General features: G+C 54.1%; 101 protein-coding genes and 1 riboswitch (1 of these 102 running past the window's edge). Of the genes, 87 read left to right on the top strand and 14 right to left on the bottom strand.

Annotation, left to right across the window (positions count from 1 at the left end):
• Both CJ260_RS05040 and CJ260_RS05035 read left to right on the top strand, forming a co-directional pair.
• On the top strand, positions 1-555 hold the 3' end of the coding sequence (locus CJ260_RS05040) for an MFS transporter (RefSeq protein ID WP_095629404.1). Its footprint begins 714 nt before the window's first position; the window shows 555 of its 1,269 coding nt (coding positions 715-1,269); its start codon lies off the left edge, out of view; its stop codon occupies positions 553-555.
• A gap of 131 nt (positions 556-686) precedes the next feature.
• Positions 687-2,657 carry a YjhG/YagF family D-xylonate dehydratase gene (locus CJ260_RS05035; protein ID WP_095629403.1) on the top strand — a complete coding sequence of 657 codons (1,971 nt, stop codon included), beginning with the start codon at positions 687-689 and terminating at the stop codon, positions 2,655-2,657.
• A 171-nt stretch (positions 2,658-2,828) separates the two neighbouring features.
• On the opposite strand, the gene CJ260_RS05030 is transcribed toward CJ260_RS05035, so the two are convergent.
• Complete coding sequence (locus CJ260_RS05030) at positions 2,829-3,650, bottom strand: Cof-type HAD-IIB family hydrolase (protein WP_095629402.1); 822 nt, start codon at positions 3,648-3,650, stop codon at positions 2,829-2,831.
• A gap of 68 nt (positions 3,651-3,718) precedes the next feature.
• Positions 3,719-4,594 carry a DMT family transporter gene (locus CJ260_RS05025; protein WP_198947396.1) on the bottom strand — a complete coding sequence of 292 codons (876 nt, stop codon included), beginning with the start codon at positions 4,592-4,594 and terminating at the stop codon, positions 3,719-3,721.
• Positions 4,595-4,703: 109 nt separating this feature from the next.
• On the opposite strand from CJ260_RS05025, the gene CJ260_RS05020 reads away from it, so the two are divergent.
• The gene (locus CJ260_RS05020; RefSeq protein ID WP_095629401.1) at positions 4,704-6,215 is read left to right on the top strand and encodes a phosphomannomutase/phosphoglucomutase; all 1,512 of its coding nucleotides are present in this window, start codon (positions 4,704-4,706) and stop codon (positions 6,213-6,215) included.
• A gap of 88 nt (positions 6,216-6,303) precedes the next feature.
• Here CJ260_RS05020 and pckA read toward each other — a convergent pair whose 3' ends face one another.
• Positions 6,304-7,902: a phosphoenolpyruvate carboxykinase (ATP) gene (gene pckA / locus CJ260_RS05015; RefSeq protein WP_095629400.1), complete on the bottom strand. Its 1,599-nt coding sequence runs from the start codon at positions 7,900-7,902 to the stop codon at positions 6,304-6,306.
• Positions 7,903-8,213: 311 nt separating this feature from the next.
• Between pckA and htpG the strand changes: the two genes are divergently transcribed.
• From htpG to CJ260_RS04970, 9 genes are all read left to right on the top strand, one after another.
• Positions 8,214-10,163 carry a molecular chaperone HtpG gene (htpG, locus tag CJ260_RS05010; protein WP_095629399.1) on the top strand — a complete coding sequence of 650 codons (1,950 nt, stop codon included), beginning with the start codon at positions 8,214-8,216 and terminating at the stop codon, positions 10,161-10,163.
• Positions 10,164-10,303: 140 nt separating this feature from the next.
• Positions 10,304-10,597: a nucleotidyltransferase family protein gene (locus CJ260_RS05005; RefSeq protein ID WP_087478110.1), complete on the top strand. Its 294-nt coding sequence runs from the start codon at positions 10,304-10,306 to the stop codon at positions 10,595-10,597.
• Positions 10,581-10,970, top strand: a complete 390-nt coding sequence (locus CJ260_RS05000) for an HI0074 family nucleotidyltransferase substrate-binding subunit (RefSeq protein WP_087478109.1) — start codon at positions 10,581-10,583, stop codon at positions 10,968-10,970. The genes CJ260_RS05005 and CJ260_RS05000 overlap by 17 nt, the downstream gene beginning before the upstream one ends.
• Positions 10,971-11,056: 86 nt before the next feature.
• The gene (gene uvrB, locus CJ260_RS04995) at positions 11,057-13,216 is read left to right on the top strand and encodes an excinuclease ABC subunit UvrB (RefSeq protein ID WP_095629398.1); all 2,160 of its coding nucleotides are present in this window, start codon (positions 11,057-11,059) and stop codon (positions 13,214-13,216) included.
• Positions 13,217-13,219: 3 nt separating this feature from the next.
• Positions 13,220-16,081: an excinuclease ABC subunit UvrA gene (gene uvrA, locus CJ260_RS04990; RefSeq protein ID WP_095629397.1), complete on the top strand. Its 2,862-nt coding sequence runs from the start codon at positions 13,220-13,222 to the stop codon at positions 16,079-16,081.
• Complete coding sequence (gene uvrC, locus CJ260_RS04985) at positions 16,068-17,918, top strand: excinuclease ABC subunit UvrC (protein WP_095629396.1); 1,851 nt, start codon at positions 16,068-16,070, stop codon at positions 17,916-17,918. Before uvrA ends, uvrC begins: the two co-directional genes overlap by 14 nt.
• A 79-nt stretch (positions 17,919-17,997) precedes the next feature.
• Entirely contained in the window at positions 17,998-18,645 is a 648-nt protein-coding gene (locus tag CJ260_RS04980; protein ID WP_087478105.1) for a DUF3298 and DUF4163 domain-containing protein, read from the top strand.
• Positions 18,646-18,735: 90 nt separating this feature from the next.
• The gene (locus CJ260_RS04975) at positions 18,736-18,897 is read left to right on the top strand and encodes a rubredoxin (RefSeq protein WP_087478104.1); all 162 of its coding nucleotides are present in this window, start codon (positions 18,736-18,738) and stop codon (positions 18,895-18,897) included.
• A gap of 95 nt (positions 18,898-18,992) precedes the next feature.
• Positions 18,993-20,024 (top strand): alpha-hydroxy-acid oxidizing protein, encoded by a 1,032-nt coding sequence (locus tag CJ260_RS04970; RefSeq protein ID WP_095629395.1) that lies wholly within the window; start codon positions 18,993-18,995, stop codon positions 20,022-20,024.
• A 134-nt stretch (positions 20,025-20,158) separates the two neighbouring features.
• Here the strand turns inward: CJ260_RS04970 and CJ260_RS04965 are convergent, their stop codons facing one another.
• The gene (locus CJ260_RS04965) at positions 20,159-21,631 is read right to left on the bottom strand and encodes a hypothetical protein (RefSeq protein WP_095629394.1); all 1,473 of its coding nucleotides are present in this window, start codon (positions 21,629-21,631) and stop codon (positions 20,159-20,161) included.
• A gap of 187 nt (positions 21,632-21,818) precedes the next feature.
• On the opposite strand from CJ260_RS04965, the gene CJ260_RS04960 reads away from it, so the two are divergent.
• The 5 genes from CJ260_RS04960 to CJ260_RS04940 all read left to right on the top strand — a co-directional run bounded on the left by CJ260_RS04960 (position 21,819) and on the right by CJ260_RS04940 (position 27,521).
• A complete protein-coding gene (locus CJ260_RS04960) occupies positions 21,819-22,820 on the top strand; it encodes a VirK/YbjX family protein (protein WP_095629393.1) in 1,002 nt (333 codons plus the stop codon).
• 174 nt (positions 22,821-22,994) lie between these two features.
• Complete coding sequence (locus CJ260_RS04955) at positions 22,995-23,450, top strand: CtsR family transcriptional regulator (RefSeq protein WP_087478100.1); 456 nt, start codon at positions 22,995-22,997, stop codon at positions 23,448-23,450.
• A 27-nt stretch (positions 23,451-23,477) separates the two neighbouring features.
• Positions 23,478-23,996, top strand: a complete 519-nt coding sequence (locus CJ260_RS04950) for a UvrB/UvrC motif-containing protein (protein ID WP_087478099.1) — start codon at positions 23,478-23,480, stop codon at positions 23,994-23,996.
• Between the two features lie 3 nt (positions 23,997-23,999).
• A complete protein-coding gene (locus CJ260_RS04945) occupies positions 24,000-25,085 on the top strand; it encodes an ATP--guanido phosphotransferase (RefSeq protein ID WP_095629392.1) in 1,086 nt (361 codons plus the stop codon).
• 15 nt (positions 25,086-25,100) lie between these two features.
• On the top strand, positions 25,101-27,521 hold the full coding sequence (locus tag CJ260_RS04940; protein WP_095629391.1) for an ATP-dependent Clp protease ATP-binding subunit: 2,421 nt from the start codon (positions 25,101-25,103) through the stop codon (positions 27,519-27,521).
• A gap of 56 nt (positions 27,522-27,577) precedes the next feature.
• On the opposite strand, the gene CJ260_RS04935 is transcribed toward CJ260_RS04940, so the two are convergent.
• Positions 27,578-27,994 carry a hypothetical protein gene (locus CJ260_RS04935; RefSeq protein WP_087478096.1) on the bottom strand — a complete coding sequence of 139 codons (417 nt, stop codon included), beginning with the start codon at positions 27,992-27,994 and terminating at the stop codon, positions 27,578-27,580.
• Between the two features lie 36 nt (positions 27,995-28,030).
• A complete protein-coding gene (locus CJ260_RS04930) occupies positions 28,031-28,942 on the bottom strand; it encodes a LysR family transcriptional regulator (protein ID WP_014016983.1) in 912 nt (303 codons plus the stop codon).
• A gap of 457 nt (positions 28,943-29,399) precedes the next feature.
• Between CJ260_RS04930 and nifJ the strand changes: the two genes are divergently transcribed.
• The 13 genes from nifJ to CJ260_RS04865 all read left to right on the top strand — a co-directional run bounded on the left by nifJ (position 29,400) and on the right by CJ260_RS04865 (position 47,990).
• Positions 29,400-32,915: a pyruvate:ferredoxin (flavodoxin) oxidoreductase gene (gene nifJ / locus CJ260_RS04925; protein ID WP_095629390.1), complete on the top strand. Its 3,516-nt coding sequence runs from the start codon at positions 29,400-29,402 to the stop codon at positions 32,913-32,915.
• A 184-nt stretch (positions 32,916-33,099) separates the two neighbouring features.
• A complete protein-coding gene (recJ, locus tag CJ260_RS04920; RefSeq protein ID WP_095629389.1) occupies positions 33,100-35,079 on the top strand; it encodes a single-stranded-DNA-specific exonuclease RecJ in 1,980 nt (659 codons plus the stop codon).
• A gap of 12 nt (positions 35,080-35,091) precedes the next feature.
• Positions 35,092-37,311 carry a bifunctional (p)ppGpp synthetase/guanosine-3',5'-bis(diphosphate) 3'-pyrophosphohydrolase gene (locus CJ260_RS04915; protein ID WP_095629388.1) on the top strand — a complete coding sequence of 740 codons (2,220 nt, stop codon included), beginning with the start codon at positions 35,092-35,094 and terminating at the stop codon, positions 37,309-37,311.
• Positions 37,308-37,757, top strand: a complete 450-nt coding sequence (dtd, locus tag CJ260_RS04910) for a D-aminoacyl-tRNA deacylase (RefSeq protein ID WP_095629387.1) — start codon at positions 37,308-37,310, stop codon at positions 37,755-37,757. Before CJ260_RS04915 ends, dtd begins: the two co-directional genes overlap by 4 nt.
• Before the next feature lie 12 nt (positions 37,758-37,769).
• Positions 37,770-38,405, top strand: a complete 636-nt coding sequence (locus CJ260_RS04905; RefSeq protein WP_095629386.1) for an MBL fold metallo-hydrolase — start codon at positions 37,770-37,772, stop codon at positions 38,403-38,405.
• A gap of 3 nt (positions 38,406-38,408) precedes the next feature.
• A complete protein-coding gene (locus CJ260_RS04900; protein WP_087478090.1) occupies positions 38,409-39,485 on the top strand; it encodes an AI-2E family transporter in 1,077 nt (358 codons plus the stop codon).
• The gene (locus tag CJ260_RS04895) at positions 39,475-39,978 is read left to right on the top strand and encodes a Fur family transcriptional regulator (protein ID WP_369831695.1); all 504 of its coding nucleotides are present in this window, start codon (positions 39,475-39,477) and stop codon (positions 39,976-39,978) included. Before CJ260_RS04900 ends, CJ260_RS04895 begins: the two co-directional genes overlap by 11 nt.
• Entirely contained in the window at positions 39,971-41,434 is a 1,464-nt protein-coding gene (hemZ, locus tag CJ260_RS04890) for a coproporphyrinogen dehydrogenase HemZ (RefSeq protein WP_095629385.1), read from the top strand. Before CJ260_RS04895 ends, hemZ begins: the two co-directional genes overlap by 8 nt.
• Complete coding sequence (gene hisS, locus CJ260_RS04885) at positions 41,434-42,699, top strand: histidine--tRNA ligase (protein ID WP_095629384.1); 1,266 nt, start codon at positions 41,434-41,436, stop codon at positions 42,697-42,699. Before hemZ ends, hisS begins: the two co-directional genes overlap by 1 nt.
• Positions 42,700-42,706: 7 nt before the next feature.
• Complete coding sequence (gene aspS / locus CJ260_RS04880) at positions 42,707-44,500, top strand: aspartate--tRNA ligase (RefSeq protein WP_087478087.1); 1,794 nt, start codon at positions 42,707-42,709, stop codon at positions 44,498-44,500.
• A 72-nt stretch (positions 44,501-44,572) separates the two neighbouring features.
• Positions 44,573-45,388 (top strand): hypothetical protein, encoded by an 816-nt coding sequence (locus CJ260_RS04875; protein WP_095629383.1) that lies wholly within the window; start codon positions 44,573-44,575, stop codon positions 45,386-45,388.
• Positions 45,389-45,559: 171 nt separating this feature from the next.
• Positions 45,560-45,639: riboswitch (ZMP/ZTP riboswitch) on the top strand.
• A gap of 49 nt (positions 45,640-45,688) precedes the next feature.
• Positions 45,689-47,368, top strand: coding sequence for a formate--tetrahydrofolate ligase (locus CJ260_RS04870; protein WP_095629382.1), 1,680 nt, complete (start codon positions 45,689-45,691; stop codon positions 47,366-47,368).
• The gene (locus tag CJ260_RS04865) at positions 47,343-47,990 is read left to right on the top strand and encodes a cyclodeaminase/cyclohydrolase family protein (protein ID WP_095629418.1); all 648 of its coding nucleotides are present in this window, start codon (positions 47,343-47,345) and stop codon (positions 47,988-47,990) included. The genes CJ260_RS04870 and CJ260_RS04865 overlap by 26 nt, the downstream gene beginning before the upstream one ends.
• A gap of 72 nt (positions 47,991-48,062) precedes the next feature.
• Here CJ260_RS04865 and CJ260_RS04860 read toward each other — a convergent pair whose 3' ends face one another.
• Together CJ260_RS04860 and CJ260_RS04855 are read right to left on the bottom strand one after the other, a co-directional pair.
• Positions 48,063-48,728, bottom strand: coding sequence for a metal-dependent hydrolase (locus tag CJ260_RS04860; protein WP_095629381.1), 666 nt, complete (start codon positions 48,726-48,728; stop codon positions 48,063-48,065).
• Positions 48,729-48,741: 13 nt separating this feature from the next.
• Positions 48,742-49,170 (bottom strand): hypothetical protein, encoded by a 429-nt coding sequence (locus CJ260_RS04855; protein ID WP_087478083.1) that lies wholly within the window; start codon positions 49,168-49,170, stop codon positions 48,742-48,744.
• Positions 49,171-49,335: 165 nt separating this feature from the next.
• Here CJ260_RS04855 and trmL point away from each other — a divergent pair, with 165 nt between their 5' ends.
• From trmL to CJ260_RS04825, 6 genes are all read left to right on the top strand, one after another.
• Positions 49,336-49,824: a tRNA (uridine(34)/cytosine(34)/5-carboxymethylaminomethyluridine(34)-2'-O)-methyltransferase TrmL gene (gene trmL, locus CJ260_RS04850; RefSeq protein ID WP_087478082.1), complete on the top strand. Its 489-nt coding sequence runs from the start codon at positions 49,336-49,338 to the stop codon at positions 49,822-49,824.
• Positions 49,825-49,844: 20 nt separating this feature from the next.
• Entirely contained in the window at positions 49,845-50,192 is a 348-nt protein-coding gene (locus CJ260_RS04845) for a YlbF family regulator (RefSeq protein WP_087478081.1), read from the top strand.
• Between the two features lie 28 nt (positions 50,193-50,220).
• On the top strand, positions 50,221-51,108 hold the full coding sequence (gene murB, locus CJ260_RS04840) for a UDP-N-acetylmuramate dehydrogenase (RefSeq protein WP_198947399.1): 888 nt from the start codon (positions 50,221-50,223) through the stop codon (positions 51,106-51,108).
• 129 nt (positions 51,109-51,237) lie between these two features.
• Positions 51,238-53,052, top strand: a complete 1,815-nt coding sequence (typA, locus tag CJ260_RS04835) for a translational GTPase TypA (protein ID WP_095629379.1) — start codon at positions 51,238-51,240, stop codon at positions 53,050-53,052.
• A 206-nt stretch (positions 53,053-53,258) separates the two neighbouring features.
• Positions 53,259-53,525, top strand: a complete 267-nt coding sequence (locus tag CJ260_RS04830; RefSeq protein ID WP_087478078.1) for a PepSY domain-containing protein — start codon at positions 53,259-53,261, stop codon at positions 53,523-53,525.
• Positions 53,526-53,550: 25 nt separating this feature from the next.
• On the top strand, positions 53,551-53,871 hold the full coding sequence (locus CJ260_RS04825) for a PepSY domain-containing protein (protein ID WP_157949666.1): 321 nt from the start codon (positions 53,551-53,553) through the stop codon (positions 53,869-53,871).
• 109 nt (positions 53,872-53,980) lie between these two features.
• On the opposite strand, the gene yfcE is transcribed toward CJ260_RS04825, so the two are convergent.
• Together yfcE and CJ260_RS13360 are read right to left on the bottom strand one after the other, a co-directional pair.
• Positions 53,981-54,526, bottom strand: coding sequence for a phosphodiesterase (gene yfcE, locus CJ260_RS04820; RefSeq protein ID WP_095629377.1), 546 nt, complete (start codon positions 54,524-54,526; stop codon positions 53,981-53,983).
• Positions 54,527-54,547: 21 nt separating this feature from the next.
• Positions 54,548-55,192: a sugar O-acetyltransferase gene (locus CJ260_RS13360; protein ID WP_095629376.1), complete on the bottom strand. Its 645-nt coding sequence runs from the start codon at positions 55,190-55,192 to the stop codon at positions 54,548-54,550.
• Between the two features lie 154 nt (positions 55,193-55,346).
• Here CJ260_RS13360 and CJ260_RS04810 point away from each other — a divergent pair, with 154 nt between their 5' ends.
• The 43 genes from CJ260_RS04810 (at position 55,347) to hpf (ending at position 103,186) form a co-directional block, all read left to right on the top strand.
• Entirely contained in the window at positions 55,347-55,991 is a 645-nt protein-coding gene (locus tag CJ260_RS04810; RefSeq protein WP_095629375.1) for an HAD hydrolase-like protein, read from the top strand.
• Between the two features lie 39 nt (positions 55,992-56,030).
• On the top strand, positions 56,031-58,952 hold the full coding sequence (locus tag CJ260_RS04805; RefSeq protein ID WP_095629374.1) for an insulinase family protein: 2,922 nt from the start codon (positions 56,031-56,033) through the stop codon (positions 58,950-58,952).
• An 11-nt stretch (positions 58,953-58,963) separates the two neighbouring features.
• The gene (gene gluQRS / locus CJ260_RS04800) at positions 58,964-59,911 is read left to right on the top strand and encodes a tRNA glutamyl-Q(34) synthetase GluQRS (RefSeq protein ID WP_095629373.1); all 948 of its coding nucleotides are present in this window, start codon (positions 58,964-58,966) and stop codon (positions 59,909-59,911) included.
• Between the two features lie 169 nt (positions 59,912-60,080).
• Entirely contained in the window at positions 60,081-60,521 is a 441-nt protein-coding gene (gene mraZ / locus CJ260_RS04795; RefSeq protein ID WP_087478071.1) for a division/cell wall cluster transcriptional repressor MraZ, read from the top strand.
• An 8-nt stretch (positions 60,522-60,529) separates the two neighbouring features.
• Positions 60,530-61,462 carry a 16S rRNA (cytosine(1402)-N(4))-methyltransferase RsmH gene (gene rsmH / locus CJ260_RS04790; protein ID WP_095629372.1) on the top strand — a complete coding sequence of 311 codons (933 nt, stop codon included), beginning with the start codon at positions 60,530-60,532 and terminating at the stop codon, positions 61,460-61,462.
• Between the two features lie 227 nt (positions 61,463-61,689).
• Positions 61,690-61,884, top strand: coding sequence for a cell division protein FtsL (locus CJ260_RS13110; protein WP_233127899.1), 195 nt, complete (start codon positions 61,690-61,692; stop codon positions 61,882-61,884).
• Between the two features lie 98 nt (positions 61,885-61,982).
• A complete protein-coding gene (locus CJ260_RS04780) occupies positions 61,983-63,479 on the top strand; it encodes a UDP-N-acetylmuramoyl-L-alanyl-D-glutamate--2,6-diaminopimelate ligase (RefSeq protein ID WP_095629370.1) in 1,497 nt (498 codons plus the stop codon).
• Positions 63,480-63,483: 4 nt separating this feature from the next.
• Positions 63,484-64,866 (top strand): UDP-N-acetylmuramoyl-tripeptide--D-alanyl-D-alanine ligase, encoded by a 1,383-nt coding sequence (gene murF / locus CJ260_RS04775; protein WP_095629369.1) that lies wholly within the window; start codon positions 63,484-63,486, stop codon positions 64,864-64,866.
• A complete protein-coding gene (mraY, locus tag CJ260_RS04770) occupies positions 64,860-65,825 on the top strand; it encodes a phospho-N-acetylmuramoyl-pentapeptide-transferase (protein WP_087478066.1) in 966 nt (321 codons plus the stop codon). The genes murF and mraY overlap by 7 nt, the downstream gene beginning before the upstream one ends.
• 39 nt (positions 65,826-65,864) lie before the next feature.
• Positions 65,865-67,229: a UDP-N-acetylmuramoyl-L-alanine--D-glutamate ligase gene (gene murD, locus CJ260_RS04765; protein ID WP_095629368.1), complete on the top strand. Its 1,365-nt coding sequence runs from the start codon at positions 65,865-65,867 to the stop codon at positions 67,227-67,229.
• A gap of 36 nt (positions 67,230-67,265) precedes the next feature.
• Positions 67,266-68,399, top strand: a complete 1,134-nt coding sequence (gene murG / locus CJ260_RS04760; protein WP_095629367.1) for an undecaprenyldiphospho-muramoylpentapeptide beta-N-acetylglucosaminyltransferase — start codon at positions 67,266-67,268, stop codon at positions 68,397-68,399.
• Positions 68,400-68,413: 14 nt separating this feature from the next.
• A complete protein-coding gene (gene murC, locus CJ260_RS04755) occupies positions 68,414-69,793 on the top strand; it encodes a UDP-N-acetylmuramate--L-alanine ligase (RefSeq protein WP_087478063.1) in 1,380 nt (459 codons plus the stop codon).
• A gap of 31 nt (positions 69,794-69,824) precedes the next feature.
• Positions 69,825-70,754 carry a D-alanine--D-alanine ligase gene (locus CJ260_RS04750; RefSeq protein WP_162860322.1) on the top strand — a complete coding sequence of 310 codons (930 nt, stop codon included), beginning with the start codon at positions 69,825-69,827 and terminating at the stop codon, positions 70,752-70,754.
• Between the two features lie 24 nt (positions 70,755-70,778).
• Positions 70,779-71,729 carry a cell division protein FtsQ/DivIB gene (locus tag CJ260_RS04745; RefSeq protein ID WP_087478062.1) on the top strand — a complete coding sequence of 317 codons (951 nt, stop codon included), beginning with the start codon at positions 70,779-70,781 and terminating at the stop codon, positions 71,727-71,729.
• Positions 71,730-71,911: 182 nt separating this feature from the next.
• On the top strand, positions 71,912-72,940 hold the full coding sequence (ftsZ, locus tag CJ260_RS04740; RefSeq protein ID WP_087478061.1) for a cell division protein FtsZ: 1,029 nt from the start codon (positions 71,912-71,914) through the stop codon (positions 72,938-72,940).
• A gap of 83 nt (positions 72,941-73,023) precedes the next feature.
• Entirely contained in the window at positions 73,024-73,518 is a 495-nt protein-coding gene (nrdR, locus tag CJ260_RS04735) for a transcriptional regulator NrdR (protein WP_087478060.1), read from the top strand.
• A gap of 2 nt (positions 73,519-73,520) precedes the next feature.
• Positions 73,521-75,002, top strand: coding sequence for a D-glycero-beta-D-manno-heptose-7-phosphate kinase (gene rfaE1 / locus CJ260_RS04730; RefSeq protein ID WP_095629366.1), 1,482 nt, complete (start codon positions 73,521-73,523; stop codon positions 75,000-75,002).
• A complete protein-coding gene (gene rfaD / locus CJ260_RS04725; protein WP_095629365.1) occupies positions 74,999-75,964 on the top strand; it encodes an ADP-glyceromanno-heptose 6-epimerase in 966 nt (321 codons plus the stop codon). The genes rfaE1 and rfaD overlap by 4 nt, the downstream gene beginning before the upstream one ends.
• Positions 75,961-76,482, top strand: coding sequence for an HAD-IIIA family hydrolase (locus CJ260_RS04720; protein WP_095629364.1), 522 nt, complete (start codon positions 75,961-75,963; stop codon positions 76,480-76,482). Before rfaD ends, CJ260_RS04720 begins: the two co-directional genes overlap by 4 nt.
• On the top strand, positions 76,469-77,503 hold the full coding sequence (locus tag CJ260_RS04715) for a glycosyltransferase family 9 protein (RefSeq protein WP_095629363.1): 1,035 nt from the start codon (positions 76,469-76,471) through the stop codon (positions 77,501-77,503). The genes CJ260_RS04720 and CJ260_RS04715 overlap by 14 nt, the downstream gene beginning before the upstream one ends.
• Positions 77,496-78,542 (top strand): glycosyltransferase family 9 protein, encoded by a 1,047-nt coding sequence (locus CJ260_RS04710; protein ID WP_095629362.1) that lies wholly within the window; start codon positions 77,496-77,498, stop codon positions 78,540-78,542. The genes CJ260_RS04715 and CJ260_RS04710 overlap by 8 nt, the downstream gene beginning before the upstream one ends.
• Positions 78,543-78,651: 109 nt before the next feature.
• On the top strand, positions 78,652-79,236 hold the full coding sequence (locus CJ260_RS04705; protein WP_095629361.1) for an outer membrane beta-barrel protein: 585 nt from the start codon (positions 78,652-78,654) through the stop codon (positions 79,234-79,236).
• Between the two features lie 462 nt (positions 79,237-79,698).
• Positions 79,699-80,136, top strand: coding sequence for a PaaI family thioesterase (locus tag CJ260_RS04700; RefSeq protein WP_095629360.1), 438 nt, complete (start codon positions 79,699-79,701; stop codon positions 80,134-80,136).
• On the top strand, positions 80,126-80,575 hold the full coding sequence (locus CJ260_RS04695) for a PaaI family thioesterase (protein WP_162860283.1): 450 nt from the start codon (positions 80,126-80,128) through the stop codon (positions 80,573-80,575). The genes CJ260_RS04700 and CJ260_RS04695 overlap by 11 nt, the downstream gene beginning before the upstream one ends.
• Positions 80,576-80,608: 33 nt before the next feature.
• Positions 80,609-81,748, top strand: coding sequence for an acyl-CoA dehydrogenase family protein (locus CJ260_RS04690; protein ID WP_087477172.1), 1,140 nt, complete (start codon positions 80,609-80,611; stop codon positions 81,746-81,748).
• A 286-nt stretch (positions 81,749-82,034) separates the two neighbouring features.
• On the top strand, positions 82,035-83,060 hold the full coding sequence (gene pheS, locus CJ260_RS04685) for a phenylalanine--tRNA ligase subunit alpha (protein ID WP_087477186.1): 1,026 nt from the start codon (positions 82,035-82,037) through the stop codon (positions 83,058-83,060).
• Positions 83,061-83,074: 14 nt separating this feature from the next.
• Entirely contained in the window at positions 83,075-85,501 is a 2,427-nt protein-coding gene (gene pheT / locus CJ260_RS04680; protein ID WP_095629359.1) for a phenylalanine--tRNA ligase subunit beta, read from the top strand.
• Positions 85,502-85,688: 187 nt separating this feature from the next.
• On the top strand, positions 85,689-87,047 hold the full coding sequence (gene tig, locus CJ260_RS04675; RefSeq protein WP_095629358.1) for a trigger factor: 1,359 nt from the start codon (positions 85,689-85,691) through the stop codon (positions 87,045-87,047).
• Positions 87,048-87,070: 23 nt separating this feature from the next.
• Positions 87,071-87,664 carry an ATP-dependent Clp endopeptidase proteolytic subunit ClpP gene (gene clpP / locus CJ260_RS04670; RefSeq protein WP_369831699.1) on the top strand — a complete coding sequence of 198 codons (594 nt, stop codon included), beginning with the start codon at positions 87,071-87,073 and terminating at the stop codon, positions 87,662-87,664.
• Positions 87,665-87,688: 24 nt separating this feature from the next.
• Positions 87,689-88,921 (top strand): ATP-dependent Clp protease ATP-binding subunit ClpX, encoded by a 1,233-nt coding sequence (clpX, locus tag CJ260_RS04665; protein WP_095629356.1) that lies wholly within the window; start codon positions 87,689-87,691, stop codon positions 88,919-88,921.
• 75 nt (positions 88,922-88,996) lie between these two features.
• Positions 88,997-91,312 carry an endopeptidase La gene (gene lon, locus CJ260_RS04660; protein WP_095629355.1) on the top strand — a complete coding sequence of 772 codons (2,316 nt, stop codon included), beginning with the start codon at positions 88,997-88,999 and terminating at the stop codon, positions 91,310-91,312.
• Positions 91,312-91,953, top strand: coding sequence for a ribosome biogenesis GTP-binding protein YihA/YsxC (gene yihA, locus CJ260_RS04655; RefSeq protein WP_095629354.1), 642 nt, complete (start codon positions 91,312-91,314; stop codon positions 91,951-91,953). Before lon ends, yihA begins: the two co-directional genes overlap by 1 nt.
• Before the next feature lie 282 nt (positions 91,954-92,235).
• Positions 92,236-93,210 carry a glycosyltransferase family 2 protein gene (locus CJ260_RS04650; protein WP_168061561.1) on the top strand — a complete coding sequence of 325 codons (975 nt, stop codon included), beginning with the start codon at positions 92,236-92,238 and terminating at the stop codon, positions 93,208-93,210.
• A 61-nt stretch (positions 93,211-93,271) separates the two neighbouring features.
• Complete coding sequence (locus tag CJ260_RS04645; RefSeq protein WP_095629353.1) at positions 93,272-94,060, top strand: NlpC/P60 family protein; 789 nt, start codon at positions 93,272-93,274, stop codon at positions 94,058-94,060.
• A 192-nt stretch (positions 94,061-94,252) separates the two neighbouring features.
• On the top strand, positions 94,253-96,853 hold the full coding sequence (gene alaS, locus CJ260_RS04640) for an alanine--tRNA ligase (protein ID WP_198947398.1): 2,601 nt from the start codon (positions 94,253-94,255) through the stop codon (positions 96,851-96,853).
• Between the two features lie 40 nt (positions 96,854-96,893).
• Entirely contained in the window at positions 96,894-97,154 is a 261-nt protein-coding gene (locus CJ260_RS04635) for an IreB family regulatory phosphoprotein (protein WP_087477163.1), read from the top strand.
• Between the two features lie 7 nt (positions 97,155-97,161).
• Positions 97,162-97,578: a Holliday junction resolvase RuvX gene (gene ruvX / locus CJ260_RS04630; RefSeq protein ID WP_087477162.1), complete on the top strand. Its 417-nt coding sequence runs from the start codon at positions 97,162-97,164 to the stop codon at positions 97,576-97,578.
• A 1-nt stretch (position 97,579) separates the two neighbouring features.
• A complete protein-coding gene (locus tag CJ260_RS04625; protein WP_095629351.1) occupies positions 97,580-97,852 on the top strand; it encodes a DUF1292 domain-containing protein in 273 nt (90 codons plus the stop codon).
• 91 nt (positions 97,853-97,943) lie between these two features.
• Entirely contained in the window at positions 97,944-98,822 is an 879-nt protein-coding gene (locus CJ260_RS04620) for a LysR family transcriptional regulator (protein WP_233127898.1), read from the top strand.
• A 105-nt stretch (positions 98,823-98,927) separates the two neighbouring features.
• Complete coding sequence (locus tag CJ260_RS04615) at positions 98,928-100,133, top strand: MFS transporter (protein WP_095629349.1); 1,206 nt, start codon at positions 98,928-98,930, stop codon at positions 100,131-100,133.
• Between the two features lie 423 nt (positions 100,134-100,556).
• Positions 100,557-100,931 (top strand): desulfoferrodoxin family protein, encoded by a 375-nt coding sequence (locus CJ260_RS04610; RefSeq protein ID WP_095629348.1) that lies wholly within the window; start codon positions 100,557-100,559, stop codon positions 100,929-100,931.
• Between the two features lie 134 nt (positions 100,932-101,065).
• Complete coding sequence (locus CJ260_RS04605) at positions 101,066-102,481, top strand: aldehyde dehydrogenase family protein (protein ID WP_095629347.1); 1,416 nt, start codon at positions 101,066-101,068, stop codon at positions 102,479-102,481.
• Between the two features lie 180 nt (positions 102,482-102,661).
• Complete coding sequence (hpf, locus tag CJ260_RS04600; RefSeq protein ID WP_087477156.1) at positions 102,662-103,186, top strand: ribosome hibernation-promoting factor, HPF/YfiA family; 525 nt, start codon at positions 102,662-102,664, stop codon at positions 103,184-103,186.
• A gap of 79 nt (positions 103,187-103,265) precedes the next feature.
• Here the strand turns inward: hpf and CJ260_RS04595 are convergent, their stop codons facing one another.
• Positions 103,266-104,135, bottom strand: coding sequence for a viroplasmin family protein (locus CJ260_RS04595; protein ID WP_095629346.1), 870 nt, complete (start codon positions 104,133-104,135; stop codon positions 103,266-103,268).
• Between the two features lie 338 nt (positions 104,136-104,473).
• On the opposite strand from CJ260_RS04595, the gene CJ260_RS04590 reads away from it, so the two are divergent.
• Genes CJ260_RS04590 through CJ260_RS04580 form a run of 3 tightly spaced genes read left to right on the top strand, consistent with a single transcriptional unit; the run spans position 104,474 to position 106,982 of the window.
• Entirely contained in the window at positions 104,474-106,003 is a 1,530-nt protein-coding gene (locus tag CJ260_RS04590; RefSeq protein WP_087477154.1) for an acyl-CoA carboxylase subunit beta, read from the top strand.
• A gap of 14 nt (positions 106,004-106,017) precedes the next feature.
• Entirely contained in the window at positions 106,018-106,524 is a 507-nt protein-coding gene (locus CJ260_RS13105) for a hypothetical protein (protein ID WP_233127897.1), read from the top strand.
• A 32-nt stretch (positions 106,525-106,556) separates the two neighbouring features.
• The gene (locus tag CJ260_RS04580; RefSeq protein ID WP_095629345.1) at positions 106,557-106,982 is read left to right on the top strand and encodes a biotin/lipoyl-containing protein; all 426 of its coding nucleotides are present in this window, start codon (positions 106,557-106,559) and stop codon (positions 106,980-106,982) included.
• Positions 106,983-107,154: 172 nt separating this feature from the next.
• On the opposite strand, the gene CJ260_RS04575 is transcribed toward CJ260_RS04580, so the two are convergent.
• The gene (locus CJ260_RS04575; protein ID WP_095629344.1) at positions 107,155-107,559 is read right to left on the bottom strand and encodes a thioesterase family protein; all 405 of its coding nucleotides are present in this window, start codon (positions 107,557-107,559) and stop codon (positions 107,155-107,157) included.
• Positions 107,560-107,714: 155 nt separating this feature from the next.
• On the opposite strand from CJ260_RS04575, the gene CJ260_RS04570 reads away from it, so the two are divergent.
• Entirely contained in the window at positions 107,715-108,392 is a 678-nt protein-coding gene (locus CJ260_RS04570) for a hypothetical protein (RefSeq protein ID WP_233127896.1), read from the top strand.
• Positions 108,393-108,408: 16 nt separating this feature from the next.
• Positions 108,409-109,446 carry a low specificity L-threonine aldolase gene (locus CJ260_RS04565; protein ID WP_095629343.1) on the top strand — a complete coding sequence of 346 codons (1,038 nt, stop codon included), beginning with the start codon at positions 108,409-108,411 and terminating at the stop codon, positions 109,444-109,446.
• A gap of 98 nt (positions 109,447-109,544) precedes the next feature.
• Here the strand turns inward: CJ260_RS04565 and CJ260_RS04560 are convergent, their stop codons facing one another.
• Both CJ260_RS04560 and CJ260_RS04555 read right to left on the bottom strand, forming a co-directional pair.
• Positions 109,545-111,056 carry a DASS family sodium-coupled anion symporter gene (locus CJ260_RS04560; protein ID WP_198947395.1) on the bottom strand — a complete coding sequence of 504 codons (1,512 nt, stop codon included), beginning with the start codon at positions 111,054-111,056 and terminating at the stop codon, positions 109,545-109,547.
• A gap of 164 nt (positions 111,057-111,220) precedes the next feature.
• Positions 111,221-112,879: an acetolactate synthase large subunit gene (locus CJ260_RS04555; RefSeq protein WP_095629342.1), complete on the bottom strand. Its 1,659-nt coding sequence runs from the start codon at positions 112,877-112,879 to the stop codon at positions 111,221-111,223.
• A 215-nt stretch (positions 112,880-113,094) separates the two neighbouring features.
• Here CJ260_RS04555 and CJ260_RS04550 point away from each other — a divergent pair, with 215 nt between their 5' ends.
• From CJ260_RS04550 to CJ260_RS04540, 3 genes are all read left to right on the top strand, one after another.
• Positions 113,095-113,544, top strand: coding sequence for a DUF523 domain-containing protein (locus tag CJ260_RS04550; protein WP_087477149.1), 450 nt, complete (start codon positions 113,095-113,097; stop codon positions 113,542-113,544).
• A gap of 630 nt (positions 113,545-114,174) precedes the next feature.
• Positions 114,175-114,585, top strand: coding sequence for a hypothetical protein (locus CJ260_RS04545; RefSeq protein WP_095629341.1), 411 nt, complete (start codon positions 114,175-114,177; stop codon positions 114,583-114,585).
• A 41-nt stretch (positions 114,586-114,626) separates the two neighbouring features.
• Positions 114,627-115,343: ESPR-type extended signal peptide-containing protein (locus tag CJ260_RS04540; protein ID WP_255378466.1), on the top strand; the 717-nt coding region annotated here is incomplete at its 3' end.

Raw genomic sequence — 115,343 nt, 5'->3', positions numbered from 1 at the left:
ATGTGGAAATTGATTTTGATTTACTTTGCATACCAGACGGGGATTTATGGTTTTGCTATGTGGCTGCCTACCATTATTCGCGATCTTACATCTTCCAGCATGACAATGATTGGTTTCCTTTCGACCATTCCGTATTTTGCTTGCATGGCTGGTTTGTACATCTTCGGACATCTTTCTGACAGAAGCGGTAACCGTAAGAAATACGTTGCTCTTCCTCTGTTAGGTTTTGCTCTCTGCTTCTTGGCATCGGTATTATTCCAAGCACAGCCTTGGGTATCCTTTGCTTTCCTTTGTGGTTGCGGGCTTTTCTTACAGTGCGCTTCCGGTATTTTCTGGACGATTCCTACGTTGCTTTTCCCGGCTAATGTTGCCGGTGGCTCCATGGGCATTATCAACGCATTGGGGAATTTGGGCGGCTTCGTCGGACCCTTTATCGTAGGTTATCTTACGACGCAGTTTATGTCCATTTTTGCTGGTGTTTATTTCTTGGCAGCCTGCTTATTTGCTGGCTTCCTGCTCACGCTGACATTGCCTAAGAAGACAGAAGGAAAATAATAAATATATAAAACGATACCATATGTCGTTTATGTGAAAAAGAGAGGATGTCTCGTTAATAAACGGCGGCATCCTCTCTTTTTATACTCTTTGATGTGGTATTTTTAATCGGTATTAGGAAGGAGAAATATATGTCTATTAAAAATTTGTATACAAATGAACCGCAAGGTATCTATGATGCCGTAACGCATGCAGACGGACCGAAGGGGACATTGCCCTTGACGCCGGATATGTTGAAAACATTACCTAGCGGAAACATTTTTGGCATGACTATGAATGCTGGTGAGGGTTGGAATACCGATACCTTAGCCAATGGCGATGTAATGATTATAAGCACAAAAGGCGGACTCCGTAATCCGGATGGCAGTCCGATTGCTGTTGGGCTTCATCAAGGTCATTATGAATTGGATATTCAGGTTGCAGAAGCGGCAGATGAAATTAAAAATATGGGATTAGTTCCTTACGCAGCCTTTGTTTCTGATCCTTGCGATGGCCGAACTCAAGGGACGATTGGCATGTTTGATTCTTTACCGTACCGCAATGATGCTGCTATTGTTATGAAAAGACTGATTCGTTCTCTTCCGACTCGTAAAGCTGTTATTGGCATTGCCTCCTGTGATAAGGGGTTACCGGCAACGATGATGGCTTTGGCCAGCATGCATGATATTGCTACAGTTTTAGTTCCGGGTGGTTCTACTCTGATGCCGAATAAAGGGGAAGACCTTGGTACAGTACAGACAATCAGCGTGCGCTTTGCTAATGGGGAATTATCTTATGAAGATGCTATTCGCCTTGGCTGCAGTTCTTGTGCAAGTTCTGGCGGCGGCTGTCAGTTCTTTGGTACAGCTGGAACCTCACAGGTAATTGGAGAATCTTTAGGCTTGGCGTTAACTCATTCTGCCTTGGCTCCGTCCGGATCTGTAATTTGGAAAGATATTGCCAGAAAATCGGCTATTGCAGCTGTTGAAATGGAAAAGAATGGTATTACGACTAAAGATGTCTTGACTGATCACGCTATTGAAAATGCTATGATTCTTCATGCAGCCTTTGGCGGTTCGACGAATTTATTGCTTCATTTGCCAGCTATTGCATATGCTGCTGGCTGCAGAAGACCAACTGTTGAAGATTGGGCACGTATTAATAAGGAAGTTCCTCGCTTGGTCAGTGTATTACCAATTGGACCGGTCAATTATCCGACAGCGGCAGCATTCTTGGCTGGCGGTGTTCCGGAAGTTATGCTGCATTTGCGCAAATTAGGCTTGCTGCATGAAGATGTAATGACAGTTACCGGCAGTACTCTTGGTGAAAATCTTGATTGGTGGGAAAATTCGGAACGGCGTCAAGCATGCCGCAAACGTTTGCAGGAAGTGGATAATCTTGATCCTAATGAAGTTATTTTCTCTCCTGAAAAAGCTAAAGAAAAGGGTATTGGTTCGACAGTTACGTTCCCTGTTGGCAATATTGCTCCGGAAGGCGCAGTTGTCAAATCTACAGCCATTGACCCGAGTGTAATTGACGATGACCATGTATTCAGACATACTGCTAAAGTTAAGGTATTTACTTCTGAAAAAGCTGCTATTACTGCTTTGAAAGAACCGGGCCGAATTGTTGCTGGCGATATCATGGTTGTCATGGGCGGCGGTCCGTTGGGAACAGGGATGGAAGAAACATATCAGCTGACGTCTGCTTTGAAGAATTTACCTTTTGGTAAACATGTGTCTTTGATTACAGATGCTCGGTTCTCCGGTGTTTCTACTGGCGCTTGCTTTGGACATGTTGGACCTGAAGCGTTGGCAGGGGGCCCCATTGGTAAATTGAGAGACGGCGATATTGTAGAAATTATTGTCGACACGGTTAAACTTGAAGGCAGTTTGAACTTTATCGGCACAGAAGATCAGCCTATGACCTATGAGGAAGGTGCTGCTGAATTAGCTAAACGTGAAACGAATCCGGATGTCCGTCCAGATGAAGATTTGCCGGATGATACGCGGTTATGGGCTGCGTTGCAGGATGTAAGCGGAGGCGCCTGGAAAGGCACTGTTTACGATGTAGATCAAATTATAAAAGTATTGAATGCAGGCAAAAAAGTATTAGGCTTATAAGTCCTAAATGAATTTGTTTGCAGAGAGTGTGTTATTTCAATAGTATAATTTGTTAACCCTCATAATCCATAAAATATATGATGAACTAACAAGGCATGCCTAACGGGTCTGAGACTCGCAGGGCATGCCTTGTTGGCGTGATGTAATATATCGTTTGCTTTATTGAACGGGTTATTTCAATACGAAGGTTTCAATGGCTTCGCCGACGGCTCCGTCGTTGTTCGTCGCGTCGGTGACGACGCTGCAGTATTGGCGGATTAGGGGATTTAAATTATGGACGCCTACGCTGAGGCCGGCGGCCTGGAGCATTTCAATGTCGTTGATATTGTCGCCGATAGCCATCGTTTCTTCAGGCTCTACGCCGAGCATGGCGGCTAATTTGAGGAGGGCGACGCCTTTCGTGACGCCCTTGTGCATGAATTCGATGTAGCGGTTGCTGGAAAAGCTGACCGTGATGTCGTCGAGAAGGGGCTTCATTTCGGCGTGAATTTCCTGCAGACGGCTGTAGTCGGTGTTCATGATGATGAGCTTGCAGACTTCTTCCTTGCCGCGCAGGAAGTCGAGGGTCTTTTCCGTCGTCGGTACATAGGCCATGCGGCCGCGGAGAAAATCCTCTTCGTCAGGCGTGACGTCGCTGATGTATACGGTATCACGTGTGTAAATGTGCATGCAGAGGCCGTAGGACGCGCTTTTGCGGTAAATCCTATCGGCTAAGTCGAAGGGGATCGGGTCCCAGAACAGGGAGCGGTGCCCTTTGTTTTCCGTAATGCTGGCTCCGTTGAAGCCAATGACGTATTGTCCGGCTTCGTCGAACAGGTTCAGCGTTTTCAAGACGCCTTCGACGGAGCGGAATCCCCGTCCCGTGCAGGGAACGAATTTGACGCCCTGGGCCTTTGCTTTGGCGATGGCTTCGATATTGCGGCGACAGATGGAAGCGTCGCTGCTGAGCAGGGTTTCGTCCATGTCGCATGCAATGATTTTATAGGTTGGCATGTAGGTACTCTCCTTTTTCTATGCAGTATACACATAGTCTAGCATGGAATGATTCCTTCGGCAAATGGTTAGGCCTTTAATTCACTGACCAATGTTGAGCCTAAGACGAGGACTGCGCCGATGATGCTGGTTATGCCGAGGGGCTCGCCGAGGACGACGGCTGACAGCAGGATGGCGAAAATCGGGTCCAGGTAGCTGAACAGGGCGATGGTCTGGGCTTTTAAGGACTGCATGGAGCCGAAGTAAAAGACATAGGCAAAGCCTGTATGGACGATGCCGACGACGAGGAACATGGCCAGGCTGAAGGGAGAGGCGTCTAGAGCAGTGACGTTTTCTGTTAAGAGGACATAGGGCATCAGCAGCAGGGCTCCCAGACCAAGCTGGACGATGGTTTTATCGTAGGCGGCCATAGGCTTGATTTTTTTATTGAAGATGACGATGCAGGCGTAGCAGCAGGCGGCGCACAGGCCGAAGAACACGCCGGTCATGTTGGCGCTGCCGCCTTCCTGGCCGATGCCCGATACGAGGACCATGCCGGCCAGCGCCGTCAGGACGCAGAGAAATTTGCGGGCCGTCAGCTTTTCTTTCAGGAAAATCGGCGAGACCAGGATGACGATGATCGGGGCCATGTAATAACATAGCGTCGCCGTTGCGATGGACGTGTAGCGGTAGGCTTCGAAGAGGAAGGTCCAGTTGCCGCACAGGGCCGCGCCGGACAGGCAGAGGAGAAGCAGGTTTTGCCGGATATCCGGCCAGGATATGGGGATGCCCTTGCCTTTGATGAACAGAAATAAAAAGGCCGTGCCGATGATGCCGCGGCCGACGGCGATGACGCTGGACGGCAGGGGGATGTAGCGGACGAAAATGCCGATGGTACCGAAGATGAGCATAGCTAAAATCATCATGGATTTTGCTTTGTTTTCGAGCGTATCCGGTTGGTTCATGAAAATCTCCTTTACAGCATAGAGTTATTTGTGAAGACGCGCCTTGTTTTTTGCGGCGCTTTCCATTACTATTATAATATAGAATTACTAATATTGGGAGTGAACGATTATGATTACAGAATCAGATATGATGAAGTTGCAGAACGGCAGCGACGTCCGCGGCGTCGCCGTAGAAGGCGTTCCCGGCGAGCCCGTGACGCTGTTTCCCGAAGCGGCGAACCGCATTGCCGCCGGCTTTGCCTCCTTTTTAGCGGAAAAGACGGGCAAACCTGTCGACAGCCTGCGCGTTGCCGTCGGCCATGATTCGCGTATTTCTGCCGGCACGATGAAGCAGGCCGTGCTGGAAGGCCTCTGCGCCTGCGGCGTAGCCGGGTTTGACTGCGGCTTGGCTTCGACGCCGGCTATGTTCATGTCGATTATCTTCGAATCGACTCATATGGACGGAGCCATCATGATTACGGCCAGCCATTTGCCGTACAACCGCAACGGCTTGAAATTCTTTACGAAAGACGGCGGTCTGGAAAAGGCTGATATTAAAGACGTCCTGACCCGGGCGGCGTCGCTGGAAGAAACACACGGCGATGTGTCCGGCGTGCAGACGCTGCCGATTATCGATATATATGCCGAGCACCTGTGCTCCAAAATCCGCAGCGGCGTAGGCGCAGGCCCGGACAGCAAGCCCTTGGAAGGCATGCGCATCGTCGTCGATGCCGGCAACGGCGCAGGCGGCTTCTTTGCCTCGAAGGTCCTCGACGTCCTCGGCGCCGATACGACGGGCAGCCAGTTCCTCGAACCGGACGGCATGTTCCCCAATCATATTCCGAATCCGGAAAATAAAGAGGCCATGGCGGCGATCAGCAAAGCTGTTCTCGACAACCATGCCGATTTGGGCCTCATTTTCGATACGGACGTAGACCGCATGAGCGCCGTCCTGCCCGATGGTGAAGCCATCAACCGCAACGCCCTCATCGCCATGATGGCGGCCATCTTGGCTCCCGACTATCCGGGCAGCACCATCGTCACGGACTCGGTCACGTCGGACGAGCTGACGGCCTTCCTGCAAGATGAGCTTCATCTCATCCATCACCGCTACATGCGGGGCTATAAAAACGTCATCAACGAATGCATCCGCCTCAACCAGAGCGGCGTCGTATCGCCCTTAGCGATTGAAACGTCGGGCCACGGCGCGCTGAGCGAAAACTACTACCTCGACGACGGCGCCTATTTGGCGGTCAAGCTGCTCATTGCGGCGGCCCAGGCCAATAAAGCGGGGAAAGCTGTCGGCGATTTGGTCGCAAACTTGAAGCATCCGGCTGAAAGCAAGGAATACCGCCTCAAAATTCAGGGCACAGACGACGTAAAGGCTTACGGCGAAAGGGTACTGCAAGCCTTTGAAGAACGGGCCGTCGCCGCAGGCGTCGTCGTCGCCAAGCCGTCGTACGAAGGCGTGCGCCTCGTATTCCCCGAAGGCTGGGCGCTTCTGCGCATGTCCCTCCACGACCCGAACATGCCGCTGAACGTCGAAAGCAAGGAAGAAGGCGGCTGCCAGGATATCATCGCCCAGGTTAAATCCTTCCTGGACGGGTTCGACTGCCTGGACATGACCGTATTCGACGCCTAAAGAAGCTGTTCACATGATATAAGAAAACCGTAAGGAAATGGCGAAACGCCTTTCCTTACGGTTTTTTACATGAAAGAAGTATCAGGCCTTAGGGCTTGGCCTTCGGTTTCGGGCCGGCGTCGCTGACTTCTTCCGGGACGTCTGGGTATTTTTCCGTGAAGTTTTCCTGGAACATGGCGGCTACTTTGTCGGCCATGATATCGTAGGATTTCTTATTGGCCCATGTATCGCGCGGGTTGAGGATCTGGTTGGGGACGCCCGGGCAGGACTGGGGCACGTCGACGTTGAAGCGGCTGTCGTGCTTGTAGGGGACCGAATCGAGGCGGCCGTTCAGGGCTGCCGTAATCATGGCGCGGGTGTACTTGAGGTCCATGCGGCTGCCGATGCCGTAGGGGCCGCCGGTCCAGCCGGTGTTGACCAGGAAGACCTTCGTATGATACGTTTCGATTCGTTCGCCCAGCATGCCAGCGTAGATTTCCGGAGCCAGGGGCATGAAGGGTTCGCCGAACAAGGTGGAGAAGGTCGGCACCGGCTCGGTAATGCCTTGTTCCGTGCCGGCTACTTTCGACGTAAAGCCGGTGATGAAGTGGTACATAGCCGCTTCCTTGCTGAGGCGGGAGATAGGCGGCAGGACGCCGAAGCTGTCGGCCGTCAGGAAGATGATGACCTTCGGGATGCCGCCGATGCCGGGAATGGCCGCGTTGGGAATGTATTCTATAGGATAGCCGACGCGGGTGTTTTCCGTGTATTTGCTGTCGAAATAGTTCGGCCGTCGCGTCGCCGGGTCGAGGACGACGTTTTCAACGAGGCTGCCCGAACGGATGGCGTTGTAAATGTCTGGTTCCTTTTCGGGGTTCAGGTTGATGCACTTGGCATAGCAGCCACCTTCAAAGTTGAAGATGCCCCGCGGCGACCAGCCGTGTTCGTCGTCGCCGATGAGCTTGCGGTTCGGGTCTGCCGACAAGGTCGTTTTCCCCGTGCCGGACAAACCGAAGAAGATGGCCGTTTCCTTCGTGACCGGATCCATGTTGGCCGAGCAGTGCATGGGCAGGACGCCTTCGTCAGGCAGAAAGTAGTTCATAACGGAGAAGACGCTCTTTTTGATTTCACCGGCGTACTGCGTGCCGGCGATGAGGACGACCCGCGTTTCGTAGTCGATGATGATAGCCGCTTCAGAACGGACGCCGTCCGTCTTCGGGTCGCAGCGGTAGCCCGGCGTGACGATGACCGTAAAGTCCGGGTCGCCGAACTGGCTCAATTCGTCGGCCGTCGGGCGGATGAGCAGGTTGCGGATAAACAGGTTTTCGCTGGCTAATTCATTGATGATGCGGAATTTTTTGCGGCATATTAAATCGGCGCCGGCAAAGCCATCGAAGAGGAAGATATCACGGTTCTGCAGATAAGCCGTCATCTTAGCCTTCAAGGCGTCAAACTTTTCCCGCGAAATCGGGCGGTTGACGTTGTTCCAGGCGATGTATTCATGAATAGCCGGCGTGTCGACGATGAATTTGTCCTTCGGCGAACGGCCCGTGTATTTCCCAGTCTGGACGACTAAGGCTCCCGTGTCGCTCAGCATGCCTTCGCCGCGAATCAGGGCCTGCTCGGTCAGCCAGGCCGGAGACATGTTGCGGTACACGTTGGCCGGGTAAAAAATTCCGATTCGTTCTAATCCATACGTATGTATCATGATATAATACCCCCCTGCTGTATAGTGAATACGCTGACGCGTATATATGATAAAAAATCATGCATATATTGTATATCACTTATTATAGACCTGATGACGGCAGGATTCAACGTATATGTATAATACATTATATAATAAATAACCTACCCTAAATGACAAAGGGAAATATTTTGGCGGATAGAAGGCTGGAATTGCCGCAGATTTGCAAGTTTGCTATTGACTATTTGACTTTTTATTGTATTATATAAAAGGGAGTTGGCACTCTGATGCTAAGAGTGCTAACACATTCTGAATAAAGGAGATTGTTGAACATGGCGAAAGAAACCTTTGAATTCCAAGCGGAAACGAAACAACTGCTGGACTTGATGGTTCATTCCATTTATACGAATCACGAAATATTTTTACGGGAACTGATTTCCAACGCATCCGACGCGATCGATAAGCTGCATTACGAATCGCTGACGAATAACGACCTTCTCGAAGGCGATACGGCCTTTGAAATCCATTTGACGCCGGATGAAGACAAGCATACCCTGACGATTTCCGATAACGGCATCGGCATGAATAAAGACGAGCTCATGCAGAACTTGGGCACCATTGCTAAATCGGGCACGAAGGCCTTTTTGGAAAAGCTGAAGGAAGCCCAGGAAGGCGGCAGCGTCGACAAAGACCTGATTGGCCAGTTCGGCGTCGGCTTTTATTCGGCCTTCATGGTCGCCGATACGGTGACGGTCGTCACGCGCAAAGCCGGCGAAACAGAAGCCTATAAATGGGAATCGGCAGGCGACGGCCAGTATACGCTGGAAACCTGCGAAAAGCCGAAGCACGGCACGACGATTATCCTGACCTTGGGCAAGGAATTTTACGGCGGCGAAACGGAAGAAAACTACACGGACAAATACCTCCTGGAAAGCCTGGTCAAGAAATATTCCGACTACATCCGCTATCCCATTACGATGGACTTCACGACGAAGGAAAAGCCGAAGGACGCCGACGGCAAGGTTATTGAAGACGCACCGGAAGAAGAACATACGGAAACGCGGACACTTAACTCCATGCAGCCCTTGTGGACCCGTAATAAGTCGGATATTAAGCCTGAAGAATACAGGGAATTTTTCCAGCATCAGTTCTATGAATGGGACGAACCGATGGAAATCTTCCATAGCCGCGTTGAAGGAAATGTAGAATACACATCCTTGCTGTTTATTCCGGGCAGTGCGCCTTTCAATCTGTACTATGCCGATTATGAACCGGGCGTGCAGCTCTATTCGCGCCATGTATTTATCATGGATAAATGCAAAGATTTGCTGCCCGATTACCTGCGCTTTGTCAAAGGCCTTGTCGATTCTCCTGATTTGTCTCTCAACATTTCCCGCGAACTGCTCCAGCAGAGCCGTGAATTAAAGCTCATCGGCCGTAATCTGGAAAAGAACATCCTGAAGACCCTGGTCCGTAAGCTTGATAAAGACCGGGAAGCCTATGAAAAATTCTGGGCTGAATATGGGAAATCCTTAAAAATTGGCATCTACAGCGGTATGATGACTGGTGAAAACAACGTCGATAAATTAAAAGACCTGCTCCTGTTCATGTCGTCTAAAGACGGTAAGCTCTGCTCGCTGAAAGAATATGTCAGCCGCATGAAGGATGGCCAAGAAAAGATTTATTACGCTACAGGGAAAGACAAAGCCGCTATCGATGCCTTGCCGCAGATGGAAATGCTCCGCGACAGGGATATTGAAGTCTTGTGCATGACCGATCCCGTTGATGAATTTGCCGTAGAAGCTATTCGTGAATACGAAGGCAAGAAATTCCACTCCATCAGCCGCGGCGATCTGGATTTGGAAGACGAAGCATTCAAAGAAGAAAAGAAGAAGAACGAAGACCTAGCTAAGAGCAACGAAGGTCTTCTGAAGGATATGAAAGAACTCCTCGACGGCAAGGTCGTAGACGTCCGCCTGTCCAACCGCCTGAAGAGCGGTGCCGTCTGCCTCGTCGCTGACGCGGCCGGTCCGTCCCTGGCGATGGAACAAGCCTTTGCCGCTGCCGACAACCCGATGCTCAAGGCGCGCCGCATTTTGGAAATCAACCCGCAGCATCAGCTCTTCGCCAAGCTTCAGGGCATTCACGAAGCCGGCAAGGATACGCCTGAATTCAAAGACTACTGCAAGATGCTCTACGATCAGGCCTTGCTTCTCGAAGGCATCATGCCCGATGACCCGGCAGCCTTCGCTAATAAGGTAGCCGAAATGATGGCAAAATAATAGCATAGCGTTACGACGAGAGTCCGTGTCAGGGCTCTCGTTTTTGTATGTGCAGGAAAGGATCGTCGTGAATATACGGCGTATAGTTTTTATACGGAGGATGATATAATAAGGATAGATATTGGAATGAGGTGAAGGGCATGGAGTTTGGAATTCGTCCGGGCGTACTGGATGAGATACGGCAGTTGGCAGAAACATATCATATAGAAAAAGTCATTTTATTTGGTTCCAGAGCGCGGGGCGATTACAAACGGACGAGTGACATAGATCTGGCCGTCAGCGGCGGCGATGTCGTCCAATTTGCCTTGGCCGTAGACGAAGAAACGTCGACGCTGCTCATGTACGACGTCGTCGATTTAGACGGGCCAGTGCAGGACGAATTGCGGCAATCTATCGAAAGAGAGGGCATTGTCATTTATGAAAAAGTACGATAATTTTTGTGCGGCCTTGAAAAATCTTAAGGAGCTATTTTCCTATGAAGAACCGTATAATACCGTTGTTTTGACGGGATTAGTCGGGCTGTATGAAATTTGCTTTGAACAAGCATGGAAGATGATGAAAGAACTGCTGGAAGACAGCGGCTATGCCGAAAGCGCGACAGGCTCGCCCAGGCAGATTTTAAAGACGGCCTATAAAGCGAATATGATACGCAATGAAACGATGTGGCTTCAGGCGTTGCAGGCCCGAAATAACGTGAGTCATTCGTATAACGAGCTTATTGCCTTATCCATCGTGAGACAGACGAAGGCGTCGTACTATGATATGTTCTGCCGGCTAAAAGACGAAGTGGAGACGAATTGGTTGTAGAATCATCTGTACATACGTTTGCAGCCGTGCTATACTAATGTAATCAATAATAATTATTTTTTACTATGCCATGGCAGGAGAGAGTTATGGATATACAGTCGTATTTGAATAAGGACTATGATACGTCACGGCCGTTTCGCGTGGTAGCACCGTATAAGCCCATGGGCGACCAGCCTGAGGCGATTGCCTCGTTGGCTGACGGCATCAAGTCCGGCCAATGGGCGCAGGTATTGCTTGGTGCAACGGGGACAGGCAAGACGTTTACGATGGCCAAGGTCATCGAAGCCGTGCAGAAGCCGACACTGGTCATTGCGCATAACAAGACGCTGGCGGCCCAGCTGTGCAGCGAATTCAAGGCCTTTTTCCCGGACAACGAAGTGGCCTATTTCGTCAGCTATTACGATTACTATCAGCCGGAGGCGTATATCGCGTCTACGGATACATATATCGAAAAGGACGCGTCGATTAACGATGAAATCGACAAGCTGCGCCATTCGGCGACGATGAGCCTGTTTGAACGGCGCGACGTCATCATCGTGGCCTCCGTGTCCTGTATCTACGGCTTAGGCGACCCGGAGGACTACAGCGATCTCGTCGTGTCGCTGCGGCTGGGGCAGGAAAAGACGCAGGAAGAAATTCTTCACAAGCTCGTCGATATCCAGTATTCCCGCAACGATATGAATCTCGAACGGGGTACTTTCCGCGTTCACGGCGATACGATAGAAGTATTTCCGGCGGCCTTCGACAACTCCGTCATCCGCATTGAAATGTTCGGCGACGAAATCGACAGGCTGACGGAGGTCGACGTGCTGACCGGCGAGGTCGTGGCCGAGCGCAAGCACGTGGCCATTTATCCGGCCAGCCATTATGTCACGACGAAGGAAAAAATGGATAAGGCCCTGAAGGCGATCGAGGCCGAGCTGGAAGAGCGATTGGCTGTCCTTAAGGAAGGGGGCCATTTGCTGGAAGCGCAGCGGCTGGAGCAGCGGACGCGGTACGATATGGAAATGATGATGGAAATGGGCTACTGCTCGGGCATCGAAAACTATTCCCGCCATCTGGCAGGACGGAAGGCCGGCGAAGCGCCGTACACGCTCCTCGATTATTTCCCCGATGATTTCCTCATCATGATTGACGAATCGCACGTCACCTTGCCGCAGCTGCGGGCTATGTACGCCGGCGACCGGTCGCGGAAGGAAAACCTCATCGAATACGGGTTCCGCCTGCCGTCGGCGCTGGACAACAGGCCGCTGAAATTTGAAGAATTTATCGAACGGATTAACCAGATTATCTACGTCAGCGCAACGCCGGGCCCTTATGAAATGGAAGTCCAGACCAATCTGGCCCAGCAGATTATCCGCCCGACAGGGCTCCTGGACCCGAAGGTCGAAGTGCGTCCCATTGCCGGACAGATGGACGATTTGTTGGGCGAAATACGGAAGCGGACTGAAAAGAACGAACGCGTGCTGGTGACGACGCTGACCAAGAAAATGGCCGAGGATTTGACCGATTATCTAAAGGAAATGGGCGTCCTCGTCCGCTATCTCCATTCGGATATTGCGACAATCGAGCGGGCCGAAATCATCCGCGACCTGCGGGCCGGCGTATTCGACGTCCTCGTCGGCATCAATCTGCTGCGCGAAGGGCTGGACATGCCGGAAGTGTCCCTCGTAGCGATTCTCGACGCTGACAAGGAAGGATTCCTTCGTTCCGATACGTCCCTCATCCAGACGATGGGGCGGGCGGCGCGAAACGTCGACGGCACGGTCATCATGTACGCCGACAAGATTACCGATTCCATGGCTCGGGCTATGGACGAAACGAAGCGGCGCCGCGAGGTGCAGGACGCTTACAATCGAAAGCATCATATTACGCCGAAATCCGTCAAGAAAGACGTGGTAAACCTCATCGAGCTGACGAAGGTCGCCGAAGACCAAGCCCAATATAAGGGCAAGGGCGAAAAGCTGACGAAAGAGGCTTTGCATAAGGTCATCAACACCGTGACCCAGCAGATGAAGACGGCGGCGAAAAATCTGGAATTTGAAAAGGCGGCGGAATTGCGCGACCGCCTGGGGCAGCTGCGGCAGCAGCTGGCTGATATGAGCCATGACGACACGCTGCCCAAGGAGCTGCAGGGCGAGGACATGCCCTCGTCCCGGTATGTGCGCAAGGTGCGCCGGCCCGACGCGCGGCGGAAAAAGCCGGACTTGCCGGGCAAAGCTAAGGCAAAAAGGAGTAAAACGTAACCTATGCAGGAACCATATATTAGTATCAAAGGTGCGAGACAGCACAATTTGAAAAATATAGATGTAAAAATTCCCCGTGATAAGCTCGTCGTCTTTACGGGCTTATCCGGCTCGGGGAAATCGTCTCTGGCCTTCGACACGATTTACGCCGAAGGCCAGCGGCGTTATGTCGAATCCTTGTCGGCTTATGCCCGCCAGTTTTTAGGGCAGATGGATAAGCCCGACGTCGACTATATCGAAGGCCTGTCGCCGGCTATTTCTATCGACCAGAAGACGACGAGCCGCAATCCCCGCTCGACTGTAGGCACAGTCACGGAAATCTACGACTACCTGCGCCTGCTCTACGCCCGCGTAGGCGACGCCTACTGCCCGAAGTGCGGAAAGCCTATCCGCCAGCAGACGATCGAGCAGATGGCCGACTCCGTCATGGCTCTCGGCGCGGGGGAAAAGGTCATGGTCATGGCTCCCGTCGTCGACGGCCGAAAGGGAACGCATCAGAAGGTGCTGGCCGGCCTGGTGCGGGACGGCTATGTCCGCGTCCGCGTCGACGGCGAGGTATATCTGCTGTCCGACGATATTCCCCTGGATAAGAATAAAAAGCACACCATCGACGTGGTTATCGACCGGCTGGTCATTAAGGACAGCATTTTGACCCGGCTGACCGATTCGCTGGAAACGGCGGCCAAGCTGGCCGGCGGCATCGTCCATATCCTGCGCATGAGTACGGACGAGGTGCTGACCTTCAGCCAGCATTTCGCCTGCCCCGACTGCCATGTGAGCCTGCCGGAAATCGAGCCCCATCTCTTTTCCTTCAACAGTCCCTTCGGCGCCTGCCCGGCCTGCTCCGGTATCGGCAGCACGATGGAGGTCGATCCCCATTTAGTGCTGCCGGATACAAAGAAATCCTTTGCCGACGGCGCTATCGCAGCTTTGAGCAGCAACCCCGATTCGTGGTTTATGCGCCAGCTCGGCGGCTTGCTCAAGCCCTATGGCTTTACGCTGGACAGCTGTTACGACGAGCTGCCCGGCGAGCTGCAGGAAAAGCTGATGTGGGGCTCTGACGACACGTGCGTCTTTGAGTACGAAAACCTGCGCGGCGAAGTAAAGCAGTACGCCACGGCCTTTGAAGGCGTCATTCCCATGGTGCGCCGCCGTTATAAAGAGGCATCGTCCGACATGATGCGCGACCAGTTCGAGCAGTTTATGTCGGTCAAGCCCTGCACGACGTGCGGCGGCACGCGCCTGCGCCATGAGGCGCTGGCTATTAAAATCGGCGGCCTGAATATTTCTGAGCTGACTGATTTGACTGTCGGCGACATGATTCGATTTTTTGATGGCTTGGAGCTGACGGAAAAGCAGCAGATGATCGGCCGGCAGATTTTTAAGGAAATTCGGGCCCGCCTGGAGTTTCTCCAGACTGTAGGCCTGGAATACCTGACCTTGTCCCGTACGGCCGGTACCTTGTCGGGCGGCGAAGCCCAGCGCATCCGCCTGGCGACGCAGATCGGCTCCGGCCTGGTCGGCGTTTTATACATCCTCGACGAGCCGTCTATCGGCCTCCATCAGCGGGATAACGACAAGCTGCTCCAGGCCCTGAAGCACCTCCGCGACTTGGGCAATACGCTCATCGTCGTCGAGCATGACGAGGATACGATGCGGGCCGCCGATTATATACTGGACATCGGTCCGGCGGCGGGAGAGCACGGCGGTGAAATCGTGGCCCAGGGGACGGCAGAGGATATTATGGCCTGCGAGCAGTCCCTGACGGGACAGTATTTAAAGGGGGCGAAATATATCCCTATTCCGGAGGAGCGGCGCCAGGGCAACGGGACGTATATCGAAGTCATCGGCGCGGCGGAGCACAACTTGAAGAACATCGACGTATCGATTCCCATCGGCACCCTGACCGTCGTGACGGGCGTATCGGGGTCGGGCAAGTCGACGCTGGTCAACGAAATCCTGTATAAGGGATTGGCCGAAGCCGTATACGGCACGCCCCATCGTCCCGGCAAGTTTAGGGAAATCAGAGGGACGGAATATATCGATAAGATCATCAACATCGACCAGTCGCCTATTGGCCGTACGCCCCGTTCCAATCCGGCGACGTATACAGGCGTCTTCGATTTCATCCGCCAGCTGTACAGCCAGACGCCGGAGGCAAAGGTGAGAGGCTACAAGGCCGGGCGGTTCAGCTTCAACATCAAGGGCGGCCGCTGTGAGGCCTGCCGCGGCGACGGCATCATCCGCATCGAAATGAACTTCCTTCCCGACGTATACGTGCCCTGCGAGGTATGCCACGGCGCGCGCTACAACAGGGAGACGCTGGAAGTTAAATACAAGGGGAAGACCATATCGGACGTCCTCAACATGACTGTCGACGACGCCTGTGATTTCTTTGAAAATATTCCCCGCATCCTCAATAAGCTGCGGACCCTGCAGGACGTGGGGCTGGGCTATATCCGCCTCGGCCAGCCGGCGACGACCTTATCGGGCGGCGAAGCGCAGCGCGTCAAGCTGGCGACGGAGCTGTCCAAGCGCAGTACAGGCCGGACGCTGTACATCCTCGACGAACCGACGACGGGCCTCCATGCCGCCGATATTCATAAGCTCATGGACGTACTGCAGATGCTCGTCGACGGCGGCGATACGGTTGTAGTCATCGAGCACAACCTCGACGTCGTCAAGGCGGCGGATTATCTCGTCGATTTAGGCCCTGAAGGCGGCGACGGCGGCGGCACAGTCGTAGCGACGGGGACGCCGGAGGATATCTGCCAGGTGCCGCAGTCCTATACGGGAAGATTCCTGAAGCCCGTATTGGAACGGACGAAGGACTTGATGAAGGGGAACTGCCATGGCCTTGAGTGAAGCCGTACTCGATAAGGTACGAAATTTGACGATCCAGCCCGGCGTATACTTGTGGAAAAACGACAGGGGACAGATCATTTACGTCGGCAAGGCCGTGAATCTGCGTAATCGCGTGCGCAGCTACGTCCGGCACGACGCCAAGCGCGCGCCGAAGGTGACGGCGATGATGAGCCACGCCGCCGATGTGGAAACTATCGTCGTAGCCAACGAGATGGAAGCGCTCATACTGGAAAACACGCTCATTAAAAAGCATCGCCCGCGCTACAATATCATGCTGCGCGACGATAAGACCTACCCGTATATCAAGGTGACGGTGCAGGAAGACTATCCGCGTGTCTTTATGACCCGCCGCGTCCATCGAGACGGCGCCCGCTATTTCGGCCCCTTTGCCGACGCCGGCGCCGTTCATCGCGTGCTGAAGCTCATCCAGCGGGCCTTTCGCATCCGTTCCTGCCGGACGATGCAGGCCGATCGGCCCTGCCTGCAGTACCATCTGCATCACTGCGACGCGCCGTGCGTCCACTACATTACGAAGGGTGAATACGGCAAGCTTGTAGAACAGGCCGTCGACATACTGGAAGGGCGTGATACGGGCGTCGTGCGAAGGCTGCAGGAGCAGATGGAAGCGGCGGCGGAAGAGATGGAGTTCGAAAAGGCCGCCATGTACCGCGACCAGATAACTGCCGTCAAGGTGATTCAGGAACAGCAGAACATTACGACTGTCGGCGGCGGCGACATGGACGTTCTCGGCTTTGCCGGCGACGCCGGGCAGACCTGCGTCCAGATTTACACTATCCGCCAGGGCCGCCTCATGGGACGGGAGACCTTCAGCCTGGAAAACAGTGCCGACGAAACGGCGGCCGCTTTGACGTCGGCCGTATTGGATCAGTATTACGTCGACGGCGTGTTCGTGCCCAAGGAAATTATCGTCTCGGCCGTAGAGGATAAAGAGGATTACGAACGGCGGCTGACGCTGCAGAAGGGACAAAACGTGGCCTTAGTCATCCCGCAGCGGGGCCTCAAGAAGAAACTGCTGACCATGGCCGAGGATAACGCCCGCGTTCTCCTCGAACAGCGCCGCCTCCAGTGGCAGCACGATACGGACAAGACCAGCGGAGCCGTCGAAGCCCTGGCCCGCGTCCTCGACCTGCCGCGCCTGCCGGAGCGCATGGAATGCTTCGACATATCCCACACGCAGGGGATTGAAACGGTCGCGTCGATGGTCGTCTTTGAGCACGGCCGGCCGGCGAAGCAGGAGTACCGGCGGTTTAAGCTGAAAACCGTGCAGGGGAAGCCTGATGATTTCAAATCCATGGCGGAAATCATGGGCCGCCGCTACGGCGAGCGGGACTGGCCCGCGCCGGACCTCATCGTCATCGACGGCGGCAAGGGGCAGCTTCACGCCGCCCTGCCTATTATACGCGAGGCGGGGTGCGAAGCGCCGGTTATCAGTCTGGCCAAGCGGATAGAAGAAGTATTCGTTGAAGGGCGGAGCGATTCGATTATCCTGAGCCATCACACGCCGGAGCTGCAGCTGCTCCAGGCTATCCGCGACGAGGCGCACCGTTTTGCCATTACGTATCACCGCAGCCTTCGGGGCAAGCGGAATCTCGTGTCTATCCTGGATCACATCGAAGGCATCGGGCCGAAACGGCGCAAGGCCTTGTGGGGAGCCTTTAAAAATCTGGACGCGATGAAGGCGGCTACGGTAGAAGAGCTGGCCGCCGTGCCGGGCATGACCCGGCAGGCTGCGGAAAACGTCTATTACTTTTTCCGCCTGGGAACGGATGAAAAGAGGAAAGTCGTGGAAAATAAGGCGGATTTACAGAATGTTTAAGGATTATCCCTGAAATACAATGGCATTTGCTTTTTGAACTATGGTATAATAAAGCATACACAGTACGCAGGAGGTAGGTATGATGAAAGAAAAATTAGCGGCCGCGCTGTGCGCCGCCTTGCTGGTCGGCTCGTTATCCTTCGCCGCGGCCCCGGCGACGGTGCAGGACGCGCAGAAGGCCGTATACACGAAATCAAACGGCAGCACGCTGACGATACAGTATCCGGCAGTTTCCGTCGCCGGCAACGCTGCAGCCAGCCAGAAAATCGCGCAATACTTTATAGAAGAACAAGCCAAGGCCAAGGCGTTTTTTGATAAAGAAAGCATGGAAGGCATGAAGATGACTGAAGAAAAGTCGTACGTCGTGACGCTCAACGACGGCAAGTATCTGTCCTTCATCGACCAGGGCTATATCTATTTTGACAAGGCCGCCCACCCGACGAGCTGGAAGCACGGCGTGACCTTCGATTTGGAAACGGGCGAACGGCTGGACTGGCAGGATTTGGTACGGCCAGAGGATGCGGAATTCTTTACGCTGGACCGCATCAACGCCAAGATTTTCCTGAGCAAGTATCAGCTGTCCACATATTTCGAAGGTCTGACGGAGCTGCCGAAGAATTATTACCTCGACGAAAACAAGGTCATCCACTTCATTTTCGGGCAGTATGAAATCGCGCCGTACTCGACGGGTATCGTCGACATCAGCATGGGTAAAAAGGCAAAATAAGGTTGCAAAATATCGTCCCGTATGGTATGATAGTTAAGGATTATCAATAATCGATATTTATTAATGTTTCTTTTTAGGGAGGTTTTTTCAATGGATAAATACGAATGCACCATCTGCGGTTACATTTATGACGAAGCTGAAGGCGACGCTGAAAACAACGTAGCAGCTGGCACGAAATTTGCCGATTTGCCGGAAGACTGGGCATGCCCGACCTGCGGCGCTGGTAAAGACGCTTTCGTAAAAATGGACTAATTCCAAAAGAATTAGCGTAAGTTGTTAGTAAAAGCTTACTATCATGTGGTATACTCATGATAGTAAGCTTTTTTTGTTAAAGGAGGAATATTGCAATGGATATGAAGGAAATTCGCGAACAGGCTAAAAAACGGATGAAAGGCTGCCGCGTCTGTCCGGAGTGCAACGGCAAAGCCTGTGTCGGCATGATTCCCGGCTTCGGCGGACTGCGGACGGGCCGTTCCTTTGCGCGCAATTTGGAATCGCTGCAGGAATACGGCTTGATCATGCGCAGCATGTCTGGTGTAGAAGAGCCGTCTACGGCAGTTGAAATCTTCGGCAAGACCTTAAGCCTGCCTATACTTATTGCGCCGGTAGGCGGCATTGTATTGAATGCCCAGGTCGACGGTGATCCGGAAGAAGAAGAAATCAAATACGATGAAGCTGTTTCACAGGCTGCTATGGAAGCCGGTACCTGGGCTTTTACCGGTGACAGCGGTGCGCCGTATATGTATTCTTCGGGCATCGCGTCCTGTAAAAAGCGTCCGGGCTGCGTCGTCCCGACGATTAAGCCGCGGGAAGACGACAAGATCATCGAAAAGGCCGTATTGGCGGAACAGTCAGGCGCTCCGGCCGTGGCCTGCGATATCGACGCGGCGACGCTGATCAATATGCGCATTTTCGGCCAGCCTGTCGGCCCGAAGAGCGCTGAAAGCATTGCGAAGGTAGCGGCGTCCATTCAAATTCCCTTTATCGTAAAGGGCGTCATGTCGGCGGAAGAAGCGTTGGCCTGCGCGGAAGCGGGAGCTAAGGGCATCGTCGTCAGCAACCACGGCGGCCGCGTACTGGACGGTATGGTCGGCACGGCCGACGTACTGCCGGAAATCGCCGAAGCCGTCAAGGGGCGGATTACGATCTTTGCCGACGGCGGCGTCCGTCACGGCGAAGACGTATTGAAGCTCATTGCTCTAGGCGCCGACGCCGTCCTCGTCGGCCGTCCGGCAGCCGTTGCGGCCATCGGCGGCGGCGCGGAAGGCGTCAAGCTGATGCTGGATACGTTTAAGCGCGAATTGTGCGACGCCATGATGATTACGGGCGTGCGGGATATCCGCTGCGTCAATCCCCGCATCCTCAAAAAATTAAAATAACCGCGTCGTCTTTCAGACGCAAAAAAAACAAGCCGGGCGCTGCGCTCCGGCTTGTTTTTTCCTCGGACTTGCTGGGAAGGACTGGGAAATACATTGTGAAGTATATAAGTAACTATATGACAGCATATAGCTGCTTAACGCGTTTTGTAGCCTTGGTAATCTTTCAGCTTCGTGTTGTCTTCCAGGGCTTGTTTTACCGTTTTGCCGGCGTCTAACTGGCTGATTACGTCTAAGGCTTTATCAGATAAGTAGGCGTTGTCTTTTTTGCCGAGAAGCCGGGTCTGATCGGTTGCCCACAGGACGCCGGCGTTTTCGTTGCGGCCCTGCAGGAGGAACAGCGTGTCGCCGTTTTTATTGGCTTCGGCCAAGGTAACGCCGTGTTTTTTCTGCCATGCGGCGACGGCGGCGCATAAGCCGGCATCGTCAGAACGTTCGCGGTTCAGGATTAAGACGGCCTTGGTGTTTTTATATTCCGTGCAGAAATTGAAGTCGCCCTGAGAATCCATGGCGGCGAAAACAGGGCCCTGGCCGTTGTACTTCGGCGCGATGACCTTGTCGATGGTCAGGGATTTGCCGACACCCTGGGTCTGGGCATGAAGCTCGTAGTCGTACGAGTTGATATACCGGCCCTGGGCGTCTTTTTTGTTGGTCATGCCGACGATGCCGTCGACGCCGGGAACCTGGAAGTAATCGACGGCGGCGCGTACGACGTCAACGGGCGAGGCCGTGTCAATCCAGGTGTCGATGCCGTTGTCGTTTAAGGTCTTGTACAGCTCCTTCATTTCCGGAGAGACGGTGATGCCGAGTTTGTACGATACGGATACATTGCCGGCTTCGCTCTTGTAATCGACGGGGCTGACATATTTGCCTTTGCTCCACGTCTGGCCTTTATCGGGATTACCATAGAAGCTGTGGCTTTCATAGGCCAAATTGTATACTTCGTCAGGCGTCATGCCCGTGTACCAGTACGTGACCCAGGGATAGGAAACGGAAGCGTCCATCGTATCGCCGATAGCGTCGTAGAGCCAGCGCATCTTGGCAGTGAACTCTTTATATTCCGGGCTGACCCGTACTTCGGCAGGCTGTTCCTTGCCCGTTTTGGTAATCAATCCCTTGGCGTACAATTGTTTATAAGCTGCTGCGGCGTCTTTAATGGCTGCTTCAATTGAGACGGGGCGGCCGTCGCCGTCGTCGGCGCCGTACGTCAAGGTCAGCTTATCGGCTGGAATGCCTGTGCGCAGGACGGCTTCCATCTGGTCCGGTTCAATGGCAAAGGCCAGGCGGTCGAGCTGCCAGACCATGAGCTGTTCTTCTACGTCCAGAATAGATGTCGTGTTGTCAAAATCAAAGACGGCGTACGGACGATTGGCTGCATCGTAAGATGCGGAACGATTGCCGTACATATCCATGAACTGATTTAAGGAAGCCTTCACGGTCGGTTCCCAGTTAGCGCTCTGGACATGCTGCTGCGCTGCGCTTTGGCTGACGGCGGCAGTCGGAATGGGTGCGGCCCATACGGGGGCGGCTTGTACGGCTGTAAAGATAGATAAAGCGCAGACTACACTGGCGGCGTACTTCTGCATTCGTTTTGTTGTCGTATACTTCATAAACGGAATACTCCCTTCTGGCTAATCAATGATACGTTTACTATATAAAGAATATATAAACTCGCCGTCAAAGGTATGTAAAAAACAAGTAAAAAGAGACGTTGACAGTATAAAATAAAAAAACGTATAATATAATTTATTGTTACAGTTATCATTGATGTGTTTTGGGCTAAAAGGGGGCTGTTTCATGCATAGCATATCCTATTTCTGGCGATTGTCCCGTACTATTTACGGTCCGCGCAATTTCCAGGAAAATAAGCGGGCCGTCGTTTTTTTTGTCCGCGCCGTGACGAACCGCTCTTTATTTGAAGAATTGTATTCTTTTTTCGATGCGTACGAGCCGATGAAAGGATTTTTTGATAGACAGGACCCGGATTTTCAAGAGGTCATGACCCGCGTGTTCCTGTTTAAGAATTCGACTATGCGCCAGCGCTTGGATGCGCTGCTTCACCATTTTACGATTTTGCGCACGATGTTTTCCGATGAGGTCATTCATGAATTGTATTGGGGCAAGGGCTATACGCTGTGGAAATCGCCTGACGCGTCGCTGCCTCTGGAGGTACGCCTGATTTTCGATACGGGCCAGCGGAAGGAAGGCTTTTTGTCGTTATACTTGTATCATGAAGGCGAAATGATTTATCATTTCAACTTCCGTTTCGATTACAATGCCGACGGCGCGCCGTCCATGTACATCGGTACGATTCAGGGCTCAAAGCACGGCCTGGAAACGACAAAGGCGCTGACGAAAAAGCTTTTCGGCTACCGGCCGAAGAATTTTATCCTGTACCTCATGCGCATCTTTGTCCAGACCTTGGGCATCCATGATATGTACGCTATTACCGATGAAGGATTTTATACGAACAGCCATCTGCTGCGGGGAAACCGCTCGAAGAAGACGAATTTCGACGACTTTTGGAACGACGAAGGGGCTGTGGCCGATGGGAAGGAGCAGTGGTATATTCGCCTGCCTATCGAAGAAAAGCGGCGCAAGTACGATGAAATCAAGTCACAGAAGCGCAATCTGTTTCGGAAGCGGTATCTGCTCATGGATACGATCGTACCGGCCTATATCGAGGCGATCCGAGGCCTGTTCCGCGAAGGGTTCGCGCCTGTCCCGTCTGCCGTGGACGAGGCGGCTATCGTCGACAAGCCGGCTGATTACGATCCTATCGAAGCGCCGAAAGAATAATAATATGTATATATACTGCAAGTCGTCTGCGCAGCGGCAGAGGGCTTGCAGTATTTTTTTGTCATAACAGGCCGTAGCTGCTTGCAAAAAGTCAAAAAGACGAATATAATAAAGTCAAAAAGATGAACTAATAGGCGTCTTTTTGTACGATAACCAATAGAGCAGGTGATTATGATGAGTATATTAGCTGACAAAATTGAACAATTTATTTTACATAAACTGCTGGAAGAAGAGGAAGAAAACATCGTGCTGCGCCGCAATGAATTGGCCGACGAGCTCAACTGCGCGCCGTCGCAGATCAGCTACGTCCTGAGCACCCGCTTTTCCAACGACAAGGGATTTTTGGTCGAATCGCGGCGCGGTTCGGGCGGTTTCGTCCGCATCGTCCGCCTGCGTCCGAAACAGCAGGACCGCACGCCTGTGCTGCTGGAAGAACGGCTGCCGGCGGTGAGCATTACCCTGGACGATTTGGACGGGTTTTTATTCCAGCTCATCAAGCAGCACCGCATGACGAACAGAGAAGCTATTCTCATGCATCAGACCTTTGACGCATTGTACAAGGAAATCGACGACGAGGCGAAGCGGCTGGCCGTCATCAGCCGGATTCTCCGCCATCTGAATACCCATTAGCCCATTTTCGGAAGGAGGGTGATACCGATGCTGTGCGATATTTGCAAAAAGAGAGAGGCCGTCGTTCATATTGCGTCCTTTGAAAATGGGCGGCGCACAGATCTGCATTTGTGCGCGGCGTGTGCAAAGACACATAGCAAGTTAGCTCTGTTTCAGGACTTAAATATTATCAATAATGATTTTTTCCGCAAGATGGCCTATCCCGATTATACGGGGCAGTCGGAAGAAGAGCCGCGCTGCGCCAGCTGCGGCATGACGTACGGCGAGTTTAACCGGTCGGGGCTCTTTGGCTGCCCCGATTGCTACGAAGCGTTTAAGGAAGAGCTGCCGCCGCTGTTGCGCCGCATTCACGGCCATACAAAACACGACGGCAAGGTGCCTAACCGCGGCACGGGCGTCTTCCGCACGATGACGCATATCAAGCGCCTCCGCCAGCATCTGCAGAAGCTGGTGCAGGAAGAGCGGTACGAAGAAGCGGCGAAGGTTCGCGATGAAATACGGGCGCTGCAGAGAATGCAGCCTGACGCCGGCGGAAGGGAGGGCTGACCGATGTCGTATGAATTTCTATGCAAGCCCCTCAGTCCCTGGCAGGAAAGGGCAGGCGATTATGGCGACGTCGTCATCGACAGCCGCATCCGCCTGTCCCGAAATTTAAAGAACTACGTCTTTCCCCAGCGGGCGTCTGATGCCGAATTGGCGGCTGTCTTTGCCGAAGGGCGGCGCATGACGCCGCTTTTAAGCGCTATGGGACGGGGGAGATATGCCTTTATCGATTTGGACGAGCTGACGCCTCTGCAGCGGGAGCTGATGGCAGCCAAGCATTTCGTTTCGGCCGCCCATATTACAAAGCCTGTTTCCCGGGCGGTTATCGTGCGGGACGACGGCGCGGCGGCCGTCATGGTCAACGAAACGGACCATTTCTGCATCCAGACGGCGGCGGCTGGTTTTGACCTGCAAAAGGCCTGGGACGACGCGTCTCAAATCGACGACTGCCTGGAACAGAAGCTGAATTTTGCCTATCGCGACGACTTCGGCTATTTGACGGCCAGCCCGTCGATTACCGGTACAGGGCTCATTGCCGGCGTCACGGTTCACATACCGGCGCTGGTATTGATGAAGAGGCTGAACCGCATCGTCCAGGGAATTACGAAATTCGGTTTCGCCGTGTGCGGCATGTACGGCGAACGGGATGAATATATCGGCAACATATTCCAAATCAGCAACCAGATTACCCTGGGCGTATCGGAAGAAGATATTTTAGGACAGCTGCGCAAGCTCGTTGCCCAGGTCGTGCAGGAAGAACGAAATTGCCGTCAGATTTTGTGGACCAATGACGGCGACACGATGAAGGATAAATTCTGCCGGGCCTACGGTACGCTGTCGCAGGCCTGGCTGATGAGCGAACAGGAAGGGCTGTCGCTGCTGAGCGATCTGCGTTTCGGCATCGACGCCGGCGTTATTGCAAAGCCGGCCCAGCTGTACGAGGGACTGCTGACGGCTATTACGCCGGCATACTTGCAGGCTGAAGCCGGGCGGGAACTCGGAGACACGGAGATGGAACGAGAACGGGCGGCCGTCATCCGCCGCATGGTATCGGCAGGCGACGGAGCGGCGTCTCTTCCGGAGTCCCTATAAAAGGAAGTGAGACACATGAACAATCGATTTACGAGCGACGCGAAGAAGGTACTGCGCTATGCTCAGGAATCGGCAAAATCGTTCCGTCATGATTATGTCGGGACAGAACATATACTGCTGGGCCTGGTGCTCCATACGGACAGCATGGCCGGACAGTTTTTGGCACAGCAGGGGCTGACGTCGGAGCACGTTACACGGGCGATTGAAAGCGCCGTCGGCATCGGCGAGAAAGCGACGTCGGCCCTACGGCTCACGCCGCGGACGAAACGGACCATGGAGCTGGCCGTGCGGACGGCGAACCAGCTGGGGCAGCAATATATCAGCACGGAGCACATGCTGGCCGGCGTGCTGCAGGAGCAGGGCTGCATGGCCCGGCGGATTTTGGAGCAGATGGACGTCAATCCAGACGAGCTGCTTCAGAAAATCGTCCAGCTCATGAATAACGGCGCTGCCGGCGGCGAAGCCGAAGGGCAGGCCATCGATTTATCCGAATTCGGCCGCGATTTGAACGAACTGGCCCGGGAGGATAAGATCGACCCGGTCATCGGCCGGAGCCGGGAAATCGAACGGGTCGTCCAGATTTTGTGCCGCCGTACGAAAAACAACCCCGTCCTCATCGGTGAGCCCGGCGTAGGCAAGACGGCTATTGCCGAAGGGCTGGCCCAGCGCATCGTAACGGGCGACGTGCCCGACGTACTGGCCCATAAGCGTATCTTTTCCCTCGACATGGGAAGCCTCGTCGCCGGGACGAAATACCGCGGCGAATTTGAAGACCGTATCAAGCAGGTCATCGAAGCCGTCCAGCAGGACGACGACATGATCCTATTCATCGACGAGCTTCACCAGCTCATCGGCGCGGGAGCCGTAGAGGGCTCGATGGATGCGGCCAATATCCTCAAGCCGGCCTTGTCGCGGGGCGAGCTGCAGTGCATCGGTGCGACGACGATCGACGAATATAAGAAAAATCTGGAAAAGGACGCGGCCCTGGCCCGCCGCTTTCAGACCGTCCTCGTCGGCGAGCCGTCGGAAGACGAGGCTGAACAGATCGTATTCGGCCTGCGGGATCGGTACGAAGCCTTTCACAAGGCGCGCATTACCGACGAAGCGGTCCGGGCTGCCGTCAAATTGTCGGCCCGGTACATTTCGGATCGCTATCTGCCTGACAAGGCCATCGACGTCGTCGACGAAGCGGCGGCCCGCGTGCGCATGAAGGTCTACGCGCCGTCGCAGGACGTGCAGGCCCTGGAACAGCGGCTGGCGGCGATTCGCCAGGAAAAGGACGCGGCCCTGGCTAGCGAAGAGTTTGAACGGTGCGCGTCGCTGCGCGACGAAGGCAAGAAAATCGCCGATGAAATCGCCGCGCTGAAGCAGGAAAAGAAGCGCCATGACGATGCGAAGCTCATCGTGACGGAAGAAGACGTGGCCGACGTCGTTTCGCAGTGGACCGGCGTCCCCGTACAGCAGCTGACGGAAACGGAAGCCCGTCGTCTGCTCCATCTGGAAGAAGAGCTGCATAAACGGGTTATCAGCCAGGACGAAGCGGTGACGGCGGTGGCCAAGGCTATCCGGCGGGCCCGCGCCGGCCTGAAAGACGTCAATCGTCCCATCGGCTCGTTCTTATTCCTGGGGCCGAGCGGCGTCGGGAAGACGGAGCTGGCCCGCACGCTGGCCCGTCAGCTTTTCGGCAGCCAGGACGCGATGATACGCATCGACATGAGCGAATTCATGGAACGGTACAGCGTATCCCGCCTCGTCGGCGCGCCGCCGGGATACGTCGGGTATGAAGAAGGCGGCGAGCTGACCGACGCCGTACGGGAAACGCCGTACAGCGTCGTCTTATTCGATGAAGTCGAAAAAGCCAGCGGCGATTTCTTCAACCTGCTCCTGCAGGTGCTCGACGAAGGGCGGCTGACCGATTCCAAGGGCCGCACAGTCGATTTCCGCAATACGGTCATCATCATGACCAGCAATCTCGGCGCGTCCCATTTGAAGCCGAGCGCGCCGGTCATGGGCTTTGCAGCCGGGACGGGAACCGACAAGGACAAGGCGGCGTCTTTCGCTATAGCTAAAAAGGAAATCCTCGACGACGTGAAGAAGTTTTTCCGTCCGGAATTTCTCAACCGCATCGACGAAATGCTCGTCTTCAAGCCACTGGAAACAGAGGACCTGCGGCGCATCGTGGCCCTCATGCTGGAGGACCTGGGCAGACGGCTTCAGGAAAAGGGCGTGCAGATGACCTGGACGACCGAAGCCGACGACGTGCTGGTACAGGAAGGGACCGACTTTGCCTACGGCGCAAGGCCGCTGAAGCGGGCTATCCAGAAGCTGGTAGAAGATCCCATTGCCGAGATGCTGCTGGGCGGCAGCTTAAAGGAGGGCAACGTCCTTCAGGTGGACAGCCTCGATAAAAAGGAGCTCGTCTTTACGACAACATAATACATTATATATAAGAAGCCCCTTGCCGGTTCTGTGTCGGCAAGGGGCTTTGCGTCTTACGGAGTTTCCGCTTTTGAATCTAATTTCCACGTATTCTGCAATACGCGGAAATGCAGGTCGTGCCATTTTTTTTCAATATCCTGCATGGTGATTTCCGTAGAATACAGCAAGTTATTGTGCTTTTTTACAGATTGTTCCAGCTGGGCGATTCGCGTCTGCTGAATACGGGCCTGTTCCGTCAGCGTATAAAGGTTGTACTGCAGGACGGCAATCCAGACGAATTGTACGATAACCAACAGCAGAAGGACTGCCGCCGCGCCGGCGAGAAACTTTTCCGTTCCTAACAAATCGTCCCAACGCCGGCGAAGCGACCTTTTCTGTAAGTCGAATTCCGTGGCTGCATCGGTATCGCCGCCTAAACGGCGGGAAGAAAGGGAGACGACACGGCGGATGAATTTTTCCCGTACGGACAAGGAGAACACGACCTTTCGCGCTGCAATGCGCCTGAGTTATAAATTGGAAATGACGCGGGCTTTGTTGCGGACGAAGTCGAGCCACAACTGGGCTGCGTGGGAGAGGTAATGTCCCCGTTTCCAGATAACATACAATACGTGCATGATTTCCGGCTCTACTAACGGACGGACGACGACCGATTCGGACACGCGCGGATTCGTTTCCTTCGTCGGGCAGAGGCGGCTCGGCAGGAGCGCTACGCCCAGGTTGGCCACGACGGTCTGAATCATGAGGTCGCGCTGGCTCGTTTCAAATACGATTTTCGGCTGGAAGCCGATTTTCTTGCAGTGCTGGATGATTTCGTCGTGCAGGTTGAAGTCGTCGCGATATAATACCAGCGATTCGTTGGCCAGCTTTTTCAGGGGAATAGTCTTTTCCTTGCTCAGGATGTTGTCCCGGTGAATGATGACGTTCATCGGGTCCTGGGTCAGAAAGAACGATTCGAAATCCTTTTCTTTCGGCTGGGTACAGACGATGCCCAGATCGATGAGGCCTTCCTGAACGCTGATTTCGACTTTTTTCGAGCCGTGCTCGTACAGATCAAGCTCGATCTGCGGGTATTCCTGCTTAAAGGCCCCTAAGAGATTGGCGAAAATCGGCGCGCCCGTAATAGGCGGCAGGCCGATGAGGACCGTCCCTTGCTCCAGCTTGAATTCATTTTCAAAGTCGGTCTTCAAATGTTCGAACATGAAGACGACGCGCTTGGCGTGGGAGAGGAATATCGTGCCGGCGTCGGTTAATTCCACGGCCTTGGCGTTGCGCATAAACAAGACGACGCCTAGTTCTTCTTCCAGGGCCTTGATCGTGCGGCTGATTGCAGATTGGGAAATATGCAGCGTCCGGGCCGCTTTGCTGAAGGATTTTTTATCGGCGACTTCTACAAAATATTTGAGATGATGAAAATCCATAATGCCACCTCCCTATAATAATACCTAAACAGTATACGTTTACAAAATAGCACAAACCAATGTTCAAAATCGCATCGCAATCCGGCATAATCCTATTGAATTTCAATTTGCTTAGGCATATAATTAACTCGTAAGGAAAAGTTACAAAGTCGTTCGGATGTGATGGTCAGAAAATACATAAAAAAGGCGTGAGTGTGCAAAACTGTAATACTATCATTATAGTATTACAAATTTGCAATAATATCAATACCTTTTTTGAATATTATCCGTACCTTCCTGTTTTTATTTTTGAAGCGGGACGCGTGTGCCTGCCTTGTGAATAGAATCACAGACTGGAAGCTGTGATGCATGCAACGCAAGGGACGCGCGAGTAAATTCGGAATGTCTTTTAACTTTGTCTGCAATATAGGAAAACCTATATTGAGGTATATATTTTTATAAGGAGCGTGTTTTATCTATGAGCAAATTCAAAACCATGGATGGCAACGAAGCAGCTGCATGGGTGTCCTATGCATTTACTGAAGTTGCCGCAATTTATCCGATCACGCCGTCTTCGCCTATGGCCGAACATGTCGATGATTGGGCTGCAGCAGGCATGAAGAACCTCTTTGGTCATCCGGTCAAAGTTTTCGAAATGCAGTCTGAAGCTGGTGCAGCTGGCGCATTCCACGGTTCTTTGCAGGCAGGCGCTTTGACGACTACATATACGGCATCCCAGGGCTTCTTGCTGATGATCCCGAATATGTACAAAGTTGCCGGCGAACTTCTCCCGGGCGTATTCCACGTTTCCGCTCGTGCGTTGGCTAACCATGCCCTGAGCATTTTCGGCGACCACCAGGACGTTATGTCCGCTCGTGCTTCCGGCTGCTGTCTCTTGGCTGAATCCAACGTACAGGAAGTTATGGACCTCGGCGGCGTAGCTCACTTATCCGCTTTGAAAGGTTCCTTGCCGTTCATCAACTTCTTCGACGGTTTCCGTACGTCTCACGAAATCCAAAAAGTTGAAGTTATGGACTTCGAAAACTTCCGTAACCTCATCGACTGGGACGCTGTAAAAGCTTTCCGCAAACGCGCTTTGAACCCGGATCATCCGGAAATCCGCGGCACTGCAGAAAACCCGGACGTTTACTTCCAGCACACAGAAGCCAGCAACAAATACTACGAAGCTATGCCTGATATCGTAGCTGGCTACATGGATGAAATCTCCAAGATTACGGGCCGCACCTACAAACCGTTCAACTACTACGGCGCTGAAGACGCTGAATATGTCGTAGTTTCCATGGGCTCCTTGTCCGACGTAGCTAAACAGGCTGTCGAATACTTGCAGAGCCAGGGCGAAAAAGTCGGCGCTATCAACGTTCACCTCTATCGTCCGTTCTCCAATAAATACCTCCTCAACGTATTGCCGAAGACGGTTAAGAAGATTGCCGTTATCGACCGTACGAAGGAACCGGGCTCCCTCGGCGAACCCCTGTACCTCGATATCGTCGGCTTCGTAAAAGAAGAAGGCCTCAATATCGACGTTATCGGCGGCCGCGCCGGCTTGGGTTCCAAAGACGTTCTGCCGGAAGACATCTTGTCCGTATTCACGGAACTCAAGAAAGAACATCCGCTCAACGGCTTCACCCTCAGCATCGAAGACGACGTTACGAACCTGTCCCTCCCGCGCGCACCGAAGATGCCGCTTGACACGACGGGCCTTACGGCTTGCAAATTCTGGGGCTTCGGCTCTGACGGCACGGTCGGCGCTAACAAGTCGGCTATCAAGATCATCGGCGACCACACGGATATGTATGCTCAGGCATACTTCGCTTATGACTCCAAGAAATCCGGCGGCGTAACGATTTCTCACCTGCGTTTCGGCACGAAGCCTATCGACATGCCGTACCTCATCGACGCAGCTGACTACATCGCTTGCCATCGTCAGTCCTATGTAAAACGCTTCGACCTGCTCCGCGGCATTAAAGACGGCGGCACGTTCATGCTGAACTGCACGTGGACCGACGAAGAACTGGACAAAGAACTGCCGGCTAAGATCAAACGCGACATCGCTAAGAACCACGTTAAATTCTATACGTTGAACGGCGACGCTATCGGCCAGAAACTCGGCCTCGGCACCCGCATCAACATGGTAATGCAGGCTGCGTTCTTCGCATTGGCAAAAGTTATTCCTCTGGAAGACGCTGTTAAATACCTGAAAGACTCCATCGTTAAGAGCTACGGCAAGAAAGGCCAGAGTGTCGTCGACATGAACTGGGCTGCTGTTGACGCCGGCGTAAGCGAATTCCATGAAGTCAACTATCCGGCTTCCTGGGCTGACGCTGTCGACGAAGTAGTAGAAAGCCGTCCGGCTCCGGAATACTTCACGAACGTTGCAGCTCCGATGCTCGGCCAGGTTGGCGACGACCTCGCTGTATCGGCATTCATCGGCCGTGAAGACGGCACGATGCCTTCCGGCACGTCCAAATTTGAAAAAGCAGGCCCGGCTCTCCATGTTCCGTCCTGGGATGCTGAAAAATGTATCGGCTGCATGCAGTGCTCCTTCGTCTGCCCGCACGCTACGATTCGTCCGGTATTGACGACGAAAGAAGAAACGGCTGCTGCTCCGGCTGGCTACAAAGTAGCTGCTAAAGCTAAATCCGGCAAAGAATACGACGTTGCTATCATCGTCGACCAGCTCGACTGCCTCGAATGCGGCAGCTGCGTAAACGTCTGCCCGGTTAAAGCCCTCACCATGGTTCCGAACACGGACGAAGAACGTGCTAAGATGGACTTCTGGTACTATGGCACGGAAAAGGTTGCTCCGAAAGCTAACCCGCAGAACAAATACAGCGTTATCGGCTCCCAGTTCGAAACGCCGCTCCTCGAATTCTCCGGCGCATGCGCAGGCTGCGGTGAAACACCGTATGTCAAACTCGTTACGCAGCTCTTCGGCGACCGCATGATGATCGCCAACGCTACAGGCTGCTCCTCCATTTGGGGTGCATCTGCTCCGGTTGCTCCGTACACGACGAACGCTGCCGGCCATGGTCCTGCATGGGCTAACAGCTTGTTCGAAGACGCTGCTGAATTCGGCCTCGGCATGTTCATGGGCGTCGACAAAGTCCGCATGGATTTGGTCGCTAAACTCGACGAAGCAAAAGCTGTCGCTTCGGAAGAACTCCAGGCTGCTTTGAGCGACTGGGCTGCTAACGTACACGAAGGCGAAGGCTCCCGTGAACGTGCTGACAAGCTGACGGCTCTCCTCGAAGCTGAAGCTGCAGGCAAACCGGTTCTCGAAGACTTCCTCGACAAGAAACAGTTCTTCGTAAAACGTTCTCAGTGGATCATCGGCGGCGACGGCTGGTCCTATGATATCGGTTACGGCGGCGTTGACCACGTCCTCGCTTCTGACAACGACGTAAACGTCCTCGTACTCGATACGGAAGTTTACTCCAATACGGGCGGCCAGTCCTCCAAGGCTACTCCGACGGCTGCTATCGCACAGTTCGCTGCTGCCGGCAAACGCACGAAGAAGAAGGACCTCGGCATGATGGCTATTTCCTACGGCTATGTATACGTAGCTCAGGTAGCTATGGGCGCCGACAAGAACCAGCTCATCAAAGCTCTGAAAGAAGCTGAAGCTTACCATGGCCCGTCCCTCGTCATCTGCTACGCTCCTTGCATCAACCACGGCATCCGCAAGGGCATGAGCAAGAGCCAGACAGAAGAAAAACTCGCTGTCGAATGCGGTTACTGGGATCTGTTCCGCTATAACCCGGCTCTCAAAGAAGAAGGCAAGAATCCGTTCAGCCTCGACTCCAAAGAACCGGATTACAGCAAATTCCAGGAATTCCTCCAGGGCGAAGTTCGTTATGCTTCCCTCCAGAAGGCACTCCCCGAAAAAGCTGCTGAATTGTATGCGAAGACAGAAGCCGACGCTAAGAACCGCCGCGAAACCTATGTACGTTTCCAGAAAGGTTTTGAAGCTTAATCTGCAATGTCTGAACGCTGCATAGCGTACGTATAAAGAAAACTGCTGCACCATACGGTGCGGCAGTTTTTTTTCATGAAAATAACAGTTTTTTTCATCAATGTCTTTATTTTGAGAATATAACGTGGTAGAATAAGAATATGATTATTGATAGTGATTATTTATGAGAATGCGTTGTGATGTCATGAAAAAAAGATGGCGCGTCATTCCGGCAGACGAAGGCTGCGCGCGCTCATTGTCTGAACAACTCCATATATCACCTATACTGGCGCAGCTTCTGGTACATAGAGGTATCACCTCGGCAGAATGTGGGCGCCATTTTCTCTATGATTCGCTGGAACAGAGCTGCGACCCTTTTTTGATGAAAGGGATGGAAAAGGCAGTGCAGCGCATCTGCCGGGCCATAGAAGGGAAAGAGAAGATTATCATTTACGGAGATTATGACGTAGACGGCATTACGGCTACGTCGCTTCTGTATTGGGTCTTGTCGGATTTGGGCGCCGAGCCCTCTTTTTATATACCGGAACGGCAGAGCGAAGGGTACGGCCTCAACCGGGATGCCGTACAGCATTTGAAGGACGAGCATACGAATGTGCTGATTACGGTGGACTGCGGTATTTCCTCCTACGATATTGTCGATTCCTTCCGCGGCGACATGGATATCATCGTGACGGATCACCACGAGCCGCCGGCAGACATACCGCCGGCCTACGCCGTGCTGAATCCCAAGCAGGAAGGCTGCGCCTATCCGTTTAAGGAGCTGGCCGGCGCCGGCGTGGCTTACAAGCTGTGCCAGGCCTTGTGGCTCCGCCTGTGCGGCGAGGCCCTGGCCGGGTATACGGAAATCGCCGCCTTAGGGACTATCGCCGATTTAGTTCCCTTGACGGGGGAAAACCGCATCATCGTTCGCGACGGACTGCAGCGGATGAAAGAAGGCTATAATACGGGCCTTCAGGCGCTGCTGGCCGTATCGGGCCTGACGCCGGATTCGATCAGCGCCGGCCGCATCGCTTTTACGGCGGCGCCGCGCCTCAACGCCGCCGGCCGCATCAGCCACGCCGAAAAGGGCGTGCGCCTTTTGCTGGAAACGGATCAAGAAAAAGCCGGGCGCATTGCCGAAGAGCTGAACGAGCTGAACAAGGAACGGCAAGATATAGAGCACGACATCGCCAGGCAAGCGGTGCGGCAGATTGAAGCGGAGAAGAGAAGGGATGACGGCGTGCTCGTCGCCTACGGGCAGGACTGGCATGCCGGCGTTATCGGCATTGCGGCGTCGCGGCTGGTAGAAGAGTATTACCGGCCGTCGCTGGTCATCAGCGTTCACGACGGCGTCGGCAAGGGCTCGTGCCGGAGTATTGCCGGCTTTAATATGTACGAAGCCCTGCAGTATGCCGACGACTTGCTGATTCAATACGGCGGCCATCCCATGGCGGCTGGATTTTCCATACAGGCCGACCGCATCGAGGACTTCCGCCAGCGCTTGATAGACTATGCGGCGGCCCACATGAAGGAAGAAGACTATATTCCGCAGCTGGCCGTGGACGGCGAGCTCCGGCCCGACGATATCACCCTGTCTCTGGTCGGCGAGCTGAGCCAGCTGGAGCCCTACGGCATGGGCAACAGCCGTCCCGTTTTTTCCCTGCAAGGCTGTACGGTCGACGAAGCCCGGCCTATCGGCAGGGATAAAAAACACCTGCGCCTGGTCCTGCGCAGCGGCAAGCATACGCGGATATCCGGCGTGGGATGGTCTATGGCAGAGGCCTGCGACGAAATCATGGAAGGCGACTGCATCGACGTGGCCTTTCAGCTGGAACGCAACGAGTTCAACGGCGTGGCGTCGCCGCAGCTCGTCGTGCAGGACCTGCGCGGCCCCGATATTCCTGTCCATTTAGACCGGACAGTTATGATAGATATATATTTGGCCTTGAAAAAATGCATTCCTGAATGGGGGATGCCCGTATGGCAGGTGCAGCAGCGCGCCTTGGCGGCTGAAGGCGACCGGTATGAAGCTCATGCCATTTATGCGGCGATCCTCGTGCTGAAGGAAATAGGCGTTTTAAAAATACGAAGCGACGTAGACGGCCCGTCTTATTATTTTCCCGTCCTCTCCGGGAAAATGTGCCTGCATATGTCGCCGACATATCAGAAATACAGTAAGACCTAAGGGGGAATTTGTATGGAACATAAAGATGCAGCAACGGCCTTTACCGAGCCGGATAAAGCGTTTCAACATTTAATCGATACGATTCACAACTATCTTCCCGACGCCGGCTGCGACGACGTAAAGAAGGCCTATGCCTTAGCTTCCGAAGCCCATAAGGAACAGCACCGGGCCAGCGGCGAGCCCTATATCCTCCATCCGCTGGCTGTGGCCCAGATTTTGGCGGATATGAAAATCGACACGCGGACTATTACGGCGTCTCTTCTGCACGATGTCGTCGAAGATACGGACTATACGCTGGACGATTTGAAAAATCTCTTCGGCAAGGAAGTAGCCTTCCTCGTCGACGGCGTTACGAAATTGAGCCGTCTCAATTACCGGACCAAGGAAGACCAGCAGCTCAACAGCATGCGCAAGATGTTCCTGGCTATGGCCAAGGACGTGCGGGTCGTCGTTATCAAGTTGGCTGACCGCCTGCACAACATGCGGACCCTGCGGTACATGCGCAGCGACAAGCAGAAGCGCATCGCCCAGGAAACGCTGGAAATCTTCGCGCCCCTGGCTCATCGCCTCGGTATTTTCAATATCAAGTGGGAATTGGAAGACTTGTCCTTCCGTTATTTGGAGCCCGATAAATATTACGACCTGGTAGACCAGATGAAGCAGAAGCGGCACGTCCGTGAAGAAATCATCAACGAAGCGATCGACGTACTGCGCAAAGCCCTGGAGGACGCCCATATCCAATGCGAGATCAACGGCCGGCCGAAACATTTTTACAGCATTTATAAAAAGATGAAAAAAGATAACCGCGATCTCAGCCAGGTATACGACTTGTTCGCCATCCGGGTCATCGTCGATTCCGTTCAGGACTGCTACGGTGTCCTGGGCATCGTCCACAGCTTGTGGAAGCCCCTGCCGTACCGCTTCAAGGACTACATCGCCATGCCGAAGCCGAACAACTACCAGTCCCTGCATACGACGGTCATCGGCACGAGAGGGCAGCCCGTAGAAATCCAGATTCGGACCTGGGAAATGCATCACATCGCCGAATACGGCGTCGCGGCCCATTGGCGGTATAAGGAAGGCAACGCCAACGCCGGCAAGAACGAATTCGACGAAAAGATGGGCTGGCTCCGCAACCTCCTCGAATGGCAGGATACGAGCAATCCCCAGGAATTCGTCAACGCCCTCAAGCTCGACGCCTTTTCCGACGAAGTATTCGTCTTCACGCCGCGGGGCGACGTCATCGACCTGCCCCAGGGGGCTATTCCCATCGACTTTGCCTACCGTATCCATACGGACGTAGGCCATCGCTGCGTCGGCGCTAAGGTAAACGGCAAGATCGTGCCGCTGGATTACGCGCTGAAAAACGGCGATATCGTAGAAATCATCACGTCTAAGGTCGGGAAGCCCAGCCTGGACTGGCTGAAAATTGTCGGCAGCTCCGAAAGCCGCTCGAAAATCCGCAACTGGTTCAAGAAGGAAAATAGAGAAGACAATATTCTGAAAGGCGCTGAAGCGCTGGAACGGGAATGCAAGCGCTTAGGCCACGACTGGAAGGCCATCAATACGGCGGGCCGCCTGGCCCGGGTTGCCAAGCAGATGAACGCCGGCTCGGAAGACGACCTCGTCGCCGCCGTAGGCTACGGCGGATTCGCCGTCAATACGGTCCTCATCAAGCTGCTGGAGCTGCATAAGAAGGAACTGCAGAAGCAGGAAGAAAAGAGCAGCCTGTCTATGATAGAAAAGCTCAAGCCGAAGAAGCCCGTCAAATCCAACGGCACGGGCGTACTGGTCAAGGGCGAGCCGGGCCTTCTCGTACGGCTGGCCAAGTGCTGCAGCCCCGTGCCGGGCGACCCGATCATCGGCTTTATTACGCGGGGCCGCGGCGTTTCAGTCCATCGGGCCGACTGTCCTAATATCAGCAACAACCAGAACGACATCGACCGCCTCATCGACGTGGAATGGGAATACGGCAGCAATGAAAACTTTGAAGTCAGCATGGAAATCGTCGCCTACGACCGCACGGGCATCATGGCGGAAATCATGGCGGCCCTGGCGGAAATGAAGATTTCCGTCCTGTCTGTCAACGCGAAAGTCAACGACACGAAGAGCGTTACGATTCATATGAGCATCAGCATCAAGGATTTGGCTCAGTTTGAATTCGTCACGACGAAAATCCGGCGCTTGAAGGACGTATACCTCGTACAGCGCTATACAGGAGGACAGCAATGAGAGCAGTAGTGCAGAGAACGCTGACGTCGTCCGTGACGTCGGAAGGCGTGGAAACGGGCCGCGCAGGATTGGGCCTGACGGTCCTGCTGGGCGTGGCCCAGGACGACGACGAAAAGGACGCGCTGTACATGGCGGAAAAGATCTCCAACCTGCGTATTTTTGAAGACGACAAGGGAAAGATGAACCGATCCCTCGTCGATATCGGCGGCGACATGCTCGTCGTGTCGCAATTCACCCTGTGCGGCGACGCCCGCCATGGACGCAGGCCCAGCTTTACCGAAGCAGCGCCACCGGAATTGGCCGAAGCGCTGTATGAGAAGTTCGTCTCCGCCGTGAGCGCCATGGGCATCCGCACGGCTACGGGCCGGTTCCGGACGGAAATGGTCGTTTCGCTGGAAAATCACGGCCCGGTTACGATCCTCGTAGACAGCAAAAAATTATTTTAGGAGGACACTTATATGAGCATGAAATATATGACAATGATGTTGGGGCCCGTTATGACGAACTGCTACATCGTATACGACAGCGAGACGAAAGACGCGATGGTCGTCGATCCGGCCTGGGATTACGATAAGATTAACCAGGCCCTGGAAGATCACCAGCTCCATTTAAAATTTATATTCCAGACCCACGGCCATGCTGACCACATCGGGGCTCTGCAGGAGCTGCGGAACCGTAAAAACGTCCCTGTATACATCGGCGAAGGCGATAAGGATTTAATCAGCAATTCCAGAAACAACCTGTCCCTGTTCATGGGCCATCCCATCGAATGCGCGTCGCCCGATTACATCGCCCATGAAGGCGATACGATTACCTTGGGTAACCTGTCCTTTACGGTCATTGAAACGCCGGGCCATACGCCGGGCGGCCTGTGCCTGTACGGCGAGGGCGTCGTCTTTTCCGGCGACACCTTGTTCCGCTACTCCGTAGGCCGTACGGATTTATACGGCGGCTCGTCCCGCACGCTCATCAGCAGCATCAACGACAAGCTCATGGGCCTGCCTGACGATACGGTCGTCCTGCCGGGACACGGGCCGGAATCGACTATAGGGGAAGAACGGCGGGGAAACCCCTTCCTATACGGAGGCTGGTAAGCCATGTCTATGTACAAGGAATCCCAGTTCTGGCTGCGCGTCACCCTGACGGCTCTCGCCGGCGCGCTGTTCCTGCTGGTCCATTCCATCTACTGGCCCGTCGTCATATCGCTGATCCTGACGTTCATCCTGATGCCGATGCGAAATCTGTTTATGCGCCTGTGCTACAAGCTGACGAATCGGCGTCTGCCCGCGGACATAGCCATACTCCTTTCGTTTTTTACGTTTATCCTGGTCATGACCGGCCTGACGAACGTCATACTCAAGCCGCTGCTGTATCAGCTGAATTTATTGGCGGCCAACTTCAACAACCTGGTGGCCCAGACGGCGGCGCTGGTCAACCAGCTGGAAAACGAACAGACGCAGTTTTACATTCCCGAGCAGATCAAGGTCATCATCAACGACGCCTTCGTCAAGGTCGGCAATTACGGCGTAGAAGGCGTGACCAACCTCATCCGCTCCGTCTTCGTCATAGCCGGCACGGTCGTGGAATTTTTCGTCGTCCCCTTCATTACGTTTTACTTCATGAAGGACGGCGGCCGCATGGTACGGTCCTTTGTCAATATTTACCCGGAGCACTACCGTCCTCAGCTGGCGGTGGTGTTTGATGAAATACACACGGTGCTGAGCCGCTACATACGCGGCCAGCTGCTCATGAGCTGCATTATCGCCACGCTGACCTTTCTCGGCATGTGGGCTATGGGCGTTCCCTATCCCATGGTCATCGGCTTGATTGCGGCTATTACAGAGTGGGTTCCTATCGTCGGACCTATCGTGGGAGCCATACCGGCTATCCTGCTGGGAGCGACTGTCGACCTGACCTTGTCGGTCAAGGTCCTCGTATTTTACGTCATCATTCAGCAGATAGACAGCCACCTCATCATGCCGCAGGTCATGGGGGCAGTTATCAGCCTCCACCCCGTCGTCATCGTCATCGCGCTGCTCATCGGCGGCACGCTGTTCGGCGTGGCCGGCATGATACTGACTGTACCCGTAACGGCGGTCCTGCAGATTTTGTGCAAGCATTTGTGGTTTTACAATACGTATAAAGAAAAGGCGATGAATACATATGGAAACTAACAACACCAGTAAAGAAGAAATCATGAATATCATGATGAAGCGCATGAAAGACAAGATAAAAGACAAGAAATGCAAGATGACGTCGCAGCGGCAGGTCATCCTGCGGGCCTTCGTCGAAAGCGATATCCGCCACATGAACGCCGAAGAGGTCTTTGAAATCGTAAAGAAGATGTCTCCGGACATCGGCCTGGCTACGGTATATCGGACGCTCGACTTGTTTACGGAAATGGACCTTCTGAAAAAACTCGATTTCGACGACGGCTGCAGCCGCTACGAATTGAACGACCGAGACAACGAAGGCCATTTCCATCATCACCTGATCTGCATGGGCTGCGGCAAGGTGTGGGAATGCCAGGACGACCTGCTGGAAACGCTGGAGTCTATTTTGCAGAAGCGCCTCCATTTCCATACGGTAGATCATCAGCTCAAGGTATACGGCTATTGTGAAGAATGTGAAAAGAAACGGGAGGCTGAACAAGGCGAACATGAATAATACGCCGGACCTTCAGACCTACAGCTACAGCGGCCCCGAACGATATCACTCCCTCGTCGGCCAGGTCATGGCCTCCCTGGGCTATGTCGGCGGCCGCGAATGCCGTACTATAGGCGCAGCGGTCGTCCTGGAAGAACGGGACGGCCGTCTCCGTTTGTCCTGCGTCTTCGGCGGCGACGGCACCTGGCGGTCGGAAGCCTGGCTGTCCCGGCCGGGAGCCGAGCGGGCCGATATCAAGGACTGCCTCCTCCATTGGCACGAACAGTTCAGCGGCAAGCCCAAGAGCCCGTGGGGAACGCTCATCGGCGTGCGACCTACCAAATTAGTTCATCGCCTGTTTGACGAAGGGATGGATGCGGAAGCAGTCCGTCGTCATCTGTGCAGCCGGTATGAGGTAGCGGAAGACACGGCGAAGTTTCTCGTCCAGATGGCGGCGGTGCAGCGGCCCTATGTGACGGGCGGCAAGAAGGATATTTCCGTATATGTCGGCATTCCCTACTGTCCCAGCCATTGCGTGTACTGTTCCTTTCCTTCGCGTCTTATCGGAGAAGAGAACGATGGCGCACTTCAGGATTTTGCCGACGCCATCGTCGCCGATATAGAAGATATGGGCCGTTTGTGCCGGCAGTACGGCCTGCGCATCCGCTCGGCTTACGTAGGCGGCGGCACGCCGACGTGCCTGCCCCTGCCAATACTGCGGCGGCTGATGACGGCCATGAGCTCCGTCTTTGCCGGCGCGGAAGAGTGGACTGTCGAAGCGGGGCGGCCCGATACGGCATCGGAAGACGTATTGGCCTTGCTGCGCCGCAGCGGCGTGACACGTATCAGCGTCAATCCCCAGACGATGCAGCAGCGCCTTCTCGACGCCATCGGGCGGCGGCATACGACGGAAGATATATACGACATGTACGAGCGATGCAGACAAATGGCCTTTCCCGTCGTCAATATGGACTTTATCGCCGGCCTTCCCGGCCAAACCGCAGAGGATATGCGGGAAAATATGGAAATTGTTTGCCAACTGCACCCAGAAAATGTTACAATTCATACGTTAGCATTAAAAAAACGGGCGCCTTTATTTCATCACCCCCTGCGGGAGGACATCCCTTCTGCCGAGGAAGTGGGCGCTATGCTGGACGTGTGCCGGCAAACGCTGCAGGAAGGCGGCTACGGGCCGTATTATATGTATCGGCAGACCTATATGGCCGCCAGTTTCGCCAACGTCGGCTACGCCTTGCCGGGAGCGATCAGCCCCTATAACATCGAAATGATGGAAGAACGGGGAACCGTCCTGGCCGCCGGGCCGGGGGGAGCGACGAAATTTGTCCGCAGCGACGGCCACAGTCTGGAAAAGCTGTACATGCCTAAGGACATAGACAGATATATAGAGGCTCTGCCGGAAAACATGAGGCAGCGCCGCCGTTTGTGTGCTATCATATATGGAGGAGAGGATTTGTAATGGCAATTACCGCACCCAGAGGTACGCAGGATTTCTTGCCGGAACAAACGGCAGATTGGCAGATTTTAGAGCAGAAAATCCGTCAGATCTGTTCGCTTTACGGGTTCGGCGAAATTCGTACCCCTTTGTTTGAAAGTACCGAATTGTTTTTGCGCGGCATCGGCGAGACGACCGACGTCGTTACGAAAGAAATGTACACCTTCAATGACCGCGGCGGCCGCAGCATGACTTTGCGCCCTGAAAATACGGCGTCCGTCGTCCGCGCGTATTTGGAGCATAAATTATACGGCGACCCGAAGGTTCATAAGTTCTATTACATGGGGCCTATGTTCCGTCACGACCGTCCTCAGGCCGGACGGTACCGCCAGTTTAATCAGTTCGGCGTTGAAGAAATCGGCTCGAAGGACCCGGCCGTCGATGCGGAAATCATCGCGATGGCCTTTCAGCTGTTCCGCGAATTGGGACTGAACGACTTAGTCCTTCATCTCAATTCCGTCGGCTGCCCGAAATGCCGTCCCATTTACCGGCAGAAGCTCCTCGATTTCTTCGCCGATAAAAAAGAGCAGCTCTGCGACGACTGCAAGGCCCGTCTGGAAAAGAATCCCCTGCGCGTCCTCGACTGCAAGGAAGAAGGCTGCAAGCAGGCGGCTGTCGGCGTTCCCGAGCTGACGGACAACCTTTGCGACGACTGCAAGGAACACTTTGCGAAGGTTCAGGAATACCTGACGAAGATCGGCATTCCTTACGAATTGGACCCGCGCCTTGTCCGCGGCTTGGATTATTATACGAATACGGCCTTTGAAATCATGTACGCTCCCTTAGGGGCTCAGAGTACGGTCTGCGGCGGCGGCCGCTATGACGGCCTCATCGAAGAAGTGGGCGGTCCGGCGACGCCGGGCATCGGCTTTGCCATCGGCATGGAACGGCTACTCCTGACCTTGAAGGAGCAAGGCCTGCTGCCGCCGGTGGAAAAGAAGCGGCCCGTATTCATCGTAGCCCTCGGCGACGCGGCTAAGACGGAAGCCTTCAGCCTCCAGCAGCAGCTTCGTGCCAAGGGCATGTATGCCGAAATCGACACGATGGGCCGCAGCATGAAGGGGCAGATGAAATCGGCGAACCGCCTGGAAGCCGATTATACCGTCATTATCGGCGAAGAAGAGCTGGCCGCCGGCCAGGCTCAGGTCCGCGATATGGCTACGAAAGAGCAAGTCAGCGTTCCGATCGACGGAATTGTTGCATATATGGAAACACATAAGAAGGGATGATTCATTCATGGATACAATGGAAGGTTTGCACCGCTCGCAATATTGCGCTGAAGTCAGCGAAGCGGACAATGGCAAAGAAGTAATTCTGTGCGGCTGGGTGGAACGCCGCCGCGACCACGGCGGATTGATTTTCATCGATCTCCGCGACCGTACGGGCATTGTACAGGTCGTAGCCTCGCCGGATTACGAAGAAGTTTCCTTTAAAAAGGCCGAACAGGTCCGTACGGAATACGTTCTGGCTGTCCGCGGCGTCGTGCGCATGCGCGATAAGGATACGGTAAACCCGAAGATGAAGACCGGCACGATTGAAATCCGCTGCGAAGAGCTGCGTATTCTCAACTCGTCCAAGACGCCGCCGTTCTACATTGAAGACAACATCGACGTCGATGAAAAGATCCGCTTGAAATACCGGTATCTCGACCTGCGCCGTCCGGAAATGCAGAACAACCTCATCATGCGCCATAAAGTAAAACACGCTATGCGCACGTTCCTGAACGAACACGGCTTTATCGATATCGAAACGCCGGAGCTGTGCAAGAGCACGCCTGAAGGCGCCCGCGACTACCTCGTACCGAGCCGCGTCAACGAAGGCAAGTTCTATGCCTTGCCCCAGTCTCCGCAGATTTTCAAACAGCTGCTCATGATTTCCGGCATGGACCGCTACTATCAGATCGCCCGTTGCTTCCGCGATGAAGACCTGCGCGCCGATCGCCAGCCTGAATTCACTCAGCTGGACATGGAAATGTCCTTTATGGATCAGGAAGAAATCTTGACGCTCGTCGAAGAAATGGTTCACTATATCTTCAAGGAAACGCTGGGCCACGACGTAGAACTGCCGATTCACCGCATGACCTGGGACTACGCCATGGAAAACTACGGCTCTGATAAGCCGGACCTGCGCTTCGATATGAAGTTTACCGACATTACGGACCTCGTCCGCGATACGGAATTCAAAGTGTTCCGCTCCGTTGTCGACAACGGCGGCCAGGTCAAGGCCATCAACGTCAAGGGCGACGCCGGCATTCCGCGCCGCGAACTGGACAACCTCGTCGAATACGTATCCCGCTACGGCGCCAAGGGCCTGGCATGGATCTGCTTCATGGAAGACGGCACGCTGAAATCGCAGGTTAAGAAATTCCTCGGCGAAGATACGCTCAAAGCTATCGGCGAAAAGTGCGGCAGCGAAACGGGCGACTTGGTTCTCATGATTGCCGACAAACCGGCCGTCGTCGCAGCAGCTCTCGGCGAACTGCGTAAGGAAATGGCCCGCCGCATGAACATGATCGACGAAAGCAAATTCGCCTTCACCTGGGTCGTTGATTTCCCCATGTTCGAATACAGCGAAGAAGAAAAACGCTACGTCGCCATGCATCATCCGTTCACGGCTATCCGCGACGAAGACCTGGATAAACTGGAAACAGACCCGGCTCACGTCTATGCCAAGGCATACGACCTCGTTCTCAACGGCGTCGAACTGGGCGGCGGTTCCCTCCGTATTTACCAGCCTGATTTGCAACAGCGCGTATTTAAGGCTATCGGCCTTACGCCAGAAGAAGCGGAACAGAAATTCGGCTTCCTGCTCCGGGCCTTCGAATACGGTGCTCCTCCTCATGGAGGCTTGGCTTTCGGCCTGGACCGCATGATCATGCTCATGCTCAAACGCAAGTCCATCCGCGACGTCATCGCCTTCCCGAAGACGCAGAACGCTATCGACCCTATGAGCGAAGCTCCGTCGGAAGTTACGAAAAAACAACTTCACGAACTTCACATTCAGGTAGAAGAAGAACTCGTCAAGAAATAAAAGTCGCATTACAGAAAAAGGTATCGGCATGGCCGGTACCTTTTTTATCAGATAGAAAGGAAGTTGAGCAACGTGAAACTGCAATATGTAAAAGCAGACCCCAGCGGTAATACGACCTTATTTGTGCTGAGCGATGTCGCGCCGGAACAGCGTAGCTTCTTGGCAGCAAAGCTCCTGAAAGATAAGGGCGTCGACGCCGAGCAGGTCGCGTATTTATCCATGACGGAAGGCCAGCCGCTACGCGTCGACATGATGGGCGGCGAATTCTGCGGCAACGCGTCCCGCTCCGCTGCGGCCTATGCCTTGCAGCTGGCCGGTGGAGATAGGGGCGAATATGCCGTGTCCTGTTCGGGCTGCGAAGGCATTCTCCAGGCCCAGGCGAAAAAGCGCCCCGACGGGGCCTACGACGCCTATATCGAAATGCCCCTGCCCTTGTCTGTCGAAGCAGTTCTTCTCGACGTAGGCGGCATGCCGAGCCGCTTTTTCCGCGTCGAGCTGCCGGGCATCGTTCATTTCGTCCACTTTGCCTCTGGAGCGGAAATGGAATACAAGGACATGTTTTGGACGGCCTTGCAGGACTATGCGTCGGACGAACAGCTGGACGCGTTCGGCCTCGTCCTCTTTGACCCGGCCCATCTGCATATGGTCCCCGCCGTATACGTGACGGAGACGGATACGCTGTACTGGGAACAGAGCTGCGGCTCAGGCTCGGCGGCTGTAGCGGCGGCCCTGGCCTGCGTAGGCAAAAAGAACGTGTCCTGCACGATTCAGCAGCCTGGCGGCGCGATTGCCATCGCCGCGGCCGTAGAAGGAGAAGACAAGGAGCTGCGCAGCATTTTTATCGGCGGCCCCGTATCCTTCGGCGACGTACAGGAAATCGACATATAATCATACTGCTATGGCCTGTAAGCCGGTTCTCTGTGAACCGGCTTCTTTTCGTACTAGCTGACATGGGCCAGGTGATTTCCCCTTTTTTTGATTTTTGTGGAGCCAGGCTGTATCCAGCGGAGAAGGGGCAAATGTCATTGACAGTATACGGAGAATTCTTGTATAATAAGTCCATAATCATGTGACTGACGGAAGTGGAATCAACCACGGGGAGCATGATTGACGCGAAGCCGACCGTCTGGGCAACATTTCCAGAAGTGTCGGTATTTTTTTATGCTACGAACAGGAGTGACGCAAATCATGGCACAGGTATTAAGCGATATTGAAATTGCACAGCAGACCGCGCTGGAACCGATCGTAAAGATTGCGGAAAAAGTCGGATTAACTGACGATGATTTGGAATTATACGGTAAATATAAGGCAAAGATTTCCTTTGACGCTATCAAGCGCCTTTCGAAAAACGAAGACGGCAAGCTTGTCCTCGTCACGGCTATTACGCCGACGCCGGCCGGCGAAGGCAAGACGCTGACGACGATCGGCCTCGCCCAGGCGCTGAACTACATGGGGCATAAGGCCGTCGTCGCCCTTCGCGAACCTTCCCTTGGCCCCGTATTCGGCATTAAGGGCGGCGCTGCCGGCGGCGGCTACTCGCAGGTACTGCCGATGGAAGATATTAATCTCCATTTTACAGGCGACATGCACGCTATTACGGCGGCCAACAATCTTCTGGCCGCTGCCATCGACAACCACGTTCATCAGGGCAACGCCCTGCGCATCGACGTGCGCCGCGTCATCTGGAAGCGCGTCATGGACATGAACGACCGGGCCCTGCGCAACATCGTCGTCGGCATGGGCGGCAAGGTCTGCGGATTCCCGCGGGAAGACCACTTCATGATTACCGTTGCCTCGGAAATCATGGCGGCCCTGTGCCTGGCCAGCGACCTCATGGACTTGAAGAAGCGCATGGGTGACATCACCGTAGCTTATGACTTGGACGGCAACCTCGTGACGGCCCGCCAGCTCGGCGTCGAAGGCGCAATGGCTATCCTCATGAAGGACGCCATCAAGCCGAACCTCGTCCAGACGATCGAGCACACGCCGGCCCTCGTACACGGCGGCCCCTTCGCCAACATCGCGCATGGCTGCAACTCTGTCGTCGCTACGAAGCTGGCCCTCAAGATGGGCGAGATCGCCGTTACGGAAGCCGGTTTCGGCGCAGACCTCGGCGCGGAAAAATTCATGGACATTAAGTGCCGTTTCGCCGGCATTAAACCGAACGCCGTCGTCGTCGTCGCAACAGTCCGGGCTCTTAAAATGCACGGCGGCGTAGACAAGAAGAACTTGCAGGAAGAAAATATCGAAGCCTTGAAGAAGGGCTTTGCCAATTTGGCTAAGCACGTGGAAAATATGCGTACCTACGACGTTCCCGTCGTCGTCGGCATCAATAAATTTGCTACCGATACGGATGCGGAAATCGCGACGCTCCGCCAGCTCTGCGCCGATTACGGCGTCGACGCAGCCCTCAATAACTGCTGGGCCGAAGGCGGCAAGGGCGGCGTAGAATTGGGAGAAGAGGTACTGCAGCTCATCGCCCAGCCGCAGACGCCGTACAAGCCGCTGTACGACGTAAACGACACCATCGCCCAGAAGATGGAAACGATCGTCAAAAAGATTTACGGCGGCGCAGGCGTCGTCTTTGAAAGCAAAGCGCAGAAACAGGTGGCCGAGCTGGAAAAATTCGGCCTCGACAAGATGCCTCTCTGCGTAGCGAAGACGCAGTATTCCTTGTCCGACGATCCGTCTCTCCTCGGCGCGCCGAAGGACTTCACCGTTACCGTCAAGGACGTGCGCGTCTGCACCGGTGCAGGCTTTATCGTCTGCCAGACTGGCGACATTATGACGATGCCGGGCTTGCCGAAGGTTCCTGCTGCTAATAGAATGGATATCGATGAAAATGGCGTTATCACAGGATTGTTCTAAGCCCGATTTCAGCCGCTTCCAGTCCATGCCCCTCGACGCCCTGCTGGAAGCGACGGCTTCTAAGGAGCCTGTTCCCGGCGGCGGCGGCATCGCGGCCATGACGGCGGCCTCGGCGGCGGCCCTCGTCGAGATGGTGGCAAACCTGACCCTCGGTAAAAAAGGGTATGAAGACGTGGCCAAGCTGATGGAATCCATTAAGGAACAGGCCCGAGACCTGCGCATACGCTATCTGGCCGGTATTGCCGAGGACGCGGCGGCTTTTGACGGCGTAATCCGGGCCGTGCGGCTCCCTAAGGATACGCCCAATCGGAAAGACATTGTGCAGCAGGCCTTCAAGGAAGCGGCGGAAATCCCCTTTTCTCTGGGAAAGGATATTTTCGTCCTCGTGCAGCTGGCGGAGCAGACCGTGCGCTACGGCAATAAGTGGGTTATTACGGACGGAGCCATTGCGGCCATGAACGCCCGCTCTGCCATGCGGTCGGCTTTTTACAGCGTCCGCGTCAATTTACAGTCTATTACAGACGAGCAGTACGTGCGGGATATGACCGAGGCCATTCAGCGCATCGAACGCGAAGCGGCCCTGCTGGAACAGCGCGTAGAACGGGAATACGAAAGAAGATAAATATATGAAATACGGCCCTGCCATGAAAGGAGATACTTTCACGACAGGGCCGTTTCTTGTTTATGCAGTTGTTTAGAATTCGTATGTCGTTCCCGGTTCGACGACCTGGACGGGAATATTGTACTTGCTTTCCGTAAGCTGCTTATATTCCTGCGGGTCGGCGTCGATGATCGGCCACGTCTTGTAGTGGACGGGGATGACGAACTTCGGCTGAATCCACAAGGCCGCCAAGGCCGCGTCGTCTATGCCCATGGTAAAGTTGTTGCCGATGGGGAGAATGGCGCAGTCGATCTTGCCGAAGCGGTCGAGGATTTTCATGTCTGAAAACAGACCCGTATCGCCGGCGAAGTAGACGCGCTTGCCGCCGAATTCGACGATGACGCCGCAGGCCATGCCGCCTTCGACGCCCGATCCATGAAAGGCCGGCGTCAGGCGAATCGTGCCGAAGGGAAAAGAGGCACTGCCGCCGACGTGCATCGCGTGAGCCCGGCAGCCTGCAGCGGCCGCTTTGCCCGCTACTTCAGCCGTGCTGACGACTAAGGCGTCGTTTTTCTTGGCGATGGCTTCGACGTCGCCGTAGTGGTCGCCGTGGGCGTGGGTCAAGACGACGTACTGACAGTCAATGTCGGCGGGACAGACGTTTGTCCACGGATTGTCCGTAATAAACGGGTCGAAGAGAATCGTAGTCGTTTCGTCAGACAGCGAAAAGGCTGCATGACCGTAGTACGTGAATTTCATGGGAGGAGCCTCCTTATTTTTCCGGTTCCCGGTGGCTGGTGCTCCAGGTCTTCCATTCGTCGAAGAAGGGGCGCATCGCTTTAATCGGAGCGGGAGCGCACATGGTTGAGTCCAAGGCGTCGCGGAGTTTGGCTTCGTTGTCGCCTAAGGGATAGATGGTCTTGTATTCGTCGTATACGCTCCAGAAATCGCGCATGTGGAGGTTGGCGTACGTTTCGCCGTAGATTTTGAAGCACGAGTCGCACAAGGTGATGAAAACGGCTTCTTCATCGTGCTGTTTGGCGTCGTCAAAGGCGCAGCAGCGCGTGTACAGGCGGATGTTGCCGAATAATTTCCGCAGGTAATCGTACACTTCCGAAACCATGGCAGGTTCCAGCTGCATGAGGCGACAGCCGGGGGCAAAGTAGATGGGGTACTGGGCAATGTTATCAAATGTATCCATGTGAAAACACCTCTCTTTTGATTTTTGAAAATAATAATTAAAGAATAATTATTATTTATATTATACCATGCATGATAAAAAAAATCAATGAATACATGGCCGGCCTTTCCTCTTGTGCTCCTACGGGAAATCTTGTACAATATTCGTTGGAGAGTGATTGATACTATGCATATTGTAATGGTAGAGCCGGAAATTCCCGGCAATACGGGCAACGTAGCCCGGTTATGCGCGGCGAATAAGATGACGCTGCATTTGGTAAAACCCTTGGGGTTTTCTATCGACGACAAGCATTTAAAGCGCGCCGGCCTTGATTATTGGCATCTCGTAGATGTACAGGTTCATGAAAACTTCGATGAAGTGCTGGAAAAATACAAAGGCCACCGCTTTTTTTATTTGACGACAAAGGCAAACCAGTGTTATGCCGATATTCAGTTTCAAGAAGACGACATGCTCGTCTTCGGCAAGGAAACGAAGGGCTTGCCGGAAGAATTGCTTAAGCAGTATCCGGACAGCTGCTTCCGCGTGCCCATGGCCGAAGAAGCGCGGAGTCTGAACCTATCGAATACGGTCGCCATCGTTTCGTATGAAGCGCTGCGCCAGCTCGGATTTCCCGGCATGGCCAAGGGTGGCGTCGGCATCGATCATTTAACCTAAGGAAAAGGCGGTAAACAAGAGTGGAATTATACGATAAAGCCAATGAGTTGGCAAAAGCGATTCAAAATTGCAAGGAATATGTAGAACTGGTAGAGGCGGGCAAGGTGCTGGCCGAAGACGAAAAGACGGCCCATTTGGTGCAGGATTTCCTCATCATGCAGGCCCAGCTGGCTTATGCCGAATCCATGGGCAATAAGCCGATCCGCAAGAAAATCGAACAGCTGAACCGCATGGCGGAACAGCTTAAAAAGAACGAAACGGCTATGGCTTACCTGCAGAAATACAACCGCTGGCAGGCGATGGCCGGAGAAGTGTATCAGGTAATTCAGAACGCAATGGCAGAAGGAATGAGCATTCTTGATAAATAAGTACGCATTGACAAGTTTTGCGGCGCAGATGAGCAAGTATACGCCGATGGACAACATCATTCTCGACGCGCCCATGAGCGAGCATACGACCTTTGCCGTCGGAGGCCCGGCCGATATTCTGGTCCTGCCGGCGTCGGTAAAGGAGATGTCTGTGGCCATCCGCATCGCCCGCTCCTTGGAATTGCCCGTGACGGTCTTGGGCGGCGGATCGAACGTCCTCGTCCGGGACGGCGGCATCCGCGGCGTCGTCATCCAGCTGAACCGCCTGAAGAAGGTCTTGTCCTGCCATGACGGCAAGATGCTGGTCAGCGCGGGCTATATGCTGAAGGATATTTGCCAATTTGCGCAGGAACAGGGATTGACGGGCATAGAATTTGCCTGTGGCATACCCGGCACGCTGGGCGGCGCCGTCTTCATGAACGCCGGCGCATACGGCGGCGAAATGAGCCACGTTGTGTCCCGCGTCCGCACGGTCAGCAGTACCGGCGGCGTCCATACGTACAGTGCGCCGAATCTGGGCTTTGGTTATCGCCAGAGCCGGTTTCAGAAATCCCAGGAATTCGTCGTCGAAGTGGAGCTGCTCCTGCGGCCCGGCGACAAGGACGAAATCCAGCGCACCATGGATGACCTTATGCAGCGGCGGCGCAGCAAGCAGCCGCTGGAAATGCACAGCGCCGGCAGTACCTTTAAGCGTCCCCCAGGATATTTTGCCGGTACGCTCATCGATCAGACCGGCCTGAAGGGTTTGTCGTGCGGCGACGCGCAGGTATCGACAAAGCATGCCGGATTCGTCGTCAACCGGGGCCATGCCTCGGCCCGAGACGTCCTGCAGGTTATTCACGAAGTGCAGCGCCGCGTCGAACTGGCCCACGGCGTCCATTTAGAGCCGGAAGTTCGGATCATCGGCGAGGACTAGGTAAATTTCATCGTATTTTTCTGTAAAAAGCCCTGCGACGTGTAGTCAAGCGGGGCTTTTTGTGCTATACTCTATGAGTTACGAACTAACTATACTTATCATTATTTGACATAGGAGAGAGGACATTAGATGGAACGTCAAGATATTCGCAATATTGCAATTATTGCCCACGTTGACCATGGCAAAACGACATTGGTCGACGCAATGCTTAAGCAGAGCCACGTTTTCCGCACCAATGAAAAGGTTGCCGAACGAGTCATGGACTCCGGCGATATCGAACGGGAACGGGGCATTACGATCCTGTCCAAAAACACGTCCGTCATGCATGAAGGCGTCAAGATCAATATCGTCGACACGCCGGGCCATGCCGATTTCGGCGGCGAAGTAGAACGTGTTCTGAATATGGTCGACGGCGTACTGTTGCTCGTCGACGCCTTCGAAGGCCCTATGCCGCAGACGAAATACGTACTGCGCAAGGCGCTGGAACAGAATTTGAAGCCTATCGTAGTTATCAATAAAATCGACAAGCCCGAAGCCCGCGTTTCGGAAGTCGAAGACGAAGTACTGGAACTGTTCATGGAATTGGAAGCCAACGACGACCAGCTCGATTTCCCGGTCATCTACGCAAACGGCCGCGACGGCATCGCCAAGTATTCTATGGACGACGACAGCAGTGATTTGGAACCGCTGTTTAAAACTATCATTAAATACTGCCCCTGCCCTAAAGGCGATATCGACGGCCCGCTGCAGTTCATGGTTACGACCCTGGATTACGACGACTACGTCGGTAAAATCGCCATCGGCCGTATCGTCCGCGGCCGCCTCCGTCCGAACCAGAACGTCGTTATTACCGACGGCGAAGGCCAGCGCCGCGCTAAAGTCGGCCGCGTATACACGTACGAAGGATTGAAGCGGACGGAAACGGAAGAAGCAGCTATGGGCGAAATCGCCTGCATCATCGGCATTCCTGACCTGAAAATCGGCGAAACCGTAGCTGACCCGCAGAATCCGGAAGCCTTGCCGAAAATCAACATTGACGAACCGACTTTGTCGATGATTTTCTACGTCAACGACAGCCCCTTCGCCGGCCAGGAAGGCGAATTCGTCACGAGCCGCCATCTCCGCGACCGCTTGTTCCGCGAAGTGCAGACCAACGTATCCCTCCGCGTCGAAGAAACGGACAGCGCCGACGCCTTTAAGGTATCGGGCCGCGGCGAACTGCACATTGCCGTCCTCATCGAAGAAATGCGCCGCGAAGGCTATGAAATGCAGATCGGCAAGCCCAGCGTCATTACGAAGGAAATCAACGGTCAGAAATGCGAACCGCTGGAAGCCCTGACCATCGACGTGCCGCAGGAATTCATGGGCTCCGTCATGGAAAAGCTCGGCACTCGCAAGGCGGAAATGGTCAACATGGTCGACATTGCCGGCTACACGCGCCTGGAATTCATCATTCCGGCCCGCGGCCTCATCGGCTTCCGCAGCGAATTCCTCACGGCTACGAAGGGCAACGGCATCATGTACCACGTCTTCCACGGCTATGCTCCCTGGAAGGGCGAAATCCCCGGCCGTACGCGCGGCAGCTTAGTCGCCTTTGAATCGGGCACGACGACGGGCTACGGTATTTTCAACCTGCAGGACCGCGGCGACATGTTCATCTCGCCGGCTCAGGAAATTTACCTCGGCCAGGTCGTAGGCGAAAGCAATCGCGACGTCGACATCGACGTAAACCCCTGCAAGAAAAAACACCTTACCAATACGCGTTCCTCTGCGTCGGACGAAGCGCTGCGCCTCGTTCCGCCCCGCGTCATGGGCTTGGAAAAATCGCTTGAATGGATCAACGACGACGAGCTCGTCGAAGTTACGCCGAAGAGCATTCGTATCCGCAAAGCCATTTTGGATAAGCACGACAGAAAGAAAGCTATGCGCAAAGCACAGCAGTAATTGCATCGGTACCGAAGCAGCCTTCCGAATACCCGTCGGGAGGCTGCTTTTTGTCAATGCTAAAGGATTTCTAAACAACTCTAAACTACTTCTAAATAAATTTTTAACAAATAATGATTATTAAAAATATTGACAATGGGGCGGAAGTATGTAATAATTTAAGTGTAAAAACTACTGCAACTAAAAACACTAGGAGGTATTAGAGTATGAAAAAGAAAATGGGAACTATCTTAGCGGTATTAGCTGTAAGTGCAATGGGATTTTCGACGGCGTTTGCCAGCATGAGCGCACAGGATGCAGAAAACATCGTATTGAAAGAATATCCGGGCGCTACGATTCATAGAGTAGACCGCGATTACGACGACGGCCGCAGAGTATATGAAGTAGATTTCAGAACCGACAGCATCTGGGACGGCGAATTGACCATTGACGCCGATACGGGCAAGATTTTAGAACGGAAGGAAAAATACTAAGATATAGTCTGTAGGGGGAATGATGATGAAAAAGAAATTGAGCGCATTGCTGGCTCTTGCAGCTGTGACGTGCATGGGCATCGTACCGGCCTTCGCCATCAGCATGCAGGATGCAGAACAGATTGTTAAAAACGAATATCCCGGCGCAGTAATCCACCGCGTAGAACGGGATTATGACGACGGCCGCAGAGTTTACGAAGTCGATTTTCACAGCGACTCTGTTTGGGAAGGCGATCTCACCATTGACGCCGACACGGGCAGAATTTTGGAACGGGATATCGATAATGACCGCGACCGCGACTGCAACCGCCGCCATCGCCACAACCGTCACTGCAGTGATTGGTAACAGGTGCCGGCAAGGATAAGACATAAAAAGAACGGATTCATCAGGATAGGCCTGCGGGCCTGGTCTTGATGAATCCGTTTTTTGCTTTTTAGGACGCTGCCGGACGATTTTACAACGTCAAGGCATGGTACAGGCTGCCGTCCATGGTTTTCCATTGGCATTCGTCGGCCGTCATGACCATATATCCGGCAGGTGAGTTTTCCTTGGGCAGGGAAATCGAGCCGGGATTCAGGTATAGATTGCCGTTGCCGAAGGGTTCCCAGGCCGGCACGTGCGTGTGGCCGTGAAGAAGGATGTCGCCGGCGCCGAGGGGAGGCGGAGCCGCCGTGTTGAAGACGTCGCCGTGCGTTGCGAAGACCGTTCTCTTCCCTAAATAGAGGAGGGCGTAGCTGGCCATAATGGGAAAGTCCAGCACCATCTGGTCGACGGCTGCGTCGCAGTTTCCCTGTACGCAGAGGATGCGGTCCTTTGCGGCGTTCAGCATGGCGGCTACGTCTTTGGGACAGTATTCCTTCGGCAAGTCGTTGCGCGGGCCGTGATACAGGATATCGCCTAACAGGACTAATTTCTGTGCCTCCTCGCGGCGAAAGGCATCCAGCAATCTGCGGCAACAGGATGCGGAGCCGTGGATATCTGAAGCAATCATGAGTTTCATCGTCGTACCTCCTACGTATTATTACAGTTTAAAATTATGTTTGAAATATTCCCGGTCTTCCGGCAGCATGCGGCGTACTTGGCTGTCCTGTTCCGTGATCCTGCGCACGGGGCGGCAGGGATTGCCGTAGGCCAGATAGCCGTCGGGGATGTCCTTGGTGACGACGCTGCCGGCGCCGATGACGACGTTGTCGCCGATGCGCACGCCGCCCAGGACGGTGGCGTTGCAGGCCAGCCAGACGTTATGGCCGATATGGATGTCTTCGGCGTACTCGGCCATGGTCATGCGCCCTTCGTCGTCGAGGCCGAGCCGTTCCTGCGGCAGGAGGGGATGATTCGTCGCCATAAGAGATACGTTGGGACCGAAGCAGACGTTGTCGCCGATATAGATGCGGGCGTCGTCCATGACGGTGAGGTTGAAGTTGGCGAAGAAATTTTCGCCGATGAAGGTATGGCAGCCGTAGTTAAACTGGATGGGACCCTGGAAGTAATACACCGTTCCAATGGCTCCGATAAACTCCCTGACGATAGGCAGGCGCTGCGGGTCGTATTCGTCCAGCTGGTTGAAGCGCAGGCAGGCGCTGTGGGCCTTGTGCTTCATCGCCACGAGTTCCGGCGACCGGTTGTTGAAGATATAGCCGGCGAAAATTTTTTCTTCTTCTGTCACGGCGTATCGCCTCCTTATAAGTTTAAACTGTATATATAGTATAGTACTTCATTTTCCGGCGCGAAGCAACTGCAGGCGGGCCGCCCTCTAGCACGGCAATGGCAAACATGATATAGTATATATGGTCTGATTGGAAACTATTAGGAGGTTTTGTATGTATACATCCGTTTTATTTGATTTAGACGGCACGCTGACTGATTCGAAGGAAGGAATCATCAAGTCCGTTGAATATGCCCTCATACAGATGGGCGAAACGACGGAAGGCCGGCTGGATCAGCATATTATCGTCGGGCCGCCCCTGGTCACGACGTTTCGCGATACCTTTGGATTTTCCGAGGAAAAGGCGCGGGAAACGTACGCTCATTTCCAGCAGCGTTACAGCACGATAGGCAAGTTTGAAAACCGGGCCTTCGACGGCGTCGTCCCCATGCTGCAGCGCCTGCAGGAACGGGGCGTACGCTCCTTCGTTGCCACGTCCAAACCGGAGGTTCACGCCAAGGCTATCTGTGAAAAATTCGGCATCGCGCCGTACGTCGAAATGATTGCCGGCCCGGCCGTAGGCGGCACGGACACGAAGGCTGATATTATTCGCCGCATTTTGCAGCATATCGGCCCGGACGAGGCGAAACGGGCCGTCATGGTCGGCGACAGGCAGTACGACGTCTGCGGAGCCCGCGAAACGGGCCTGCCGGTCATCGTCGTCGGCTACGGCTACGGCAACGAGGAGGAATGGCGGCAGTTTCCGCCGGATTTCTTCGTTTCTTCCGTAGCGGAGTTAGAAGCCCTTATTTTACAATAATATAGTGTTGCAATCATAACAGAGAAAAGAGGAATGTTGATGAAATTAGAAACAGGGACTGGGCTGCATGGATTTCGCGTAACCCGATCGGTCTTCGTCAAGGAGCTGGAAAGCCAGGCCTATGAAATGGAGCATCTTCAGTCGGGAGCGCGGGTGTTATATATTCAAAATGAAGATGATAACAAGGTATTTTCCATTTCCTTCCGCACGACGCCGTCGGACAGCACCGGCGTTCCCCATATCTGCGAGCACTCCGTCTTGTGCGGCTCGCGGAAATTCCCGTTGAAGGAACCTTTTGTCGAATTAGTCAAGGGCTCGCTGAATACGTTCCTGAACGCCATGACCTTTCCCGACAAGACGATGTATCCCGTAGCCAGCCGGAATGCCGTCGATTTCAAAAATCTGATGGATGTGTATCTGGATGCCGTCTTTTTCCCGAATATGCTGACGGACGAACAGGTTCTCATGCAGGAAGGCTGGCATTACGAGCTGGAATCGCCCGATGCGCCTTTGACGTACTGCGGCGTCGTATATAATGAAATGAAAGGCGTGTTCTCGTCTCCCGACTCGCAGCTCGAACGGCGGGTCATGGAGAACTTGTTCCCGGATACGACGTACGGCGTCGAATCGGGCGGCGACCCCGACGATATTCCCAACTTGACGCAGGAAGCCTTCGCAGCCTTCCATGCCAAATATTACCATCCGTCGAACAGCTATATCTTCCTGTACGGCGACATGGATATCGACGCGACGCTGGCCTTCATAGACGGCGAATACCTGAGCAAGTTTACGAAGGAGCCGATCGATTCGGCTATCGGCCGTCAGGCGCCGGTGCCGTCTGTTGTCAAGACCTATCCGTACGGCATTGCCAAGGAAGAAAAAACGGAGCACAAGACGCTGCACAGCCTGACTTACGTCGTCGACGACGCCCTGGACCCGACGCTGGGCCTGGCCTTCAAGGTCCTGACGTACGTCCTGCTGCTGTCGCCGGCTGCGCCTCTGAAAAAAGCCCTCGTCGACGCCGGCGTGGGCAAGGATATTTCCGGCGACTTCCAGGACGGGCTGCTACAGCCCTTGTGGGGGATTTCCGTCAACGGCTCCGACCTGGACAAGCAGGATAAGATACTGCCTGTCGTCCGCCGCGTACTGGGCAATATGGTGAAGAAAGGCATCGACAAGACGCTTCTGGAGGGGGCTCTGAACCGCATCGAATTTACGCTCCGCGAAGCCGATTTTGCCGGCCGCCCCAAGGGACTGATTTACGGTATCCGCTGCATGGATTCGTGGCTCTACGACGGCGATCCGTTAGCGCCGCTGGCCTATGAAGGAGCGCTGAAGGTACTGCGCGACGGCATAGAAACGGGCTATTATGAACGTATTTTGCAGAAATACGTCCTGGATAATACGTATTACGCCCTTATTTCCCTCGTGCCGGAACAGGGCCTGACGGAGCGGCACGACGCCGAGCTGGCTGAAAAGCTGGCGGCCTATAAGGCGACGCTGACAGAGGACGACATTGCCGGCATCATGGCGGCGACGGAAGCCTTAAAGAAGCGGCAGGCGACGCCTGATTCTCCGGAAGCGCTGCTGTCTATTCCGACTCTTTCGCGGGACGACTTGGAGCATAAGGCGGAGCGGATCGTCATGCACGAAGAAACGATGGGCTCCGTCCATATCTGCCACGTTCCCGACGTGACGAACGGCATTACTTATGTCAACGCCTATTTTGACCTTCACGGCATTACGGCAGAAGAGCTACCTTATGTCTACTTGCTGAGCGATATCTTGGGCGACTTGGATACGAAGGCCCACGGCTACGGCGAATTGGCGTCTTTGATCGACCTGCATACAGGCGGTATCGACAGCACTGTTTCGGCCTTTTCAGACCGGGAAAACAACAAGAATTACGTTCCCGTATTCAAGTTTAAGGCGAAAGTCCTGAGCCAGCATATCGACAAACTCGTCGGCCTGCTGAAGGAAATTTCCCTCGATACGGTCTTTACGAATGAGGAACGGCTGATCGAGCTGATTGAAGAAACGAAGGCCGGCTGGGATATGGACGCCTTCCGCCGCGGCCATATCCTCGTCATGCACCGCGTTTTGTCTTATACGTCGCCAGTTGAAGCGTTCTGCAACGCTGGAGAATTTTCCTATTACCAGTTTATCAGCCAGATAGCGGCGAATATCGGCGAAACCTGCGGCGAAGTAGCCGCCAAGCTGCAGGCTGTCATGAAGAAAATCTTCGTCCGCGCCGGCCTGACGATCGAAATTACCGGCAGCGACGACGAAAAGAAAGCCGCCGCAGCCGCATTGCCTCAATGGCTTGATGCCATGCCCAAGGGGGAACGCCGGACGGAACTGTGCGATTTCGTCATGGAACAAAAGAACGAAGGCATCATGACCAGCGGCACGGTGCAGTACGTCGCCAAGGGCGGCAACTTCCGCGACCACGGGTACACCTACGCCGGCTCGCTCATGGTGCTGGACACGATTCTGCAGTACGGGTATTTGTGGACGAAGATACGGGTGCAGGGCGGCGCGTACGGCGCCTTTACCCGATTCTACGACAACGGCGACATGGTATTCTGCTCCTATCGGGACCCGAATTTGGGCAGCACAGTTCAGGCTTACAACGAGCTGGCCGATTATTTGGAAACCTTCGACGTGTCTGAACGGGAAATGACGAAATACGTCATCGGTACGCTGAGCCGCATCGACGTGCCCCTTACGCCGTCCCTGCGCGGCGATAAAGCCATGAACCGTTACTTTACGGGGACGACGCCGGATGTTGCGCAGAAACGCCGGGATCAGCTGCTGGCGACGACGGCCGCCGATATCCGGGCCCTGGCTCCCTTGATCCGCTCGGTCATGGAAGACGGCAATCTCTGCGTCATGGGCGGCGAAGGGAAAATCCGCGAAGAAGCGAGCTTGTTCGGCAATCTCGTGTCGCTGCCCGATTAGGTCGTGAGCTCATGAGAGGTCGTTTTGCGCCCAGCCCGACGGGGTACATGCATTTGGGAAACGCGTGGACAGCATTTTTGTGCTGGCTTCAGGTCCGGCAAGCCGGCGGCACGTTGGTCCTGCGCATGGAAGACGTCGACGAGCAGCGGTCGAAAAAGGAATTTGCCGACGCCCTGATGCGGGACTTACAGTGGCTGGGGCTGACCTGGGACGAAGGGCCCGATAGGGGCGGATCGTCCGGGCCGTATACGCAGCAGGAACGATATGCTCTGTACGACGGTGCGCTGTCGGTGCTGCAGCGCGGCGGCCTGCTGTACCCCTGCTACTGCAGCCGGGCCAGATTGCAGGCTATCGGCGCGCCCCACGCCGGCGAGCGAAGCGTGTACGACGGGCATTGCTACGGCATGACGGCGGCGGAACGAGCTGCGATGCAGAAAGACCCGTCGTGGCGCGTCCACGTGCCCGCTGCCGCCGTGTCGTTCTGCGACGGCGTGTATGGCCGGCAGGAAGCGTATTTGCCGAGGGCCTGCGGCGATTTCGTCGTACGTCGTGCCGACGGCTTGTATGCCTATCAGCTGGCCGTGTCCGTCGACGACGGGATGATGGGCATTACCCACGTCCTGCGGGGCCGCGACCTGCTGTCGTCGACGGCGCAGCAGATTTGGCTCATCGAATACCTCGGCTATCCTGCGCCGCAGTACACTCACGTGCCCATGCTGATCGACGGAGAAGGCCGCCGTTTGTCGAAGCGGCAGCAGGGCATTACGATAGAGAGCCTGCGGGATGGCGGAGCCGACCGCGACAGCGTACTATCCTATTTGGCGTACAAAGGAGGCCTGGTATCCGAACGGGCTCGGTATCCGCTGGAAGAGCTGGCGCGGCGCTGCGATTTGACGGCGCTGCGGCAGGAGGACATCGTCGTAGACGACGATGTGATGCAGGCTATTTGCGCCGTATAAACCCAATATAATATGAATCTGTACCTATTCTTTTTAATCACCATGCAGCCTGCATGGTGATTTTTTATATATAGTTCCCGCGAATGGGCTGATATTTGTTGTCACGAGGTGTTGAAATGTGGTAAAATGTGGTGAAAAGTGAAAGCGACGGGAAGGAGATGACGACAAGATGTTCATGGGAGAATATTCGCATACGATCGATGCGAAGGGCCGCGTGATCCTGCCTGCGAAATTCCGCGACGAATTGGGATCTTCCTTCGTAGTCACCCGTGGACTGGAAGGTTGTCTCTCCGTGTATACGATGGAAGCGTGGATCAATTTGGCCAACGGCATGAAAAAGCTGAAGGCTTCGAAGGAAAATGTCCGGGCTTTCAAGCGCTTTTTGTTCGGCAGCGCCGCTGAAGTTGAATTTGACCGGCAGGGACGCATTCTGATTCCGGGGACGCTGCGCGAGTACGCCCAGTTGAAAAAGGACGTGACCATACTGGGGACGGGCGATAAGATAGAAATCTGGGCCCAGGAGGCGTACGAAGAATATGCGGCCAAGATCGTGCCAGATATGGAAGAGATCGCCGAAAGTCTGGACGAATCTCTGGATATTGAGTTTTAGGAGGTATTATGGCGTTTCATCATGTTAGCGTTCTCCGCGAGGAAACGATTGACAATCTTATAGGAAATCCCAGCGGGGTTTACGTAGACTGTACCCTCGGCGGCGGCGGCCATTCCCATGCGCTGGCGGAGCGGCTGAACGACGACGGCCTGCTCATCGGCCTCGATCAGGACGCTGACGCCATCGCCGCGGCGACGAAGCGGCTGGAAGATACGGCTTGCCGTCATATTCTGGTGCAGCGCAATTTCAGCCAGCTGTCCGACGTCCTCGACGAGCTGGGAATCGACGCCGTCGACGGAGTCATGTTTGATTTAGGCGTATCTAGTTATCAGCTCGACACGCCGGAACGGGGCTTTTCATACATGCAGGACGGCCCGCTGGATATGCGCATGGACCGCAGCCGCGGCAAAAGCGCCTACGACGTAGTCAATTCGTACAGCGAAGGCGAGTTGTACCGCATTATCAAGGAGTACGGCGAAGAACGCTGGGCCAAGCGCATTGCCTCCTTTATCGTTGCCGCCCGCAAAGAAAAGGCCATTGAACGGACTGGCGAGCTCGTCTCGATTATCAAAAAGGCTATTCCAGCCGGCGCCAGAAAGGACGGCCCTCATCCGGCCAAGCGGACCTTTCAGGCCATCCGCATCGAAGTCAACGACGAACTCGGCATTCTGCGCAATGCGCTGGAAAGCGCGGCCAACCGGCTTAAGCCCGGGGGACATATATGCGTCATCACCTTCCATTCGCTAGAAGACCGCATTACAAAGCAAACGCTGAAAGTATTGGCTACGGACTGCATCTGCCCGCCCGATATTCCCGTGTGCACGTGCCATCATAAGGCCATATTGAAAGCGAAGCGGCAGGCTATTTCTCCGTCGCCGGAAGAGCTGGAGCAGAATCCGCGCGCCCGGAGCGCCAAGCTGCGCGTCGGAATTCGAAAATAATATTTACAAGGTACTGGTAGTAATTCGTCGAATGGATGTGATATAATATGTTGTCCAGAAAAGCAGGATACATACGGTATGCAGAGCAGAGGCAAGAGGCGGTTCCGGCCGACAGGAATTTTTCGGGCCTTATCCTGCGTACCTTGTCGGTAGTAGGGCTGATTTGCTTTTTTTTGCTGACATATATTGCCTTATCTGCGGCTAAAACTGATTATGGTTATGCGCTGATGAATGAAAAAAGACAGGTGCAGGCACTGCAGCGTGAAAATGAGAACTTACGCGTTGATATCGCCAAGCTGGAAGCACCTGAGCGGATATATACGGTCGCTACGAAACAGCTGGGCATGGTTGCGCCGACGTATGTGCTGTACGGCGGCCAGTCGTCCGATCCCCAGAAGGAAGCAGCCCATACAGGCCGATAATATGATGACATCAGCAGCCTTTACCCAAGGCTGCTATTGTTGTTTGCTTTAATAGAAATGAGTATGCGTACATACAGATTGCGAGGAGGATGTTGAGGATGAAGACAGTAAGTGAACTTTGCAAGCAAATTAAGGGCATATACAACGTAGAAGGCAACGTAGAAACGCCGATTACGGGCATCGCCGCTGATTCGCGGGAAATCGAGCCGGGCAATTTATTCGTGTGCATTTCCGGCGTTCACGTCGACGGCGCTTCCTTTGCCGTCCAGGCTGTGGAAAAAGGCGCCGTCGCCGTCTTGACGACGAAGCATTTGGAATTGCCTAAGGGCACCGTGCAGATCCGGGTGCCGGATATCCACCATGCGTTGGAAGACATGGTTCCCTATTTTTATGATTATCCCGGCCGCAAGATGCGCATGATTGGCGTAACCGGCACGAACGGCAAGACGACGACGACTCATATCATCGCCCATATTCTGCGGGCCGCCGGCCATCATGTCGGCGTTCTCGGCACGATTCACGCCCTCATCGACGACGAAGAGCTGCCCATTCACAACACGACGCCTGACGTCGTCGAGCTGCAGCGCTTCCTAGCGCTCATGTACGAAAAGGGCATGACCCACGTCGTCATGGAAGTATCGAGCCATGCCCTGGCCCTGCACCGCGTAGCCGGCATTGAATTCGATACGGCCGTATTCACGAATTTGACGCAGGATCACCTCGATTTTCACAAGACGATGGAAGACTACGTAGCCGCTAAGGCCAAGTTATTCAAGGGCTTGTCTTTCCGCGAACATGTCAAGGACAATAAGACGGCTGTCGTCAACATCGACGACCCGTGGTCCAAGGATATCCTCAAGGCCTGCCAGTGCAAGGTCCTGACCTATGGCGTAGAAAAAGAAGCCGACTTGAGAGGGTCGAATCTGAACGTTGAACTGAAGAAATCGTCCTTCGACGTGACCGGGCCCTTCGGCAGCGTCCATCTGAATATGAATATTACCGGCTTGTTCAACGTATATAATACGCTGGCGGCTATCGGCGCGGCCCATGCCGAAGGCGTCGATACGGAAATCATCGACAGTGCTATACAGACCTTCCACTCCGTAGCAGGCCGCTTCGAGCTCGTCGAAGCCGGTCAGGATTTTGCCATCGTCGTCGATTATTCCCACACGCCGGACAGCCTGGAAAAGGCCTTGACGACAGCTCGTGCCATGCATCCGAACCGTATTTTAGCCGTCTTCGGCTGCGGCGGCGACCGCGACCGGACGAAGCGCCCCATCATGGGCAAGATTGCGGCAGAACACGCCGACATTCCCATCGTCACGTCGGACAATCCCCGTTCGGAAGACCCCGACGCCATTGTCGCTGAAGTGGAAGCCGGCGTAAAGCAGGGCCTCAAGCCGGGCCAGCATCACGAAGTCATCGTCGACCGCCGGTCGGCTATCCAGAGAGCCGTCGAACTGGCGCAGACCGGCGACATCATCGTTATTGCCGGCAAGGGTCATGAAACGTATCAGATTTTAAAAGACGGCACGATTCACTTCGACGATCGCGAAGAAGCGCGCAAGGCCGTGCTGGCGTTAAAGGGGCGATAAGAAAATGGCTTCCTTTACGAAGACAGAAATACAAGAGGCGACGGGAGCGTCTGTCGCCGTCAGCGGCGAAAAGACTTTATTTTCCGGCGTGGAAACGGATACGCGGGTCATCGGCAGGGACGCGTTGTTTGTAGCCCTCAAGGGCGAGCGGTTTGACGGTCATGATTTTGTCGGCAAAGCCGTGCAGCAGGGCGCGGCCGGCGTTATCGTGTCCAAAATGCGGGATGAATACAGAGAGTACGGCATTGCTGTTTTCGTCGCAGACGATACGCTGAAGGCCTATCAGGCTTTGGCCCGCTTCCATCGCCGCCGTTTTTCCATTCCCGTCGTAGCCGTAACGGGCTCCGTCGGCAAGACGTCGACGCGAAATATGATTGCCTCCGTCCTGTCGCAGAAATATGACGTGCTGCAGACGGAAAAAAATTTCAACAACGAAATCGGCCTGCCGCGCACGCTGCTGCAGCTGACGGAACGGCACGAAGCCTGCGTCGTCGAAATGGGCATGCGCGGCTTGGGACAGATTGCCGAGCTGGCGGCCATTGCCGAGCCGACTATCGGCGTCGTGACGAACGTCGGCAAGAGCCATATTGAACTCCTGGGGTCGCAGGAAAACATCGCCAAGGCGAAGAGCGAGCTTGTTTTGGCTCTTGACGAAAAGGGCACGGCCGTATTGAATGCCGACGATTCCTTCGTAGCCCCGATGGCCGCCCTATGCCGCGGCAGCGTGCTGACCTACGGCACCGAGGCGGGCGACGATATCTGGGCCGAGCAGATAGCCGTAAGCGAGCAGGGCGTAACCTTCACCTGCCACTGCGGCAGCGATGTCTTCGCGGCGCAGATTCCGGCAATCAGCCGCCACCACGCCTATAACGGATTGGCTGCGGCTGCCGTCGGCTGCTTGACGGGCCTTTCGGCCGAAGAAATCCGGCGCGGCCTGGCGGCGTATAAAGGCGTGCCCATGCGGGAAGAGCTGATTTCCTTGGCGCCGTATACGTTTATCAACGACGCCTATAACGCCAATCCGGCTTCCATGAGCGCGGCTATCCGTTCTCTGGGCGCCTTGACGACGGGCCGGAAAATTGCCGTATTGGGCGGCATGCTGGAATTAGGCGATTGGGCCCGGGAAGAACATGAAGCCATCGGCCGGGAGATCGCCTCGTCGGGTATTGACGTCCTCATTACCATGGGCGAGCTGGCCGGATATATTGCCTGCGCGGCGAGAGAAGGCGGCATGAAGCAGGTCTACACGGCCGCGACGCATGACGAATGCGCCGCCTGCCTGAAAGAACTGCTGCAGCCGGGTGATACGGTGCTGCTGAAAGGGTCCCGCGGGTTTGCCATGGAAAAAATACTGTCATATTTCGAAAGGAAGTCATGTGAATGTTAAATACGCTGATATTTGGATTCGCCGTCAGCCTGGTCATCGCCTTAGTGCTGGGCAAGCCGGTTATCGGGCAGTTAAAGAAATTCCATGCCCGCCAATCTGAACGGGAAGAAGGCCCGCAGAGCCATAAGTATAAAGCCGGGACGCCGACGATGGGCGGCATCTTGATTCTGATCGCTTTGGTTGTCTCCTGTCTGGTATTCAATCCGTCGGATCTGCGCAAGGGCCTGGCTTTGTTTCTGACGTTCGGACACGGCGTCATCGGATTCCTCGACGACAGCATCAAAGCGGTGAAACGGCGTAATCTGGGGCTGACAGCCAAGCAGAAATTGCTCGGCCAGTTCGTTATGGCAGCCGTATTTTGCTTCATTTTAAAGGAATTCCTTCAATTTCCTACGACTCTTTGGATTCCCTTCACGTCGATTACGATCGATTTGGGATTCTTCTATTATATCTTTGTGTTTGTCATGATCGTCGGAGCCAGCAATGCCGTCAACCTGACGGACGGCTTGGACGGCCTGGCGGCCGGTTCCTGCGCGATTACGTCTGTGGCCTACGTCGTCATTGCCGTAGCGCTGGGATACGTCAATTTCGCCGTGTTCAGCGCGGCCTTGACCGGCGCCTGCCTGGGCTTTCTGTTTTATAACCAGCACCCGGCCAAGATGTTTATGGGCGATACAGGTTCGCTGGCTTTGGGCGGGGCGCTGGCGGCGATGGCTATCTTGACGAAGACGGAGCTGCTTCTCATTCTGGCAGGCGGATTATACGTCATTGAAGCCTTATCGGTTATCATTCAGGTTGTTTCCTTTAAGACGCGGGGCGTGCGCGTATTCAAAATGAGCCCTATTCATCATCATTTTGAACTGTCTGGCTGGAGCGAAGTAAAGGTAGTTACCGTTTTTTGGAGTTTTTCCGCCCTCATGGCGATATTGGCGATTATCGTCGTCTTATCGTGCAAATAGAGGGTATTCATATTATCTGAACAAAGCAGGTGTTGGCAAATGAGCATAATGGATTTTTCCGGAAAAAAAATATTGGTCATCGGCGCAGGTATCAGCGGCCGGGCCGCATCGATGGCCTTGGCCCGTCACGGCGGCGCAGTTATTCTCAATGACAAAAAGGACATCGACTGCACGGAAGAGCCGTGGCCGGCGCTGCAGCGTGCCGGCGTCAAGTTCGTATTCGGCAGCCAGGAAAATTCGCTGCTGGACGGCGTGGACATCGTCGTGCCGTCGCCGGTTATTTCTCCGGAAATTCCCATTATGAAAGAAGCGCTGTCGCGCCGTTTGCCCGTTTGGAGTGAAGTAGAAACAGCCTGCCGCGTAACCGATGCCGACATATTGGGCGTGACGGGTACGAACGGGAAGACGACGACGACGACCCTGCTGGGGGAAATCATGAAGGCCTCAGGCCGTCAGACTGTCGTCGGCGGCAATATCGGCATCGGCCTTTCCGAGCAGGCGGCAGATTTGCCGAAGGAAGCCGTCGTCGTAGCGGAATTGTCCAGCTTCCAGCTGGAATTTACGCAGACGATGAAGGCTAAAGCGGCCGTCGTCCTGAATATTACGCCGGACCACCTAGACCGCCATCATACGATGGAAGCCTACGCCGAAGCGAAGAAGCGCATTTTCCGCAATCAGGATGGGGACGATACGGCTGTGCTGAATTACGACGACCCGCTGGTCAGGGCCATGGCTCCGGACATGACGGGCCGCGTCGTCTGGTTTTCCACGCAGGGCGAAGTGCCTGTCGGTGCGTTTTATCAGGACGGGCAGCTTATCCTCCGCATGGACGGCCAGGATACGCTCATTTGCCGGGAAGACGAACTTCATTTATTCGGCAAGCATAATATTCAAAATTGTTTGGCTGCGTCGCTGCTGGCTTACGCCGCCGGCGTGCCTCTCGACGTGATCTCTGGCGTATTGAAATCGTTCCGGGGCGTAGAGCACCGTCTGGAAAAAGTGCGCACAATTCACGGCGTCACCTATTACAATGATTCAAAAGGAACGAATACCGACGCGTCTATCAAAGCGCTGGAAGCGTTTTCGGGACACTTGGTCTTGATTGCCGGCGGCTACGATAAGATGACACCTCTCGACGAGTTTATGAAGCTGGCCGCCGAAAAGGTCGATACGCTTATATTGATCGGCGCGGCGGCAGATCGGTTTGAACAGGAAGCGAAGAAGGCCGGCGTCAAGGATATTCGCCGAGCCGGATACAGCATGGAACGGGCGATTATGATGGCCCGCAAGATTGCCAAAGCGCCGCAGGCCGTACTGTTGTCTCCGGCATGCTCGAGCTTTGACATGTACGATAATTTTGAGCAGCGCGGACGGGTCTTCAAGGGAATCGTCAACGCGATATAGCCATATATTTATTTTTGATTGGTAGGGGGCAAAAACATGGGTCGAGTAATTATTTCAGGAGGCGGAACAGGCGGCCATATCTATCCGGCAATAACAATTGCCCGCGCTATTGCCGATATCGAGCCGACGGAGTTTCTCTACGTAGGCTCGAAGATAGGGTTGGAAAATACGCTGATTCCTAAAGAAGGACTGCCTTTTGTGACCATAGACGTACGGGGACTGGAACGCCGCATTTCCTTCCGCAACGTAGTGACGCTGGGAAAGACGGCGGGAAGCGTATTTAAGGCCGAACGCATTATTCATCGGTTTAAGCCGGAAGTCGTCATCGGTACGGGCGGATTCGTCTGCGGCCCCGTGCTGCTGGCGGCCAGCCTGAGCGGTATTCCGACGCTCGTGCAGGAGCAAAACGTCATCCCCGGCGTGACCAATTTGATTTTGAGCAAGTTTGCCAACCGCATCGCCCTGGGATATAGGGAAGCGGCCGGCCGGTTTAAGAAAAAAGAAAATCTCGTGTATACGGGAAATCCTGTCCGCAAGGATATTTTGACGGTAAGCAAGGAAGAAGGGCGCAGCCTGCTGGGGCTGGACCCGCATAAATTTACGCTCCTCGTCGCCGGCGGCAGCCGCGGGGCGCGCAGTATCAACTCGGCCATGATTGAAGTGCATCGGTATTTTAAGGATGTCAAGGACATACAGATTCTTCATATTACGGGAGACCACGAGTACGACCGTGTCGTCAAGCAGCTCGAAGGCATCGACGGCAAAGGGCGGTACGGCGAGGGAAGCCGTATTATACCGTACCTGCATCAGATGCCGGAAGCGTTGGCGGCGGCTGATTTGGCCGTATATCGTGCCGGCGCTGTCGGGTTGGCTGAATTGACGGTGCGGGGCGTTCCTTCGATTTTGATTCCCTATCCCTACGCGGCGGAAGATCATCAGCGGTACAACGCCCAGGCCCTGGTCATGTGCGGCGCGGCTAAGATGATCCTGGACAAGATGCTGACCGGTAAGGATTTGCTGGAAGAAATCCTTCATTTAAAAGAAGATCCGGAAGCGTTAGCTTCCATGGCCAAGGCCAGCAAGGCTCTGGGCCGGCCTCAGGCCGCTCACGACATTGCGAAGCTGGCGTTATCGATTGCGCGCCGACGCACGGGAAGCGGCGCAAAGTAAGGATGTGTAAGACCATGGTCAATCTCAACGACGTACGAAAAGTACATTTTATCGGCATTGCCGGCGCAGGCATGCGGGCAATAGCCAACGTTTTCATAGAAAAAGGATATATCGTATCGGGGTCGGACCTCAAGCGGTCGGCCATTACGGATAAATTTGCCGAACAGGGCGCGCGCATCTGCATCGGCCAGAAGGCGGAAAATCTGCAGGATGCCGAAGTCGTCGTCATCTCTTCGGCAATTCGCGAAACGAATGCAGAAGTAGTAGAAGCGCGGCGGAGGCATATCCCGGTTATACATCGGTCCGACGCGCTGGTACATATCATGACCTGGGGCAAGGGCATATCCGTCGCCGGAGCGCACGGCAAGACGACGACGTCGTCCATGCTCGGCCAGGTCTTTGAAGAAAGCCATCTGGAACCGACTATCGTCATCGGCGGTGAAGTCGATTACCTGCACAGCAATTCGATTTTAGGCAAAGGCGAATACGTCATTGCCGAAGCCGACGAAAGCGACGGGACCTTCCTGAAGCAGTCGCCGTATATCGCTGTCGTAACCAATATCGACGCCGATCACATGGATCATTACGGCTCCATGGACAACGTCGTCGAAGCCTTTAAGGAGTTTATACAGAAGCTGGACGCCGAGCAGGGGCTGGCCGTCCTGTGCTTTGAAAACGAATACATCCGCCGTCTGGCGCCGTCTCTGCAGCGCCGGTATCTGACGTACGGCATCGAGGCTGAGGCGGATTATCAGGCTCGGAATCTCCATTATGCCAAGGGCAAGCTGTATTTTGACGTGCTGTTTCACGGCGAGACGCTGGGCGAACTGATGCTGAACGTGCCGGGACGGCACAATGTCCTGAACGCGCTGGCGACGACGGCTGTGGCGCTGCGCTGCGGCATTTCCTTCAGTCAGGTAGCTTCAGCGTTGTCCCATTTTCACGGCGCAAAGCGGCGCTTTCAAACGAAAGGCTTTGCCGGCGACGTATGGGTCGTCGACGATTATGCCCATCACCCGACGGAAATCAACGCCACCCTCACGGCGGCCCGCGACATGGGCACGCACCGCGTCGTCTGCCTGTTTCAGCCGCACCGCTATACGCGGACGCAGCTCCTTCTTGAAGATTACGGCTCGGCCTTTGCTAAAGCCGACGTCCTCATTGTGACCGACGTATACAGCGCCGGCGAAGATCCTATTCCGGGCGTGACGGGCCGGCTTATTGCCGATAAGGTTCGCGAAAAGACCGGACAGGACGTCATCTACATTCCCCATACGGAAGACGTCGTCACATATTTGAAAGAACATGCCCGGCCGCTGGATTTAATCATTACCATGGGAGCCGGAGACATTTATAAAGTGGGAGAACAATACTTGGCGGAAGCAAAAGGATAAGATTAAAAACATGAACACTACTATAGAAACGATGAAACAGAAAAAAATTGCCGTCGTCGTCGGCGGCCCGTCGTCGGAAGCAGAAGTATCGCGCAATACCGGCGCGGCTATTGCCAAAGCGTTGACGACGAAAGGCTACGCTGTAGAGACGATTGAACTGGTGCCGGAGCGGCTGGTAGAGACGCTTAAGGAAAAAAATATTGACGTCGTATTCAACGCCCTGCACGGCCGGTACGGCGAAGACGGCGTGCTGCAGGGGCTTTGCGAAATGATGGGCCTTCCCTATACGGGTCCCGGCGTCATGGCCAGCGCCGTCGGCATGAGTAAGGTCGTGAGCAAATGCGCTTTTCAGGGCGCCGGTATTCCGACGGCTCCCTTCGCCTATTATTTCTCGGCCCAGGGCTTGGACTATATAGCTGACGATATTGGGCGTCGCTTTTCGCTGCCCGTGGTCATCAAGTCGTCGGCCCAGGGGTCGACGATCGGGACGGTCATCGTCAGCGACGCGTCGGATATTCGGGCGGCTCTGGATGAAGCCTTCCGTTACGGTCCGGCCATCATCGCCGAAGCCTTTCTCGACGGAGAAGAATTTACCGTCGCCGTCATGGACGACATGGCTATGCCGGTCATTCAAATCGTTCCCAGCACGGGGCGGTATGATTACTATTCGAAATATACGCCCGGCGTGACGAAGCATCTCTGCCCGGCGCCGATTTCGCCGGAACTGACGAAGAAAATGCAGGATTTAGCCCTGCAGGTCTTCCACCTGTGCCAGTGCAGCGGCGTCGCCCGCGTCGACATCATGACGAACAGCCAGGGAGAACCGTTCGTCCTGGAAATCAACACCGTGCCCGGCATGACGGCGACGAGCCTCGTGCCTGACGCGGCTATCGCGATGGGATTGTCCTTTGAAGACTTGTGCGAAAAAATTTTATTGGAAGCCTCTGTCGGCAAGTTTTAACTGCACAGTACGTTAGGATGTAGCATGAAGAAAGAAAACTATCGTAATTACCAATTTACATCGGATACAACTTCGCGGCGGAAGCCGGACAACGCGGCAGCGTTTAAGCATACGAGCGACGTGTTCGTGCCGCCCCATTTGGCGCATGATCCGCTGGACGATTTGTACGGAAACCGGCGCGAAGCCGAACGGCGGCAGCAGCTGCAGGAAGAAGAAACACGCCGTCGGAAGCGGCGCATAAAGCGCGAGAAGATAAAGAAAAAGCGGAAGCAGAAGCGCAAGGGACGCCTGACGGCTGTCGGCATCGTCCTGTTCGTCCTGCTGCTGTGGGTCTTTCTGCGCTTCGCCGCCGTTCCCTTCGGCACACTGGTCATTCAGGGAAATGAAACGCTGACGACGGATGATATATACCGGGCCGGCGGCGTTCCGGGCTACGTCAACGTCGTGCAGCTGTCGCCGGACGAGCTGAAGAATCGGCTGGAAAAAGATCTGCGCATCAGCAGCGCCGTCGTAGAACGGCAGTTCCCTGCGACGATACAGGTGACGCTGACCGAGCGGAAGGCGGCTGCTATCGTCATGACGATGTACGGCTTTGCCTACGTGGATAAGGACGGCGTCGTCATAGAGCTGGAGCCGCAGATAGAAGGCGTATCCGTGCCGATTATGACTGGGAAAAAGGTCGATACGCTGCTGCTGGGGGATACCATAGCCGATCCCGCCCTCCGGGCCGGCCTGGAATATTTGCAGAATTTGCCGCCGGACGTATTGAAACATATGGCTGAAATTAACGTAGGCAATCCGGACAATATCATTGCCTATACGACGGACTCGCTGCCCGTTCACTTGGGCAAGGGCGATAAGCCCGTCGAACGGGCGGCCATTACCGACGAGCTGCTGCGGGAAGTAGACAGCAACCATTTGCTGGTTCAATATATCGACACGACGCCCGGCGCTCCGTCCGTCAAGAGTAAGTAACCAGACGCCGGATTGCTCCGGCAAGGGGGGGCTGACGACAGGCGAAAGCCCGTAACTGAGCCGTTGAGCGGCCCGAAAGATTTAAAAAAAGATGTAGATAATTTTTCCGATATAGTGTAAAATAATATAGAATCCTATCTATATATAGCAGTGCTGACGAATTTGAAGGAGGAAACAGAAGTATGGCAGAGTTTGCAAATATAAAAGTAATTGGTGTCGGCGGCGGCGGAAACAACGCCGTCAACCGTATGATAGAAAGCGGTCTGCAGGGCGTGCAGTTCATTTCCGTGAATACGGAAGATCAGGTATTGGAAGTATCGCAGGCCGACGTTAAGCTCCAGATTGGCGAAAAATTGACGCGCGGCCTCGGCGCCGGCGCTAATCCTCAGGTCGGCGAACAGGCAGCTTTGGAAAGCAAGGAAGAAATCATCAAAGCCCTTCAGGGTGCCGATATGGTCTTCATCACGGCCGGCATGGGCGGCGGCACCGGCACGGGTGCGGCTCCTATCGTAGCGGAATGTGCCAAGGAAATGGGCGCGCTGACCGTCGCCGTCGTAACGAAGCCCTTTGCTTTTGAAGGTAAGCGCCGTAAGGAACAGGCTGAAAAGGGCGCGGCCTATCTGAAGGAAAAGGTCGATACGATCATCACGATTCCGAACGATAAGCTGCTCCAGATTATCGATAAAAAGACGCCGCTCAAAGACGCGTTCCTCGTAGCCGACGACGTTCTCCGTCAGGGCGTGCAGGGCATTTCCGATTTGATTACGACGACAGGCCTCATCAACCTGGACTTTGCCGACGTTAAGACGATTATGTCCGATCAGGGCGAAGCGATTATGGGCATCGGCGTAGGCTCCGGCGAAAACAGAGCCGTCGAAGCCGTCGACAGCGCGATTCACAGCCCGCTCCTGGAAATGGGCATCGACGGCGCGCAGAGCATCCTGCTCAACGTCACGGGCGGCCCGGATATCAGCTTGTATGAAATCAATGAAGCAGCGGAAAAAGTTGCCGAAGCTGTTGATCCTGATGCCAATATCATCTTCGGTTCCGTTATTGACCCGGATATGGAAGATTCGATTCGCATTACTGTCGTTGCGACTGGATTTGGCAAAGAACCGTCTTCGATTCCTTCCTTCGGACAGGCGGGCGGACTTAAAGCCGGAGATTCCAAAGATGCCGGCGGCGTAGAAATTCCTACGTGGATGAGATAAGCAGTACAGTAAAAAGCGGATCCTTAGGGACCCGCTTTTTTTCAAAATTCCCCGCGCAGCGCGCGCGTTAGGAGGAATACATCATGAAATGTCCTTTTTGCAAGCATGACGATACCAAAGTAACCGATTCGCGGGCTACGGACGACGGCAGAGCCATTCGCCGCCGCCGGGAGTGCCAGAGCTGCGGCCGGCGGTTTACGACGTACGAGATGGTGGAAGAATCGCCGCTCATCGTCATTAAGCGCAACGGCAGCCGCGAGCTCTTCGACCGCAGCAAGATATTGAACGGTCTGCTGCGGGCCAGCAATAAGCGGATGATAACGCGGCAGCAGCTGGAAGACATCGTTTCTCACGTAGAACGGGATATACGGAATTCTCTGGCTCAGGAAGTCACGAGCGAGAAAATCGGCGAAATGGTCTTGGACGAACTCAAGTCTATCGATGAAGTCGCCTATATCCGCTTCGCGTCGGTATACCGGAAATTTGCCGATTTGGAAAGCTTTATGGCCGAGCTGGAGCATTTGATGGGAACGAAAAAGAAGGAAGCCGTAGAAGAACAGCATGACATTGAGGAGTAAGTATGACTGAAGGGTATATTGATAACTTTTTAAACGATGCATTGCCGAAGCTGCGAATCGCCGTCGTCGGCGATATCATGGTCGACCGTTACGTCTTCGGCAGCGTGGACCGCATTTCTCCGGAAGCGCCTGTGCCGGTCAATAAGGTCAACCGCATTTCATCGGTCCTGGGAGGCGCGGCGAACGTTGCCGCCAACCTGGCGAATTTAGACTGCCGCGTATATTTAGCCGGCTTAGTCGGCGATGATGAAAACGCCGCTCTTCTGCGCGGTCTGCTGGATGACGTCGGCATCGACGGCACGGGGATGGTCGTGCGCAAGGGCCACGTGACGACGACGAAGGTGCGGGTCCTCGGCTCGCGTCAGCAAATGGTACGGCTGGATTTTGAAGACGCCGTCCCCTTTGAACGGGAAGAAGAAGACGCCTTGGCGGCCTGGCTGGATCAGCGCATCGCGCAGGGCTTAGACGGCATGATTTTGTCGGATTATAAAAAAGGCGTTCTGACGGACCGCATGTCCCAGCTGGTTATCGAACGGGCCCGCAGGGCGGGAATTCCCATACTCGTCGACCCGAAGGGCAGCGACTGGCACAAGTACAACGGCGCTGATTTTGTGACGCCTAATATTAAGGAGCTGGGAGACTGCTGCGGCGAGAAGATACCTAACGAAGGCCAGGCCGTCGTGGATGCGGCGCGCAGGCTCCATGAGCAGTATGATTTCGCCCATATCATGGTCACGCGGTCGGAAAAGGGGATTACGGTCATCCGCAAGGATGGCAAGGTATGGAACAATCCGGCGACGGCTCAGGAAGTGTTCGACGTATCAGGCGCCGGTGATACTGTCGCCGCGGCGTTTTTGGCGGCTGTAGCCAGTCATTTGTCGATTCGCACGAGCCTGCAGGTTGCCAATGCGGCGGCAGGCATCGTCGTCACGAAGGTCGGAACCTATCCGATTCACCGCAGCGAGCTGCTGAAGCTGTGGCAGGAATGGCATCCCAATCGCTGGGCTCCGTACAAGGCCTTGAGCTGGGAAGAAACGGCGGAAAAAATACGGCAGTGGCAGAAACAGGGAGAAACGGTCGTCTTTACGAACGGCTGCTTCGACATCCTGCACCGCGGCCACGTCCTGTATCTGCAGCAGGCGGCAATGCTGGGACAGCACCTCGTCGTCGGCTTGAATTCCGACGCGTCGGTACGGCGTCTGAAGGGCGAAACGCGCCCTCTCGTCCACGAGGAGGACCGGGCCGTGCTGCTGAGCGCCCTCGGCTGCGTCGACGAAGTCGTCATGTTTACGGAAGATACGCCGGCAGAGCTGCTCAGCGTGCTGCGGCCGGATATCCTAGTAAAGGGCGGCGACTACAAGGCCGAAGAGGTCGTCGGCAGGGAATATGTGAAGCGCGTAGAAATCATATCCTTTGAAGAAGGGTATTCTACGACGGGATTAGTACAGAAAATCGCCTCTCTGGCGAAGGAGGGTAAACTATGAAAATCGTAACAGGCGGCGCCGGATTTATCGGCAGCAATATAGTAAAACAACTGAATAACCGGGGAATCGACGATATCCTCATCGTCGACGACTTGACGGACGGACGCAAATGCCGCAATCTGCAGGGCCTTTCGTTCTACGATTACATGGACTATGAAGATTTCGACATGCAGATGGCCGACGATACCTTTGACTGCGGCTATATTGACGTCGTATTCCATGAAGGAGCCTGCTCCGATACGATGAATTACGACGGCCGCTACATGATGAAGAACAATTACGAAGGCAGCAAGAACTTGCTGCGCTACTGCATGCAGCGCAAAATTCCCTTCCTGTACGCGTCGTCGGCATCGACCTACGGCAGCGGCAAGAACGGCTTCCGCGAAGAACCGCAGTGCGAGCAGGCTCTCAATCCCTACGCCTATTCCAAGCTGCAGTTCGACCGCTTCGTCCGCCGCGTCATGCCCTTGGCGAAGAGCCAGATTGTAGGCTTCCGGTACTTCAATGTCTTTGGGCCGCAGGAAAATCACAAGGACCGCATGGCGTCCCTCATTTTCCAAAAATACAACGAGCTGCAGGAAACGGGCAAAATCACCTTGTTTGCCGGCACGGCAGGCTACGGAGACGGCGGCCAGATTCGCGACTTCATCTACGTCAAAGACGTCGTCAACGTCGTATTTTATTTCTGGGAACATCCGGAGCTGTCGGGCATTTACAACTGCGGTACCGGCGTAGGCCATACGTTCAACGAATTTGTCCAGGGCATCATCGATTACTGCGGCAAAGGGCATATCGAGTACGTTCCTTTCCCGGAAGTCCTTAAGGGGAAATATCAGAGCTATACCCAGGCCGATACGCAGAAGCTGATGAAGGCCGGCTACGACCGGGGCTTTACCCTTCTCGACGAAGCAGTAAAGGAATACTGCAGCATCCTCGAAAAGAGCGGCGGGTACTACGAATGAGAAAGGCCGTGTTTTTTGACCGCGACGGCGTCCTCAACGTCGACAAGGGCTATTTAAGCCGTGTGGAAGATTTTGAATGGATTGACGGGGCGAAGGAAGCCGTCGCCTGGCTGACGAAGGAAGGCTACGACGTCGTCGTCGTGACGAACCAGAGCGGCGTTGCCCGCGGCTACTATACGGAAGAAGACGTGCGTCGCCTTCACAACTGGATGTGCCGGCAGATAGAAGAAGCCGGCGGCAAGGTCACGGCCGTGTATTACTGCCCGTATCTGGAAGGCGCGCCGGTCAAGGCCTACGATAAACAGAGCGATTGGCGCAAGCCTGCGCCGGGCATGATTTTGCAGGCGGCGGCCGATTGGGATATCGACCTGGCCTCGTCGGTCATGATCGGCGATATGCCCCGCGACGTGGAATGCGGCGAACGGGCCGGCGTGCCGTCGTATTTATTTGAAGGCGGTTCTCTGCTCGATTTTGTCCGAAAGAGCGTAAAAGAAGGGAAATGCCGTGAAACCATATAAGAATATCCTCATCGTCAAAATGAGTTCTCTCGGCGACGTGCTGCACGCGCTGCCGACGCTGTACGCCCTGCGGGAAAACTGCCCCGACGCGCGCATCGTCTGGGCTGTGCACAAGCAGTTTTCCGCCGTTTTGCCGGGCAAACCTTATATCGACGACATCGTGTATATCGATAAGAAGGGGCTGAAATCGCTGTCCTATTTGAAAAAGCTGCGCCGGACCTTGCACGAGTATCATTTCGATATGTGCCTCGATTTGCAGGGGCTGGCCAAAAGCGCGATCGTCGCCTTCTGCAGTGGCGCGAAGGAAAAGTACGGCTACTGGGAAATGCGCGAAGGCAGCTTTCTGGTCAGCAAGGGGCTGACGGGTGCGCATAAATTCGACCACGTCATCGAACGGTATTTGGATACGGTACGCGCTTTAGGCGGCGCTGTAGACGGCGTCGAATTTCCTCTTCCGTCTGTCGACGCGGAAAAAGCGTCGCTTTCAGGGCGATTTGCTGCCGATGGCATGACGGGCCCTTATATTGCCGTCGTGCCCGGCGCGCGGTGGGACGTAAAGGAATGGCCTGTTCCGTATTGGCAGGAGTTTCTGCGCCGCGTTGTCCAAGGTGGCATGAACGTCGTCCTGTTGGGCAGCGGCGACGATGTGCCGAAGGGGAGGGCCATTGCCGAAGGCGTTGCGTCGCCGCGTCTGTTTGATTATACAGGAAAGACCAGTTTACGCGAGCTCATGGCGGCTATTGGCATGTCCCGCTTGTACGTCAGCGCCGATACGGGGCCGCTGCATATTGCCAATGCCCTGAAGAAGGAGCTGATCGCCCTGTTTGGCCCGACCTGTCCGGATCGGACGGGGCCGTACGGCGGCGCCCACAGCGAATACATCCATATGATTATTTCGCCTACGTCGGCGGCGACGCAGGAGCAGCCCCTCGTCGACGACCCGGACTGCATGAAACAGATATCCGTCGACAGGGTCTGGGAGACATATACGGACATCGTAAAGGAGGCAGATAATGATTAACTTGCGTCACAAACGAATTATCGTAACCTTCTTAATGCATTTAGGCGATTTGGTGCTGATTACGCCCTTTCTGCAGGTACTGCGCCGTCATGCTCACGGATCGGATATCACCCTCGTCGTTGACGAAAAAGTGGCCGACGTCGTGCGCTACAATCCGAACGTGGATCATATCGTGACTGTCGACAAAAAAGGCAAGGACAATTCAGTTGGCGCGCTGTGGCGTATTGGGCGGGAGCTGCACAAAAATCATTACGACATTTTGATAAATCTTCATCCTAATGAACGGACATCGTTTTTAGCGGCGGCCATCCAGGCGAAGCAGTTCGTCGGCATGAGTCATTTTTTGATTCGGCCTTTTATGGACACGTATACGCGGCTGGATCGCCTCCATTTTCACGCCGCCGATATGTATCTCAACGTGCTGGTTCAGCTGGGCATCGACGATTACCGAAACGACGGCCTGCAGCTGGTTACCTGCCCCGCATGGGATAAAACGGCCGATGATTTCTACGCGTCTCAGGGCGTAGGGCCGAATGATAAGCTCGTCGGCTTCAACATCGGCAGCGCCGTGCCCCAGAAACGCTGGCCTCCCGACCGGTTCGCCGCCGTCGCCGATTACTTTGCCGATAAAGGCTATACGTGCGTATTCTTTGGCGGTACGATGGACGAAGAGATGGTCGGCGAAGCCGTATCGCTGATGCGGCATAAACCTGTCGTAGGGACGGGAAAATTTTCGATCGGCGAACTGGCCGCTGCGATTAGGCACTGCTCCCTGTTTATTACGAACGACAGCGGTCCTATGCACATTGCCGTAAGCCAGCGCGTACCCCTCGTCGCCTTGTACGGGCCGAGCAATCCCAAATTTTACGGGCCCTATACAGACCGGGCTATCGTATTGGAATCGACGACCCATTACGAAGTGGGCAAGAGCATGAAAAAAATCATTAAAGAAGGCAAATACAAAGGCATTTCCGTCATTCCTCTGAGCCAGGTAATACAGGCTGGAGAAGAATTGCTGGAGCGCTATAAAGAAGAATGAGAATTTCTCTTTCTTATTTTTGCCTTTTCGCGGCAAATAGAGTATAATGTAAGTAATATGACATATGATGAAATAAGTAGTGCATGATTACACGATGGAGGTGTTTCCCGTGAAAAAGATAGTGTTGGCCAGCGTATTAGCGGCCCTCGTTTCGGTTAGTGCCGTTTCTTTTGCTGCACCTATACGAAATCCTCAGGCTGGTGATTTTAAAGCAAATGTCAACTTCGGGTTTGATCAGGAAGAAGGCGACCGCAGTGCGGAAAGCCGTTTTGTCGGCGGCGATTTGACCTATGTCCTTAATGATAAATGGGATATTCAATATATTAATAACTATACGAAAGGCGATAACGGAAATAAGATCAACGAACATTATGTAGTTGGCAACTATCGCCTGGCGCCATATTTATCCATTTATGGCGGCGGCTCCTATGTCGACACGGATACGTGGCATTCGGGTAAGAATTCGTATGGTTATCAGTTCGGTCTCCGCGGCCAGCTGCCTCTTACAGACCGCCTGCAGGGCTTTGCTTCTGTCGGCGTCGGCGATGACGTTAATTCTTATGAAATCGGCGTCGGCTACGATATTACGTCGAGCTGGGACGCTCATGTAAAATACCGCAGCGCCAGCGTAGACGTGGATAACTACGATGATGACGTAGAAGGCTGGCAGGTCGGTATGGGCTACAAATTCTAAATTTCATTTCATCAACAAAAGCGCTGCGTCGGACTGACGCGGCGCTTTTTAGTACGCGCCGCAGGGCCGCATCTTGGTGTATCCATTGACAAGGAACGGCTCCGTTCCGTATAATATGAAATAACATGCGCTGTGGTTGAAAGTCGATGCCAGTCGCAGGCGAAGCGATCCACGTAAGGAGCTCAAAGCAGCTCTGATCATAGTGCGGCCTAGAAGTAAGACCTGCCGCGAAACGGCGAGAGAAGTAGTAGTGGGGGATACACATCTATGAGCGAACCTTCCAGCAGGCGAGTGTGGGGGTAAAGACCAGGTCAGGCATGTTGCAAAGCTGTGCATTGCGCACAGCTTTTTTTGTCATCCCAAGGAAGTTGCGCCATTTTGTTTGACGTATTTGCGCCGATATAGTAAAATATAAAGGTATTTATATATTTATCCAACGAAGTAAAGGAGCGGATGGCGTCGATGGAGGCTGATGTACAGGCCTTAGATGACGAATTGCAGAGAAATCCTTTCGATCAGTTTATGGATTTCCACGTCATTGCAGCAGATAAACAACTGACGGTGTTAGAGTTTCAAAACAAAGGGACGAAATGGGATAATCCCAACGGCACCTTGTACGGCGGCGTCCTGTATTCCATGTCGGCTTCCGCGATGGAAACGGCCTGCGCCGTGTATGGAAAAGCCGTGCTTACGTTGGATTTGTCCATGAATTTTCTTCGTCCTGCTTTTTCCAATACGGTCATCCGCGCTGAAACGCGGGTCATTCACAACGGCCATACGACGATGGTTGCCTTGTGCGACCTGTATGACAACAACGACCGGTATTTAGCTCATGGAAAGGGCACGTTTTTTGTAACCGGACCCTATGCGTTTGGAGGTGGAGAGGGACATGACCGCTGATAAACCCATAGATGTAGATGTGAACGCAGAGCTGCAGAGACGGCTTAGCCGCATTTATTCAGATATGCGGGACCCGAAGCACTATTTTAAAAATCTTCCCTGCAAGATCGAAGATTTCGCCGAAGGTTGGGTGCGTCTTAAATTTGAAATTACGCCGAATCTATGCAATTACCGGGGCATCGCCTCGGGCGGCGTTTTGGCTGCGTTCTGCGATACCCTGATGGGTATGGCGAGCCGTACGCTGGGCTACAAGGTTACGACGCTGGAGATTAATATGAATTATATCCGCCGCGTCAATTCCGGCGAAAGCCTGAACGGCGTCGGCCAGGTCGTTCATCACGGCGGCAAGACGATCGTCGTCGAATGCGAATGTTTTAACGAACAGGGTGCAGTCGTCGTCAAGGGACGGTCTTCTTTTTATATCATTGGCATGCTTTAACTAACGTAAAAACAAGGAAGGTTGGTCAGTACAATGGATTTTGCTTATAACGACGAACAAAAGGAACTTATCAGAGTCGTCCGCGATTTAGTAGAAAAGGAAATCGTTCCCTATGCTTCTGAAATGGATGAAACGGGAAAACTGCACGAAGGCCTGTTGGAAAAATTAGCCGCCCAGGGGCTATTGGGCGTAGCGATTCCGGAAGAATTCGGCGGCGCCGGCTTAGACGCCGTTACGATCGCCGGTATTTATGAAGAGCTGGGCAAGGGCTGCGCCGGCGTAGCTACGACGGTCGCCGCCAACGCGTTGGCTTCTTACCCGGTTATCATCGCTGGCAACGACGACCAGAAAAAACGGTATTTCGATATCATCAACCAGGATAATTTGGCGGCCTTTGCCTTGACCGAACCTGGCACAGGCTCCGACGCCGGTTCCGTATCGACCCGCGCCGTCAAGACCGAAGACGGAAAGGGCTATATCCTGAACGGCACGAAATGCTTCATTACGAACGGCGCCCTGGCCGAAGTCTTCGTCGTATTCGCCAATACGCGCAAGACTGGCGGCGTCCGCGGCCTGACGGCATTCATCGTCCGCAAGGGTACGCCGGGCTTTACCATCGGCAAGGAAGAAAATAAGATGGGTATCCGCGCTTCTAATACGACGGAACTCATTTTCCAGGATTGCTTCGTCCCCGTGGAAGACCGTCTCGGCCGCGAAGGCCAGGGCTTCCGCATTGCCATGAATACTCTTGACGCGGCTCGTCCCTTCGTCGGCGCCGTTTCTGTCGGCATTGCCGAAGCTGCTTTCCGCGCCTGCTGCGAATACGCCAAGGTCCGCGTGCAGTTCGACAAGCCCATCGCTTCGTTCCAGATGGTACAGAGCATGATCGCCGACATGGCTATGCAGATCGAAGGCGCCCGCCTGCTGGTACACCGCGCCTGCTGGATGAAGGACCAGGGCATGGAATTCAGCCGCGAAGCGGCCATTGCCAAATGCAACGCTTCCGACGTGGCGATGCGCGTTACGACCGACGCCGTACAGGTTATGGGCGGCTATGGATATATTAAAGAATATCCTGTCGAAAAATACATGCGCGACGCTAAGATCATGCAGATTTACGAAGGCACGAACCAAATTCAGCGTTTGGTTATTGCAAATAAGACGTTATATTGATACAATATATACGTTACAGCCCCGCATAGGGTATTATGGCGATGAGAAAGAAAGCATGGATTTGCAGCCGGTTACAGGAAGTGAGAGCCGTCGATTGAGAGCTTTCACCCGGAGGATTCAGGGCGTTCACTTTCGAGCTTCCTGCTGAACGGAGTAGGCGGGACGGGTATTCCCGTTACAGAATGCGAGAGACACAATTAGGGTGGTACCGCGGAATTAAAACTTTCGCCCCTGCATGGGGCGGAAGTTTTTTTATTTGTATTAGAGGAGGAATATATCAATGACGATGATCAGCGATAAGATTGAAGCTATCAAAGCGGCAGTAGACGAACAAATAGCCAAGAGCGAAGCTCTGCAGGACGTGCAGAACATACGCGTCAAATACTTGGGCAAAAAAGGCGAGCTGACGTCTATTATGAAGGATTTAAAAAATCTTTCCAAGGAAGAACGGCCTCAGGTCGGCCAGCTTGTCAATACGGCCCGGGGCATCATCGAAGACCATTTAAAGGCTCGTATGGAAGAACTCAAGGAAAAATCCCTGGAAATGAAAATCCAGTCGGAAAAAATAGATATTACCCTGCCGGGCAGAAAACCCGTTATGGGTCACGAACATCCCCTTCATTTGACGCGCCGTCTCATGGAACAGTCCTTCCTGAACATGGGCTTTTCCATCGTAGAAGGTCCGGACATCGAATCGGATTACTATAATTTCCAAAGCCTGAACCTGCCGGAAGACCATCCGGCCCGGGATATGCAGGATTCCATGTACGTAACGCAGAACATCCTGCTCCGGACTCATACGTCGCCGCTGGAAGCGCGGACGCTGCAGGCTCACAAACCGAACGAACCGTTTAAAATCATCGCGCCGGGCAAGGTATACCGCTGCGACTACGACGCGACTCATTCGCCTGTATTCCATCAGATGGAAGGCATGATCGTCGACAAGGGCATCCGCTTCTCCGACTTAAAAGGCATGCTGGAAGACTTCCTGCGCGATATCTTTGGCCCGCAGACGAAGGTGCGCTTCCGCGCCAGCTATTTCCCCTTTACGGAACCGAGCGCCGAAGTCGACATTTCCTGCGTCATGTGCGGCGGCAAGGGCTGCCGCGTCTGCTCGCACACGGGCTGGCTGGAAATCCTCGGCTGCGGCATGACCAACTTTGAAGTGCTCCGCATGAACGGCTATGACCCCAATCAGGTCAGCGCCTTCGCCTTCGGCATGGGCGTCGAACGCATTGCCATGCTGAAATACGGAATCGACGACTTGCGCCTGTTCTATGAAAACGACATGCGGTTCTTGAACCAGTTCTAGGAGGTACGAAAACGATGAAAAGCTCTTTGTTATGGATGCAGGATTATGTACATGTAGATATGACGCAGGACCCTCAGGCCTTTGCCGATACGCTCACCATTTCGGGGATTCCTGTCGAACAGGTAGAACACTGGGGGACGGAAATCAAAAAGGTCGTCACCGGCAAGATTTTGAAAATTGATAAGCACCCCGACGCCGATAAATTAGTCGTTTGCCAAATCGACGTAGGCAGTGAAACGCTGCAGATCGTCACGGGCGCTCCCAACGTGCGGGAAGGGCAGATCGTTCCCGTCGCCGTCCACGGCGCTCATCTTCCCGGCGGCGTCAAGATCAAGCGCTCCAAGCTGCGCGGCGTAGAATCGAACGGCATGCTCTGCTCGGCTCACGAACTGGGATTTGACGACAGCGTGCTCCTGCCGGAAGAACGGAACGGCATCTGGATTTTGCCGGACGACACGCCTGTAGGCGTCGACGCCGTAGAATACCTGGCCCTGCAGGACGTCGTATACGAATACGAATTGACGCCGAACCGCGCCGACTGCTTCTCCATGGTCGGACTGAGCCGTGAATTTGCCGTACTGAGCAATCAGAAAGCCAAATATCCGGATATCGTCGTCGATGAATGCGAAGAATCTATCAGCGGCAAGGTCAAGGTTTCCATTGAAGACGAAGAACTGTGCAGCCGCTATGCCGCCCGTCTGCTGGTCAACGTCAAGGTCGGCAAATCGCCCTTGTGGATGCAGCAGCGCCTGCGCAAGTCCGGCGTCCGCCCGATCAACAACGTCGTCGACGTGACGAACTACGTCATGATCGAGCTGGGGATTCCCCTGCACGCATATGACTACGACCGCGTCGTAGACCATCACCTCATCGCCCGCCGGGCCAAGGAAGGCGAAGATATGAAGACCCTTGACGGCGTCGACCGCAAGCTCAGCGGCAACATGCTGGTCATTGCCGACCCGGCGAAGCCGTGCTGCATCGCCGGCATCATGGGCGGCTATGACTCGGAAGTCACAGCCGATACGAAGACGGTTATCCTCGAATGCGCTTCCTTCAAAGGGTCGAGTATCCGTCACACCGGCCGGTCCCTCGGCCTGCGCTCTGAAGCGTCGGCCCGTTTTGAACGGGGCCTCGACGCCGAAGGCTGCATTGCATCCCTCGACCGCTGTGCCCAGCTCCTGCAGCAGATGGGCGCCTGCGACGTAGCCCAGGGCGTCGTCGATGTGTATCCCCGGCCGCAGCAGACAGTCCGCATTTCCTTTACGGCTGCCCAGGTCAACGCCTTCCTCGGCACGGAGATTCCGGAGGAACAGATGATTCACATCTTGGAAACGCTCCAGTTCGTTATCGAAAAAGACGGCGAAACGCTGACGGCTGTCGTTCCGTCTTATCGCCGCGACTGCACGGAAATGCCGGATATCGCCGAAGAAGTCGCCCGTATTTTCGGTTATGAAAACATTCCTTCGACGCGCCCCTGGTCCAACATCAGCAAAGGGGAAGAAGGCTATCACCATCAGGTAAGCGAAAAAGTCTCGGCCGTCCTCAACGGCTGCGGCTTGAACGAAACGGTTACCTTCAGCTTCGTTCATCCCGACTCGCTGAAAAAAATGCTCTTCCCCGAAGGGGACGACGTATACAAAGCCGTTCCGATTCTCAACCCGATTACGGAAGAATTCCCGTGGATGCGCACGACCTTGCTGCCGTCCCTCATGGACGTCCTCGTACGCAATCAGGCCGTAAAGAACGAATCGGTCGGCATTTATGAAATCGCTCCGGTCTATAAGCCGAAATCGCTGCCCATTACGGAGCTGCCCGTACAGGAAATGTACGCTGCAGGCCTCCTGTACGGCAAGCGTCAGACCGGCGAATGGCCGAACAAAGCGGAACAGTACGATTTCTACGACATAAAGGGCATCGTGGAAACGATTCTTTCCAGCCTGGGTATTCAGGCCGACTTGGAAGTATCTGATTTCGCGCCCCTCCATCCGGGCAAGGCGGCGAAATTCGTCAAGGACGGCAAGGTGCTTTGCCAGTTCGGCGAGCTTCATCCGAAGGTCATCGACAACTACGACGTAGCCGGACCGGTATACGTCTTTGAAATGAATTTGACTGATATCCTGCCGCTCATCAACCTGATTCCGGATTACCACAAGGTCGCCAAGTTCCCGGCGTCGAGCCGCGATTTGGCCTTCCTGGCTCCGATCGGCACGTCCAACGCCGACATCATCGGCGTCATTCAGAAGGACGGCGGCCCGTACCTCGAAGCGGTGCACCTCTTTGATATGTACACGGGCAAACAGGTACCGAAGGGATTCAAGAGCCTGGCATATTCCCTCGTATTCCGTTCGGAAACGGGGACATTGACGGACAGCGATATTCAGGGTCCTATCGACGCGATCATTGCAGAATTGAAAGAAACGCTCGGCTGCGAACTGCGGTAAGACGCACAGCGGCATAGCGGACAGTAGGAGACGGCAGGGAGGCAGAACTTTGAAAGTCAAAGGCCCGCCCAGCCTGTCTCCTACTTTTATATTGTAAAAAAGTAAACTTGTGGTATGATGTAGAGCGTAATATGGTAATTTAGAGATAAATTAGGGCTTTTGGGCCCATGAGGAGGACATAGTTAGAATGAACGTAACAGTTAACGAAGTAGACCAGCACAAAGTAACCCTGCACATTGAAGTGCCTGCAAAAGACGCTTCGAAAGCGGCTGCAGCAGCTTGCAAAAACTTGGCAAACCGCGTAAATATCCCCGGTTTCCGCAGAGGCAAAGCACCGCGCATGGTGCTGGAAAGCTTCTTGGGCAAAGACGCTGTGAAACAGGAAATCTTCGAAGCCATTGCCAATAAAGCGTACAGCGACGCATTGAAAGAAAAAGACATCGTTCCCGTAACGGACCCTGAAATCAACGTCATCTGCGACGAAAAGGGCAAGGACGTCGTATTCGAAGCTACGATTACGAAAAAGCCGGAAGTCAAGCTCGGCGAATACAAGGGCATCAAAGTCGCTAAAGACGTCGTTGCCGTAAGCGACGAAGACGTAGCGAAAGAATTGGCTAACCTGCAGAAGCAGCACTCCAAGCTCGTCGTAGCTCCGGAAGGAACGGAAATCGCAAAAGACGACTTTGCCGTTATCGATTTCAAGGGCACCGTCGACGGCGTAGCCTTTGAAGGCGGCGAAGGCAAGGCCTATCCGCTGCAGATCGGCTCGGGCAGCTTCATCCCCGGCTTTGAAGACCAGCTCATCGGCTGCAAGGCAGGCGACGAAAAAGACGTAACCGTCACGTTCCCCGAAGATTACTTTGAAAAATCCTTGGCTGGCAAGGAAGCCGTTTTCGCCGTTAAGGTCAACGACGTAAAACGCAGCGAACTGCCGGCTATTAACGACGAATTTGCAAAAGAAGCGGGCAAATTCGATACGGTCGACGAATTGAAGGCCGACATCCGCAAACGCCTCGAATCGAGAGCTTCCTTCCAGGCTTTGGAAAAATTCAATTCCGAAGTATTGAAGACTGCCGTCAACGCTGCAGAAGTAGACATTCCCCAGGTCATGATCGACGACAAGATCGACCAGATGATCGAAGAACTGTCCATGAAATTGGAAACGCAGCGCATGAACCTTGACGATTACCTCAAATACATGGGCCAGGATATGGACAAACTGAAAGAACAGTATGCCGAACCGGCTAAAGAAAACGTCAAGATGGACCTCGTATTGGAAGCTATCGCCAAAGCTGAAAGCATCGAAGTAAAGGATATCGACCTCCAGGCCGAAATCATCACGATGGCTCAGAACTTCGGCGCCGATCCGAAAGAAGTTTACAAAATTATTATGAAAGAACATCGCGTTCCGATGCTTGTCCAGTCTGTCGGCCGCAAAAAGGCCGCAAGCTTCATCTTGAAGAATGCTGTCGATACAAACGAAGAAGCAAAAGCTGAAGAACCTGCCGTAGAACAGGTAACGGCTGAAGACAAACCGGAAGCGTAATTTCCGGAGGTGTTTTTATGAGTATGTATGTCCCCATTGTCGTCGAACAGACGGCGCAGGGCGAACGGAGCTACGATATTTATTCCCGTTTGCTCAAAGACCGCATTGTATTTTTAGGCGGTCCCATTGACGATACGACGGCTAACATCATTATCGCCCAGCTGTTATTCCTGGAAGCCGATAACCCGGATAAGGATATCCACCTGTACATCAACAGCCCCGGCGGCGTAGTCACGGCCGGCATGGCTATTTATGATACGATGCAGTACATTAAGCCTGACGTGTCGACTATCTGCGTCGGCTCGGCGGCGAGCATGGCGTCGGTCCTGCTGGCTGCCGGCGCGAAGGGCAAGCGGTTTGCCCTGCCCCATTCGCAGGTCATGATTCATCAGCCCTTAGGCGGCGTTCAGGGACAGGCTACAGAAATCGAAATCCACGCCCGCGAAATCCTGCGCATGCGCAAGGAATTGAACGGCCTGTTGTCCAAGCACACGGGACAGCCCATAGACGTCATTCAGAAGGATACGGATCGGGATAACTTCATGACAGCCGAAGACGCCAAAGCCTACGGCCTTGTCGACGAAATTCTCGTCCGCCCTCACGAAGAAGCGAAATAACGGGCCATACAGGAGGAAGACGCTGTGAACGATAGAAATAACGAACCGAGATGCAGTTTCTGCGGCCGCTCGCAAAACGAGGTGCAGAAGCTGATCGCCGGTCCCGGCGTGTATATCTGCGACGAATGCATTGCCGTTGCCCAGCACATCTTGGAAGAAGAAAAGCAAGAAGTATCTTCTGACTTCCAACTGAAAGATCTGCCGACGCCGCGCCAAATCAAGGAGACGCTGGACGAATACGTCATCGGTCAGGAAGCGGCTAAAAAGACGTTGGCTGTCGCCGTATATAATCATTACAAACGACTGCAGACAAACAGTGTAGTAGAAGACGTAGAATTACAAAAATCCAATATCATCATGGTAGGGCCGACGGGCTGCGGCAAGACGCTGCTGGCCCAGACCCTGGCCCGGCTGCTGGACGTGCCCTTTGCCATTGCCGACGCGACGAGCCTGACCGAAGCGGGGTACGTCGGCGAAGACGTAGAAAACTGCCTGCTCAAGCTGATTCAGGCGGCGGACTACGACATCGCCAAGGCCGAACGGGGCATTATCTACATCGACGAAATCGACAAGATTGCCCGCAAATCGGAAAACCCGTCCATTACGCGCGACGTATCGGGCGAAGGCGTGCAGCAGGCGCTGCTGAAAATCCTCGAAGGAACCGTGGCCGGCGTGCCGCCTCAGGGCGGGCGCAAGCATCCCCATCAGGAAATGCTGCAGATTGACACGACTAATATCCTGTTCATCTGCGGCGGCGCTTTCGACGGCATCGACAAGACCATTTTGAACCGGACGACGGATAAAAATATGGGCTTTGGCGCCGATATCCATTCGAAGGAAGAGCATTCCATGGAATCGCTCCTGAAGGAAATCATTCCGACGGACCTGCAGAAGTTCGGCCTCATTCCCGAATTGATTGGCCGTCTTCCCGTACTGGTCACGCTGAATCCTCTCGACGAAGAGGCAATGGTTCATATTTTGACGGAACCGAAGAATGCCTTGGTGAAGCAGTATCAGAAGATGCTGGATATGGACGACGTGGAGCTGGAATTTACTCCCGAAGCCCTGCAGGCTATTGCTAAGGAAGCCCTGCGCCGCAACACCGGCGCCCGCGGCCTTCGTTCCATCATCGAGCGGATCATGTTGGATGTCATGTTCGACGTGCCGAGCCGTCACGACGTGGAAAAATGTGTCGTAACGGAAGATTGCGTCACAAAAGGAACAGAGCCTGACCTTGTATTAAAACAGGCAAAATGATATAATATGGAAATAAAACTCATTTCTCTCAGTTGGAAATGAGTTTTATTTTTAGACTAAAGAAGGTGATACATCATGGATGAAAATTCGATTTTAGCGATGCCCTTCGTTCCCTTGCGGGGCATTGTCGTATATCCGAAACTGCTCAGCCACATCGACATTGGCCGGGAAAAATCCCTGGCTGCCGTCGATTACGCCATGGAACATGACCGGCTGCTCGTCGTTTCGGCTCAAGTAGATGAAGAAGTAGACGACCCAGGCTTTGACGACGTGTACCAGTGCGGTACCTTAGTCCGGATTCAGCAGCTTCTCCGCCTTCCCGGCGGGCTGGTGCGCATCCTCGTCGACGGGATTGACCGCGTGCAGCTCCAGGGCTTTTCCGAAAAGAAGAATTATCTGGAAGTAGCCGCTGTCAAGGTCGACGAAATTGAAGACGATTCTATAGAAGAAGAAGCGCTGCGCCGCGTCGTATTAAAGCAGTTTTCCGACTGGCTGGAAAACGTCCGCAACGGTGAAGAAATCCGGGAAAAGGCCAAGGCTATTGAAGAACCCGGCGCCGTGGCTGATTTTATCGTGTCCCAGCTGCCGCTGCGCCTCGTCGTGCGCCAGCAGATCTTGGAAATGGCTGAGGTAAAGGCCCGTCTGCGCCGCGTCATGATTCTCCTCGACACGGAAGTAGAAATTGCCAATCTGGAATCGTCTCTCAACATGGAAGTGCGGAGCAAGATGGACCAGCAGCAGAAGGAATACTACCTGCGTGAAAAGATCAAGGCTATTCACCGTGAATTAGGCGACAAGGTCGATAAGGATACGGAGACGCAGGAGCTGCGGGAAAAGATTCATAAGATGAAGCTGCCGAAAAAGATCGAAGAGCCTCTTCTCAAAGAAGTGGACCGCCTCGATTCCATGCCGCCTATGATGGCGGAGTCGGCGATTATCCGCACCTATCTGGACTTGGCGTTGGAACTTCCCTGGAAAAAGGAAACGAAGGACCGCCTCGATTTGAAAGAAGCCCAGAGCGTTTTGGATGAAGACCACTACGGCTTGAAGCAGGTCAAGGACCGCATCATCGAATATTTGGCTGTCCGCCAGCTGACGCACAGCCTGAAAGGGCCTATCCTCTGCTTTGTCGGCCCGCCGGGCACCGGCAAGACGAGCATCGCCCGTTCGATTGCCCGGGCCATGAACCGCAAGTACGTCCGCATTTCCTTAGGCGGCGTGCGGGATGAAGCGGAAATCCGAGGCCACCGCCGCACTTACATCGGCGCGATGCCTGGCCGCATCATTTCGGGCCTCAAGCAAGCCGGCGTCAAGAACCCCGTATTTCTTCTTGACGAAATCGACAAGATGACGTCGGACATGCGCGGCGACCCGTCGGCGGCCCTTCTCGAAGTATTGGACCCGGAACAGAACAATTCCTTCGCCGACCATTACCTCGATATTCCCTTCGATTTGTCCAAGGTCTTCTGGATTACGACGGCCAACGTCGTCAGCGATATTCCCCGGCCGCTCCTGGACCGCATGGAAATTATCGAATTTACGAGCTATACGGAAGAAGAAAAGGTACAGATCGCCAAACAGTACCTCGTGCCGAAGCAGCTCAAGGAAAACGGCCTCAAGGCCAGCCAGGCCCGCTTCTCCGAGGCCGTCTTGAAGACGATTATCCAGGGGTATACGCGCGAATCGGGCGTCCGCACTCTGGAAAAGACCATCGGCGCCGTATGCCGCAAGGTAGGCAAGTCGATTTTGCTGGAAGAAGAAACGCCGCTTACCGTATCGATGAAAAATCTCCAGACGATTCTCGGCCCGGTTAAATATCTGCCGACGAAGGTCAACAAGGCCGACGAAGTCGGCATCGTCACAGGGCTGGCCTGGACGCAGGTCGGCGGCGAAGTACTGGAAACGGAAGCCGTCGCCGTCAAAGGCAAGGGCAGCCTGCTGCTGACGGGACAGCTTGGCGACGTCATGAAGGAATCGGCTGAAGCCGGTATGACCTACATCCGCCGCCGCGCCGGCGAGCTGGGGCTGCCGGAAGATTTCTATTCTCATTTGGATTTGCACATCCATCTGCCTGAAGGAGCGATTCCAAAGGACGGGCCGTCGGCGGGCATTACGATGGCTACAGCCCTGGCCTCGGCCCTGACAGGTAAAGCCGTACGGCACGACGTGGCCATGACCGGCGAAATCACCTTGCGGGGCACGGTTCTTCCCGTCGGGGGCATCAAGGAAAAGGTCATTGCGGCTCACCGGGCCGGCATCAAAAAGATCCTGCTGCCGGAAGAGAATAAGCGCGATATGGAAGACGTGCCTCAGTCGGTAAAGGACGACGTGACCTTTGTATTTGTACATCATATGGATGAAGTATTAGAACAGGCATTGGTGAACTCATAATGGCAAAGAGCTTGCAAATAATCAATCCGAAATATACGGCGTCGGCTGTCCGCAAGGATCAGTATCCCGACAGCGGTTTGCCGGAAATCGCCTTTTTAGGCCGTTCCAACGTAGGGAAGTCGAGCCTCATCAACTCTCTGTGCAACTACCGCGGCCTGGCCCGGGTCAGCGGCGAACCGGGAAAAACGCAGACCATCAACTACTTCAGCGTCGAGCTGCGGGAAAAAGACGGCGAAGCGATTCGCCGCACGCCCTTTTTCCTCGTCGACTTGCCGGGATACGGCTTTGCCCGGACTGGCGGCCAAAAGCGGCAGATGTGGAGCGACTTTATCGGCGAATACGTCACCCAGTCGCCTCACCTGGTCATGCTGTGCCTGCTTGTCGACCTGCGCCATCCCGGACTGGATATCGACCGGCAGGCCTATCAATGGCTGTCGGAACATGGCGTTCCCCTGCAAATTGTCGGGACGAAGGCCGATAAGCTGAAGGCCAGTGAAAAAAGAAAAAATATGATAATGCTCAACCAGATCTTTCCGACGGGCCATGACGCCGTTGTCCACTCTTCCTTGAAGAAGGAAGGCAGCGCAGCGTTGTTAGAACGCATCCTCATGAGCCTGGACGAAGCGAGCAGCCTTCCGTGATGCCGCAGGCATTGCGTACATCCGGCGTCCTATTGCGGCGCCGGATGTTTTTTATAAGGCCGAAGCGGCAGCAAAGCCGCCTGTTATATCGAGTTTTACAGTAATTTACTGGAAAAACGGGGGCGTTTTTGCTATAATAAATTAGATAAAGCAGCTGTTCATCAGATGAAAAATTAAAAAACGTATGCAGCATATCGCAACCGGTAATTCGTAAACGGCAGATTACCGGTTCTATACTTTGTAAGTTTTGGCAGTACGTTGGTAGGGATGGTATAGTTAACGATGAGCCTTTTTGAGGGGAAAGTCCGGAAGCTCCTGTCCATTGTCGTTCCTGTATACAATGAACAATTAAACATTGAGAAGTTTTATACAGAAGCGACAAAGGCAGTTCAGAATCTGGACATGGAATATGAAATTATATTTGTCGACGACGGATCCAGGGATGCGACGCCGCTGCTGCTCAGCCGGCTGACGCAGCAGGACGAGCACGTGCGTGCGCTTTTGCTGGCCCGTAATTTTGGTCATCAGCTGGCCATTACCTGCGGCATGGACCACGCCAGAGGCGACGCTATCGTCATGATGGACGGCGACCTGCAGCACCCGCCGGAAATGATTCCCCAGCTGGTTCAGTATTGGCGGGAAGGCTACGACGTCGTGCAGACGATACGCAAGGACACGAAGGGCGTAGGCTTTCTCAAGCGGCAGACGTCCAAGTGGTATTACCGCCTGCTGAACGCCTTGTCTCCGGTGCACATCGCGCCGGGCGGCTCCGATTTCCGCCTCATCGACAAGCGCGTGCTGGCGACGTTTAAGTTGTTTCGGGAGCACGACCGGTTTATCCGGGGAATGATCGGTGATATCGGCTACAAGCAGAAGACCGTCGACTTTGTAGCGCCGCCGCGGTTTGCCGGAAAATCAAAATTTTCCGTGCGGAAAATGCTGCATTTTGCCTTAGACGGCATCATGGCCTATTCGAAGATACCGCTGCGCATATCCTTTTACGCCGGCTTGGTCAGCGCCTTTTTGAGCGTCCTCATCATACTGCACGCCCTGTATTCCAGCGCTGTTGGCTCGGCTGCGCCGGGATGGACGACGGTCATCGTCGTCATCTGCATCTTAGGGGCCCTTCAGCTCATGTTCATCGGCATCGTAGGCGAATATATAGGCCGTATTTTTGAAGAAGTAAAGCAGCGTCCCCTCTATTGGCTGCGGGCCGAGCTGGGCGGACGCGGCGAACCAGAGGAACGCAACCGATAGCAGTCGAATCCTCACGGGGTACGGAACGGCCGGGCCGTTTCGGAGACGGAAAGGAGCTTGTATGCGAAACGAAATAAAACGGATATGGATATTGGCCGCCGTGCTGGCTGCCATGGCTCTTCCTGTTGGAGCCGCCGATTATTACGCCGTAGGCGATAAGGGCGGCGACGTGCTGCTTCTTCAGAAGCAGCTGATCAAGCGGGGCTACGACGTCGAAGCCGACGGCGTATTTTCCAAGGATATGGCCAAAGCCGTATCTAAATTCCAGAAGGATCAGAAAATACAGGTCAGCGGCAAGGTCGGCGGCTGGACGTACTATCTTCTGACGGGCAAACGGACTCTCATGCCGAAGGACAGCGGCTCCAAAGCCGTACAGAAGCCGGCAAAGAGCAAGAAGAAGCCTGTCAAAAAGGCCAAGGCTAAAAAGGCCGACAAGACGTCCAAGCTGAAGTATACGAAGCTGAAAAGCCTCAAGGGCTCCGACCACATCGGCCATCAGCTCGTCGATTCGGCGTACCAGTACATCGGCGTGCCCTATGTGTTCGGCGGCAATACGCCTAAGGGCTTCGATTGCTCCGGCTTTACGAAATACGTCTTTTCCCACAACGGCATTGAATTGCCGCGCATGGCTGACGAGCAGTACCGCATGGGGTTCCGCGTACGGAAAAACGAGCTCATACCGGGCGATTTGGTTTTCTTTACGACATATGAGCCGGGCGTGTCCCACACGGGTATTTACGTCGGCGACGGCAACTTCATCAGCGCGACGAGCAGCGGCGGTATCCGCGTAGACAGCCTGAAAAGCGGCTACTGGTCCGAACGCTATATCGGCGCCAAACGGGTCAGATAAATAGAATACGATGGCTAGCAAGAGGCCCTTCCTCCGGCGGCGTCCCAGGAGCGGCTTCTGCTAGCCATTCCTTATAATGAAAAATTTGTAAAAATAAGTGAAAAATATAAGGGAAAAGGTTGCCCAACGAGGGCAAATAAGCGTATAATTTTTCCATATGAAGAATACAGGAGAGTGTTGTTGATGAAATACATGACGGGTAATGAAATCCGCAAAGCCTATTTGGAATTTTTCAAAAGCAAGGAGCATTTGATTCTGCATAGTTTTCCCCTGATTCCCCAGGACGACCCGAGCCTGCTGCTCATTGGCGCCGGCATGGCTCCGCTGAAGCCGTATTTTACGGGCAAGCTCGTACCGCCGTCCTACCGGGTTACGACGAGCCAGAAGTGCATCCGCACCGGAGATATCGACAACGTCGGCCGCACGGCCCGTCACCATACGTTTTTTGAAATGCTGGGGAACTTCTCCTTCGGCAACTACTTCAAAAAAGAAGCCATCGCCTGGGCGTGGGAATTCCTGACGGAAGTCCTCGAACTGGATAAGGACAAGCTGTACGTTACGATTTATCCGAACGACGACGAAGCTTATGATTACTGGCACAACATGATCGGCCTGTCGGACGACCGCATCTTCAAATTTGAAGACAATTTCTGGGAAATCGGCGAAGGCCCCTGCGGCCCGGACAGCGAAATTTTCTACGACCTGGGACCGGAACGGGGCTGCGGCCAGCCGACCTGCACCGTAGGCTGCGACTGCGACCGCTATTTGGAAATCTGGAACCTCGTATTTACCCAGTTTGACCGCACCAAAGACGGCGAATACGTGCCTCTGGCTAAGAAAAACATCGATACAGGCGCCGGCCTGGAACGGTTGGCTTCGGTTATCCAGCAGAAGGAATCGAACTTTGAAACGGATTTGATTTTCCCGATTATCGAAGACGTCATCGCCCTCTGCCATGGCGATTACAACGATCCCCATCAGAAAGTGGCCATGAAGGTCATTGCCGACCACATCCGGGCGATTACGGTCATGATCAGCGACGGTATCCTGCCGTCCAACGAAGGCCGCGGCTACGTCCTGCGCCGTATCCTGCGCCGCGCCGTCCGCTTCGGCCGCCTGCTGGGAATTAAAGAATTGTTCCTCAGCGGCCTCGTCGACACGGTGATCGGCATCCTCGGCGAAGAATACCCCGAACTGAAAGAACATGAAGAATTAATCAAAAAAGTTATCGATACGGAAGAAACGCAGTTCAGCGCTACGCTGGCCCAGGGGACGGAACTCCTCGACCAGCTCATGGCCGCTGCCGGCCCGGCGAAGGAACTGGACGGCAAGGACGTATTCAAGCTGTACGACACGTACGGATTCCCTGTCGAGCTGACTGAAGAAATTGCCAGTGAAAACGGCATTACCATCGACCATGCCGGCTTCGACGCCGCCATGAAGGAACAGCAGGAACGGGCCCGCGCCGCCCGCGAAGACGTGTCGGCGAAAGTGGCTACGCCCGATACGACGAGACTGGATCAGAGCAAGCTGGTCAACGACCCGACGGCCATTGATGCGACTGTCGTCATGCTGGGCAAGGAAGGCGTAGAAGTGGCGAGAGCCTGCGACGGCGAAGAAGTGACGGTCATCATCGACAACAATCCCTTCCATCCCGAAGGAGGCGGCCAGCTCGGCGATACGGGCATGCTGGAAGGAAAAGAAGGCAAGGCCGTCGTAACGGATGCCAGAGCCTTGCCGAACGGCCTGGTATACCTCGTCGCGACTGTTCAGGAAGGGGCCCTGTGCATCGGCGATATGGTCGACGTCAAGGTAGATAAGGACCGCAACCTGGCCATGGCCCGCAACCACACGGCAACGCATCTTCTGCAGGCCGCTCTGCGCAAGGTACTGGGCAACCATGTCAACCAGGCCGGCTCTCTCGTTACGCCGGACCGCCTGCGCTTCGATTTTACCCATTTCTCGCCTGTTACGGCAGACGAACTGGCCGAAGTCGAAGACCTGGTCAACGAAGAAATTTTGGCAAACGTACGCGTCGATATAGAAGAAATGCCTATTGCCAAGGCCAAGGAAAAGGGCGCTATGGCTCTCTTCGGCGAAAAATACGGCGACGTCGTCCGCGTCGTATCGGTCGACGATTTCAGCTGCGAACTGTGCGGCGGCTCCCACGTGCCGTCGACGGCCGTCATCGGTACCTTCCGCATCTTATCGGAATCCGGCACGGGCACGGGCGTACGGCGCATCGAAGCCGTTACCGGCGCAGCGGCTCTGCAGAAAGCGCAGCACGACGCGGCGGAACTGCGTCTCGTCGCCGACATGCTGAAAGCCAAGGCCGACGCAATTCCCGATAAACTGAGCCAGGTTTTGGCGCAGCTGAAAGCGGCCGAAAAAGAACTGCAGCAGCTCAAGAAGGAAGCGGCTATGTCCGATATGGACGATATGCTGGCCGCTAAGGAAAACGTCAACGGCGTATCCGTCGTAGCGGCGGAAGCCCAGGCCGATTCTATGGACAGCCTGCGCGAGCTGGCCGATACGATCATGGACAAAGTCGGCAGCGGCGTCGTCCTTCTCGGAGCAGTTCATGACGGTAAGGTCAACTTCGTGTGCAAGGTCGCTAAAGCCGATACGAAGAAGGGCCTCCATGCCGGCAAGATCATCAAGGCGGCGGCTCAGGCAGCCGGCGGCAACGGCGGCGGCCGTCCCGATATGGCTCAGGCCGGCGGCAAGGCTCCGGAAAAATTGGCTGAAGCCCTGAAGGCCGGTAAAGCTGCCGTCAGCGAATTGATTGGATAAAAAGTATTTACATACGCAATGTCGTAAAGGATGTGATTCTATGGCAATCAGCGACGAAACGATGATCGTCAGGAATAGAAACGAAGAACAGACTGTCGCTTCTATGATTTTAGAAGATGTGTATCACGCATTGGAAGAAAAAGGATATAACCCCGTAAACCAAATCGTAGGATATTTGCTGTCCGGCGACCCGACGTATATTACGAGCCACAACAACGCCCGCAGCAACATCCGGCGCATCGAACGGGACGAACTCATTGAAGAACTGGTCCGTTCGTACGTAAAGCATCGCGGCTTATAGGAGGAACATGCGGATTTTAGGATTAGACGTCGGCTCTAAGACCATCGGCGTAGCCTGCAGCGACGCCTTGCTCATTACGGCGCAGGGCGTCGAGACGATACGGCGCGTTTCCAAGAAAAAGGACTTCCAGCGGCTGAAAGAGCTGGTCGCCGAAAAGGAAGTACACCGCATCGTCGTAGGCCGTCCCCGTCATATGAACGGCGACTACAGCGAAAATATTGATAAGATCGAGCACTTTGTAGATGAACTCAAAAAGGTCATGCCAGATATGGACTTTGTCTATTGGGATGAACGCCTAACGACCGTCATGGCCGAACACGTGCTGATGGAAGGCAATGTACGGCGGGAAAAGAGAAAACAGTTCGTCGATAAAATGGCGGCTGTCCTCATATTACAAAATTATTTAGACGCTCAAGGAGGATAACATGACAGAAGAAATGGAAGAAGTAATGGTCATTACGATTACCAGTCCCGATGGTGAAGAAAAAGATTTTCAGGAAGTAGACGCAGTCGAAATCGATGGTAAAATCTTTTCGCTGCTCCTTGAAATCTGCGAAAACGAAGACGAAGCGGAAGCTATCATCGCCCGCGTCGACGAAGAAAACGGCGAACCCGTTTACGTAGAACCGACGGAAGAAGAATTTGAAGCAGCCAGCAAGGCCTTTGAAGAATTGGCTGCTGACGACGAAGAAGAATAAGCACAGGTATATAGTAGTATAGAAAGAGGCATGCCGCGGCATGCCTCTTTCTATACGTACGGCAGGAGACGTTATGACTGAATTACCAAGTATGCAGCAATTAAAAAATTTTATTTTATATGGAAAATACGGCAATTTTACATCTGCAGCTAACGCGGCCAACATTACGCAGTCGGCGTTCAGCGCGCAGATTAAAAAGCTGGAAGACGTCGTCGGCGTCCGTCTGATCGCCCGGTCAAACCGCGGCAGCCATTTGACGAAAGCCGGCGAACTATTATTTCAGCGGCTGGAGCCCATACTGGACGAATTAGAGGTCTGCTTAGACGAAGTTCGCTCTATGGACGGCAGAGCCTTGCCTCTTTCCATCGGTATCATGCTGTCGCTGGGAGATATTCATATGAACCGCCATTTGGCGTACTTTCAGCAGCACTACAGCGGAGCGTCCTTTCAGATATATAATTTGGAAGCGCAGGAATTACTGCAGAAGCTCCGCAGCGACGAGCTCGACATTATATCCTTGTTTCGGCTGCCCTCTATGGATATCGACGGCTATGAGCAAGTCTGTTTCTGTAAGGAAAACATCGTTTACTATGCGCCCCATATCGTCGTTTCCGGAGGGGTTGCGACGGCTGATTTCATCGCTTCGCAGCCTTTGGCCCAATATTCGCCTCAGTACGTCATGAACGAATATTTAAATCAATTTTTATCAGACCATACGTCCTTGCCGCTGCAAACGCAGGCTTGGTTTTCTACGCCCTACGCGATGATGAATTATTGCCAGGCTAACCGCATCGGCGCCCTTCTGCCGGAACGTTTTTTAAAAGCCCTGGGCGTCGTCGGCGGCTGGTATGACATAGACCCGCCTATCGTTTTGCCTTGCTATTTGCTGTACAAGCGGAGCAATCCCAGGTACGAGGCCATTCAGGTCTTCGTCGACTATATGAAGCGAACCTATCACGTGCCGTCGTGACATCGCCGTTTTTTATGACAAACATCGTTTTTTTCTGTTATACAAACCATACGCAAAGGAGTACAATTCTCCTTGAGTTCAAGTAAAGGAGTTGTATGTAGACGTATGGAACAGAAATCGCTGTGGAATAAAGATTTCCTGTTGGATACGGGAATTAATTTCGTCGTGTATTTGATTTATTATTTGCTCATGGTTATCATCGCCGTCGTGGCGAAAGATCAGCTGAATGCGTCGCTTAGCGAAGCCGGGCTGGCGTCGGGCATCTTTATCGTCGGCACGCTGCTGGCGCGTCTGCAGTTCGGCAAGGCCATCGAGTTGTATACGCGCCGCCGCACCTTGTATGGCGGGATTTTATTTTACCTGATTACGACATTATTATATTTTTATATTCCGAATTTGACCGTCATGTATTTCATCCGCCTGCTGAACGGCCTGGCTTACGGCATTGTCTCGACGGCTACCAACACGATTATTTCCGCCTGCATCCCGGCCGATAAGCGGGGAGAAGGCATCAATTATTACGGTTTGAGCACCAGCCTGGCCGCGGCTATCGGGCCGTTTTTGGGCATGTTCCTCATGTTGATTACGGACTTCCGCTTTATCGTCGGCCTCTGCACAGTCTTAGTCGTTGCCTGCGCCGTCGGCTGCGTCTTCCTCCACGTAGACGAAATCGAACTGAGCGAAGAAGAACGGGCGTATATGAAAGCCATATCCGTCGATAATTACGTGGAACGCCGCGTTATGACAATTTCCCTTATCGGATTTCTCATGGGCTTTGCTTATTCCAGCGTACTGACGTTTTTGGCTTCCTATGCCAGAGAAATTCATCTTGTACAGGCCGGCACGTTCTTCTTCGTCGTGTACGCCGTCGTCATTACGGTGACGAGGCCCCTGACGGGTATTATCTTCGACCGGAAGGGAGAAAATTACGTCCTTTATCCCTGCTATCTCTGCCTGGCCGCTGGATTGTTCCTTCTGTATGCGACCGGTACGGCATGGCAGCTTCTCCTGGCCGGCGTTTTCGTCGGATTGGGGTATGGGACGTTCATGTCGAACGGACAGGCCGTCTGCATTAAATTGACGCCGCCTCACCGCGTCAGCGTGGCCTTGTCGACGTATTTCGTCGCCTTGGATCTGGGCCTTGGCGTAGGGCCGTACGTCTTGGGGATGCTGCACCGCATGCTTACATTTCCCCAGTTATATGCCGTGGCCGGCGCCATCGCTATCGTCTGCTTCTTCTTGTACTACGGGTTGTACGGACGTCGAAGCGTGAAAGCCGTCCGCGTTGTTCCGGCAACGGCGCAGAAATAATTGGTTTTATAGTAAATGTTAGGGTAACGACAGGTGTCATATATCTGCCGTTGCCTTATTTTTTTCAAAAAGAGTGGACATACGACGTGTCCTACTGTTCTAATTAACGTGACTAAGCCCTAATAGAAATGAAAATATCCCGTGTTCTATTCTTATCAGATTGAAATGAGTTTTTTTAGGGAAGCGTGCCGGTACTGATATTGGCGTTGCTTTATATATTTTTCGCTTTTATACAGTAAAGTTTCTCCGTAATTATTTTACCATAACATGCTGTATTCATTAGAAAATAATAAAAAATAATCGTTATTTATTATTGACTTTTCCACTGAAATGGTATACAATAAGACCATAGCAAGAGATAATAATTATTAGATAGAAAGAAATTTTAAAATTATTTTACGCATAGATGAAGGAGATTTCACCATGAAACATGTAGAATTTTACCGCAATGAAAAAGATAATTCTATTTTAGCAGTCGTAGGCGTTCAGGCTGAACAGGAAGTCGTCGTAGACGGTCAGAAGTTGGTTCGTTTAGTCGCCGATTCTGTAGACGCTGCCAAAGAAAAACACGTACCGGCCGTACGGAAGGAAGACGGCCGCCTGTTGGTCGAAGTCGGCTCGGTAACGCATCCGATGGAAGAAAAGCACTACATCGAATGGATTGCCCTGGTATCGGACAAATCCGTTGATATCCGTTATCTGAATCCCGGCGAAGCGCCGAAGGCCGAATTTGAAGGAAATTCCGGCGTCGTATACGCATACTGCAACCTCCACGGGTTATGGAAAACGGAAGTATAATTTGCTGATATCCTGTATAGGCAGGAATACTGGTTTCTGCCGATGAACGAAATAAGGTGCTGCCGCATGAAGGAAATCCTGTTCTTCGTGCGGCAGTTTTGGTATACATAGGAGAGAAAATCGAGGTGAGCCCTATGAATTTTAAAATGCTGTACATAGATGGAGCTTGGACGCCCAGCGCGTCGGGAGCTTATATTGACGTAGAAAATCCGGCGAATAAAGAGAGATTTGCCTGCGTGCCTGAAGGAAAAGACGCCGACGTAGACAAAGCGGCGAAGGCTGCGGCAGCGGCCCTTCCGGCCTGGGCGGCGACGCCTCTATCGGAACGGATGGAGTACATGAAGAAGATGCTGACGTATTTTAAAGAGATGGAGCCGCAGCTGACAGACTGCATTGTCAAGGAATTGGGAGCTCCCGTGTCCTTTGCCGCGGCCAGCCACGTCCGATACCAGTACGTGCGCACCCAGTCGTATATCGACTTGGCGGCTGGCCTTCCCTTGGTGGAAACCCTGCCCCAGTCGACGGTATACCGGGAGCCCGTCGGCGTCGTCGGCTGCATTACGCCGTGGAATTATCCCTTGGGGCAGATTATCCAGAAGGTCGTCCCGGCGATTCTCGTAGGCAATACGGTCGTGCTGAAGCCGAGCCAGCATACGCCCTTAGCCGCCTATTATCTGACGGAGGCCTTCCATAAGGCCGGATTTCCCCAAGGTGTGTTCAACCTCGTAACCGGCCGGGGCAGTCAAATCGGAAACGCCATGTGCGACCATCCCCTGATTAACATGATATCCTTTACGGGCTCGACGGAAGCCGGCGTCGGCGTAGCCCGCAGGGCGTTGGCGACGATGAAGCGCATCAGCATGGAGTTGGGCGGCAAGTCGCCCTGCGTTATTTTGAAAGGCGCAGACTACGAAGGGGCGGCGCGCATGTGCCTCGATTCCATCTTTCTCAATTCGGGGCAGACCTGCACGGCCTTGTCGCGCCTCGTCGTCCCGAAAGACGATAAAGAGACTGTCGAACGGCTGCTGCTGCAGCTGCTTCCGGAATACATCGTCGGCGATCCAACCGACCCGGCCGTAAAGGTAGGCCCCGTCGCGTCAGAGCATCAATTCCAGACGGTATGCTCCTATATCCAGAAGGGAATCGACGAAGGTGCGGCCCTGCTGGCAGGCGGATTGCCGCCGGCTCCGGAGAAGGGATATTATGTCTATCCGACGATTTTTACCGATGTGACGAACGACATGACCATTGCCCGCGAAGAAATCTTCGGCCCCGTCCTCTGTGTCCTTACGTATGACACGGAAGAAGAGGCCGCAGCCATTGCCAACGACACGCCGTACGGCCTGAACGCCGCCGTCTGGGGGCCGAAAGAGCAGGCTGTCGCGACGGCGCGGCGCATCCGGTCGGGCAACGTCTATATCAACGACGGGCCGCGCGATGTGACAGCGCCCTTCGGCGGCTTTAAGCACAGCGGCATTGGACGCGAAGGCGGGATGGACGGCATGCTTGAATTCACGGAGCCTCAGGCTTTATTTGACTGCGGGTCGTGAGCCGGAAAGGCTGAAGCGCTTCTGTCCCTTGCGGGCCTTAGGTTTTCTGCAAAATAATTAAAATCACAAGAAGGATTTCCTATATCCCTGTGGAATATTATATATATAAGGGAAGCAACCATGAGGTAGGAAAGCCATATCGTATCTGATGGACTTCCCGACGGAAAGGAAGGGATTTTTATGGCAACAACTGTTAGAGGCAAGAACTTAGAAATTACGCAAGCTCTGAAAGACTATGTATTGAAACGCGAAAAGAAAGTGACGAAATATTTCGACAACGAAGTAAACGTACAAGCAATGCTTTCCGTTGAAAAAGACCGTAAGATTGCAGAAATTACCTTGAAAGTAGACGGCGTCGTCCTCCGCGGCGTCGAAGCGAACGACGATATGTATGCCGCTATCGATTTGGTATACGACAAGATGGTTCGCCAAATCCATAAATATAAAACGAAATTGGCTCGCCGCATGAAGGGCTCGTCCTTCAACGCCGCCTTGGTAGAAGGGCCGGCGGAACCGGAAGAAACCTTTGAAATCGCCAGAACGAAGAAATTTGCCGCCCGCCCGATGGACGTCGAAGAAGCTATTTTGCAGATGAACCTCGTAGGCCACGACTTCTTCGTATTCCTCAACTCCAAGACCGATACGATCAGCGTCGTATACAAACGGAAACACGGCAAATACGGCTTGATTGAACCGGAACTCTAAGAGCCATGCTTGACTGATACAGATATACGATACGCCCGCTTTTGCCTTTTCAGAAGCAAGAGCGGGCGTTTTGTCTGCCTTAGGGATTGGCGTGGAACAGCTGGAACAGGGCGTTTTCGTCGTCCATCATGGCCTGGAAGCAGTAGAGCGTCGCCGCTGCGTCGGCCAGGCTGTCGTGCCACTGAGTTTCTCCGTAGCCGTAGTGGGCGGCGCAGTCCTTCAGCTTGGCGTAGGAGCGCACGGGCTGATGCTCCGAATGAATGAAGGAATAGGCTTCGCCGGCGTCGAGTATCGGCAGGGCCGGCGGAAATGCGACGCCGGCCTGCTGCAGCATGCGCACGTCCTGCATCGTATTGTAGCCTACGATAAGCTGGGCCTGGGCAAACAGCTTGCTGAACAGCGGGGCGTAGCTGCTGAAGGAAGGGGCGTCCTGTACGCGTTCCGGCGTGATGTGGTGGATGGGTACCGTATCGTCCCATTCCGTTTGGTGTTCCGGCTTGAAATATTGGTTGTATATGACGGCGTTCCGGCCGTTGACGATGGAAACCTGCAGAATTTCGCCGTCGGAGGAAAGGTCGGTCATCTCGACGTCGACGGCGTAGATGCGGCTGGCGTCGAGGGTGCGGATGAAGTCCTTGACTTGAGAGGATAAAGACCTGCGGCGGGCCAGCTCTTTTTTCTGCCGCCTTTCGAGGGGATACTCGCCGGGCTTGGCGAACAGTTCCCGATAGAGCCAGCGCCGGGCCTGCTTATAGTATTTGAAGCTTTTGGAGCGGGCGCCCTTAAAGCCCTGCGTAGCCCTTTCGTATTTGGCAAAATCCGTAAAGATACCGATGCGCCGGCCTCTGCTGACGGCGTAGTACCGCGTCGGATTCTGAACATCCGGGTCCGGCTTGGCCCAGCGGGACGCGCGTATATATCGTTTTTTGTCCCTCGTATCGTAATCCATGGCTTCCTCCTCTTTTCATTTTGAAAAACTGTTCTTATTGTACTGGAAAAGCGGAAAAGTAGCAAATGTTATTATTCATGCCGACGAGATTGTTTGGTATTGCTCTGGGAAATATTAAAAATAATGGGCCCTTTCTTTATTTTATAATGGATTCGCGACGTATATTTCGTATATATTAAAATAAAATTCCAGCATACGAAAAAGGCCGGCACATAGAGAAAAGGCGGCCTTTTATATAGAGTGAAAATGTATTATAATATATAAGTACTATACTGTTAAAATGCGAGTTTCTATGGTAAAATATAAAACTATGCGACATGTTGCAATGGAGGTGCATTATGGCTACAGTTCAAGAAAAAATCGCTCAATTTCATGAAAAACTGAAAACCATTGAAATGGGCGGCGGTCAAAAACGCATTGATAAACAGCACGCACAAGGAAAGATGACAGCGCGGGAACGGCTGAACAAGCTCTTCGACGAAGGCAGCTTTACGGAAATCAGCCAGTTTATCCGCCATCGCTGCACGAATTTTAATATGCAGGAAAAAGACATTCCCGGTGACGGCGTCGTGACGGGATACGGCACCGTAAACGGCCGTCTCGTCTTCGCCTATGCCGAAGATTTCACCGTCGAAGGCGGCTCCCTCGGCGAAATGCATGCTCATAAAATCTGCCAGGTTCAGGAAATGGCCCTGAAGATGGGCGCTCCGATTATCGGCATCAACGACTCGGGCGGCGCGCGCATCCAGGAAGGTGTAGACGCCTTGTCCGGCTTCGGCCGCATTTTTATGAATAATACGTCGGCTTCGGGCGTCATTCCCCAGATCTCGGTCATCATGGGGCCCTGCGCCGGCGGCGCCGTATACAGCCCGGCTTTGACGGATTTCATTTTCATGGTTAAAAATACGTCGAATATGTTTATCACGGGCCCGGCAGTCATCAAATCGGTTACGGCCGAAGAAGTTTCATCTGAAGAATTAGGCGGCGCTATGACGCACAATTCCGTGTCCGGCGTAGCTCACTTTGCCTGCGAAAACGAAGACGACTGCATTGCTAAGATTAAATATCTCCTCGACTTCCTGCCGAGCAACAACATGGAGGAAGCGCCTATCGCCGAAACGAACGACGATCCGCAGCGTCAGGACGAAAGCCTGAATTCGGTCATCCCCGACAGCAGCAACATGCCTTACGACATGCTCGACGTCATTAAATCCTGCGTTGACAACGGCGAAATCTATCAGGTATTGGAAAATTACGCCTTAAATATTATTACCTGCTTCGCCCGCTTCGATGGCCAGACTGTCGGCATCATTGCTAACCAACCGAAATTCCTGGCCGGCTGCCTGGACATCAACGCGTCCGATAAGGCGGCCCGCTTCATCCGCTTCTGCGACAGCTTCAACATCCCTCTCGTCACCTTCGTCGACGTGCCGGGCTTCCTGCCGGGAACGACGCAGGAATTCGGCGGCATCATCCGCCACGGTGCGAAGATGCTCTACGCGTACTGCGAAGCGACGGTGCCGAAGGTAACCGTTGTTACGCGCAAGGCCTACGGCGGCGCGTATATCGCCATGTGCTGCCGCCAGCTCGGCGCAGACATGGTATTTGCCTGGCCGACGGCTGAAATCGCCGTCATGGGTCCGGATGGCGCGGCTAATATCATCTTTAAGCGCGATCCGGAAAAAGAAAAGAAGAAACAAGAATATATTACGGAATTTTCCACGCCGTACAAAGCGGCGGAACACGGCTATGTAGACTGCATCATCGAGCCGAAGGAAACGCGTCCCCGCATCATCGACGCCTTGGCTATGCTGTACAGCAAGCGGGAAGAACGCCCGTCTAAGAAGCACGGCAATATGCCGTTATAAGGGGAGGGATGGCTATGGATTTGCAACTATTGGCCCTGATCGTCTTGGCTATCCTGTGCGTGCTGCAGTGGCGTCATTCCGCAAGCCGCATGCAGGAGATGGAACGGAAGATTGCCGAGCTGGCAGAGGTGAAGGATGATTTGCAGCGCCTGTTGGCTAAGCAGGGGCAGCAGACTGCGCCTGCACCAGCATCGCAAACAGCTGCGCCGCAGCCTGTGCAGGAAGAAGACGCGCCGAAGGAAGAACCCGTTCCGACCCATGCCGTAGCGGCGCACCAGTCTGTCGTGCCCGTAGGGCAGCGGCAGCCCGCCGTCGTCGCCGCCCGTCCTATGGCGACCGTTCCGGCGGAACCGACGGCGCCGCAGGCCGACGTTTCCGACATTTCGCCGGAAGTCGTCGCCGTGATCATGGCGGCCGTCGCAGCTTACGGCTATTCGCCGGCGGCTATCCGCTCGATCAAAGCGAAAAAACGGCAGAATGCACACTGGATTATGGCCGGCCGCCTGGCCGGTATGCGGTAATAGATATATATTTTTCGCCAGGAGGATATAGAATGAAAAAGTTTAAAATAACGGTAAATGGACAAGCATATGAAGTAGAAGTAGAAGAAATCGGCGGCGCTGCGCCTGCGCCGGCAGTCGTTCCGACTCCGGCCGCTCCTGCGCAGGCCCCGCAGCCTGCCGCACCGGCAGCTCCGGCCGCTGCGCCTGCGCCGGCGGCAGCTGCACCGTCTCCGGCTGCTATGGAACCGATTCCCGACGGCGCCGTCGTCATTAAAGCTCCCATGCCCGGCAAGATTTCGGCGCTGAAATCCGAAGCCGGCCAGGCTGTCAAACGGGGCGACGTCCTGCTTGTACTGGAAGCCATGAAGATGCAGAACGACATCACGGCTACGGCCGAAGGCAAGCTCCACAGCCTGCGGGTCAACGTAGGCGACAACGTCAAGACCGGCGACGCCTTGGCCGTTATCGTACAGTAAGAAAAAAGGTATATCATATTGGCAACGGAGAGGGTCAAATTCTGCGCTGAATTTGGCCCTTTTGGCGTGCCTTCATTTGGACTCGGAATAGAGACGCGCTGCTGCAAGGTTTGCCAGAGGCAAAGAACCCGCCGGTTCGGCTGAACCGGCGGGTTGTGTCATGCTGAATGGATTATTTTTTCAATTCTTTTTTCGCTTCGGCTTTAGCCAGGAAGGGAGCCGATTCGATGATGAAGCGGTCGTGCGTCGCTTCGCCGACCTTGCCGGCGTCGTCGAAAGCTTCGATTTTGAAGGACAGCTTCTTTCTGTCCTGTTCGACGAGGGTTGCTTTCGCCGTTACGGTCAGGCCGATAGGCGTTGCGGCCAGGTGCTTGACGCTGATGGCGATGCCGACGGTGTTATAGCCTTCGGGAAGCTGGCTTTCGCAGGCCAGAATGGCTGCGTTTTCCATCAGGGCGACGAGGGCCGGCGTAGCGTATACGGGCGATTTGCCGCTGCCCATTTTGATGGCCGTATTGTCCAGTACGACGACTTCGGAAATTTCACCTTGCGAATTCGGTTTGATTGTAAAGTCCATGATTGTTCCTCCTAATTGCGATTAAATTACAGTACCACTATACCATACTTGCCAAGGCTGTGCCACTATTTTTTGACACAGTACTTTAAATATTATAGAATAACGGTATTGGGAGTATCAACAATACGGAAATGTATCCAAATGAGGATGTGACAATGGTGAATGTAAAAGCAGGAATACTCGCCGCGGCGGCCGTACTGTCCCTGACAATGCCGCTGCTGGCCAAAGACAAGGGGACGGAGACGCTCTTTCCGAACTGGGGGATTATCACCGTGCCCGACGGCCTGTATATGGAAGAAGGGTACCAGCCGCTGCTCACGGCGGAAAGCTACGGCAACGACGCGGCGGCTATGCTGGAACGGATTTATCCTATAGAGCCGCAGACGTATCAGCTGGTAAAGCGGGACGGTGCTTCGTTCCAATACGGATATATGCTCCGCTACAGCGCCAATATTTGGGAGGTCGAGGCGGCCATTGACCGGCAGCGCGAAAAGGCCGGCATATTGCACAGCGCCGGCGTCAAGCCCAATATGGACGTGCTCATGGAGCGTACGGCGGCGTTGATGAAGCAGTGCCTGCCTGAAGGCTTCAAGGTCGTACGGCCTATGAGTGCTAAAAAGTTCAGAGGCCATATGTTTTATGAATGCACGCTCCAGCGCAAGCTTATCATCAACGAGACGAATTTTGCTGAAACGATACATTGCCTGGCCTGGCAGCACGGCAGCTCCGTAGAAATTGCCATCCTGTTCGCCAATGAAGCCGATCAGGACGACAGCTTGCTTTCCGTCATGACGGATATGCTGAAAAACGCTGAAAAAATGCCTAAAAAATAAATGAGGAGGAATACAGATGGTACGATTTGAATGCGATTATTTGGAGGGAGCGCCCTTGCCGGTGCTGGAAGCCATTGCCAAGGCTAATTTGGAGCAGAATCCGGGATATGGGTTCGACCCTCATTCCGACCATGCCCGCGACTTGATTCGCCAGGCTTGCCAGGCTCCGGAGGCCGGCGTATATTTCCTCGTCGGCGGCACCCAGGCCAACCTTACGGTCATCGCCTCCTGCCTGAAAAACTATCAGGGCGTCGTCGCGCCGCGGACGTCCCATATTTTCAACCATGAAACGGGCGCTATCGAAGCGACGGGCCATAAAATCCTGTCGGTTGAAACGGCGGACGGGAAGCTGACGGCTCAGCAGGTCCGCAACGTCTGCCAGGCCTACTGGAAGGAAACGCACGCCCTGTTCTTTGTACAGCCCGGCATGGTCTATATTTCCCAGACGACGGAGGTCGGCACCATGTACAGCCGCGCTGAAATCGCCGCCATTCACGACGTCTGCAAGGAATACGGCATGAAATTATTCGTCGACGGAGCCCGCCTCGGCTACGCCCTGGCCGCGCCGGACAGCGACATGACCCTGGTCGACCTGCCGCAGATCTGCGACGTCTTTACCGTCGGCGGCACCAAGCAGGGCGCCTTATTCGGCGAAGCCGTCGTCATTATGGACGAAGACCTGTCTAAGGAATTTCCCTACCACATCAAGCAGCGCGGCGGCCTCCTGGCCAAGGGCTGGCTCTTAGGCGTACAGTACGAAGCGCTGTTTACGGACGACTTATACATGAAGAGCGCCCGTCACGCCGCCGACCTGGCCGTCAAGGTGTACAAGGGCCTGAAAGAAGCGGGCTATTCCTTCTTGTATGAGCATCAGACGAACCAGCAGCTGCCGATCGTGACGGAAGAACAGCTGAAGACGATCAGCCAATCCTATTCGGTAGACCACTTCGCCGATTTGCCCGATGGCCGCATCGCCATCCGCATCTGCACGTCCTGGGCGACGAAGGAAGAAGACGTCGACGCCTTGCTGGCCTTTATGAAGACGCTGAAATAAGCGGTATAACTCAACGATAAAAAAAGAACAGCCCTGAAACGGCGCAATTCCGTTTTCAGGGCTGTCTTTGTATTGTATATATTGTTGTATAGAAGCTGTTAGGAAATAACCCATTTGACGACGTATATTGCCAAGGGGATGGTGACGCAGGCGATGCCGATGATGTCGATGTATACGCCTGTCTTGATCATCTTGGTGATGGGGATGTAGCCGCTGGCGTACACGATGGCGTTCGGCGGCGTCGAGACGGGAAGCATGAAGCCCAGCGACGAGGCCAGGGCGATGGCTACGGCGACGGGAACGGGATTGAAGCCGGCAGCCATGGCAGCCGTAATACCCAAGGGGCCGACCATGTTGGTAGCTGCCGTGTGGGACGTGAGTTCCGACATGAGGAGGGACATGACGGCGAATACGGCGATGAGGGCTACCTCCGACGGATTGCCGCCGAGGGCGTCGATGATGAGCGTGCCGAACCATGTCGACAAGCCTGTGGCGTACATCATCGTACCCATCGACAGGCCGCCGCCGAAGAGGAGGAGGGTACCCCATTCGATGCCCTTAGCCGCTTCCTTCCACGACAAGGTAAACTGCCGTTCCTTGAAGTTGACCGGCAGGAGGAATAAGGCCAGCGCGCCGATGAGGGCGGCGACAGCTTCGGGGAACAGGCGGTTGTACAGCTTAATCATCGGGCTGCCCGGTTCGAGGACGATGCTCATGATGCCCGGCGTCACCCAGAGGACGATGGCGACGATAAAGGCGATCAGCGTATTTTTCTGGGCCCGCGTCCATTTTCCCAGCTCCTGGCGGCGGGCGGCGATGAATTCGTCGGCGCCGGCGATTTCCGAAACCTCCAGCGGATACATGCGGGCGAGGACGACGTAGGCGATGATGAAGTACAGGATCGTGCTGACGGCCCCCCAGACCATCCAGTCGAAGAAGGAGACATAAATGTGGCTCATTTCGCTCAGAAAGCCGACGATAATCAAGTTGGGCGGCGCGCCGATCGGCGTGAGCGACCCGCCGATGGATGCGGCATAGGCCGTCATGAGCATGATGCCCGTAGCGTATTTTGACGTGTGCAAGTCTAAAATTTTGCCTTGGGCAGCGAACATTTCCTTAATAGCTCCTAACAACCCCAGGGCAATAGGGAACATCATAGCCGTCGTCGCCGTGTTGCTGACCCAGCCGGAGCACAGGGCCGTCGCCAGCCCCATGGCCAGGAGGATCTTCTTGGGATTCGAGCCGACCCAGCGGCGCGACAGGAGCCAAAAGGCGAAGCGCTTGTCCAGATGGTGATGCATCATGGCCGTCGCCAGCATGAAGCCGCCCATAAACAGGAAGATGAGCGGGTTGGCAAAGGCGCTGAAGGCCGTTGAGGCCGGTACGATGCCGATGACGACGGCCAGCGTCGGGCCGAGGAGCGCCGTGACCGGCAGGGGCAGCGGCTCTGTAATCCACCATAAGGCGACGAGCGTCATCAAGGCCAGCAGCTTATGGGCTGCCAGGGATAAGTCGGGCATGGGCGTTAAAAAGACGAGAAGGGCGCAGATAGGCGCGCCGAACAGACCGATGGTCCGCCTTCTCCGATCAAATGCAGATGTATGGCTCAATATAGGGCACCTCTTTCACATAAAATCAACTTGCCTGCGCGGAAGAAGGACGCGCAGATATAAGCAACCTATATTATAGCACTGTACTTTAAAGTATTGTAGAAATATACGTCATAATACAGAAAAAGAACTGAAAAATTTCAGTCCTTTTTCGTATACTTCTCTTATAAATTTGGCATAAGCTCTTTTAAGTGTTCCGTCAGCTTCATGTTTTCGCCGTAGTCGACGGGGCAGTCGATGATGACCGGCCGGTCTTGGGCGAAGGCCTCTTCCAGTGTAGGCAGCAGGTCTTCCGTCTTTTCGATGCGGTAGCCGATGGCTCCGACGCTTTCGGCGAATTTCACGAAGTCCGGATTGGTGAAATCGACGTAGGCGTGATGGCCGAACTGCATGTCCTGCTTCCACTTGATGAGGCCGTAGCTGCAGTCGTTGAAGATGAGGGTGACGAAATTCGTGCCCAGACGGTAAGCCGTTTCAAACTCCTGGCAGTTCATCATGAAGCCGGCGTCGCCGGTAATCGCCAGGACCTTCTTGTTGGGATGGACGAGCTTGGCGGCGATAGCGCCGGGGACGGCGATGCCCATGGTGGCGAAGCCGTTGGAAATAATGCACGTATTGGGCTTGTAGCAGTTGTAGTGGCGGGCAATCCAGACCTTGTTGGCGCCGACGTCGGAAATGACGATGTCGTCTTCGCCCATGATACGGCGGCAGTCGATGAGGGCCTTCTGCGGCTTGACCGGGAAGGACAGGTCGGAGGCGTAGCTTTCGTGTTCTTCCACCATGCGGCGGCGGATATCCAGGGCGTACGTCGGTTTCTGCAGGCGGGCGGCCTTTTCCAGGATGCGGCTCAGGGAGTCCGTAATATCGCCGACGACTTCTACGGCCGGTTCGTAGTTTTTGTTAATATCGGCCGGCATGGTGTCGATATGGATGATGTCGGCCTGGCTCAGATGCCACTTGGCCGGGGCGTATTCGATGATGTCATAGCCGATGGCGATGACCAGGCTGGCCCGTTCCAGTACCTTGGTTTGGTAATCTTCCATGGGAATGCCTACGGTCCACAACGAATAGGGGTTGTCAAAGGGAATGACGCCCTTGGCCATCATCGTATTGATGACCGGGATTTTCAGCGTTTCGGCAAATTTCGTCAGCATCTCCGAGGCGTGGTTGCGGATGGCGCTGCTGCCGGCCAGGATGACCGGATTTTTGGCGTAGGAAATCATGGCCGCCGCCGCTTCGATCTGCGACTGCAGGGCCGTTTCCGGCAGGATAGCCTTGCGCTGCATAGGCCGTTCCGTATCGGCGACGGGCATGTGGCTGATGTTTACGGGCAAGTCGATGAAGGTCGCCCCCGGCTTTTCCCGTTCGGCGTATTTGAAGGCCAGGCGGGTGATTTCCGCCATCGTATCGGGACGGACGACGGTGTAGGCCCGGCGGGTAATGGGCTCGAACATGGAGCGCAAATCTAAATACTGATGAGCCGTAATATGCATCTTATCCGTGCCGACCTGGCCGGAAATGGCGACGAGGGGCGCACCGTCGCAGTCGGCGTCGGCCACTCCCGTAATGAGATTCGTCGCGCCGGGGCCGAGGGTTGCCATGCAGACGCCGGCCTTGCCGGTCAGGCGGCCGTAGACGTCGGCCATAAAGGCCGCGCCCTGCTCGTGGCGGACGGTGATAAATTCGATTTTCGAACGTTCCAAGGCATTCATGATAGACAGGTTTTCTTCGCCGGGAATGCCAAATATGTAATGGACTCCCTCTTCTTCCAGGCATTCGACCAGTAAATCGGCCGTATTGCGCTGTTTTTTCGTTCTTGTCATAGGAAATCTCCTTTCGTCGCTGCGTATCTTGCCCGTATTATAGTATGACCGCTGTACTTTTGCAATTTTATCCCGTATAATTTAATGGAAATTTAATATTTTTTCATGGCGGCAATGGGCCGTATATGCTGTAGATATGCGGTTTTTCTGTTATCGAAAGGGAAAAATTATTTTAGTATATGAAAATGCATTTTTAAGAATAGGAGCGTGCAATTATGAACGTATTGATAAGCGCCTGCCTGCTGGGCCTTGCCTGCCGCTACGACGGGCAGAGCAAAGGATATTCCGCCGTCGAAGCGTTGCTGAAGGAAGCCGATATTCACCTTATCCCCTTTTGTCCCGAGCAGGGCGGCGGACTGGCTACGCCTCGCGACCCGGCGGAACGGCAGGGCGGCGCAGTGCGGACGAAAAGCGGCCGGGACGTGACGGAGCAGTATCGCCGCGGCGCGGCTATGGCTTTAAATTTGGCGAAGACCTTCGGCTGCACCGTCGCCGTGCTGAAAGAAAAAAGCCCGTCCTGCGGCAGCGGCCGGATTTACGACGGCACGTTTACGCGGACGTTGACGGCAGGCGACGGCGTGACAGCAGAGCTGCTGAAGAACTACGGTATTACTGTCGTCGGCGAAAGCCAGATCGAAAAATTTTTGAGCCAAGCGTTAACATAAGTGGATTGTAAAGAAACAAAATCCCCTTTGCCTGTCCATGAAATACCATGATTTGCTCTCTCGGCAAAAAAATATTTCATGAACAGGCATTTTTTTACATATATTTTTTCCCTTTGTCAGCTTTAAATGCAATATAAAAACGGGGGGATTGATAGTAGCGATAAGATTGCCTGTTCCCGAATTTCGTCGGGGTGGCCTGAGAAATGAAATTACGTTGAAAATATTAAGATTATCGAAAATATACATAATATTTTAATTAAACAATAAATTTAACATAAAATAATAACAAAGCGAGGGATATTGCATTTATTTTAGTAAAGTGATATATTGAATGCTATAAAGGGGGTGAAAGATATGTTCTCTAGCTTGAACCGTTGGAATAACTGGGTGAATACATCAAAGGATAAGAACGCAAATACATATACGGGGAGGGGGGTACCATTATAGCCATAAATATGCATTCGTCCCGTATACAGTACTGACGACGATTATCCGGGGATTCGTACGCCCTGTTATGCATCATAGCGTGTGTTTTAGGCAGCATAGGTTTATGCTGTCTTTTTTGCGTGCCTGCCTTGGCTGGAAGCAGGCCGGACGGTATATGGCTGCTGGAGACGGCAAGGTCAGCCTATGAAGCGGCCGGCTGTATGCCCCATCTGCGGAAAGGAATTCCTGGCCGACAGGGTGACGCAGAAATACTGCTGCTCCTACTGCCGGCGGTACGCCCACCGGCACGGCGTGAACAACCACGTGCGGCCTCTCAAAGACGCCGAGGCCCTGCGAAGCTTCCGCTGCATCAAGTGCGGCCGCCTCGTGCGGGTCACAGAGCCGACGGACCGGCGGACTAAATTCTGCTCGGCCCACTGTGAGAGGCTCTATTGGAAGCACTCCAAAAAGGTGACGTCCATAGTCATCCGCCGCTCCTTTCGCTGCCGCAACTGCGGCGCCCTCGTCGAAGTAAGCGAGGCCAAGGACAGACGGACGACCTTCTGCAGCCTGACCTGCCGCGAGAAATGGTTTTCCTTGCACAGAAAAAAGTAAAAACACGCGAAGCCAAGTATAGACACAAGGAGGAAACATGTATGAACCGGATTTATAAGGTAATATGGAGTAAAGTAAAGCATCAATATGTCGTCACGTCGGAATTTGCTCACAGCTGCACGAAAAGCACAGGCGGCCGAATCAGCAGAAGTGCCGCCGCTGTATTAGCTGCTTTGGTACTGACTATGGGTGTTGGAAGTGTACAGGCTAATTATACGGCAGGAGGCGGATGGATTGGTTCTGGTCGTGATAATAGTATTTCAATCGGTGATGGTTCGAACACTTATGATGCACCAGTTCATGCAGACAATGCAATAGCTATTGGCCATAATTCATTTATTGGAGCAGACGCTAATGGCTCTATTGCTATTGGATTTGGGGCACAAGTAGCAAGTAATACCCAACAAGGTGGTACTGATGCAGCTACCGATTCTATTGCTATAGGATACAATGCAAAAGTTACTGCTGAGGCAAATAATTCTGTAGCTTTTGGTGCTAATAGTAAAGCTACGGAGGCGAATACCTTTTCTATTGGTTCAGAAGGAAATGAACGTAAACTTGTAAATATGAAAGACGGGGAAGCATCTACTGACGGGGCAACTGTTGGTCAGATGGAAAAGGCAGATCAAAAAACATTGAACGAATCGAAGGATTACACGAACCAGAAGTCACAGGCAGTGTTGAACGAATCGAAGGATTACACAAACCAGAAGTCACAGGCAGTGTTGAACGAATCGAAGGATTACACAAACCAGAAG

The sequence above is a fragment of the Megasphaera sp. ASD88 genome, assembly GCF_002287425.1.
Taxonomy (GTDB): Bacteria; Bacillota; Negativicutes; order Veillonellales; family Megasphaeraceae; genus Megasphaera; species Megasphaera stantonii.
The sequence above is the reverse complement of the archived record's forward strand: the minus strand, read 5'-3'. Positions and strand labels throughout refer to the sequence as shown.

What these genes read in the sequence shown, in the direction of transcription:
- CJ260_RS05035 (WP_095629403.1), top strand. Translation starts at nt 687, where the DNA reads ATGTCTATTAAAAATTTGTATACAAATGAACCGCAAGGTATCTATGAT.
- CJ260_RS04830 (WP_087478078.1), top strand. Translation starts at nt 53,259, where the DNA reads ATGAAAAAGAAAATGGGAACTATCTTAGCGGTATTAGCTGTAAGTGCA.
- CJ260_RS04805 (WP_095629374.1), top strand. Translation starts at nt 56,031, where the DNA reads ATGAAATTAGAAACAGGGACTGGGCTGCATGGATTTCGCGTAACCCGA.
- aspS (WP_087478087.1), top strand. Translation starts at nt 42,707, where the DNA reads ATGGATACAATGGAAGGTTTGCACCGCTCGCAATATTGCGCTGAAGTC.
- CJ260_RS04930 (WP_014016983.1), bottom strand. Translation starts at nt 28,942, where the DNA reads ATGGATTTTCATCATCTCAAATATTTTGTAGAAGTCGCCGATAAAAAA.
- trmL (WP_087478082.1), top strand. Translation starts at nt 49,336, where the DNA reads ATGCATATTGTAATGGTAGAGCCGGAAATTCCCGGCAATACGGGCAAC.
- rsmH (WP_095629372.1), top strand. Translation starts at nt 60,530, where the DNA reads ATGGCGTTTCATCATGTTAGCGTTCTCCGCGAGGAAACGATTGACAAT.
- yfcE (WP_095629377.1), bottom strand. Translation starts at nt 54,526, where the DNA reads ATGAAACTCATGATTGCTTCAGATATCCACGGCTCCGCATCCTGTTGC.
- mraY (WP_087478066.1), top strand. Translation starts at nt 64,860, where the DNA reads ATGTTAAATACGCTGATATTTGGATTCGCCGTCAGCCTGGTCATCGCC.
- CJ260_RS04895 (WP_369831695.1), top strand. Translation starts at nt 39,475, where the DNA reads ATGGAAACTAACAACACCAGTAAAGAAGAAATCATGAATATCATGATG.
- nifJ (WP_095629390.1), top strand. Translation starts at nt 29,400, where the DNA reads ATGAGCAAATTCAAAACCATGGATGGCAACGAAGCAGCTGCATGGGTG.
- CJ260_RS04565 (WP_095629343.1), top strand. Translation starts at nt 108,409, where the DNA reads ATGGTACGATTTGAATGCGATTATTTGGAGGGAGCGCCCTTGCCGGTG.
- CJ260_RS04620 (WP_233127898.1), top strand. Translation starts at nt 97,944, where the DNA reads ATGCAGCAATTAAAAAATTTTATTTTATATGGAAAATACGGCAATTTT.
- CJ260_RS04855 (WP_087478083.1), bottom strand. Translation starts at nt 49,170, where the DNA reads ATGGATACATTTGATAACATTGCCCAGTACCCCATCTACTTTGCCCCC.
- ftsZ (WP_087478061.1), top strand. Translation starts at nt 71,912, where the DNA reads ATGGCAGAGTTTGCAAATATAAAAGTAATTGGTGTCGGCGGCGGCGGA.
- CJ260_RS04590 (WP_087477154.1), top strand. Translation starts at nt 104,474, where the DNA reads ATGGCTACAGTTCAAGAAAAAATCGCTCAATTTCATGAAAAACTGAAA.
- uvrB (WP_095629398.1), top strand. Translation starts at nt 11,057, where the DNA reads ATGGATATACAGTCGTATTTGAATAAGGACTATGATACGTCACGGCCG.
- CJ260_RS04635 (WP_087477163.1), top strand. Translation starts at nt 96,894, where the DNA reads ATGGCAATCAGCGACGAAACGATGATCGTCAGGAATAGAAACGAAGAA.
- CJ260_RS04825 (WP_157949666.1), top strand. Translation starts at nt 53,551, where the DNA reads ATGAAAAAGAAATTGAGCGCATTGCTGGCTCTTGCAGCTGTGACGTGC.
- CJ260_RS04780 (WP_095629370.1), top strand. Translation starts at nt 61,983, where the DNA reads ATGAAGACAGTAAGTGAACTTTGCAAGCAAATTAAGGGCATATACAAC.
- CJ260_RS04570 (WP_233127896.1), top strand. Translation starts at nt 107,715, where the DNA reads ATGGTGAATGTAAAAGCAGGAATACTCGCCGCGGCGGCCGTACTGTCC.
- pheT (WP_095629359.1), top strand. Translation starts at nt 83,075, where the DNA reads ATGAAAAGCTCTTTGTTATGGATGCAGGATTATGTACATGTAGATATG.
- hemZ (WP_095629385.1), top strand. Translation starts at nt 39,971, where the DNA reads ATGAATAATACGCCGGACCTTCAGACCTACAGCTACAGCGGCCCCGAA.
- CJ260_RS04950 (WP_087478099.1), top strand. Translation starts at nt 23,478, where the DNA reads ATGCTGTGCGATATTTGCAAAAAGAGAGAGGCCGTCGTTCATATTGCG.
- CJ260_RS05000 (WP_087478109.1), top strand. Translation starts at nt 10,581, where the DNA reads ATGAAAAAGTACGATAATTTTTGTGCGGCCTTGAAAAATCTTAAGGAG.
- murG (WP_095629367.1), top strand. Translation starts at nt 67,266, where the DNA reads ATGGGTCGAGTAATTATTTCAGGAGGCGGAACAGGCGGCCATATCTAT.
- CJ260_RS04645 (WP_095629353.1), top strand. Translation starts at nt 93,272, where the DNA reads ATGCGAAACGAAATAAAACGGATATGGATATTGGCCGCCGTGCTGGCT.
- pheS (WP_087477186.1), top strand. Translation starts at nt 82,035, where the DNA reads ATGATCAGCGATAAGATTGAAGCTATCAAAGCGGCAGTAGACGAACAA.
- gluQRS (WP_095629373.1), top strand. Translation starts at nt 58,964, where the DNA reads ATGAGAGGTCGTTTTGCGCCCAGCCCGACGGGGTACATGCATTTGGGA.
- murC (WP_087478063.1), top strand. Translation starts at nt 68,414, where the DNA reads ATGGTCAATCTCAACGACGTACGAAAAGTACATTTTATCGGCATTGCC.
- CJ260_RS04975 (WP_087478104.1), top strand. Translation starts at nt 18,736, where the DNA reads ATGGATAAATACGAATGCACCATCTGCGGTTACATTTATGACGAAGCT.
- CJ260_RS04710 (WP_095629362.1), top strand. Translation starts at nt 77,496, where the DNA reads ATGATTAACTTGCGTCACAAACGAATTATCGTAACCTTCTTAATGCAT.
- CJ260_RS04870 (WP_095629382.1), top strand. Translation starts at nt 45,689, where the DNA reads ATGGCACAGGTATTAAGCGATATTGAAATTGCACAGCAGACCGCGCTG.
- tig (WP_095629358.1), top strand. Translation starts at nt 85,689, where the DNA reads ATGAACGTAACAGTTAACGAAGTAGACCAGCACAAAGTAACCCTGCAC.
- CJ260_RS05020 (WP_095629401.1), top strand. Translation starts at nt 4,704, where the DNA reads ATGATTACAGAATCAGATATGATGAAGTTGCAGAACGGCAGCGACGTC.
- hpf (WP_087477156.1), top strand. Translation starts at nt 102,662, where the DNA reads ATGGCAACAACTGTTAGAGGCAAGAACTTAGAAATTACGCAAGCTCTG.
- lon (WP_095629355.1), top strand. Translation starts at nt 88,997, where the DNA reads ATGGATGAAAATTCGATTTTAGCGATGCCCTTCGTTCCCTTGCGGGGC.
- murF (WP_095629369.1), top strand. Translation starts at nt 63,484, where the DNA reads ATGGCTTCCTTTACGAAGACAGAAATACAAGAGGCGACGGGAGCGTCT.
- clpP (WP_369831699.1), top strand. Translation starts at nt 87,071, where the DNA reads ATGTATGTCCCCATTGTCGTCGAACAGACGGCGCAGGGCGAACGGAGC.
- CJ260_RS04865 (WP_095629418.1), top strand. Translation starts at nt 47,343, where the DNA reads ATGGCGTTATCACAGGATTGTTCTAAGCCCGATTTCAGCCGCTTCCAG.
- CJ260_RS05005 (WP_087478110.1), top strand. Translation starts at nt 10,304, where the DNA reads ATGGAGTTTGGAATTCGTCCGGGCGTACTGGATGAGATACGGCAGTTG.
- CJ260_RS04550 (WP_087477149.1), top strand. Translation starts at nt 113,095, where the DNA reads ATGAACGTATTGATAAGCGCCTGCCTGCTGGGCCTTGCCTGCCGCTAC.
- CJ260_RS04595 (WP_095629346.1), bottom strand. Translation starts at nt 104,135, where the DNA reads ATGGATTACGATACGAGGGACAAAAAACGATATATACGCGCGTCCCGC.
- nrdR (WP_087478060.1), top strand. Translation starts at nt 73,024, where the DNA reads ATGAAATGTCCTTTTTGCAAGCATGACGATACCAAAGTAACCGATTCG.
- ruvX (WP_087477162.1), top strand. Translation starts at nt 97,162, where the DNA reads ATGCGGATTTTAGGATTAGACGTCGGCTCTAAGACCATCGGCGTAGCC.
- murD (WP_095629368.1), top strand. Translation starts at nt 65,865, where the DNA reads ATGAGCATAATGGATTTTTCCGGAAAAAAAATATTGGTCATCGGCGCA.
- CJ260_RS04945 (WP_095629392.1), top strand. Translation starts at nt 24,000, where the DNA reads ATGTCGTATGAATTTCTATGCAAGCCCCTCAGTCCCTGGCAGGAAAGG.
- CJ260_RS04965 (WP_095629394.1), bottom strand. Translation starts at nt 21,631, where the DNA reads ATGAAGTATACGACAACAAAACGAATGCAGAAGTACGCCGCCAGTGTA.
- CJ260_RS04605 (WP_095629347.1), top strand. Translation starts at nt 101,066, where the DNA reads ATGAATTTTAAAATGCTGTACATAGATGGAGCTTGGACGCCCAGCGCG.
- mraZ (WP_087478071.1), top strand. Translation starts at nt 60,081, where the DNA reads ATGTTCATGGGAGAATATTCGCATACGATCGATGCGAAGGGCCGCGTG.
- CJ260_RS04555 (WP_095629342.1), bottom strand. Translation starts at nt 112,879, where the DNA reads ATGACAAGAACGAAAAAACAGCGCAATACGGCCGATTTACTGGTCGAA.
- CJ260_RS04695 (WP_162860283.1), top strand. Translation starts at nt 80,126, where the DNA reads ATGACCGCTGATAAACCCATAGATGTAGATGTGAACGCAGAGCTGCAG.
- CJ260_RS04915 (WP_095629388.1), top strand. Translation starts at nt 35,092, where the DNA reads ATGGAACATAAAGATGCAGCAACGGCCTTTACCGAGCCGGATAAAGCG.
- murB (WP_198947399.1), top strand. Translation starts at nt 50,221, where the DNA reads ATGAGCAAGTATACGCCGATGGACAACATCATTCTCGACGCGCCCATG.
- CJ260_RS04720 (WP_095629364.1), top strand. Translation starts at nt 75,961, where the DNA reads ATGAGAAAGGCCGTGTTTTTTGACCGCGACGGCGTCCTCAACGTCGAC.
- CJ260_RS04615 (WP_095629349.1), top strand. Translation starts at nt 98,928, where the DNA reads ATGGAACAGAAATCGCTGTGGAATAAAGATTTCCTGTTGGATACGGGA.
- rfaD (WP_095629365.1), top strand. Translation starts at nt 74,999, where the DNA reads ATGAAAATCGTAACAGGCGGCGCCGGATTTATCGGCAGCAATATAGTA.
- pckA (WP_095629400.1), bottom strand. Translation starts at nt 7,902, where the DNA reads ATGATACATACGTATGGATTAGAACGAATCGGAATTTTTTACCCGGCC.
- yihA (WP_095629354.1), top strand. Translation starts at nt 91,312, where the DNA reads ATGGCAAAGAGCTTGCAAATAATCAATCCGAAATATACGGCGTCGGCT.
- CJ260_RS13105 (WP_233127897.1), top strand. Translation starts at nt 106,018, where the DNA reads ATGGATTTGCAACTATTGGCCCTGATCGTCTTGGCTATCCTGTGCGTG.
- CJ260_RS04690 (WP_087477172.1), top strand. Translation starts at nt 80,609, where the DNA reads ATGGATTTTGCTTATAACGACGAACAAAAGGAACTTATCAGAGTCGTC.
- CJ260_RS04575 (WP_095629344.1), bottom strand. Translation starts at nt 107,559, where the DNA reads ATGGACTTTACAATCAAACCGAATTCGCAAGGTGAAATTTCCGAAGTC.
- typA (WP_095629379.1), top strand. Translation starts at nt 51,238, where the DNA reads ATGGAACGTCAAGATATTCGCAATATTGCAATTATTGCCCACGTTGAC.
- CJ260_RS04625 (WP_095629351.1), top strand. Translation starts at nt 97,580, where the DNA reads ATGACAGAAGAAATGGAAGAAGTAATGGTCATTACGATTACCAGTCCC.
- recJ (WP_095629389.1), top strand. Translation starts at nt 33,100, where the DNA reads ATGAAAAAAAGATGGCGCGTCATTCCGGCAGACGAAGGCTGCGCGCGC.
- CJ260_RS04745 (WP_087478062.1), top strand. Translation starts at nt 70,779, where the DNA reads ATGAAGAAAGAAAACTATCGTAATTACCAATTTACATCGGATACAACT.
- htpG (WP_095629399.1), top strand. Translation starts at nt 8,214, where the DNA reads ATGGCGAAAGAAACCTTTGAATTCCAAGCGGAAACGAAACAACTGCTG.
- CJ260_RS04650 (WP_168061561.1), top strand. Translation starts at nt 92,236, where the DNA reads ATGAGCCTTTTTGAGGGGAAAGTCCGGAAGCTCCTGTCCATTGTCGTT.
- uvrC (WP_095629396.1), top strand. Translation starts at nt 16,068, where the DNA reads ATGGCCTTGAGTGAAGCCGTACTCGATAAGGTACGAAATTTGACGATC.
- CJ260_RS04905 (WP_095629386.1), top strand. Translation starts at nt 37,770, where the DNA reads ATGAGCATGAAATATATGACAATGATGTTGGGGCCCGTTATGACGAAC.
- CJ260_RS13110 (WP_233127899.1), top strand. Translation starts at nt 61,690, where the DNA reads ATGAATGAAAAAAGACAGGTGCAGGCACTGCAGCGTGAAAATGAGAAC.
- CJ260_RS04960 (WP_095629393.1), top strand. Translation starts at nt 21,819, where the DNA reads ATGCATAGCATATCCTATTTCTGGCGATTGTCCCGTACTATTTACGGT.
- CJ260_RS04610 (WP_095629348.1), top strand. Translation starts at nt 100,557, where the DNA reads ATGAAACATGTAGAATTTTACCGCAATGAAAAAGATAATTCTATTTTA.
- CJ260_RS04860 (WP_095629381.1), bottom strand. Translation starts at nt 48,728, where the DNA reads ATGAAATTCACGTACTACGGTCATGCAGCCTTTTCGCTGTCTGACGAA.
- rfaE1 (WP_095629366.1), top strand. Translation starts at nt 73,521, where the DNA reads ATGACTGAAGGGTATATTGATAACTTTTTAAACGATGCATTGCCGAAG.
- uvrA (WP_095629397.1), top strand. Translation starts at nt 13,220, where the DNA reads ATGCAGGAACCATATATTAGTATCAAAGGTGCGAGACAGCACAATTTG.
- CJ260_RS04810 (WP_095629375.1), top strand. Translation starts at nt 55,347, where the DNA reads ATGTATACATCCGTTTTATTTGATTTAGACGGCACGCTGACTGATTCG.
- CJ260_RS05030 (WP_095629402.1), bottom strand. Translation starts at nt 3,650, where the DNA reads ATGCCAACCTATAAAATCATTGCATGCGACATGGACGAAACCCTGCTC.
- CJ260_RS04980 (WP_087478105.1), top strand. Translation starts at nt 17,998, where the DNA reads ATGATGAAAGAAAAATTAGCGGCCGCGCTGTGCGCCGCCTTGCTGGTC.
- CJ260_RS04940 (WP_095629391.1), top strand. Translation starts at nt 25,101, where the DNA reads ATGAACAATCGATTTACGAGCGACGCGAAGAAGGTACTGCGCTATGCT.
- CJ260_RS04955 (WP_087478100.1), top strand. Translation starts at nt 22,995, where the DNA reads ATGAGTATATTAGCTGACAAAATTGAACAATTTATTTTACATAAACTG.
- dtd (WP_095629387.1), top strand. Translation starts at nt 37,308, where the DNA reads ATGAGAGCAGTAGTGCAGAGAACGCTGACGTCGTCCGTGACGTCGGAA.
- CJ260_RS04580 (WP_095629345.1), top strand. Translation starts at nt 106,557, where the DNA reads ATGAAAAAGTTTAAAATAACGGTAAATGGACAAGCATATGAAGTAGAA.
- CJ260_RS05025 (WP_198947396.1), bottom strand. Translation starts at nt 4,594, where the DNA reads ATGAACCAACCGGATACGCTCGAAAACAAAGCAAAATCCATGATGATT.
- CJ260_RS04750 (WP_162860322.1), top strand. Translation starts at nt 69,825, where the DNA reads ATGAAACAGAAAAAAATTGCCGTCGTCGTCGGCGGCCCGTCGTCGGAA.
- CJ260_RS04545 (WP_095629341.1), top strand. Translation starts at nt 114,175, where the DNA reads ATGAAGCGGCCGGCTGTATGCCCCATCTGCGGAAAGGAATTCCTGGCC.
- hisS (WP_095629384.1), top strand. Translation starts at nt 41,434, where the DNA reads ATGGCAATTACCGCACCCAGAGGTACGCAGGATTTCTTGCCGGAACAA.
- CJ260_RS04970 (WP_095629395.1), top strand. Translation starts at nt 18,993, where the DNA reads ATGGATATGAAGGAAATTCGCGAACAGGCTAAAAAACGGATGAAAGGC.
- CJ260_RS04900 (WP_087478090.1), top strand. Translation starts at nt 38,409, where the DNA reads ATGTCTATGTACAAGGAATCCCAGTTCTGGCTGCGCGTCACCCTGACG.
- alaS (WP_198947398.1), top strand. Translation starts at nt 94,253, where the DNA reads ATGACGGGTAATGAAATCCGCAAAGCCTATTTGGAATTTTTCAAAAGC.
- CJ260_RS04700 (WP_095629360.1), top strand. Translation starts at nt 79,699, where the DNA reads ATGGAGGCTGATGTACAGGCCTTAGATGACGAATTGCAGAGAAATCCT.